Genomic DNA, 111,049 nt, shown 5'->3' with positions numbered 1-111,049 from the left:
GGCGCGCGGCCGGGCTGGCCGCCGGCCTGCTGCTGAAACCAATCCTCGGCCCGGCGCACCCAGTCGGGGTCGCGCAGGCGCAGGTTTTCGTGGCTGATGCGCTGGCTGCGGGTCAGCAGGGAATAGGTGAACTGGATCGGGTGCAGGTCGAAGTAACGCTCGACCTCCTCGAACCATTCCAGGCTGTTGCGGGCGGCCGATTGCAGGCGCAGCACCTCGACCCGGCGTTCGTCCTGATAGCGCTGGAAGGCGGCTTCCAGGGTCGCTTCGCTGTGCAGGTAATCGGCCAGCGCGATGGCGCTGTCCAGGGCCAGCCGCGTGCCCGACCCGATCGAGAAATGCCCCGTCGCCGCCGCATCGCCCATCAGCACCACGTTTTCATGATACCAGCGGTCGCAGATGACGCGCGGGAAATTCATCCAGACCGCCGAGCCGCGCAGATGTTCGGCATTCGACATCAGCTTGTGCCCGCCCAGATGGTCGGCAAAGACGGCGCGGCAGGTTTCGACAATGTCTTCCTTGGTCATGGATTCGAACCCGAAGCCGTCCCAGGTGTCCTGGCTGCATTCCACGATGAAGGTCGCCGTCTGGGCGTCGAAGGAATAGACATGCGCCCACATCCAGCCATGGGGCGTCTTTTCGAAGATGAAGGTGAAGGCGTCGTCGAATTTCTGATGCGTGCCCAGCCAGATGAACTTGCACAGGCGCATGTCGATATCGGGCCGGAAGGTGTCGGCATATTCGGCCCGCACCCGGCTGTTCAGCCCATCGGCGGCCACCACCAGATCGTAATCGCGGCGATAGCTTTCGGCAGGGCCGAATTCGGTCTGGAACTGCATGGTGACACCCAGATCGCGCGCCCGGTCCTGCAGCAGGGTCAGCAGCATCTTGCGCCCGATCCCGGCAAAGCCGTGGCCGCCCGACACGTCGCGCCGTCCGTCGCGGATGACGGCGATGTCGTCCCAATAGATGAAGTTGTCGCGGATCGCCTTGGCCGAGGGCGGGTCGTTGCGTTCCATCCGCGCCAGCGCATCATCCGACAAGACCACGCCCCACCCGAAGGTGTCGTTGGCGCGGTTGCGTTCCAGCACCGTCACGTCATGGGACGGATCGCGCAGCTTCATCGAGATCGCGAAGTACAGGCCCGCAGGCCCGCCACCCAGACACAGGATCTTCATCGGATGCCACCTCCTGCAAGGAAAGCTGGCATGGGTCCGATTTTATTTCAAGCTTGAAATTTCGTCACGGATCGACCGGGCGATCATCGCGGGCGTTTCGGGCGCCAGGCCGATCGGATCAAGGCGCGGGCCGGCAAAGCCCGCCTGATCCAGTGCCTCGGGCAGGTCCTGGGTCACATGCTCGGCCCGCAGCGCGAACAGCGGCAGGCTGACGGCGCGGTCCAGGCCGCGGGCGGCATCGGCCAAGAAGGGTTCCTGTTCGACGAAGCCCGTCACCACGCGGGCGAAATGCGGGGCCAGCATGTTGGCCAGCGCGGTGGTGATGTCAAAGCTGGCCTGCGAGCGTTGCGACCCATGTGCCGACAGCAGCAGCGTCGTCTCGGCCAGGTCCCAGCCCTGCGCCTTCGCGGCCTGCGCCACCTTTTCCACGATCAGCGCGGGCAGGCCGGGATCGGTGCCGAAGGGGCGCATGATATGGGCACCGGGCGCACCGGCGGCGGTCAGGCGGCGGGGCAGTTCGATCCCGGTGAACCAGCCCTCGGCCATGAACATCGGATAGATGACGCAATCGCTGGTGGCAGTCCTGGCCAGCGCCTCGGGCATGGCCAGGGTCGCGCCCATCACCTGCAGGCCGGGCAGATGGGCCGCGACCGCCGCTGCCAGATCCTCGATCGCCTGCTGCTGGGGGGCGGGGTCGCCGGGCTGGCCGTGGGACACGATGACGGCCCGCGACAGGGTCCGCGCCGCATCCGCCTGACGGAACAGTTCGGCGAAGGCGGGGGGCATCTGGAATTCCCGCAAGGCGCGGGCGCGCGCGTCGGCGGACATCTTGCGGGCGGTCTTCTCGATGATGCGGGGCATCTTTTCATCGGGCTGCTCGGCCATGAAATCGCCCAGATACCAGCGGATGAAGGTAAAGCAGATCACGTCCTCCAGCGCCTGCACCTGGGGGTCGCGCTTGATGCCCTGCTTGGTCAGCATCCTGCGCGCGCGGTCGATGTCCTCGGCGTCATAGCCCGCATCGGCCATGATCCCCGCGATGCGTTCGGCATGGCGACGGCCCTGTTCCTGGCGCCATTTCAGGTATCCGGGCCGCCCCATCGGATAGCTGCTGCGCGGCAGGGTCCAGCGTTCGATATGCTGGCCGCGGCACGCGATGCGCAGCACATCGTCGGCATCGGGGAACAGCCGCTGCTGTTCCGCCGTCATCCGCTGACCGTAAAGCAGGTTGGCGGGGGTGCCGTCTTCGGACGCGGGGTCATGGGCATTGGCGGCGTCGATGGCGGTGAAGGCGTGATCAAGGCGGGTGGTCATGCGCGGCTCCGGATGATTTGGGGCAGTGTGGCGTGGTCGGGATGGGGGCGCAAGGCTCAGGGCAGGGCGACCAGATCGGGCAGGTCGGTCCGCCCCTCCAGCACCACCTGGGCGGCCATGCGGGCGATGACGGGGGCCATGCCGAAGCCGATCTTGAAGCCGCCATTCACGATCAGATGGCCGGGGCGGTCGGGCCAGGGGGCAAGGACGGGCGCGCGGCTGCGGGCGCGGGGCCTGATGCCCGACCAGCGTTCCAGCACCGGCGCATCGGCCAGCACCGGGCACAGCGCGCGGGCGCGCAGCAGCAGGTCGTCGATCTGGTGATCGACACGGTCGTGGTCGAAGACGTTTTCCGAAGTCGACCCCACCGCCACCGTCCCGTCGAAATGCGGCGTCACATACATGCCGTTGTCAAAGACCTGCGGGCTGTCCGGGGCGGCATGGGCCAGGCTGGCCGACTGGCCCTTGACCCCCTGGCCGATCCTGCGGCCAAGCGCGTCGTTCAGATCCAGCAGGCCCTGCGTCCCGGTGGCCCAGATCATCTGCGGTGCATCCGCAGGGGCGGGGCGGCCCATTACGATCTCTCCGCCCCGCGCGGTGATGGCCGCGGCCAATGCGGCAAGGGCCGCGCGCGGATGGATGCGGGCCGTCATCCGGTCCATCAGCCAGATCCCCGACGGGCTGTGGGGGACGATGTCGGCATCGGGGTCGCGGGTCAGGACCATCCCCATGTCGGCGGGCCAGTTCCGTCGTGCGCCGTCGATGCGGTCGGCCAGCCGGTCGGCCGTCGCCTGGTCGGGCACCGGTTGCAGGCGTCCGGTGCGGCCATAGCCCGAGGGCAGGCCGGACAGATCCTCGATCTCGGCCCAGAAACCGGGGGCGGCCAGCAGGCTGTCCAGCTGCATCGCCTTTTTGGGGTTCCAGCCGTCGGGGGCATGGGGGGCCAGCGCGCCCACCTGGCCACCCGATGGCCCGGCGCCCACCCGGTCGCGTTCGTGAACCCGGACCCGCGCGCCGCGCCGGGTCAGTTCCCATGCGACGGCCAGCCCGAAGATGCCCGCCCCCGCCACGTGGATCACGCCGTCCCTTGCCAAATCCGCATCCTTTCCCGAAAGCTGCCCTGCATGATCGATCTAGACCACCAGACGCCCGAAGGCGACCCGCAGCTGGACTGGCGGGACGGGACCATCCCCGTCTCGACCCGGTTCGACGACCCCTATTTCAGCCTGGCCGGGGGGCTGGCGGAAACGCGGCATGTCTTTCTGGCGGGCAACGACCTGCCCGCGCGGCTGGTGGCGGGGTTTCACGTGGCCGAACTGGGCTTTGGCACAGGGCTGAACCTGCTGGCGCTGGCGCAGATCGCCGCCCAGCCCATCCGCATGACCAGCTTCGAGGCCTATCCCATGGGCGTGGCCCAGCTGGAACAGGCCCATGCCGCCTTTCCCGAACTGGCGGACCTGGCCGCGCAGCTGCGGTCCGGGTGGGGCAGCCCGCAGATCCGGGTGGGGCAGGTCACGCTGGATCTGGTCCTGGGGGATGTGGCCGACACGTTGCCCGCATGGCAGGGACGGGCCGATGCGTGGTTCCTGGACGGCTTTTCCCCCGCCAAGAACCCGCAGATGTGGGATAATGCGATCATGGCGCAGGTGGGGCTGCATACGGCACCGGGCGGCAGCTTTGCCACCTATACCGCCGCGGGCCATGTCCGTCGCGCGCTGGGCCGGGCGGGCTTCCAGGTGAACCGCCAGCCCGGTTTCGGCAGCAAGCGCCACATGAGCGTGGGCCGCATGCCGGACCGCGACATCAGCGGCGCGTGACGCGGGGGATGCGGGTGTAATGGGATTGCGGATGGGGTGGCCGGCCATGGGTACGCGCCCAGAACCGCGGGCCGCCGCGCCGCAGGAACAACGGCAGCGCCAGGACGCCGCCCGCCAGAAATCCGCCCGCATGGGCCCAATAGGCGACGCCCCCGCCGGACCCGTCCACGGTGAAACCGCCCAGCATCTGCAGCGCGAACCACAGGCCCAGCATCACCCAGGCCGGCAGCGTGAAGACCTTGAAGAAGATGATGAAGATCACCAGGATATCCACCCGCGCACGGGGGAACATCAACAGGTATCCCCCCAGCACCCCCGCGATCGCGCCCGACGCGCCGACCATCGGGATATCCGACAAGGGCGCCGCCGCGATCTGGGCCCCGGCCGCCACCAGCCCCGCCAGCAGATAGAAGCCCAGAAACCGCACGCGGCCCATCTGTTCTTCCAGATTGTCGCCGAAGATCCACAAGAACAGCATGTTTCCCGCCAGATGCATCAGGCCCGCATGCAGGAACATGTGGGTCAGCAGGCCATAGATCAGCTGGTCATGGGTGATGGCGACGGGATAAAGCGCCAGATAGGCCCAGATCGTCGATCCCGTTTCGCTGCCGGGCCATGTCAGGACGTACATCGCGATATTGATCGCGATCAGCGCCCAGGTCACGACCGGACGGACCGAGGAGGGATTGTGGTCCCGGATGGGAAACATCGGCGCGATCCTTGGTTGGGTTGGCCCGACAGTGGACGGCCCGCGCTGCCGCCGCAAGCCGGGTTCCGCAAGGCCTGCCCCGTGGCCAAACAGCCGCCATCCCGGCCCCGATCCCGCGGCGGTCTGGCAAAACGGCCCCCGAATGCCTATCTGCGGCCCGGGCCCATGCGACCCGTCTGCACAAAACTGGAGAATGGCGCATGAGCGCGATCATAGAAATCGACCATCTGTCGAAGCAATATGACAGTGGCACCAAGGCGCTGGACGACGTGTCCCTGTCCATCGAGGAAGGCGAGATCATCGCCCTTCTGGGCCCGAACGGCGCGGGCAAGACGACGCTGATCTCGATCATCTGCGGGCTTGTGGTGCCCACGGGCGGGTCGGTCAGAGTCGGCGGCCACGACATCCGCACCGACTGGCGCGCCGCGCGCAAGATGATCGGCCTGGTGCCGCAGGAAATCGCGCTGGAGCCTTTTGAAAAGGTCATCAACTGCGTCCGCTTCACCCGCCGCCTTTACGGCATGCCCCCCGACGACGCCTATCTGGAACGCATCCTGCGGGCCCTGTCGCTGTGGGACAAGCGCGATGCGGCCACGCGCGAATTGTCGGGCGGCATGAAGCGCCGCGTGCTGATCGCCAAGGCCCTGTCCCACAACCCCAAGGTGCTGTTCCTGGACGAACCGACCGCAGGCGTCGACGTCGCGCTGCGCCGCGAGATGTGGGAGGTGGTGGGCGATCTGCGCCGCGAGGGCGTGACCATCATCCTGACCACCCATTACCTGGAAGAGGCCGAGGAAATGGCCGACCGCATCGGCGTCATCGCCAAGGGCCAGCTGCTGCTGGTCAAGCCCACCGCCCAGCTGATGGGCGAGTTCGGCCGCAAGACCCTGACCATCGAACTGGACGCGCCCTTGACCGGCATTCCTGCCGACATGGCCGATCCCAACCTGACGCTTTCCGCGGATGGTCGCCAGCTGGCCTTCGACTATGACACCAAGGCCGAACGCACCGGGATCGCCCGGCTGCTGGGGCAACTGGCCGCGCGCGACATCACCGTGCGCGACGTGTCCACCCGCCAATCCAGCCTGGAAGAGGTCTTCATCTCGCTGGTCAACGAATCGGAGGATGCGGCATGAGCATGGTCAACTGGCACGGCGTCTGGTCCATCTTCCACCACGAGATGATGCGCTTTTTCCGCACCATCTGGCAGTCGCTGGCATCGCCGGTGGTGTCGACGGTTCTGTATTTCGTGGTCTTCGGCGCGGCCATCGGCGGGCGCATCCAATCGGTCGAGGGCGTGCCCTATGGCGCCTTCATCGTGCCCGGCCTGATGATGCTGACGGTGCTGCAGCAGGCGGTCAGCAATGCCAGCTTCGGCATCTATTTCCCGAAATTCAGCGGCACGATCTATGAATACCTGGTCTCGCCCGTGGGCTGGATCGAGGTGACGTTGGGTTTTGTCGGCGCGGCCGCGGCCAAGGCGATCCTGATCGCGCTGGTGATCCTGCTGACCAGCTTTGCCTTCGTGGGCGTCCATATCCTGCACCCGTTCTGGATGATCGCGTTCCTGCTGCTCAGCGCGGTGGGCTTCAGCCTGCTGGGCTTCATCATCGGGCTGTGGGCCAAGAGCTTTGAGCAGCTGCAGATAGTGCCGATGATGGTCATCATGCCGCTGGTCTTTCTGGGCGGTGCCTTCTACTCGGCCAGCATGCTGCCACCCTTCTGGGGGGCCGTGGCCAAGCTGAACCCGGTGCTCTACCTGATCTCGGGGTTCCGTTGGGCCTTCTTCGGGCTTGCCGACGTGCCGGTGGGCGCGTCGCTGGTCGCGGTGGGGCTGATGGTGATCGTCTGTCTGGCGGTGATCCGCTGGATCTTTGCCACCGGCTGGCGCCTGCGCGAATAAGGGATCAGCGTTTCCGCAGGCTGTCGCAGATGCGGGCCTGCGGATCCAGCCGGACATAGTCCTGGGCGCTGATCTTCTGCATCTCCATCGACCGGTTCCAGCCGCCGAACCAGCGGTCGCGGATGCCGCCGCGATAAAAATTCCCCATGATCTGATCGACATAGGGCGGGATGATCTGGGTGCCCTTGATGCGCGGCGCGTGAAAGCCGATCGTCGCGCCGGGGCCCAGGCAGGCGCGCGGCAGGGTCGTCAGCATGGTGCAGGCCGACCGGCAATAACCGCGGATGCGGATGGTCTTGCCGGTCGCGTCCAGCTGGTTGCGGGTCTGGACCATCTGCAGCACGTTGCCGCCCCGGTCGTTCACGACATCGATGAACTGGCCCCGATGGGTGATCTCGGCATGGCCCGCCACCGGCAGGGCGGGGGGCAGCAGGGTCGTCAGGGCAAGGATCGCGGCGCGGGTGATGTTCATGCGCCCATGTTGCGCGACGGGCGTGCCAAGGGAAATCACGTTCCGGCGAAGCCTTACCTGATGCGCAGGGTCGCGCTGTCGCCCGCGCCCTTGTCCGAGGTGAAGCGCAGCTGATCGCCGTCGCGCACGACCAGCTGGCAGTTGCGCGGCCAGCTGCGGCTGCCCCAGGCCAGCGTCCGGCAGAACCAGCCACTGTCCCATGTCCAGTCGCCGCGGACATCGGACCCAAAGGCGCTGCCGCCGATGCGGCCGTCCGGCGTCACCACCAGCGTCACGCCGATGGTGGTCAGCCGGCGCTGATCGACAAGCGACAGGAATGCGTCGCGGCTGGTGATCCGTTCGGCCAGGGCGGGACCCGACAGCAGCGCGGTCAGGATCGCGGCAAGGCGCAGGGTATGGCGGGGCAGGGTGGGTCGCATGGGTCGGCACCTTCAACAAGACATCCCGTGATGTCGGCAGACACGTGCAGGAACGGCGAAAGTTGCAGGTCAGTTTCCCGCATGCGCCGTCTTTTCCCGCGCCCCCGAATCGCCTATATGCTGCCGATGCAAACAAATCCGCCCGATCTTCGCCCCGACCTTGCCCGTGCCCGCATCCCCGATGACCGTCCCGGTGATCGGCGCGACGGACAGCCGACCATCGGCATGGTCAGCCTTGGCTGCCCCAAGGCGCTGGTCGACAGCGAACGCATCCTGACCCGCCTGCGGGCCGAAGGGTACGCCATCAGCGCCGATTACCAGGGCGCGGATGCGGTGATCGTCAACACCTGCGGCTTTCTGGACAGCGCCAAGGCCGAAAGCCTGGATGCCATCGGCGAGGCGCTGGCCGAAAACGGCCGCGTCATCGTCACCGGTTGCCTGGGGGCGGAACCCGAATACATCACCGGCGCCCATCCCAAGGTGCTGGCCGTCACGGGGCCGCATCAATACGAACTGGTGCTGGATGCCGTCCACAAGGCCGTACCGCCGCAGCCCGATCCCTTCATCGACCTGCTGCCGGCCAGCGGGGTCAGCCTGACGCCGCGCCATTACAGCTATCTGAAGATCTCGGAAGGCTGCAATCACAAGTGCAAGTTCTGCATCATTCCCGACATGCGCGGCCGCCTGGTCAGCCGTCCCGCCCATGCCGTGGTGCGCGAGGCCGAAAAGCTGGTCGAGGCGGGGGTCAAGGAACTGTTGGTCATCAGCCAGGACACCAGCGCCTATGGCCTGGACCGCCGGCATGACACCGAACGCGGGCATCGCGCCCACATCACCGATCTGGCGCGCGACCTGGGGTCGCTTGGGGCCTGGGTGCGGCTGCATTACGTCTATCCCTATCCGCATGTGCGCGACCTGATCCCGCTGATGGCGGACGGGCTGATCCTGCCTTACATGGACATCCCCTTTCAGCATGCCCACCCGGATGTTCTGCGCCGCATGGCCCGCCCCGCGGCGGGCGCCAGGACGCTGGATGAAATCGCCGCATGGCGTGCGATCTGTCCCGACATCACCCTGCGTTCGACCTTCATCGTGGGTTACCCGGGCGAAACCGAGGCCGAGTTCCAGACACTGCTGGACTGGCTGGACGAGGCGCAGCTGGACCGGGTCGGGGCGTTCCAATACGAAAACGTCAAGGGCGCGCGGGCCAACGACCTGCCCGACCATGTCGACCCGCAGGTCAAGCAGGAGCGTTTCGAACGCTTCATGGAAAAGGCCCAGGCCATCAGCGCCGCCAAGCTGGCCGCCAAGGTCGGCACGCGGATCGAGGTGATCGTGGACAGCATCGACCAGGACGGCGCCACCTGCCGGACCAAGGCCGATGCGCCCGAGATCGACGGCAATCTTTTCATCGACGAAGGGTTTGACCACCTGAAGCCCGGTGATATCGTTCCCGTGACGGTGGACGAGGCCAGCGATTACGATCTGTGGGGGCATGTGTGAACCTGGATGCGCAGCTTGACTGGGACCCTCAAGGGAAACCTCGCAAGCCGCGCGTGATCGGCATCGGTGCCCAGAAGGCGGGCACCAGCTGGCTGTCGGAAATGCTGGCCCAGCACCCCAAGATCTGGACCCCGCCCTTCAAGGAGGTCCAGTTCTTCAACCACCGCTTCGTGCCCGAACATCGTCAATGGCTGCCCTGGCATTACCGCCGCAGCAAGGAAAACCTGATCAACAGGCATCTGGCGCGCAACCAGCCCATCGATCCGGATATGGGCAAATACCTGAAACGCGTCACCACCGGCGAGATGTTCACCGAGAAATGGTATCGCGCCATCTTTGCGCCTGCGCCCAAGGGCACGCGCCCCATCGACATCACGCCCGAATATTCGACCCTGCCCGACGAGGGCGTCGATTTCATGGCCGAATTCCTGCCCAATGCCCAGTTCATCTATATCCTGCGCCACCCTGTCGACCGGGCGGTGTCGCAGCTGAAGATGAACCTGCGGCGCGCGGGCCGCGATCCCGCCAGCCTGTCCGACTGGATGCGCGAGATCGAGGACCCCGTTCTGATGGATCGGGGCGATTACGCGGCCTATCTGCCGCGCTGGCAGGCGCGCTTTGGTCCCGACCGGCTGCTGGTGCTGCCCTTTGGCCGGATCGCCCGCGATCCCGAAGGGCTGCTGCGCCGGGTCGAGGCGTTCCTGGGGCTGCCCCCCGCCCCCTACAAGGGGTTGCACAAGAAGGTCTTCGCCTCGCCCGACGGCTTTGCGGTCCCCCCCGAGGCGCGCGCCGCGCTGCGCGACAAGCTGCAGCCGCAGTTCGATTTCCTCGAGGCGTCCATGGATGCGGACTTTCTTGCCGACATGCGCTGACCTTTCACCGGTCGGCATTTTCGCCTAAACAGCCCCATAACCTTTTCCAGGAGAATTCCCCATGGCGGCCTATCAGTTCGTCTATCACATGGACGGTGTGTCCAAGACCTATCCCGGCGGCAAGAAGGTCTTCGAGAACATCCGTCTGAACTTCCTTCCCGGCGTCAAGATCGGCGTCGTCGGCGTCAACGGCGCGGGCAAGTCCACCCTGCTGCGCGTGATGGCGGGTTGGGACAAGGATTTCACCGGCGAGGCCTGGGCCGCCAAGGGCGCGACCGTGGGTTACCTGCCGCAGGAACCGCAGCTGGACGAATCGCTGGACGTGCGGGGCAACGTCATGCTGGGCGTGGCGGCGAAAAAGGCGATCCTGGACCGCTATAACGACCTGGCGATGAACTACTCGGACGAGACCGCCGAGGAGATGGCCGCGTTGCAGGACCAGATCGACGCGGAAAACCTGTGGGACCTGGACAGCCAGATCGACGTGGCGATGGAGGCCCTGCGCTGCCCGCCCGACGACGCGGATGTCACGACCCTGTCGGGCGGCGAAAAGCGCCGCGTCGCGCTGTGCAAGCTGTTGCTTGAGGCGCCCGACATGCTGCTCTTGGATGAACCGACCAACCACCTGGACGCGGAAACCATCGCTTGGCTGCAAAAGCACCTGATCGAATACAAGGGCACGATCCTGACCGTGACCCACGACCGCTATTTCCTGGACGACATCACCAGCTGGATCCTGGAACTGGATCGCGGCCGCGGCATCCCCTATGAGGGCAACTATTCCGCCTGGCTGGAACAGAAGGCCAAGCGTCTGGAGCAGGAGAGCCGCGAGGACAAGTCCAAGCAGAAGGTGCTGGAGCGCGAACTGGAATGGATCCGCGCCGGCGCCAAGGCGCGCCAAGCGAAATCCAAGGCCCGGATCAACGCCTATAACGAACTGGCCGGCCAGTCCGAACGCGACAAGCTGACCCGCGCCCAGATCATCATCCCGAACGGCGAACGCCTGGGCGGCAAGGTGATCGAGGTCGAGGGCCTGAAGAAGGCCATGGGCGACAAGCTGCTGATCGAGAACCTGGATTTCGGCCTGCCGCCCGGCGGCATCGTCGGCGTCATCGGCCCGAACGGCGCGGGCAAGTCGACGCTGTTCCGCATGCTGACCGGCAACGAACAGCCCGACGAAGGCACGATCACCTGGGGCGACACGGTGCATCTGTCCTATGTCGACCAGTCCCGCGACGCGCTGTCGGACACCAAGACCGTCTGGGAGGAGATCAGCGGCGGGGCCGAGCAGATCCAGCTGGGCGACGCGCAGATGAACAGCCGCGCCTATGCCAGCGCCTTCAACTTCAAGGGCGGCGATCAGCAGAAGAAGGTCGGCCAGCTGTCGGGCGGTGAACGCAACCGCGTCCACATGGCCAAGCTGCTGAAATCGGGCGGCAACGTGCTGCTGCTGGACGAACCGACCAACGACCTGGACGTGGAAACGCTGCAGGCGCTGGAAGCGGCGCTGGACGATTTCGCAGGCTGCGCGGTCATCATCAGCCACGACCGCTTCTTCCTGGACCGTCTGTGCACGCATATCCTGGCCTTCGAGGGCGATGCCCATGTCGAATGGTTCGAAGGCAATTTCCAGGCCTATGAAGAAGACAAGATCCGCCGCCTTGGCCCGGATTCGGTCGAACCCAAGCGCGTGAAATACAAGAAATTCACCCGCTGATCCGATCCCGGATCGGGGTGACATGGGGCTGCCGCTTGTCGGCAGCCCTTTTTCATGGGCACGGCAGGTTCGTGCAGACCATGGCCGCGGCCATGAAAAAAGCCGCCCCGAAGGGCGGCTTTCGCGTCAGGCCGGGACCGCCGAAGCGGCCCGTTCCCGATCAGAAGTGATAGGACGCGCGGACCTGCACCATGTCGGTGTCCAGGTCCAGGCCGTCGACGTTGTCGACATCGCTGAAGTCCTGCTTGGTGTACTCGGCGCCGACGGTGAACATCTCGGTGACCTTGTAGTCGGCACCGATGCCATAGGTGACGTCGGTTTCCGACAGATCGTCATCGCCCGAGATATGCGCGGCGCCCAGGGTGACGTAGGGCAGGAAGCGGCCCAGGTCATAGCCGGCACGTGCGCGCAGACGGGTCAGGTCGGCATCGCCGCCATCGTTGTCCAGATCGACCTTGTTGTAGTCGAGTTCGCCACCCAGGACGTACTTGCCGAAATCGTGGTTGTAACCACCGTGCACACCGTAGGCGTCGAAATCGGTATCGGCTTCTTCACCGTCGAACGAGACGGTGGCTTCGCCCTGGCCGTACTGCAGACCAGCATAGAAACCGGACCAGTCCGAAGCGTCCATCGTCACGACGGGGGCGACTTCGACGGGGGCTGCCTCGACGACGGGGGCGGTATAGCCGCCTGCGTTGGTTGCGCCAGCTGCGATCAGGGATGCAATAGCTGCGGTAACGAATTTCATGATAGTCTCCAAACTCTCGTTGTGAGGCTGATCTAGTCCCCTCATCTGGCGGATTGAAGATCGCCCCGCCGGGCGTTGGCCGGGGCCGTGTCGCAGGCGCAACCACGACGATGTGATGGACCCGTGATCGTCAAATGCCTTTACGTCAGCTTTTCGGCATGCCGCAGGGCGACAGCGCCCTTGGCGGTGCGGGGGTCGCTGCGATGCAGGGCGCGATGAATCATCAAAAAGCAGCCCATTTCCCAAAGAATCCGCCTGTTCCGATCCTTCGCTTGCCTGTCGCGGGCAGGATGCCGAAGGACGCTCCGCCATGCTCACGCCCTTGGGAAAGCGCTTGAGATGCATGGCGAAAACCGGGGATGCGGGCGGCGGATGGCGCATTTTCCTGCCGGAATGTGACAGGGCAAGACTTGCACTTGCTGCAAATCGAGAGACGCGATCGCGGGTCAGCGCACCTTGCCGGTAAAGCCCGGAGGGCGCCTGACGATCCACTCCAGAAAGCGCGCCATGTCGGGATGGGCGCGCAGGGCCGCGACAGTGTTCAGGTTCCGCGCCAGTTCGGTTTCCTTGAAGGTCTTGTGGATGGTCTTGTGGCAGATGTGGTGCAGCAGCACGGTTTCACCGCGCTTGCCGCCGCGCAGCTTGGGGATCAGGTGATGGCGGCTTTGCGGGACATCGGAGGGAATGGGGCGGTCGCAGAGGGGACAGATCGGGTCCGGGGTCCGCGTCTCTGACGCCAACGTGACATCGGCGGGATCAGGGCGTGGTTTACGCATGCGACGACCTTCGGTTAGCTGGTCCCCATATGATCCCGCCCTCCGCGAAAGGACAACCCATGCTGACCCGCCGCCTGATCCTGGCCAGCGCCGGTGCCACTGCCGCCCTTGGCGTGCTGCCGGCCGCCGCCGCCGCCGAACGCGACAATCCCATGCCCGAGGATCTGCGCAAATCGCTGGAACGCGATCCGACCGCACCCGTCCTGGGCAATGGCGACGGCAACATCACCCTGTCCGAGTTCTTCGACTATAACTGTCCCTATTGCCGCAAGATGGTGCCGCTGATGTCGCAGCTGGTGCGCGAGGATCCGCAGCTGCGGCTGGTGCATCGCGAATGGCCCGTCTTCGGCGCGGATTCGGAATTCGCCGCCAAGGCGTCGCTGGCGTCGTTGAAGCAGGGCAAATACTGGCAGCTTCACGCCGCGCTGATGACCATGGAGGGTCGCGCCGAGGAGGCCAGCGTCATGCGGATCGCCCGGCAGGTCGGTCTGGACGAGGCCCGCCTGCGCGAGGACATGCAGGGCCCGGACCCCGAACGCCATGTCACCATGAGCTTCCTTCTGGGCGATCACATGGGCCTGCGCGGCACGCCCAGCTTCATCTGCGGCGATGAGGTCGTCTTCGGCGAGATGGACCTCCAGGAATTGCGCGACCTGGTGGCCCGCGGGCGCCAGACCCTGGGCGTCGTCTAGCGCGCGCCCCAGGCCGCGTCCTGCATTTCACGAAGGCGGCTGGCGGTGCGTTCAAACTCGAAGCTGCCCTCGCCTTCGTTATACAGCTGTTCGGGTTCGTCGGCGGCGCTGGCGATCAGGCGGACCTTGGCCTCATAAAGGGCATCGACCAGCGTGACAAAGCGCTTGGCCTCGTTGTAGTTCGACCCCGACAGGCGCGGCACGCCGTCCATCAGCAGCACGTCGACCGCCCGCGCCACGGCCAGGTAATCGGCGGGTCCGAGCGGCTTGTCGCACAGATCCCAGAAGCTGGCCCGCGCCACGCGGCCCGCATGGGCGGGCAGTTCGACCTGGCGGCCCTTGACCTCGATCCGCAGGGGTTCGGGGGTGGCATCGCCCGTCAGATCCGCCCAGATGGCGTCCAGGCTGGTACGGGCCTGCGCATTGGCAGGCGTGAACCAGACCTGCCCCCCGGCGCTGCGGTTCTGGCGGTAATCGGTCTTGCTGTCCAGGCAGGTGACCTGCATGCGTTCGCGGATCAGGTCGATGAAAGGCAGGAACAGCTGGCGGTTCAGCCCGTGCTTGTACAGATCCTCGGGGATGCGGTTCGATGTGGTGACGACGACGACGCCCTGTTCGAACAGCACCTGGAACAGGCGCCCCACGATCATCGCATCGGCGATGTCAGTGATCTGCATTTCATCGAAGCACAGCAGCCGCACCTGCGCGGCGACCTGCATGGCGACGGGGCGGACGGTGTCCTGATCGCCGCGCTTGCGGGCCTCGTCCAGTCCGGCCTGGATTTCCTGCATGAATTCGTGGAAATGCACGCGCCGATGGGGGATGTCGCCTGCGGCCTCGGCCATCAGATCCATCAGCATCGACTTGCCGCGCCCGACGCCACCCCACAGATACAGCCCCTTGACCGCCGGGGCAGGGGCCGCGTTGCCCACGCCCAGAAAGGCCCGCCATGTCGAGCGTTTGGGGGCTGTCTGGGGGGCTTCGGCCATCTCGGCCAGCACGCGGTCCATCTGGGGCAGGACAGCTTCCTGCGCAGGATCGGGCCGCAGCACCCCTTCGGTCACGCGTTGGCGGTAAAGATCGCTGACCTGGCCCATGCTTGTTCCCTTCCTGACGGCCAAAGACCTGCCACAGGGGCGGCGGCGCCCGCAAGGGGCCATCGCGCTTGACCGGATGGCGGGGGGCGGGCAAACCCGAAGGGAAATCCCTTGCAGGTGCGACCGCCCATGATCCGACCCGATACGCTTGCCGATCTGCCCGTGCTGTTCGTGATGGCGGCGCGCCCCGAATACGGCCCCGCCCTGCAGGCCCGCATCACGCCCCTGATGACCGGCATCGGCCCGGTCGAGGCCGCGGTGCAATTGACCGCCGCATTGGCGGGAATGGCCGAAAAGCCGCGGCTGGTCGTGTCCCTGGGGTCGGCGGGATCGGCGCGGCTGGCGCAGACGCAGGTCTATCAGGTGGGGTCGGTGGCCTATCGCGACATGGATGCCTCGGCGCTTGGGTTCGAGCGTGGCTGCACGCCGCTGCTGGATCTGCCCGCCGTGGTCGATCTGCCGCACCGCATCCCGGGCATCCCCGTGGCCAGCCTGGCCACCGGCGCCAGCATCGTCAGCGGCGCGGGCTATGGCGGCATCGTCCAGGACATGGTCGACATGGAAACCTTTGCCATCCTGCGCGTCTGCCAGCATTTCGACCTGCCCCTGATCGGGCTGCGCGGCATTTCCGACGGGGCCGAGGATCTGCGCGGCCTGTCGGACTGGACGCAATACCTGGAGATCATCGACGGCAGGCTGGCAGAGGCCATCGACGCGCTGGAAGGCGCGCTGGCCCGTGGCGACATCCGGGTATGACGAAGCGTCCGCTTGTCCTTTGACGGCACCCGCCCTACACCGAAATCCCCGCAAGACAGGCAGGAACAGGCAATGAGACGCGGCGCAAGCACCACCGAAGACCGCCCCACCAGCAGGAAGGTGGGCGCGCTTGGCGCGTTGTGGCCCTTTGTGCGACCCTATCGGCTGCAGGTGGTGCTGGCGCTGCTGGCCTTGGCCTGCACATCCGGGATCAGCCTGATCCTGCCCCTGGCCGTGCGACGGGTCGTGGATAATTTCGACGATGGCGCGGGCCTGCTGGACACATATTTCGGGGCGGCGCTGATCATCGTGGCGCTGCTGGCCCTGGGGACGGCGGCGCGCTATTTCTTCGTCACGCGGCTTGGCGAACGGGTCGTGGCCGATATCCGCAAGGCCGTCTATGGCCGCGTGATCACCCTGTCGCCTGCCTTCTTCGAACGCGTCATGACCGGGGAAATCCTGTCGCGCATCACCACCGACACCACGCTGATCCAGTCGGTCGTCGGATCGTCGCTGTCGATCGCGCTGCGCAACATGCTGATCCTGGTGGGGGGAATGGCGCTCCTGGCCTGGACGTCGCTGAAGCTGACGGCGCTGGTCCTGCTGATCGTGCCGGCGATCCTGATCCCGATCATCGTGCTGGGCCGCCGGCTGCGCGCGCTGTCTCGGGCCAACCAGGACTGGATCGCCGTATCATCCGGCACCGCGTCCGAGACGCTGCTGGCCGCGCAGACGGTCCAGGCCTATACCCACGAGGCGCGCAGCATCGCCCGTTTCGACACCGTCACCGAACAAAGCTTCGACGTCGCGCTGACCCGCATACGCACCCGCGCGATCATGACAGCCATCGTCATCTTCCTGATCTTTGCTGGTGTCATCGGCGTCCTGTGGATCGGCGCACGCGACGTGCGCGAAGGGGTGATGACGGCGGGGCAGTTGGTGCAGTTCGTGATCTATGCGATCCTTGTGGCCAGCTCGACCGGGGCCCTGTCGGAAATCTGGGGCGAATTGCAGCGCGCCGCCGGGGCGACCGAACGCCTGGCCGAACTGCTGTCGGCCGATGACGCGCTGAAGGACCCGGCGCATCCGGTGGCCATCCCCCGGCCCCTGCGTGGAGAGATCGCGTTGCAGGGCGTCAGCTTCCGCTTTCCGACCCGCCCCGACGCGCCCGCGCTGGACGGCATCGACCTGACCATCCGCCCCGGCGAGACCGTGGCGCTGGTCGGCCCTTCGGGGGCGGGCAAGACGACGGTGATCCAGCTGATCCAGCGTTTCTGGGACCCGGTGCAGGGTCGCGTGACGCTGGACGGGGTGGATCTGCGCGACATGACCCGCACCGATTTCCGTGAACAGATGGCGCTGGTGCCGCAGGACCCGGTGATCTTTGCGGCCTCGGCAGCAGACAACATCCGTTTGGGCAAGCCCGACGCCTCGGACGCGCAGGTGATCGCGGCGGCGAAGGCGGCCCATGCCCATGACTTCATCGTGGGGCTGCCGCAGGGCTATGACACCCCGCTTGGGGAACGCGGCGTGATGCTGTCGGGCGGCCAGCGCCAGCGGGTGGCGATCGCCCGCGCCATCCTGCGCGACGCCCCCGTGCTGCTGCTGGACGAGGCGACCAGCGCGCTGGACGCGGAATCGGAATCGCTGGTCCAGACCGCCGTGAACCGCCTGGCCGAAGGGCGCACCACCATCGTCGTGGCCCACCGCCTGGCCACCGTCAAGAAGGCCGACCGCATCATCGTGCTGGACCAGGGCCGCATCGTGGCGCAGGGCACGCATGAGGACCTGGTGGCGCAGGGCGGGCTTTATGCGCGGCTGGCGCGGATGCAGTTCACCGATGGTCCGCAGGCCAGCGATGCGGCCTGAGGCGCGCTATTTCTCGGCCGCATAGACGGCGGCCCAGTATTGCGTCCGGCCATCGGCGCCGATCGCGCGCCCGATGCCGAAATCCTTCACCTGCGGGATCAGGATATTGGCCCGATGGCCGGGCGAGTTCTGCCACTCGGTCAGCACGCGCGTGGTGTCGAAGGGGCCGGCGGCGATGTTTTCGGCGGTGATGCGGGTGTCATAACCGCGGGCCTTGACCCTTGCGCCCGGCCCCGATGTCGAGGACCCCTGATGGGACATCTGACCGCGACGGGCCATGTCGCAGGCGTGTCCGGCCGCAACCTGCGCCAGCAGGCTGTTGGCCCGCACCGGGGACAGGCCGGCGGCAACGCGCGCGCGGTTCGTGGCGGCGGCGCCGGTGGCGTTCAGCGCGCTGTCGGTGCCCTTGCAGCTGACGGCGCCGGAGGCGGCATCATCGCCCGAAGGCGGCGTGCCCTGGGTGCAGGCGACAAGCGCCAGGGCGGAAATCGGGGCGATCAGACGGGTCAGTTTCAAGGGCATGGGCTTTTCTTTCACTGTGGCGGCAGGCTTCTGAACCAGATTGCAAGGCACAATCAACGGTTGCAACCGTGCAGGATCGGCGGTTTTTTTCCGAGGGTTTTGCATCCGGATCGATAAAATTGCGTTAAGTGTTTGGGCCGAAAGGCCCATCAACCATGCAAGAGGTGACAGAATGGCTTTGTGGGAATTCGTGAAAGACGCCGGCAAATCGGTGTTCGGCAAGGCCGAGGCCGCGACGCCTCCCGCGCCCAAGGAGGCCAAACCCGCAGATTCGGCCCCCAAGGCCGCCGTGCCGTCGGAGACCGACCGCAAGGTCGCGGCGCTCAAGGATGAGCTGCGCGCCCTGGGCATGGATGGCAGCGACGTCCATCTGCGCCTGCGCGGCGATACGGTCGTGCTGGAAACCAGGGAAGCCACCCGCGAGCAGATGGAAAAGCTGATCCTGGCGGTCGGCAACATCGAAGGCATCGCCAATGTCGAGGCCGACCTGCCCGAGGCCGAGAACCCGCCCGTCTTCCACACCGTCAAGAAGGGCGAGACGCTGTCGGGCATCGCCAAGCAGCATCTTGGTGACGCCAACCAGTACAACGCCATCTTCGACGCCAACCGCCCGATGCTGAGCGACCCCGACAAGATCTATCCCGGGCAGGTCCTGCGCATCCCCGCGAAGGGCTGAGGCCCGCCCCGTCGGGCCGCCATTCCCGCGAACGCCGCGTCGCCCCATCGGGTGACGCGGCGTTTTGACCCATTCCTGCGCCGCTTGATCTTGCCCGGAGAGGTCAATTCGGACCATCCTGCGCAGAAGGGAGGGGCCGTGTGATGCGGCCCGCGAAGGAGGAAATGATGGGCAAGTTCAGCAACTACGCGGATCGCGACCGGGTCGAGGCAGAGGGGGATTACGCGTCCCGCGACCTGCCCGTCACGCTTTACGATTTCGTGGCCAGAACGGCGTCGCGCTTTCCGGACCGTCCCGCGATCTCGTTCCAGTTGCTGTCGGGTCCCCGCGATCCGTCCACCACGCTCAGCTGGAAGAAACTGCTGGAGCGGGTCACCGAAACCGCCAACCTGTTCCGCAGCCTGGGTGTCGGACCGAAAGACACCGTCGCCTATCTGCTGCCCAACAGCATCGAGACGCCCGTGGTGTTGCTGGCCGGGGCGACGGCGGGGATCGTCAACCCGATCAACCCCTTGCTGGATTCCAGCCAGATCGCAGGCATCCTGCGCGAAACCGGCGCCAAGGTGCTGGTCACGCTGAAGCCCTTTCCCAAAACCGATGTGGCCCAGAAGGCGGCCGAAGCGGTGGCCCATGCCCCCGGCGTCACCCATATCGTCCAGATCGACCTGAACCGGCACCTGCGCGGGTTGAAGCGGTTCATCGTCCCGCTGATCCGTCCCAAGGTGAAGACCCGCCACCACGCCAAGGTTCTGGATTTCGAAGCCGCCGCCAGCGCCCAGAATCACCGCCGCCTGGATTTCGACCTGCCGCAGCAGGATCGCGTCGCCGCCTATTTCCACACCGGCGGCACCACCGGCACCCCCAAGGTCGCGCAGCACAAATATTCCGGCATGATCTATAACGGCTGGCTGGGCGGCGAATTGCTGTTCGATGAAACCGACGTGCTGATGTGTCCGCTGCCGATGTTCCACGTCTTTGCCGCCTATCCGGTGCTGATGGCCTGCATCGCGTCGGGCGCGCATCTGGTGATGCCGACGCCGGCGGGTTATCGCGGCGACGGGGTCTTCGACAATTTCTGGAAGCTGATCGAACGCTGGCAGGCGACCTTCCTGATCACCGTGCCGACGGCCATTGCGGCGCTGATGCAGCGCCCGGTCAATGCCGATGTCAGTTCGCTCAAGACGGCGATTTCCGGCTCGGCGCCCCTGCCGATCGAGCTTTACAACCGGTTCAAGGCCGCCACGGGGGTCGAGATCGCCGAAGGTTACGGCCTGACCGAGGCCACCTGCCTTGTCAGCTGCAACCCGGTGGACGGGTTGAAGAAGGTCGGATCGGTCGGGATTCCCTTGCCCTATACCGATGTCAGGATCCTGCATCACGACGAACAGGGCAACGCCACCGATTGCGGCATCGACATGGTGGGCGAGATCTGCGTGTCGAACCCCGGGGTCTTTCCCGGTTCGACCTATACCGAGGCCGACAAGAACCATAAGCTGTTTTCGCGCGACCGCTATCTGCGCACGGGCGATCTGGGGCGGATCGATGCCGACGGCTATCTGTGGATCACCGGGCGGGCCAAGGACCTGATCATCCGCGGCGGTCACAACATCGACCCCGCCGAGATCGAGGAAGGGCTGCTGTCGCACCCTGCCGTGGCCTTCGTGGGCGCCATCGGCCAACCCGACAGTTTCGCGGGTGAACTGCCATGCGCCTATGTCGAGCTGGTCGCGGGGGCCGAGGTCGGCATCGACGAACTGAACGAACATGCCAGGACCCATATCCACGAACGCGCGGCCATCCCCAAGCATATCGAGATCCTGCCCGAACTGCCCAAGACCGCCGTCGGCAAGATCTTCAAACCCGATCTGCGCCGCCTTGCCATCAAGCGCGTCTATGACGCCGCCCTGAAGGACACCGGCAGCCATGTCGTCGAGGTGCGCGAGGACAAGAAGCGCGGGCTGGTGGCCATGCTGTCGCGCGACGGAAAGGCCGATGAGGCCAAGGTCAAGGAGACCCTGGGCCAGTTCACCTGCGCATGGGATTGGGCATAGGGGCCGCGGCCCCTTACCCGTTTTCCCGCAGCACCCGCCCCGCCAGATACAGCGATCCGCAGATCAGGATGCGCGCCGAGGGAGCATCCGCCACGATCGCGCGGATGGCATCGGCTGCATCCGTCGCGGTCCGGGTGGTCATGCCGACCTGGCGCGCGGCATCGGCGGTGTCGCGGGCGGGCAGGGTGTTCGGTTCGCCGGGAATGTCGATGGCCGTCAGGCTGGCCGCATGACCCGCCAGCGGACGCAGATAGCCGGTGACGTCCTTGGTGTTCAGCATGCCGCAGACCAGATGAGTGGGGCGGGGCGGCATGGCCGCCAGGGTCGCCGCGACCGCCTCGCCTCCGGCGGGGTTGTGACCGCCATCCAGCCACAGCTGGGCATCGGGACCGGCCAGATCGACCAGCGGACCGCGATGCAGCTGCTGCATCCGGGCGGGCCATTCGGCCTGCGTCACGGCGGCCAGCGCCATTTCCTCGGTCGCGCCCAGCTGACGCAGGGCGGCCAGCGCGGTGCCGGCATTCTGGACCTGGTGATCGCCGATCAGGTTGGGCAGGGGCAGGTCCCACAGCCCGTGATCGTCCTGAAAGACCATCCCGTCGCGGTCGCGTTGGATCATCCAGTGCTGACCATGCGCGATCAGCGGCGCGGTCAGCCCCTGGGCCTTGGCCTCGATCACCTGCAGGGCCTCATCCTGCTGGGGGCCGACGATGCAGGGGACCTGACGCTTGATGATGCCGGCCTTTTCGCCCGCGATCAGGGGCAGGGTATCGCCCAGATATTGGGTGTGGTCGATGCTGACCGGCGTGATGACCGTCAGGGCCGGATGGTCGATCACATTCGTCGCGTCCAAGCGTCCGCCCAGGCCCACCTCCAGCAGGGTGTAATCGGCCGGGGTCCGTGAAAAGGCCAGAAAGGCGGCGGCGGTCGTGATCTCGAAGAAGGTGATCGGCTGGCCGTCATTGGCGGCCTCGCATTCCTCCAGCGCGGCGGCCAGCGCATCTTCGCTGATCAGGTCCCCCGCCAGTCGAATGCGTTCATGAAAATGCGCCAGGTGCGGCGAGGTATAGGCATGGACGCGCTGGCCCCCGGCCTGCAACCCTGCGCGGATCATCGCTTGGGTGCTGCCCTTGCCATTGGTGCCCGCGATGTGGATTACCGGCGGGATATGGCGTTCGGGATTGCCCAAGGCCGCCAGCAGCCGCTGCATGCGGTCCAGCGACAGGTCGATGACCTTGGGGTGCAACGCCATCAGGCGGGCAAGGATGGCGTCGGATTGGCTCATGGCTGATAACGCCGGGGGCAGCCCCCGGGCCCCCGGGATATGTGGTCACGAATGTCGGATCAGTCGGCCTTGATCAGGTCCTGCGGAATGGCGGGCGCCTCGACTGTGGGCGCGGGCAGGTCGGCGCGCGTGGGTGCGGGCAGGCCGCCCAGCATGCGCAGGATCGAGACCAGCTCGTCGCGCATCTTGCTGCGATGGGTCACGCGATCCAGCATGCCGTGTTCCAGCAGGTATTCGGCGCGCTGGAACCCTTCGGGCAGTTTCTCGCGGATGGTCTGTTCGATGACGCGGGGGCCTGCAAAGCAGATCAGCGCGTTGGGTTCGGCGATGTGGATGTCGCCCAGCATGGCATAGCTGGCGGTGACGCCGCCCGTGGTCGGGTGGGTCAGCACGACGATATAGGGGATGCCCGCTTCCTTCAGCATCTCGACGGCGACGGTCGTGCGGGGCATCTGCATCAGCGACAGGATGCCTTCCTGCATGCGCGCCCCGCCGGCGGCCGAAAACAGCACCAGCGGCTTGCGGGTCTGGACCGCGCGTTCGGCGGCGGCGATGATGGCGTTGCCGACATACATCCCCATCGATCCGCCCATGAAGCTGAAATCCTGGCCCACGGCGATGACGGGGGTGCGGCCCATTTCGCCTTCGGCCACCAGCATCGCCTCTTTCTCGCCGGTCTTGCGTTGGGCGGCCTTCATGCGGTCGGGATATTTCTTCTGGTCGCGGAAATGCAGCGGGTCGGCGACGGGCTCGGGGACCTTCACTTCCAGGAAGGCGCCGCCATCGAACATCGCGGTAAAGCGTTCGCGCGGCGTGATCGCCATGTGATGGTCGCAATTCGTGCAGACGTTCAGATTGTCCGCCAATTCGCGGTGAAACAGCATCGTTCCGCATTCGGGACATTTCGTCCACAGGTTCTCGGGCACTTCGCGGCGCGAGAAGAGCGAGTTGATATGCGGGCGGACGTAGTTGGTGATCCAGTTCATCGCGGACGGCCTTGGCTGTTTCAGCCCTTCAGATAGGCCGCGACGCGGGGAATTGCAATTACCCGGTGCCGCAAGGATGATGCGCGCCATGTGGGCGACGATCTTCTTTCTGATGCACAGCGCGTTGTCGCTGGCGATCATCGTGCGGGTGCTGTTGCGCCCGCGTATGGAACCGTCGGTCCGGCTGGTCTGGATCATGGTGGTCGAGGCCGTGCCGCTGGTGGGCGTCATCGCCTATCTGCTGTTCGGCGAGATCCGCATGAATCACGCCGAGGTTCAGCGCATGGCCGACGTGCGCGACCGGCTGACCGGCATGTGGACCAACAGCCCCGCCCAGCTGCGCGATCCGCCCGACCATGCCCAACCGGTGATCGCGGCCAATGAATCGGTGGGCGGGATGGCGGCGCTGACCGGCAACCGGATGTCGCTGATGTCCGAAGGGGATGACGCGATCGACCGCATCATCAGCGCCATCGACCGGGCCACCGATCACGTCCACCTGCTGTTCTATATCTGGCTGCCCGACATCAGCGGGACCAAGGTGGCCGAGGCGATCATCCGCGCCGAGGGGCGCGGCGTGCAATGCCGGATCATCGTCGATGCGCTTGGGTCGCGCGGCCTGGTACGGTCGCCCCTGTGGGGCCGGATGGAGCAGGCGGGCGCGGAATGCGTGACGGCCTTTCCCTGGGGGTTGCCCTTCATCAGCGTGCTGTTCCAGCGGCTGGACCTGCGCAACCACCGCAAGATCGTGGTGATCGACAACCGTCTGGCCTTCACCGGCAGCCGCAACTGCGCGGATGCGGCCTTTGCCGTCAAGGCGCGCTTTGGCCCCTGGGTCGATCTACTGGTGCAGGTCGAAGGACCGGTCGTGCGCCAGCTGCAATCGGTCTTTCTGGGCGACTGGATGAGCTATACCGGACGCGACCTGGGTCACATGCTGCAACTGGTGCCGGCCGTGCCGGATGGCCAGACGGTGGGCCAGGTGGTGGCGACCGGACCGGACCTGCGCGCCGGCAGCGTGTCGGACTGCATGGCGGGGATGCTGCATGCTGCGCGGCACAATGTCGTCGTGACCACGCCCTATTACGTGCCCGACGCGGCGCTGGATGCGGCGATCCGGGCGGCGGCGCGGCGCGGGGTCCAGGTGACCATGATCCTGCCCGCCCGCAACGACAGCCTGATCGTGGGGGCGACGGCGCAGGGTTTCTATTACGGTCTGCTGGCGGCGGGGGTGCGGCTGATGCTGTTCGAACCGGGGTTGCTGCATGCCAAGGTGATGACCGTCGACGGGCGCATGGCGATGCTGGGCAGCGCCAATCTGGACCGTCGCAGCTTCGAGCTGAACTATGAGGTCAACATGGCCATCTTCGACCCCGACCTGGTGGGCCAGCTGGATGCGCGCCAGGCCAGCTATGTCGCCCGCGCCCGTCCCATCACCCTGGACCAGGTCCGAGGCTGGAGCCTGCTGCGCCGCCTGCGCAACAATTTGATGGCACTGGCAGCGCCCCTTCTGTGACCGGTCAGACGGGCAGGGCGGTGCGGTATTTCGTCTGGCGCAGCACGAAATGCGTCACCGTGCTGCGGATGATGCCCAGGGGCAGCATCCGGCGCATCAGGAAATGTTCCAGCCCTTCGGGATTGGCGGCGACGATCTTGAGCTGGTAATCCGAGGTGCCGGTGATGGTGGCGCATTCCATGATCTGATCCTCGGACTGGACGAAGCGGTCGAAGCGGGCCAGCGTCGCCTCGGTATGATCCAACAGTGAGACCTGCACATGCGCCATCGCGTGCAGCCCTGCCTTGGCGGGCGCGACGATGGCCACCTGCCGTTCGATCACGCCCTCCTCGGTCAGGCGGCGCAGCCTGCGCCAGGCGGGCGAGGCCGACAGCCCCGCCGCGTCGGCCAAAGCTTGGGTCGAGAGGGTCGCGTCATCCTGCAGCAGGCGCAGGATGCGGCGGTCGATATCGTCAAGCGGGGGCATGCTGTGCCTTTTGTGGGTAAAAAGCAGGAATCATATGCCCCAGAATGCACTGCGGCACGCATATCCGGCAAGGTTTTTCCCATCCCTTCGGTAATCTGGACCAAAGGGAGGATATGTCATGCCGAAATCGACCGAATATGACGCCAAGCACCCCGACGCGGATGGCTTCATCGCCTATGACGCCGAGGAGGATGCCGTCTGGCGCGACCTTTACGCCCAGCAGCTGCCCGCCGTGCGCCGCCACATGGCCACCCCCTATCTGCGGGGGCTGGAGCTGTTGCAGATGTCCGCCGACCGGGTCCCGCAATGCCCCGACATCTCGGCCCGGCTGGGCGGGCTGACCGGCTGGCGGGTCGAACCGGTGCCGGCGCTGATCGGGTTCGGCAAGTTCTTCGGGATGCTGGCCGACAAGGCCTTTCCCGCCGCCAGTTTCATCCGCAAGCGCAAGCATTTCGACTATATCGAGGAACCCGACATCTTCCACGAGATCTTTGGCCACACGCCCTTGCTGACCGATCCGGCCTTCGCGGGGTTCAGCCAGGCGATCGGACAGGCGGGCACGCGTTGCGACAAGGCCGATTACGCCTGGCTGATCCGCCTTTACTGGTTCTCGATCGAATTCGGGCTGATGCGGCAGGATGGCGAATTGAAGGCCCTGGGCAGCGGGCTTGCCAGTTCGGTGACCGAACTGCCCTGGTCGCTGTCGGGCCAGCCGGAGCTGCGGCCCTTTGACGTGATCGACATCCTGCGCACGCCTTACCGGATCGACATCCACCAGCCGGTCTATTTCGTGATAGAAGACTTGGACGATCTGTTCGCCGCCGCCCGCCGCGACCTGCTGGCCGATGTGGCCCAGGCCCGCCGTCTGGGGCTGCACGCGCCGAAATATCCGCCCAAGACCGCAGCCTGAAAGGACGCCGCCATGACCACCTGCAATCTTGCCGACAAGACCTGCGAACCCTGCGCGGGGGGCATCGCCCCCTTCGATGCGGCCACCGCGCACGACCGCGTCGCCCAGCTGACCGACTGGACCCTGTCCGATGACGCGACGCAGATCACCCGCCGTTTTGCCTTTAAGGGCTTCGCCAAGGCGGTCGAGATGGCGAACCTGGCCGCCTGGCTGGGCAACAAGCAGGGCCACCACCCCGACATCGCCTTCGGCTGGGGCTATTGCGCCGTCACCTTCACCACCCACGAGGCCGGCGGCCTGACCGAAAACGACCTGATCTGCGCCGCCCGTCTGGACGCGCTGGTCGCCTGACAGGCGCGTTGGCCGCGAGAGACTTGTTCCGATCCCCATCTGCCGCTATTCCTTGGGGGATGGTGTAAGGGGCTGTAACGGATGACGGTTCGCCCGGTGACAGCCTTTCGGCCTGTCCTTGCGAAGGCGGCCATCGGCGGATGTCGCGGTTCCCGCGGCGCGGCCCCGAGACTGGCGATCGAACGGGGGCATCGTGCATGGCGCGTCTTGAAACTGGCTGGATTTCGCGACGCATCCGCGCCCGTGCCGCCCGGCAATGGCAGCGCCTGCTGGACAAGGCCCAACGCCGCCGCGGTGCCGTCCCCGACGAATTGCGCGACGAGGCCCGCGACCTTCAGCAGGTGCTGACCCGTTATCTGCACACCATCGAAATCCGGTCGCTTGGCAGCCGCGATTCCCTGTCGCGGATGGAATTGCCCGCCGGCACCGACTGGCGCTGGCGCCCCGAGATCTTGCGCGCCCGCAACGCGATGCCCGCGCTGGTCGCCCCGGTCAGCGGGCGCTGGCTGTCCGACGAGGTGGCGCTGTTTCACGACTGCCCGCAGCGGGCGGTCATCCTGCGCCAGATGCGCAACCGCCGTGCCACCGACCTGTCGGATTACGCCCTGGCGCTGGAGGTGATGGGTTTCGAGGGCAGTTTCCTGTCCTTTTCGCTGGGGCTGCCGCCCCAGGCGCTGGAAGGTCTGGGCGGGCATCACATCCTGCGGCTGGCGACGACGCTGCAATCGGAACGGGCGATCACCGTCTATGCCCGGCTGAACATCCAGCAGGGTCCCAATACCGAAAAGATCCTGCGCCAGATGGGCGACCCGATCGAGGGCGCCAATTGCAGTCGGCTGATCGAATTCGACCTGGGCTATGCCGACATGTCCCAACGATCGGTCGAAAAGGCCTGGGTGGACGTGATCTTCGAATCCCCCTTCATGAATGCCGTGGCGCTGCGCGATGTCGTGCTATCCCGCCACGCCCGCGCCCAGATCTGAGGAGACGACCATGATGCAGTTCGAGAGCCACGGTCTGAAGGGTGGTCTGTGGCGCGGCCGCCTGACCCATCCGCAAGGCGCCCCCGCCCGCATCACCCTGATCCTGAACGGCGCGGTCATGGCCGAGGGTCGCATGACCGCCGATGGCGAGGGCGCGTCCCTGGTCGAGGTCGACCTGCCGCGCGAGGTGCTGTCTGAGGGGATGCAGACGCTGCTGCTGCGCGCGGATGCGGGCGAAGCAGGGGCCGAGGCCCATCCCGATGCCGAATTGCTGGCCCGCCTGCCGCTGTTGGCGGGGCGTCCCCTGGACGATGACATGACCGCCGAGATCACCGCGCTGCGCGCCGAGCTGGAGTTGGTGAAGCGCGAATTGCGCCGTTTTGCGGCCAATTCGCGTGGCGGATGAACGCAGCTGCGCGACCTTCATCGCGACGTCATGCTTCCTTGCGAAAAGCGGGGGGCATGGCTATATCGCGGGCTTCGTGTCCGCAGCCCCTGCGCTTGAATGATAAGGTTCGCCCATGACTTTGCCTCAGACGCCCCATTACCTGATCGACATGGCGAAACTGCGCGCCAATATGGAAAAGGTCGCCTGGCTGCGCGAGGCATCGGGGGCCAAGGCGCTGTTGGCGCTGAAATGCTATGCCACCTGGTCCACCTTCGATCTGATGCGCGACTATATGGACGGCACCACGTCGTCATCGCTCTACGAGCTGCATCTGGGTCATGAGAAGTTCGGCAAGGAAACCCACGCCTATTCCGTGGCCTGGGCCGATCACGAGATCGACGAGGCCGTGTCCTATGCCGACAAGATCATCTTCAACAGCCTGTCCCAGCTGGACCGCTATGCCGACAAGGCCAAGGATATCGCCATCGGCCTGCGGCTGAACCCGCGGTTTTCGACCAGCGGTTTCGATCTGGCCGATCCCGCGCGCCCCTTCAGCCGCCTTGGCGAATGGGACCTGGAACGGCTTGAAACCGCGCTGGACCGCATCAGCGGCGTGATGATCCACTACAACTGCGAGAACGGCGATTTCGACCTGTTCGACCGCCAGCTGACCCGGATCGAGGATGAGTTCGGGCCGCTGCTGCACCGTCTGGACTGGGTCTCGCTGGGGGGTGGCATCCATTTCACCGGCGAAGGCTATCCGCTGCAGCGCCTGGCCGACCGGCTGAAGGCGTTCCAGGACCGTTTCGGCGTCCAGGCCTATCTGGAGCCGGGCGAGGCCAGCATCACCCAAACCACCACGCTTGAGGTCAGCGTGCTGGACATCATCAACAACGGCAAGGACGTCGCCATCGTCGACAGCAGCACCGAGGCCCACATGCTGGACCTGCTGATCTATCGCGAGGATGCCAAGCTGCCGCAATCGGGCGATCACGCCTATCAGATCGCGGGCAAGACCTGCCTGGCCGGCGACATCTTCGGCGAGGCGCGCTTTGATCGCCCCCTGCAGATCGGTGACCGGATCAGCATCCAGGATGCGGCCGGATACACGATGGTCAAGAAGAACTGGTTCAACGGCGTGGCCATGCCTGCCATTGCCCTGAAGGAAGAGGACGGAACGATCCGCACCGTTCGCAGCTTTTCCTATGACGATTACAAAGGCAGCCTGTCGTAAAGGCCACCCATACTCTGCCACCCTGTGAAAGGAGACAGAATTGGCGAAGAAGAACGTGCTCATCATCGGTGCCGGGGGCGTGGCGCAGGTCACTGCCCACAAGGTCGCGCAATGGGCGGAAGAATTCGGCGATCTGCACATCGCGAACCGGACGCAATCCAAGGCCGACGACATCATCGGGTCCTTGCGCGACAAGGGCCATGACATGCCCTTCACCAGCCACGCGCTGGACGCCATGGACAGCGACGCCGTCGAGGCGCTGATCCGCAAGACGGATGCCGGCATCGTCATCAACGTGGGCACGGCCTTCATCAACATGACCGTGCTGGAGGGCTGCATCCGCACCGGTGCCGCCTATATCGACACGGCCATCCACGAAGATCCCGCCAAGATCTGCGAAACGCCCCCCTGGTACGGCAATTACGAATGGAAGCGCCGCGAGGATGTTGCCAAGGCCGGCGTGACCGCCGTCTTGGGCGCGGGCTTCGATCCGGGCGTGGTGAACGCCTATGCGCGCCTGGCCGAGGATGAATATTTCGACAAGATCGACAGCATCGATATCGTCGACATCAATGCCGGTTCGCATGGCCGCTGGTTCGCCACCAATTTCGACCCCGAGATCAACTTCCGCGAATTCACCGGCACGGTCTATTCCTGGCAGGGCGGCGAATGGAAGACGAACAAGATGTTCGAGGTCGGCCGCGAATGGGACCTGCCCGTCGTCGGCAAGCGCAACGCCTATCTGTCGGGCCATGACGAGGTTCACAGCCTGTCTGCGCGTTACAAGGATGCCGATGTCCGCTTCTGGATGGGGTTCGGCGAACATTACATCAACGTCTTCACGGTGCTGCAGAACCTTGGCCTGCTGTCGGAACAACCCGTCAAGCTGGCCAATGGCGACGAGGTCGTGCCGCTGAAAGTGGTCAAGGCCGTGCTGCCCGACCCCGCCAGCCTGGCCCCCGATTACGAGGGCAAGACCTGCATCGGCGATCTGGTCAAGGGCACCCGCGACGGCAAGCCGGGCGAGGTGTTCATCTATAACGTCGCCGACCACAAGGACGCTTATACCGAGGTTGGCAGCCAGGGGATCAGCTATACCGCGGGCGTGCCGCCGGTCGCCGCCGCCATCCTGATCGCGCGCGGTCCGTGGGACGTGCGCAAGATGGCCAATGTCGAGGAACTGCCCGCGCGGCCCTTCCTTGAACTGCTGGGCCAGATGGGTCTGCCGACGCGCGTCATCGACGCCACCGGCGATCACGCGATCTAGATTTGCTTGCGCCCTGCGCGGCTTGGGTTGATCTTTGTTATGCCAGACGGCGGGCCGGAACATCCGGCCCGCCGCTTGCGTTCGCACCGAAAATGAAATGCGCCAGATGCGTTGGGGGACGCGGCGCCGAACGGGGGTTATGATGCCTGGTCCTGAAGGACATCTGTTTCCACGCATGCCACGAAAGGAAGACAGTTCGGTTCCGCGCATGGCCAATTGGGCCGTGATCGGGATCTTTCTGATTCTGGCCTTTTCCGCCCTTGCGGCGGGCCGCGATTTTCTGATGCCCGTGACGATGGCGCTGCTGTTGTTCTTCGTCTTCACACCGCTTCGCCGTTTTGCGCGCCGTCGCGGGGTGCCGGACGGAATGACCGCGCTGGGCGTCACGGTGTCGATCATGCTGGCCGTGGCGATCCTGGCCTATGCGGCCAGCGGTCCGATCAGCCGCGCGATGACCAACATGCCGATCATCAGCCAGCAGCTGGAGTCCAAGTTCGACAGCGTCCGTGATTCGCTGTCGGATCTGCGCGCCGCCGCCCAACGCATCGACGAGGCGCAGGATGTCACGCCCGAGGATGAAGGCGAAACTTCGATCAAGGTGGAACAGCAGGGCGCGACGACGCTGGGCACGGTGGTCCAATCCGCGCCGCTGCTGCTGGGCCAGACCTTCTTCACGCTGATCCTGCTGTTCTTCATGATCGCCTCGGGGGATCTGCTGTACCTGAAGATCGTGCAGAGCTTTGATCGGATGCGCGACAAGCGCGGCGCCTATCTGGCCCTGCGCGAGATCGAGGATTCGCTTGGCAACTATCTGGGCGCCATCACCATCATCAACGCTGGCCTTGGCGTCGCGGTCGGATTGTCGATGTGGGCCTGGGGCATGCCGGGGGCGTTGCTGTTCGGGGTGGGGGCCTTCATCCTGAACTTCATTCCCTATCTGGGCGCGATTGCCGGCGTGGCGATTTCGGGGCTGGTGGCGCTGGTCGTGATGCCGGGGCTGTTCTGGCCGGGGATGGTTGCGCTCAGCTATCTGGGGCTGACCTCGCTGGAGGGGCAGATCATCACGCCCTATTTCGTCTCTCGCCGCCTGCAGATGAACACCGTGGTCGTGTTCCTGGCCGTCGCGCTGTGGGCCTGGTTGTGGTCGGTTCTGGGGATGGTCATCGCCGTGCCGGTGCTGGTCGTGCTGCGCGTGCTGGCCGATCACATTCCGGGATGGGAAAAGTTCGGCAACTTCCTGGCGGGTGACGAACCCCCGGCGCTGGAGGATGACGATCAGGAAGACGCCCGCGACCTGGTCGAAGCCGGTGCCGAGGCCGAGGACGAGGCCGCTGCCCGCGCCGTCACGGCCGAGGTGGCCCGGACGCATGGCGATCCCGACGCGCCCGACGCCCCGCAGTCCTGACCCGCCCCCACTGAATGCGAGACGCGGGCCGCTTCGGCGACCCGCGTTTCGTTTTTACGGCAGTGGGTTCCGGATCAGCCTGCGGGGGTCGCCGGGGCTGCCTGGTTGACGGCGGCCTCGATCTGCTTGCAGGTCTCCTCGACATTGCTGCTCTGGCTTTCGGCGGCATCGCTCAGCGACATTTCGGCGTCACCAATGGCGACTGTGCCGGCCGCACCCTTGTCCTCAGCGGTCTTGCCGGTTTCCTGGTCACCTTCGGGCAGCATGGAGATCAGGTTTGCCTGGGCGTCGACGGCTTCCTGCCCCGAAAAGCCCTGTTCCTGGCAGTATTTCAGAATGCCCAGTTGGTTGCGTGCGGCTTCATAGGTCGCGGCGGCATCCATGGGCTGCGGTGCAGGCGCCTCGGCTGCAGGGGCCTCGGCGGGTGCTGCGGTATCCTGTGCCATCACGGCGACAGGGGCGGTCAGTCCAAGGCCAACGGCCAATGCGATATGGCGGATCATGCGATTTCTCCTTTTCCGTCATTTGAGCGTCTTCGGGCCTTACGGCTTTGCGGCGCTTGAGAGAGAGCTAGGGGTGATCGACGGGAATTGCCCGCCCGAAAACCGGCGGCGCAAAATTGCGGCGGAAGGCTGCCACGCAGGCGGATTTTCAGGGGGGGGCAATCGGCAGGTTCCGGCCATCCCCGTTTTTATGCCAGAAAAACCCCGGTTTTTCAGGCACATTGCGGTGATCGGCGCGTGATTGGGCGTGGGTTGGCCTTGGCGGCGCAACGGACCCTTGGGAACGAATCCGGGGGCCACAGGCGTTATCAAGGCAATCACATGACGGAGAACGACCATGTTGAATTCCTCGATCAAGACTCTGATGCTGGGCGGCAAGGCCGCTGCAATCGCTGCGCTGATGGCGGGTACCGCCATGGCCGAAACGACCATCATCTCGACCCCGACCGGCAATGACGTTCTGGCCACCGAAAGCGCGATGGATGCGGAAGCCTCCAAAGGGATCGTCTGGGCGGATGACTATCCGGTTCTGGAAGAGGTCGAAAACAATGACGCGATCATCGACATGATGATCGGCCAGGGTTTCACCGACCTCAAGATCACCCGCAAGGGCCCGATGCTGACCGTGACCGGTCAGCGCGACGGCGTCCCGACCGAGCTGGTCTACAGCACCGCGAACGGCCGGCTGGTGTCGGTGGACGGCGTCGAGACGCAGGATCGTTCGGGTGATGCCGAGCCTTCGATCGCCGACCGGATGATGGATAACGTGGCCGATGGCGACAGCGACGCCGAAATGGCGACCGATCCGTCCGGCACCGATACCTTGGGCGGCACCGTCGATTCCGGAACCGAGGCGGATGCCGATATGGGCAATGCCGGGGATAGCGATGCAGGCACGGATGCAGGCATGGGCGATACCGAAGGCACGGACGGCGGCGCGGATGCGGGCGCGGAAAGTGATGGCGACACCGGCAGCGATGGCGATGCAGGCGGCGACACCGGCGGTGATGCGGGTTCCGATGGCGGTTCGGAAGGTGGCGACAGCACCAACTGATAGCCCGAAGGCAATCGGGAACAAATGACGTTCAAGAAAAACCGGGCCTTACGGGGCCCGGTTTTTTCACAACCCCCTCTGTTTGGAAAACTAGAGAAACCCCATCGCTACCGCCAGTGACGTGCCTGCCGTCCAGATCAGGGCGACGCCGATGCTGTAGCTCCAGTTCCAACGCAACCCGACGGTGAAGGCCGAGCGCCCCACCAGCGATGCGGCATAGGCCACCGTGGTGATGAAGGGCGAAAAGCACATCACCGCCGACCAGATGCCGATCAACTGAACCGCGATGGCCGTGTCCGACAGCCCCGGGATCGCCAGCTGGCTGCCAAGGCTTCCCAGCACGGATGCGGTGATGATCGGGTTGATGCCGATGCAGCCCAGCCCGAACAGCAATCCCGCAAAGATCCACAGCACCGGCAGGGCGGACAGTTGCAGGTCGATGGCCAACTGGCGGATCGCCTCGGTCGGCATGACCTCGACCACCAGCACCGAGAGAAGCCCCGCCGAGGCAAAGACCGCCAGTTCCGACGCCGCCAGCGGAAAGCGTGATACCGCCTCGCCCATGACCTGCGTGGTGACCGTCGCGGCATCGCGGCCGCCGGTCCAGGCGGCCCAGCCCAGGCTGTAGCTGGGCACCACCAGCAGCAGGGATTGCTGGAAGGAGAGCGCCGTCAGCGCGTTCAGCGCAATGACAGCCACCCCCAGCAGCGCGACATGCAGCAGCAGCAGCCAGACCGCCCCTCCGTCGGCGGGGTCGGGCGGCGATGCAGGCTGCGCCACGATCCTGCCGCGCGGGGCCGTCACCCTGTCCAGCATCCAGCCATAGCCCGCACACAGGAACGACAATGCGAACCCCAGTGGCGCGAAATCCAGATAATCCAGCGACGGCATCGAGATCAGCAGAGAATTGACCGCGAACCCCATCGGCGACCACAGCGCCACCAGCGAGAACCCCCGCGTCACGGCCAATGTCATGCGGCGGAACTTGACCTCTTGCAGGTCAGGCGGCAGATGCCCCGATCCGGTCGCCATCGCTCGCATGGCCATGTCCAGCAGGATCGCCAGCCCGCCCAGGTTGATCAGCGTGCCAAAGATATGCCCCCCGAAATTCAGCGCCAGATAGCGCCGCCCCGGTGGCTGGGCCGTCAGATAGCGACCGGCACGCGCGATTTCCGGGGCAGCCGCCGCAGCGGTACGCAAAAGCCCCAGCAGCGCCAGCAGCGAGGACAGGAAAACCGCTCGTTCCAATGCATGGCCGAAGACATGCACCCCGACCTCTTGCGCCAGTGCAACACCGACCAGCGCTGCGGCCAGCACCATCGGCACGACGCTGACTGCCGTCAGTTGCCGCCATGTCATGGCAAAAAACACCACCAGGGCCGCGCCCGCCGCAAAGGCCATCCATTCGATCGGCCAGAAGATCTGGATCAGCCCCGTCGCGATCACCACGCAGATGCAGATGCGGGCGATCATTACGGGCAGGGCAGAGGACGGTGGCATCGGGCAGAATTCCTGATCGGGCGGCGCGGACCACCATGCAGCTTGGCCCGCAGCCTTTCAGAGCCGCCCGGAAAGGTGAAGGGCTGTCGAAGACGATCATGGCGCGCGACGTGGTATCGGCGGCGCAGCTGGGTTGAAAGCGATGGGCCGGTATCGAGCAAGGCTTTGCAGGCATTCTGCCAGACGGTCCTCACATTGAAGACACTGATGAACCGCGTTCATGCAAGGTCTTCGACCGCAGCTGGAATCGAAACTTCATGGCCCATTCGGCCGATCCCCAATCCCGGGACTGTATTGGGGTGTGGGTAAGCCATTTTCGGTGCCTGTTGTTTGGTTCTGTCGAAGCAGCCCATGGCGGGCGGCGGCCCATCGTGGGTAGTCTGTCGTTTGTTGTAATTGCAGGATGTGATCCAACATCTTGCCCCCGCGATCTAGTTTCCCTCCCGTGCAGATAAGCGCATGCGCAGTCCAGGAGCCTCGACGGGCGGCTGATGAAGACGTTGCCGATGCGCCACCCCTTGCCGTCCATCGCGATTCGCGTTGGCTGGTTTGTCCTGACGAACGATGTGATGCGCGGAGTGATGCGCGGACTTTGATCGATATTCGTGATTCCAAGCACATCGAAGCGGTAGGTGCAGGATAAGAATTGGCGCCGCATAAGCCAGATTGGTCAAGCAACAGGCGGCATGAATGCAACCCGCCACGTTGTCACCGATGCGAAAGGTCGCCCTATCAGCAGAAACAGCCCGCTTGCCACCTTATCGGCAAAAAGCTCAGTAGATGCCGTTGACCCCGGCAGGACCTGCACCTGTAACCTCGGCCTTAGGAGGGGATGGGTCCCCCCCTTCCCGCAGAGGCCGAAAATCTGCGCAGAATTTCAACCCCCATGCGTGCGATCTCTGGGTTTGGACAGGAAACAAAGGTTTGCGCTGGTTCGCTGAACAAAAGAGCAAACCCACGGTGTCGTGAAACCTGAAGGTGGAAATCGCGCTCATCACGATGGGCCGGCGCGCTTTCTCGGCCGCGTTCCCAGACGCCTCATGGGTTCTCAGCCAGTCACCAGAAAGCGATGGTTACGCCATGGCTGAGATTTGGTGAGTATTGGGGACGACGATCACATAGGCATTGAAGTGGCAACGGGGGCAGCGGCACAACATGGTCAGACGCCAGCGGCGCCAAGCAATCTATCCCCCGTTCCATTTGGCTTCCAGAGCGCCCTGTTACGGCTTGACCACGCCAAGCAAGTCGAATTCCGTGTCCGCATCCAAGGCAGTTTCGAAGAACTCCGCATTTCGTGCGATCCTTTCGTCAGACCAGCCCCACCATTGGATTTTCAGCATTTGAGCTCTGACATTCTCCGTGAAACGATAGCGAATGACCTTGGCCGGAACTCCGCCGACGATCGCGAACGGGGGTACGTCAGAGGCCACTACAGCGCCAGCGGCGACAACTGCCCCATGGCCTACCGTGACCCCAGCCAGGATGCTCACTTTGTCGCCAAGCCAAACGTTGTGGCCCACTTCGACGCGTTGCAGTTTGAACGCTGGCTTGAAGCCGAACCGCTTGCTGAACGCAACCTGTTGGTTCGGCATATCGGTGCGGTGATTGCCCGAGTGGATCGACACGAACCGACCGACAGAGCAGTAGTTTCCAAGCCTAACCCTGCCCCGTGCGTTGAAATATCCGTTTATGGTGGAATGCTTGCCGCACAATACAGAACCGACGATCATCCATGTTTTGCGGTCACCGCGGATGCCAGCTGCTTTTGACAGCTTTGCATCGTCCAGCTTTATCAAGTCGGCGGCTTCTTCTTCTGTGAATATGCTCAAGTTGATTCCCTCTGAGATGGTGCATCCGTTCTGTCGCCCAGCCAGAAGATCACCAGGGGCAGCAGACGTCTAGGGGCTGCCCAAGCACGCTTTTCGGCCTGCTGGCAACAAGGATCGACATGAAGAGCCTGCAACTGCCGTTCAAATCCGCGCCCCGCCGTGCTTTCGGTGTCGTCAGGGCTCAGCCATGGTCCTTGGACCAGCGGCGTCCCATGGCCTAGATCCAAAAAGGTCCTTCAACACGGCATTATCGAGCATGGCATCTGCCGGGAGCCGCTTCAGATTGCCATTCTCGTCCTCAAGCGCCCTCAGCCCCTGGGCATCGGAAACGTGCATGCCGCCATACTTGGCCCTGAGCTTGTAGAACGTCGCCGGGCTCGGTCCATGCCGGCGACAGACCTCGGCCGTCGTCCTGCCGGCTTCCCGTTCCTTGAGCATCCCGATGATCTGCGCCTCTGTGAAGCGGCTTTTCCTCATGTCGTCTGCTCCTTCGTGATGAAACAAACTCTACATTGAACCGAGGGACATTCCGACGCGGTGCGGCTGATCGGCGTGACGCAGTTTACCCACTACCGGTGGCGCAAGGAGGCTGGTGGGCTGAAGTTCGACCAGGTTGAGCGGCTGAAAGAGCTGGAGAAGGATCGAGCCATCGGTTCGCCATCGGTCCGGGAACCGCTGGCGAGGGAGCGCCTGCGGAAGGCCATCTCGGACCTGACGCTCGAGAAGTTTATTTTGAAGGGTAAGGCTTGGCCGAACGCCTCGGGAAACTTCTGAGCCCCGCCCGCCGCCGTGCCGGAGGCCATCCACTGGCCGTCAAAGCCAGATCGATCATCTCTCCAGTCGACACCTGCCTTGGCATCGAGGACGGTCATGCACCAAGACTGAAGCCGACCATTCAATAGGGGCGGGTCAATTGGTGACCCCGACAGGACTTGAACCTGTAACCTGCCCCTTAGGAGGGGGCTGCTCTATCCAGTTGAGCCACGGGGCCGCCTTGCTGACCTTTAATGGGCGTCGCAGGGCTTTGGCAAGCGGCAGCTTGGTTATGGTTGTCGCTGCCCGATGGTTTCGCTAACATCGTCTGACCCATTTGAAGAACCGGTCCCATGATCCCCACACGCCCGCGCCGACCTCTGACCCTTCGTGATGTGTCCGAGGCATCGGGTGTCTCGGAAATGACCGTCAGCCGTGTGCTGCGCAACCGGGGTGACGTCTCGGCTGCCACGCGCGAAAAGGTGCTGACCGCGGCCAAGATGCTGGGATATGTGCCCAACAAGATCGCGGGCGGGCTGGCCAGCCAGCGGGTGAACCTGATCGCGGTCGTCATCCCGTCGCTGTCGAACCTGGTCTTTCCCGACGTGCTGGGCGGCATTTCGGCGGAACTGGACGATACCGGGCTGCAGCCGGTGATCGGCGTCACCAACTATTCCCCCGCGCGCGAGGAGATGGTGCTCTACGACATGCTGTCCTGGCGGCCGTCGGGCGTCATCCTGGCCGGGCTGGAACACAGCAAGGCATCGCGCGCCATGCTGCAGAACAGCGGCATCCCGGTGATCGAGATCATGGATGTGGACGGCGAAGGCATCGATACCCTGGTCGGCATCAGCCATATTCGCGCGGGCCGGGAAATGGCCGACCGCATCTTGGCCGCCGGCTATCGCCGGATCGGGTTCGTCGGGACGCATATGCCCGAAGATCATCGTGCGCGCAAACGGCTCCTGGGCTTCGAGGAAGGGCTGGCGCGCGCTGGCGTGCAGCTGGAAGCGCGGGAATATTACCAGGGCGGATCGTCCCTGCTGAAGGGGCGCGAATTGACCGATCGGATCCTAACACGCGCGCCGGATCTGGATTTCCTCTATTTCTCGAATGACATGATCGGGGCGGGCGGGCTGCTTCATTGCATCGACAAGGGCTATGACGTGCCGGGGCGGATCGGGCTGGCGGGCTTCAACGGGGTCGATCTGCTGGACGGGTTGCCGATGCGCCTGGCCACGACGGATGCGCGGCGCGTCGATATCGGGCGGCGCGCGGCGCGGCTGGTCGCGGGCAAGGATGCCGGCCCCGAGGATCGCATCATCGCCCTGAATCCCACCTTCATCCCCGGTGATACCATCCGCGATCCGGGGTCGCGCACGCCCTTGGACCGCGACATTCCGGCCTGATCGCGGCGGCTTGTGATGGGGACCGCTTGTGCCTATCTGTCAGCCATGGATATTCCGTTTATCAGCCGTTTGATGTCCCGCCGGCCGCGTATTGCGGTCATTCGCCTGTCCGGCACCATTGGTGGATCGGGAAGGGGGGGCGGTCTGAACGATGCGGCCCTGGCGCCCATGATCGAACGCGCCTTCCGCAAGGGCAAGCCCGTCGCGGTGGCGCTGATCGTGAATTCGCCCGGCGGATCGCCCGTCCAGTCATCCCTGATCGCCGCCCGCATCCGCCGCCTGGCTGACGAACGCGACATCCCCGTCCATGCCTTCGTCGAGGATGTGGCCGCGTCGGGCGGGTATTGGCTGGCCTGCGCCGCCGACCAGATCTGGGCGGATGACAGCTCGATCCTGGGATCGATCGGGGTGATCTCGGCCGGGTTCGGCTTCAACCAGCTGATCGAACGATGGGGGATCGAACGGCGCGTCCACACGGCGGGGACGTCGAAATCGACGCTGGACCCGTTCCGCCCCCAGAACCCCGAGGATGTGGCGCGTCTGCACGCCATTCTTGAACCCATCCACGAAGCCTTCAAGGCCCATGTCCGCGACCGCCGCGGCATGCGACTGGCTGCCGATCGCGACTTGTTCACCGGCGAATTCTGGGCGGGCCGCCAAGCGGTCGAACTGGGGTTGGCCGATGGCATCGCGCATCTGGTGCCCAAGATGAAGGCCCTTTACAGCGACAAGGTGGCCTTCCAGGTCCATGGCATCCGCAAGCCCTTGTTCCGCCGTCTTGGCCTGTCGGCCGAAGCGCTGATCGACGCCGCCGAGGAACGCGCGGCCTTCCAAAGCTTCGGCACCCGCGGATGAGCATCCGCATCGTTCTTGTCTTTTTGCTGGTCATGGTGGCCATGGCACTTGTTCGCGGCCCGGCCTTTCGCCGGGCGCTGAGAAAATATCTGGGGATCGGACGTCGTGATCGTTGACATCTTGCTTGTGCTGGGCGGACTTGCCCTGCTTGTTCTGGGCGGCGACCTGCTGGTGAAGGGTGCTGTCAACCTGGCGCTTCGGCTGGGGATCACGCCATTGGTCGTGGGCCTGACCGTGGTGGCCTTCGGCACCTCGGCGCCCGAACTTCTGGTGTCGCTTTCGGCGGCGCTTGGCGGGTCCAGCGGCATTGCCCTGGGCAACGTGGTCGGATCGAACATCGCCAACGTGCTGGTGATCCTTGGCTTCACCGCGCTGGTGTCGGTCGTGACGACCAAGGGTCATGACCTGCGCGAAAGCTGGGCGATGATGATGGGGGCCTCGGTCCTGCTGATCGGGCTGGCGGCGACGGGCCGCATCGGCATGTGGGGCGGCATCGTGCTGCTGCTGGCGCTGGTGGCGGTGCTGTGGCGTCAGCTGTCCACGGGCCGGGTCGATGACAGCGACGAGATCGAGGGCGCCGAACCGGGCGCCCGCGGCCTGCGCATCGCGCTGTGGCTGGGGGGCGGGCTTGTCGCGCTGCCGCTTGGGGCGAACCTGCTGGTGAACGGCGCCACCCAGATCGCGCAGGATTTCGGCATCAGCGACACGGTGATCGGCCTGACGCTTGTGGCGGTCGGCACCTCCTTGCCCGAACTTGCGGCCTCGGTCGCGGCGGCGCTGAAGGGGCGGGCCGACATGGCGCTTGGCAACGTGGTGGGGTCGAACATCTTCAACATCCTGGCGATCCTGGGCATCACCTCGATCGTGACGCCCTTGCCGATCCCGCCGGAAATGCTGCGCCTTGATCTGTGGGTGATGCTGGCCACCTCGGCCCTGCTGGCGCCGTTCCTGTTCAAGGGCATCGCGCTGACCCGCCCCGTGGGGGGCGCGCTTCTGGCGGGTTACGCCGCCTATGTCTGGGTCCTTCTATGACCGTGGCGCTGGTCACCGGCGCGGCGAAACGGCTGGGTCGGCATATGGCGCTGTACTTGGCTGAACGCGGCCATGACGTCGCCATCCACTATGCCGGATCGCAGGACGATGCCGAACGCACCGCCGCCGATGCCCGCGCCCTTGGCGTGCGGGCGCAGCTGTTCCAGGCCGATCTGCTGGACCCCGATGCCACGGCGGCACTGGTCCCGCAGGTGGCGCAGGCGATGGGACAGCTGGCCGTGCTGGTCAACAATGCCTCGGTCTTTGATTACGACAACATCCACAGTGCCACGATGCAGGATTGGGACCGCAACATCGGGTCGAACCTGCGCGCGCCCTTCCAGCTGATCCAGGCCTTCGCGGCGCAGGCCCCCAAGGCCCTGCCCGACGAAAACGGCGAACCCCAGGCGCAGGCGCTGGTCGTCAACATGGTCGATCAGCGGGTGCTGAAGCCTACACCGGAATTCATGACCTATTCGCTGGCCAAGGCGGGGCTGTGGGCCCTGACCCGCACCGCCGCGCAGGCGCTGGCCCCCGATATCCGCGTGAACGCCATCGGCCCCGGCCCGACCCTGATCGGCGCCCGCCAAAGCCAGGCCCATTTCGATGCACAGCGCGCGGGCACGGTGCTGAAGCGCGGGTCGGACCCCGCCGGCATCACCCAGGCGCTTGGCTATTTCCTGGATGCGCGGGCGGTCACGGGCCAGCTGATCTGTGTGGACGGAGGGCAACATCTGGCATGGCAGACCCCCGACATCATCGGTCGCGAATAGGGCCGGAACGGGCCGGTCGCTGCATCTTGTCCACGCGACCCGGTCAAGCGCCTATATCTTGCGAATTGGGCATGTCATTTCTATCCACAACCGGCCTGAATAATAATTATCCAGCAAAATCAATGCCCTTCCTATCTGCCTAATTTGTGGGCAAGTTCACGGAACTGTAACGTTTGCTGGCCGACTCGGGCATCCCTCACAGGCGGCCCACAGAATTATCCACAGATTCCGTGGAAAGCTTTCACCTTGCGCCCGCAGCGCGGAACTTGCAGCAGCCCCCCAGAATCACTTTCTTAGCGACATGACCCAAAAAACCGGCCACGCCCTGATCCAGGATTACCTTCGCACGCTTGACGGCAGCCCCGGCGTCTATCGAATGCTGGATGCCAGCCAGGCGGTGCTTTACGTCGGCAAGGCCCGCGACCTGAAGGCGCGGGTGTCGAACTATGCCCGTGCATCGGGGCATTCGGGGCGCATCGCGCGGATGATCCGCGAGACCGCCAGCATGATGTTCCTGACCACGAACACCGAGACCGAGGCGCTGCTGCTTGAACAGAACCTGATCAAGCAGCTGAAGCCGCGCTACAACGTGCTGCTGCGCGACGACAAGTCCTTCCCCAACATCCTGGTGGCCAAGTCGCACGACTATCCCCAGATCAAGAAGCATCGCGGCGCGCGGTCCGAAAAGGGCGATTATTACGGCCCCTTCGCCAGCTCGGGCGCGGTGAACCGCACGCTGACCCAGCTGCAGCGGGTGTTCCTGCTGCGCAACTGCACCGACAGCACGTTCGAATCGCGCACCCGCCCCTGCCTGCTGTTCCAGATCAAGCGCTGCAGCGGGCCTTGCGTGGGTCGGATCAGCGCGCCCGATTACAATGCGCTGGTCAATGATGCGGAACGTTTTCTGCAGGGCAAGTCGACGACCATCCAGGCCGACCTCAAGACCGAGATGGCCGAGGCCGCCGAGAACATGGAATATGAACGCGCCGCCGCGCTGCGTGACCGCATCAAGGCGCTGACCGCCGTGCAATCGGTGCAGGCCATCAACCCCAAGGGCGTAGCCGAGGCCGACATCATCGCGCTGCATATGGAAGGGGGGCAGGCCTGCGTGCAGGTCTTCTTCATCCGCGGCAACCAAAGCTGGGGCAACCGCGATTTCTATCCGCGCCTTGGCGGGGCCGAAAGCCCGGACGAGGTGATGCAGGCCTTCATCATGCAGTTCTATGACGACAAGCCGCCGCCGCGCCTGATCCTGCTGTCCCACCCGCCCGAGGACCCCGACCTGACCGCCGACGTGCTGTCCGACCGCGCCGGCCGCAAGGTCGAGGTGATGGTCCCGCAGCGCGGCGAGAAATCCGAGCTGGTCACCAACGCCACCCGCAACGCCCGCGAAAGCCTGGCGCGGCGCATGTCCGAAAGCGCCACCCAGATGCGCCTGCTGGAGGGCGTGGCCGAGGCCTTCGACCTGCCCACCACTCCGCGCCGGATCGAGGTCTATGACAACAGCCACATCATGGGCACCAATGCCGTCGGCGGGATGATCGTCGCCGGACCCGAGGGCTTTGTCAAAAGCCAGTACCGCAAGTTCAACATCAAGGGGACCGAGATCACGCCCGGCGACGATTTCGGCATGATGAAGGAGGTCCTGACCCGCCGCTTTGCCCGCCTGCTGAAGGAGGACCCCGACCGACAGTCCGAAGCTTGGCCCGACCTGCTGCTGATCGACGGCGGCGCCGGTCAGGTCAGCGCCGTCCATGAGATCATGGCCGAGATGGGCGTCGAGGACATCGCCATGATCGGCGTCGCCAAGGGCCAGGACCGCGACCACGGCAAGGAGGAGTTCCACCGCATCGGCCAGCGCCCCTTCGCCCTGCGCATGAACGACCCGGTGCTGTATTTCCTGCAACGCCTGCGCGACGAGGCCCACCGTTGGGCCATCGGCACGCATCGCGCCAAGCGCGCCAAATCGGCCATGTCGAACCCCCTGGACGAAATCGCGGGCGTGGGGGCGGCGCGGAAACGCGCGCTGCTGACCCATTTCGGCAGCGCCAAGGCCGTCGGACGGGCAGGGCTGGCCGATCTGCAGGCGGTCGAGGGCATTTCGGCGGCGATGGCGCAGAAGGTCTATGACCATTTCCACGTCAAGGGTTGACCGCACCATCGCGTTATCGGGCGACAAGTTGATGACGGGGCATGCCTTGCCCCTTTCAAACTGGCGCGGCACGGACTAGCTTGCGGTCATGCGCTGGACCCTTCCCAATATCCTGACCCTTCTGCGTCTTTGCGCGGCCCCGGCCGTCCCATTGATGTTCCTGTATTTCCAACGCCCCTGGGCGGATTGGGCGGCGCTGACGCTGTTCCTGCTGGCGGCAATCACCGACTGGTTCGACGGCTATCTGGCCCGCGCCTGGAAACAGGAAAGCCGGTTCGGCGCCGCGATGGACCCCATCGCCGACAAGGCCATGGTCGTCATCGCGCTGGTCGTCATCACCGGCTATTCGGGCATGAACCCCTGGCTGATCCTGCCCGTCACCATCATCCTCTTCCGCGAGGTCTTCGTGTCGGGCCTGCGCGAATTTCTGGGCGACAAGTCCCGCAAGCTGGCCGTGACCAACCTGGCCAAGTGGAAGACCACCCTGCAGATGGTCGCCATCGCGGTCCTGTTCCTGGGCACGGGCCTGTCCTATGTCGCACAGGGCCAGTCGCCGCGCGTCGGTGAAACGGGCATCATCTGGTCGGCCAGCCTTGACGCGGTGGCCACCCATGTGGGCCTGATCCTGATCTGGATCGCGGCAGGGCTGACGGCCTGGACCGGCTGGGACTATTTCATCAAGGCGCTGCCCTATCTTCGGGAACCCGCCAATGACGCTTGAGGTCCTCTATTTCGCTTGGCTGCGCGAACGCGTGGGCCAGCCGCGCGAAACCGTCACCACCGATGCGGCGACGGTGCGCGAGCTGATCGCCGAACTGACGGCGCGGTCCGACGGCCATGCGGCAGCCTTTGCCGACATGGCCTCGCTGCGCTGCGCGGTGGACCAGCAACTGGCCGATCTGGACAGCCCCATCGGTTCCGCGCGTGAAATCGCCTTCTTCCCCCCGATGACCGGCGGCTGACCCCATGACCGCCCGCGTCCAGACCGCCCCCTTCGACCTCGCCGCCGAAATGGCAGGCTTCGGGCAGGGGGCAGGCGCCATCGTCACCTTCACCGGCGTGGTGCGCGACGATACCGGCCTGATGGCGGCGCTCGAGATCGAACATTATCCCGGCATGACTGAACGCGCCCTGCAGGATTACGGCAGGCAGGCGGCCGCGCGATTCGATTTGACCGACTGGCGCATCATCCACCGCCATGGGCGCATCCCCGTCGGGGACCCGATCATGATGGTCGCCACCGCGGCCCGTCACCGCCACGCGGCCTTTCAGGGCGCGGATTACCTGATGGACTGGCTGAAATCCCGCGCCCCCTTCTGGAAGCGCGAAATCGCCGCCGATGGTACCGCCACATGGGTCACCGCGAAATCCAGCGACGAGGATGCGCTGAACCGCTGGTAGATTTCTTCTTTGCCCAAATACCCAAGATCCCGCCCTCTGTCACAAGGAATCCAGCCATCCGTCCCGAACTGCGCCAATGGGTCCGTGACCGGGCCGAGATGCTGGTCTTTGCCGCCGTCTTCCTTCTGGGCCTCTATGTCGCGCTGCTGGGCGGTTGGTTCCTGGCGCTGGTCGGCGGCTGCGTCATGGTGATCGGGGGGGTGCTGGCCGTCGGTGCATTCCGCCGCAGCCCGTTCCGCCGCCCCATCGGCGCCCCCGGCGTGGTCGAGGTCGTCGAAGGCGCCATCCGCTATTACGGCGCCACCGAACGCGGAGGAGAGATCGCCCTGCGCGACCTGTCGGAGATCCGCCTGCTGCGGGTCGAGGGCCGTGCCCATTGGCGGCTGCGCAGCATCAGCGCCGAGGCATTGCTGGTGCCTGCGGATGCCGCGGGTGCTTCGGCGCTGGCGGATGCCTTCACCGCGCTGCCGGGACTGGACATGGGAATGGTCTCGCATGCCTTGGCGCAGGTGGCCGACAAGGATGACGCAATCCGCACCGTTTGGCGGAGGCCGGTCTGAGGCGGCTTGACTCGGCCCTTGACGATTGCCACCTGTGACCCACACGTAAACGCCAGAGAGGCCTCAGACCCATGTCCATTCCACAACAGGGCGGAGGCCCCATCGAACATCGCGACCAGCTGGCGGCCTATATCGCCAGCGGCGAAAAGCCCAAGGACCAGTGGCGGATCGGCACCGAGCACGAAAAGTTCGGCTATGACGATGCCAACAAGCTGCCGCTGCCTTACGAAGGCCGGGCCTCGATCATGGCGATGCTGGAAGGGCTGCGCGACCGGTTCAACTGGAGCCCGGTGCTGGAAGCCGGAAACCTGATCGGGCTGGAACGTGACGGCGCCAATGTCAGCCTGGAACCGGGCGGCCAGCTGGAGCTGTCGGGCGCACCCCTGGAAACCATCCACCAGACCTGCGACGAGGTGAACCGCCACCTGGCCGAGGTCGAGGCCGTGGCCGCCGATATCGGCGCGGGCTTCATCGGCCTTGGCGCGGCCCCGATCTGGGGGCAGGACCAGATGCCGATGATGCCCAAGGGCCGCTATCGCCTGATGACCGACTATATGGGTCGCGTGGGCACGTTGGGCACGCAGATGATGTACCGGACCTGCACCGTGCAGGTGAACCTGGATTTCGCATCCGAAGCCGACATGGTCCAGAAGATGCGGGTCGCGCTGGCGCTGCAGCCGGTGGCAACCGCGCTTTTTGCCAATTCGCCCTTCCTGGACGGCAAGCCCAACGGCATGAAATCCTGGCGCGCCCATATCTGGCAGAACCTGGATGCGGCGCGGACCGGCATGCTGCCCTTCGTCTTCGAGGACGGTTTCGGATACGAGGCTTGGGTGGATTACGTCTTGGATGTGCCGATGTATTTCGTCTATCGCGATGGGAAATATATCGACGCGCTTGGCCAGAGCTTCCGCGATTTCCTGAAGGGCCAGCTGCCTGCCCTGCCGGGCGAGGTGCCGACCCTGTCGGATTGGGCCGACCACATGACCACCGTCTTCCCCGAAGCCCGTGTCAAGAAATACATCGAGATGCGCGGTGCCGATGGCGGCCCGTGGCGCCGCCTTTGCGCGCTGCCCGCGCTGTGGGTCGGCCTGACCTATGACCAGCAGGCCCTGGATGCGGCGACCGACCTGATCAAGGGCTGGGACGCGGAGACCCGCGAAGGGCTGCGCATCGCCGCCGGTCGTGACGGATTGCAGGGGCAGGTGGGCAAGATCAACCTGCACGACCTGTCGCGCGAGGTGCTGGCCATCGCCGAGCAGGGCCTGAAGAACCGCGCCCGCCCCGGCAATGACGGCTTGGTCCCCGATGAGACGCATTTCCTGAACGCGCTGAAGGAAAGCGTCGACAGCGGCAAGGTGCCTTCGGACGAGCTGCTGGAGAAGTACCGTGGCGAATGGGCCGGCGATCTGAGCCGGATCTATGACGAGTATTCCTACTGACGCCATCCTGCGTCCCGCGACGGCCGGGGGCGCTGCGCCCCCCGGACCCCCCGCGCGGCCGGTCCGGGGCAGCCGGATGCACGGGAAGGTGAGCGGGGCGCGGCTTGAAACAGCCGCGGCTTGGTGGCACCCGTGGCGTTGATGATCTGAACAGGATATGGGGCAAGGCGATGCGCGCAGATGGGATGCAATGGATTGGGCGGTTGGTCGCCGCGGTCTTCGCGCTTGGTGTCCTGGCGCTGGTGGGCGGGATCGCGGTCCAGCTGAACCAGGCCGAGGGCGTTCCCCCCCTGCCGGTCTTTCTGGGCGTCGTCGGGTTGGCGGTTCTGATCCTGATGGCGGGGGCCTGCCTCGCGCTGATCTCGATGGCCTCCTCGGCCCGTCAAGGCGCCGAGGCGCTGCGCCGCATGTCCCTGCGCGGCGGTGAACTGCGCGCCGTCGGTCCCGCCACCGAAGCGCCCGCCCCCTTTACCCCGACGAATTTCGCCGAGCCGCAGCCGCAACAGGCGCCGGCGAAGCCCGCCCCCATCCGGCCTGCGCGCCCCGCGGGGCGGTCGCTGGTCGCCGAACGCTGATCCCTATTTGCGGCCGATGCGGGGTTCGGTCCCGGCAATCAGGCGGCGGATATTGGCGTGGTGACGGATGAAGATCAGCGCCGTCATGAAGCAGGTGACGGCGACCAGATCACCCCGTCCCGTCAGCAGCGCCACGACCGGAACGGCCAGCGCTGCGACCAGCGCGCTGAGGCTGCTGATGCGGGTGACCGCTGCCGTGGCGGCCCATGTCGCGCAGGCGATCAGGCCCAGGGGCCAATGCAGTGCCAGCACCGTCCCCAGGAAGGTCGCCACGCCCTTGCCGCCCTTGAAGCCCAGCCAGACGGGGAAGCAATGCCCCAGGAAGGCCGCGCCCCCCGCCAGTATCGCCGCGCTGTCGCCCGCGAAATGACGCGCCAGCAGCACCGCGATCGCCCCCTTGCCGCTGTCCAGCAGCAGGGTGGCCAGGGCGGCGGGCTTGTTTCCGGTCCGCAGCACGTTGGTCGCGCCGATATTGCCCGACCCGATCTGGCGCAGATCGCCCAGGCCCAGGGCGCGCGTGATGACAAGGCCGAAGGGCACCGAGCCCAGCAGATAGCCGAACAGGGTCCACAGGATCAGGGTCATGTGTTTTCTCCGAAGACGCGGCGGCCCGCGACCCATGTGCCGATCACGCGGCCCTGCATGCGGGCACCATCGAAGGGCGTGTTCTTGGACTTCGACAACAGCGCGAAGCGGTCCATCAGGAAGGGCGCGTCGGGGTCGAACAGGATCAGGTCGGCGGGCGCGCCATCCGACAGGCGGCCTGCGGGCAGGCCCAGCCTGCGTGCGGGGTTCAGCGACATGGCGCGGAACAGCTGCGGCAGGGACAGCCCGCCCTGGTGGTGCAGGCGCAGCGCGGCGGGCAGCAGGGTCTGCAGCCCGACGGCGCCGGGGGCGGCGGCCTCGAAGGGAAGACGCTTGGATTCCTCGTCCTGCGGGGTGTGGAAGCTGGCGATCACGTCGATCACGCCATCCGCCACGGCCTGCACCATCGCCTGACGGTCGTCCTCGGACCGCAGGGGCGGGGTGAAACGGAAGAAGGTGCGGTAATCGCCCACGTCGAATTCGTTCAGCGTCAGGTGATGGATCGAGATGCCCGCCGTCACGTCCAGCCCCGCCTTGCGCGCCCGTTCCAGCGCCGGCAGCGATGCCGCCGTGGTGATCTGGTCGGCATGCCAGCGACAGCCGGTCATCGCCACCAGCGCCAGGTCGCGGTCAAGACCCATCACCTCGGCCATCGGCGACACGGCGGGGATGCCAAAGAGCGAGGCGAATTTGCCGCTGGTCGCCGCCGCCCCGGCCGACAGGCCGGCCTCTTGCGGGTGGCCGACGATCAGGGCGTTCAACCCGCGCGCATAGGTCATGCAACGGGTCAGCAGCTTGGTGTCGCGTACGACGCGCACGCCATCGGTGAAAGCCACGGCGCCCAGATCGGTCAGAAAGCCGATCTCGACCATCTCGCTTCCTTCGCGCGACTTGGTCAGGGCGGCCATGTGGTGGATGTTGACGGGCGCGTCCGCAGCACGGCGGGCGACGAATTCCAGCGCCTCGGGGGTGTCGATGGGGGGCAGGGTGTCGGGGCGGGCGATGATGGTCGTGACGCCGCCAGCCGCCGCGGCCAGACCGGCGCTGCGGAAGCTTTCCTTGTGGCGTTCGCCGGGCTCGCCGATTTTCACGCCCCAGTCGACGATGCCGGGGGCCAGCGCCCGCCCATGGCAGTCGATGACGGTCGCGCCTTCGGGGGCGGCATCGCCGGCACCGCCGCGCCCGATGATGACGCCGTCGCGGACCAGCAGGCTGCCCATGTCGTCGGTCTGGGTTTGGGGGTCGATCAGGCGGGCATTGGTGAAGAACTGGTCCATGATCACGCCTCGCCCTCGGCAATGCGGCCGCGTTCGGCGCGCAGGTTTCGTGCCAGCAGGTCCAGCGCCGCCATGCGGACGGCGACGCCCATCTCGACCTGGTCCTGGATGACGCTGCGGTTGATGTCGTCGGCGATGGTGCCGTCGATTTCCACGCCGCGATTCATCGGCCCCGGATGCATCACGATGGCATCGGGGGCGGCCAGCGCCAGCTTTTCGGCGTCCAGACCCCAACGGTGGTAATATTCGCGTTCCGACGGTATGAAGCCGCCGTCCATGCGTTCACGCTGCAGGCGCAGCATCATGACGACATCGGCGCCCTTCAGCCCCTCGCGCATGTCCTCGAAAAGTTCGACCCCCATATCGGCCACGCCCGCGGGCATCAGCGTCGAAGGCCCGATCAGGCGGATGCGGTTTTCCATCTTGCCCAGCAGGATCAGGTTCGACCGCGCCACGCGGGAATGTGCGATGTCGCCGCAGATGGCGATGGTCAGGCGGTGCAGCCGGCCCTTGGCGCGGCGGATGGTCAGCGCGTCCAGCAGGGCCTGGGTCGGGTGTTCGTGCCGCCCGTCGCCCGCGTTGATGACGGCGCAATTCACCTTTTCGGCCAGCAGGTTCACCGCCCCCGAATGGGGGTGGCGCACGACCAGCAGGTCGGGCTGCATGGCGTTCAGCGTCAGGGCCGTGTCGATCAGGGTTTCCCCCTTCTTCACCGATGACTGGCTGACGGCCATGTTCATCACATCCGCCCCAAGCCGCTTGCCTGCCAGTTCGAAGCTGGCCTGGGTGCGGGTCGAGTTCTCGAAGAACATGTTGATCTGGGTCATGCCCGCCAGCGCATCGGAATGTTTGACGGTCCTGCGGTTCAGCGCGGCATAGTCCTGGGCAAGGTCCAGCAGCGACACGATCTCGGCGGGTTTGAGATGGTCGATGCCCAGCAGGTGGCGGGCGCGAAAGCTCATGTTCAGCCTTTCAGTCGGGGTCGGCGATCTATCGCAGATGGCGGGCCGTGCGGCAAGCGGGCAGGGCATTTGCAGGTGGTGCAAAGATCGCTTGCCCGGTTGGCCGCGCGCGGATATTGGCAGAGCCATGCAGATGTCACGTTATCGCCCCCATATCCTTGCGACGCTGTCGCTTGGCCTGCCGCTGATCGGCAGCCATCTTGCCCGCATGGCCATCGGCGTGGGCGATACCGTCATGGTGGGCTGGTACGGGGTCGAGCCCTTGGCCGCCCTTATCATCGCGGGGTCTTTCTTCCATATCCTGTTCTTTCTGGGGATGGGTTTCGGAACCGGCGTGATGGGGCTGATCGCCAGCCACATCGCCAGCGGCAACGAGACCGAGGTCCGCCGCGGCGCCCGCATGGCCCTGTGGCTGTCGGCGGGGTTTGCGCTGCTGACCATGCCGCTGATGTGGTTTTCCGAACCGATCCTGCTGTCGCTGGGCCAGACGCCCATGGTGTCCGCCCTGGCCCAGGATTACCTGCGCATCGCGGGCTGGGGCCTGGGGGTCGTGCTGGGCCAGCTGACGTTGAACAGCTATCTGGCGGCGCTGGAACGCACGCAGGTGGTGATGTGGGTGACGCTGGCGGGCCTGCCCCTGAACGTGGCGCTGAACTGGGTGCTGATCTTCGGCAATCTGGGCGCGCCCGAACTGGGCGTGCAGGGCGCGGCCATCGCCAGCCTGAGCGTGCAGATCGTCCAGCTGGTGCTGCTGGTTCTCTATGCCCGCTGGCTGCCCATCGCGCGGCATTACCACCTGTTCCAGCGCTTCTGGCGTCCCGATTGGCAGGCCATGGCCCAGATCGCCCGCATCGGCTGGCCGATCGGCATCACCATGGTGGCCGAAGGGGGTCTGTTCGTCGCCTCGAACATCATGATGGGCTGGATCGGCATTCCGCAGCTGGCGGCCCACGGGATCGCGCTGCAGATCACCTCGATCACCTTCATGGCGCATCTGGGGCTGTCCAATGCCGCCACCGTGCGGGTGGGGCAGGCCAAGGGGCGGGGCGACCGCGCCTGGATGCGCGATGCCGCGATCACCGTCATCTGGATGTCGCTGGTCTTCGCGGCGATCGCCATCTCGATCTATCTGCTGTTCCGGCATCAACTGGTGCGGATGTATCTGGACCCCAACGACCCGCAGGCGGCGCTGATCGTCACCATCGGCGCCAGCCTGCTGCTCTATGCCGCGCTGTTCCAGCTGACCGACGCGTTCCAGGTCATCGCGCTTGGCTTCCTGCGCGGCGTCCATGACACGAATGTGCCGATGTGGATGGCGGGGTTCAGCTATTGGGGGGTCGGCATGCCGGTCGCCTATCTGCTGGCCTTCCCGCTGGGCTTTGGGCCTGCGGGGTTGTGGCTGGGCTTGTGCGTGGGGCTGACGCTGGCCTCGATCCTGTTGATGTGGCGGTTCTGGCGCGGCCATGCGCGGGGGGACTGGACCCTGCCGCGCGCCGCGGTCTAACCTGCCGCGACACGACCCACCGGAGGATATCATGCGCCCCGTCTTCGTCCAGTTCCGCTGCGAGCCCGGCCGGACCTATCAGGTCGCCGAAGCCATCTATGACCGAGAGATCGTGTCCGAGCTCTATTCCACATCGGGCGATTACGACCTGATGGCCAAGGTCTACATCCCCGAGGATCAGGATGTGGGCCGCTTCCTGTCGGACAAGCTGTTCGACATTCCCCATATCAGCCGCACCCTGACCACGATGACCTTCCGGGCCTTCTGAACCCCCTTGCGGGTCGGGGCGGGTTGCGGGCATCAATCACCCATGACTCGATTTGCCCCCATCCCCGCCTCGCTGCCCGCGACCGTTCCCTTCGTCGGCCCCGAAACGCTTGAACGCCAGCGCGGCAAGCCCTTCGGCGCGCGACTGGGCGCGAATGAAAACGGCTTCGGCCCCAGCCCCCGCGCCATCCGGGCCATGCAGGATGCCGTGTCGCAGGTCTGGAAATACGGCGACGCGCCCAGCCACGACCTGCGCCACGCCCTGGCGGCCAGGTTGGGTGCCGCGCCCGAAAACATCGTCATCGGCGAAGGCATCGACGGGCTGCTGGGCGTGCTGGTCCGGCTGATGATCGCGCCGGGCGACGCGGTCGTGACATCCGAAGGGGCTTATCCGACCTTCAACTATCACGTGGCGGGCTATGCGGGCGTGCTGCACAAGGCGCCCTATCGCGACGACCGCGAAGACCCGCAGGCGCTGATCGACCTGGCCCACCGGACGGGCGCGCGGATGGTCTATCTGGCCAATCCCGACAACCCGATGGGCAGCTGGCATTCGGGTTCCACGATCACCGCGATGCTGGATGGGCTGCCCCGCGACTGCCTGCTGGTACTGGACGAGGCTTACGCCGAATTCGCCCCTCGCGACGCCATCCCCGACATCGCCCCCGACGATCCGCGCGTCATCCGCATGCGGACCTTCAGCAAGGCCTACGGCCTGGCGGGCGCACGGATCGGCTATGCCATCGGCGCGCCGGACCTGATCGCGGGCTTCGACCGGATCCGCAACCATTTCGGCGTGAACAGCATCGCACAGGTAGGCGCCCTGGCAGCCCTTGCCGATACCGATTGGCTGGCCCATGTGCAGGATCAGGTGGCGACCGCGCGCGACCGCATCGGCCAGATCGCCCGCCAGAACGGGCTGACGGCATTGCCCTCGGCGACCAATTTCGTGGCGGTGGATACCGACCGCGACGGCATCTACGCTGCAAATCTGGTCAAGGCATTGCAGGACCGCGGCGTCTTCATCCGCATGCCGGGGGTCGCGCCCCTGAACCGCTGCATCCGCATCAGCTGCGGCCCCGCCCAGGAACTGGACCTGCTGTCGGTCGTCCTGCCCAAGGCACTGGACGACCTGAACGCCGGTTAAGGCTTCTCCTTTGTCCCAATACCCCCGCCGGAGGCACCTGTCATCAAGACAGGCGCCCCCGCCAAAGGGGTCGTGATCACATCGCCGCCAGCTGGTCCAGCGCCGCGGCCAGCCGCGCGATGTCGTCTTCCAGCGCCGCCAGCTTGGCGCGGGTTTCCTCGATCACCCCGGCTTCGGCATTCTCGGCGAATTTGGGGTTCGAAAGACGCTTGCGCAGCCCTTCGGCATCCTTCACCGATTTCGCCTGCGACTTCTGCAGGCGTGCGGTCTCGGCCGCCACGTCGATCACGTCGCCGATCGGCAGCGCGAAACTGGCCCCCTGCGCCGACACGGCGATCATGCCCTTGCCGGCTTGGCCATCGACCGGCGTGTTGACCCGCGCCAGACGCTCGATCAGCGGGGCGTTGGCCTGAAGCGCGGCGCGGGCGGCGGCGTCGGCCTCGGTCACGATCAGGTCCAGCTTTGCCCCAGCGGGAACGCCCATCTGCGAACGCGCGGATCGCACGGCCTCGATCAGGGCGATGACCCAGTTCATCTGGCGGTCCGCATCCGCGTCGATCAGATCGGCGCCCAGTTCGGGCCAGTCGCCATGGACCAGCATGCCTTTGCGGTCGCCGGTCAGCGCCCACAGCTCTTCGGTGACAAAGGGCATGATCGGGTGCAGCATCAGATAGCACTGGTCCAGCACCCAGCCCATGGTCTGGCGGGTTTCCTCGGCATGATCGCCGTCGAACAGGGGCTTGGCGAATTCCACGTACCAGTCGCAGACCTTGCCCCAGACAAAGGCATAAAGCCCCGTCGCCGCATCGTTGAAGCGATAGGATGCCAGCGCCTCGTCGGTCGCCATCAGGATGCGGGCGGTCTCGCCGATGATCCAGCGGTTCACGGTGTGGCTGGGCGCAGGGCGGGCCGCGCCGCCGCGCACGCCATTCATTTCCGCGAAACGCGTGGCGTTCCAGATCTTGGTGACGAAATTGCGGTTCACCTCGACATGCTTCGGCCCCAGCTTGGGGTCGCGGCCCATCGCCGCCATGCTGGTCAGGGTAAAGCGCAGCGCGTCGGCGCCGAAATCATCGACCAGGGTCAGCGGGTCGATCACGTTGCCCTTGGACTTGGACATCTTGGCGCCCTTTTCGTCGCGCACCAGCCCGTGGACATAGACGGTGTGGAAAGGGATGTCCTTCACCACCTCCAGCTGCATCATCATCATCCGGGCGACCCAGAAGAAGATGATGTCGAAACCGGTGACCAGCACGTCGGTCGGGAAATACTTCTTCAACGCCTCGGTCGGCTCGGGCCAGCCAAGTGTGCCGATGGGCCACAACCCGCTGCTGAACCAGGTGTCCAGCACGTCGGGGTCGCGGGTCAGCACCTTGCCGGGGGCCTTGGCCTGTGCCTCGGCTTCGGTGGGCGCGCAATACTGGTTGCCCTCTTCGTCATACCAGACGGGGATCTGGTGGCCCCACCACAGCTGGCGGGAAATGGTCCATGGCTCGATGTTTTCCAGCCAGTTGAAATAGACCTTCTTGTGCTGCTCGGGCAGGATCTGGGTGCGGCCGTCGCGGACCGCGTCCAGTGCTGGGCCGACGATGCGTTGGGTGTCCACGAACCACTGGTCGGTCAGCATCGGCTCGATCACCACGCCGGACCGGTCGCCAAAGGGCTGCATGATCGGCTTGTTGTCGATGACGGGGCGGCGCTCCAGATGCTCGGCGCCGGTTTCCTTTTCGATTTCCTTGTGCAGATAGGTCACGGCCAGACCGTCGGCGGTGATCTGGTCGATCACACGCTTGCGGGCCTCGAACCGGTCCAGACCGCGCAGGTCGTCGGGCACAAGGTTCACGTTGCTGACATCGCCAACGTCTTCGCCATTCGACGCACGGGACGCGATTTCCGCGCTTTCGGCATAGGACAGGCCGTCGGTGCGCAGCGCGCCCTTGGTATCCAGCAATGCGTAAAGCGGGATGTTGTTGCGCTTGGCGACTTCGTAGTCGTTAAAGTCATGCGCGCCCGTGATCTTGACCGCACCCGATCCGAAATCGGGGTCGGGATATTCATCGGTGATGATCGGGATCAGGCGGCGGGTGGCCTTGGGGCCGACCGGAATTTCCACCAGCTTGCCGACGATGGGGGCATAGCGGGCGTCGTCCGGATGGACGGCCACGGCGCCATCGCCCAGCATGGTTTCGGGGCGGGTCGTGGCGATGCTGATGTAATCGCGGGTCTCGCGCAGGGTGACGGTGCCGTCCTCGTCGCGTTCGACGTATTCATAGGTCTCGCCGCCGGCCAGCGGATATTTGAAATGCCACATGTGGCCGGGGGTTTCGCGGTTCTCGACCTCCAGATCGCTGATCGCGGTCTCGAAATGCGGGTCCCAGTTCACCAGCCGCTTGCCGCGATAGATGATGCCCTTGTCGTACAGGTCGACAAAGACGCGGATCACCGCATCGTGGAAATTGCCCTCCTGACCGGCAGGGGCACCGGGGGCACCCGACATGGTGAAGGCGTTGCGCGACCAGTCGCAGGACGCGCCAAGCCGCTTGAGCTGGTTGATGATCGTGTCGCCCGATTCCTGCTTCCAGGCCCAGATCTTTTCGACGAAGGCGTCGCGGCCGATCTCCCTGCGGCCGGGTTCCTGGCGTTCCGCCATCCGGCGTTCGACGACCATCTGGGTCGCGATGCCCGCGTGGTCCTGGCCGGGCTGCCACAGCGTGTCGAAACCGCGCATCCGGTGCCAGCGAACCAGGATGTCCTGCAGCGTGTTGTTGAAGGCGTGGCCGATATGCAGGCTGCCCGTGACGTTGGGGGGCGGGATCATCACCGTGAAGGTTTCCTTGCGCCGGGCATTGGCCCCTGCCGCAAAGGCATTGCTGCGTTCCCATTCGGCGCTGATCCGGGCCTCGGCGGCCTTGGCGTCAAAGCTTTTGTCCATCGTCATCGTCGCGATCCCCTTTGTTGAGGACGGATTAGCGAATGCGCGGCCAAAGGCCAAGTGCGTCGCAGCGCGAAGGCGCGGGTGCCACGCGCGAAAACCGGCCACCGGGCACCCGCAACTGTTGATTTCGGGCAACCACCGTGCTTGTCCTCGTAACATCTGCGCCAAGGCGCGTTTCGGGCTTTGCAAGAGCGGGTCCGGAACCTTAAGGCGCGGCCTAGGGTTTTGAATCACTGATCTGCAACAGCCTGCCTGTGCGAAAGGAACCGCAATGGGACAACAGAAGACCGTCTGGGATAATCCGGCGGATGTCATTCGCCATCTTGCCCCGGAACATCCGGTCATGGTCTTCGCGCCGACGGTTCTGCAGGACCGCGCGCGGCAATTCATCGACGGCTTTCCGGGCCTGGTGACCTATGCGGTCAAGTCCAACCCCGACGAGGTCGTCATCCAGAACCTGGTCGCGGCCGGCATCAAGGGCTTCGACGTGGCTTCCCCGTTCGAGATCGACCTGATCGGCCGCATGGCCCCCGATGCCGCCCGCCACTACCACAACCCCGTGCGCGGCCGTTCTGAGATCGCCCATGCGGTGCAGCAGGGCATCACGTCCTGGTCGGTGGACAGCCGGTCCGAGCTGGACAAGCTGTTCGACCAGCTGCCCACCCATGTCGAGGGGCAGGGGGTCGAGATCTCGCCCCGTTTCAAGCTGCCGGTGCTGGGGGCGGCTTATGATTTCGGGTCCAAGTTCGGTGCCAGCCCGGAACTGGCTGCCGAACTGCTGTCCGAGGTGGCGCGCCGCGGCTATGTCCCGTCGCTGACCTTCCATCCGGGCACGCAATGCACCGACCCGATCGCCTGGGAAAGCTATATCCGCGTCGCCAAAGACATCTGCGACCAGGCCGGCGTGCGGGCCGTGCGCCTGAACGTGGGCGGCGGTTTCCCCTCGCACCGGGTGGTGGGGGTGGAACCCGATCTGGCGTCGATCTTCCAGGAAATCGGCGACACCACGACCGAGATGTTCGGCGCCGACGCCCCCGCGCTGGTCTGCGAACCGGGACGCGGGCTGTGCGCCGATGCGTTTTCGCTGATCACCCGCGTCAAGGGCATCCGCGATGGCGGCGACGTCTTTCTGAACGACGGCGTCTATGGCGGTCTGGCCGAATTGCCGATCATCGGCAATATCGACCGGATCGAGGTGCTGGATCCGCAGGGCAATCCGCGCGGGGCCGATGCCTCGGGGCGGGTCATCTTCGGGCCGACCTGCGACAGCGTCGACCGCCTGCCGGGCGAACTGGGCCTGCCCGCCGATACGCAGGAAGGCGATTACGTCATCTTCCACGGCGCCGGTGCCTATTCGACCGTCACCAACACGCGCTTCAACGGCTTTGGGGCCATGACGCGCGCGACCGTGATGCGACTGTCCTGACATTTGCTTAATGCCCCCATGTTAGGCTTGGGGGCATGAGCACGATTCGCCCCGCCACCACCCATATCCTGCTGATGGACGGCACCTTCGCCTCGCTGGCCGAGGGACGGCGCAGTTCCATCGGCCGCATCCACCGCCTGCTGACCGGCCAGCTGGGCCTGCCCCCCGTCGGGGGGCGCAGCCGCATCCATTACGTGATGGGCCAGCAATGGAATCACTGGCGCACCCTGCATGAGCTGGCGATGGGGACCACGCTGGAATCGCGCATCACCCGTGCCTATGGCTGGCTGGCCACCGCCTATCAGCCCGGCGACCGGATCTTCCTGATCGGGTATTCGCGGGGTGCCTTTTCGGTGCGCAGCCTTGCCGGCATGATCGGGCGGCTTGGCCTGCTGACGCCCCATCACGCGACCGAACGCAACATCCGTCTGGCCTGGCGATTCTATCAGCGTGGCGCGTCCGACAAGGCGCTGGCGGCCTTTGGGCGGCGATGCCATCCGGCCGCGCCGATCCGCATGGTCGGCTGTTTCGACACGGTCATGGCGCTTGGCATCCGCTTGCCGCTGCTGTGGATGCTGACCGAGCCGCGCTTTCGCTTTCACAACGCCCATCTGGGCGAGGGGATCGAACATGCCTTCCAGGCGCTGGCCCTGGATGAAACCCGCGCCGCCTTCGCGCCGATGCTGTGGGATGACGACCATGCCGCCGGGCGGATCGAACAGATGTGGTTCCGCGGCGCCCATCCCGATATCGGCGGCCAGCTGTCGGGTTTCGAATTCGCCCGACCGCTGGCGAACATTCCCCTGACCTGGATGCTGGAGCGGGCCGAAAGCGTGGGCCTGGATCTGCCGGTCGGCTGGCGGGGGCTGTTCGCCTGCGATGCGGACGCGCCCGCCATCGGATCGTGGCGGCACTGGGGCAAGGCGTTCCTGGCCCGCACGCCGCGCCTGGTCGGCCGCTATCGGACCGAGGCGCTGCATCAGACCGTTCCGTTGCCCTATCGCGGGCCCGCGCAGCTGGTCGACCATCTGGCCCCCGTGACAGGCGCGGCGCCCGTGGCGCAAGCCGCGCCGGACCCTGCCCGGCACGACCACCTGCCCCATGACATCAGGCCCGCCCGCTGAGGACGGGCCGGGATATCCTTCAGGCGACGGCTTCCAGCCCGCCCTTGGGGCGGATGCCAAGCGCGGCGCAGACATCGCGGGTCAGTTCGGGGCGGTTCAGCGTATAGAAATGCAACCGGTCCACGCCGCCCGCGATCAGCGTTTCGCACAGATCGACGCAGATGCCCGTGGCCAGCTGGCGTTCGGCCTCCGGTCCGTCCAGCGCGGCCAGATCAAAGGCCTCGTGCGCCCAATCGGGGACGGTGGTGTTGCACATCGCGGCAAAGCGCTTGGTGCCCGCCCAGCTTTGGACCGGCAGGATGCCCGGCACGATGGGGGCGTCGATGCCGGTCGCCGCGCATTTGTCGCGGAAGCGGAAGAAGGTGTCCGCGTCGAAGAAGAATTGGGTGATGGCGCTGCTGGCCCCTGCCTGGATCTTGCGCTTCAGCCAGGCCACGTCGGCATCGGTATCGGCGCTGTCGGGATGGGGTTCGGGATAGGCGCCGCAGCGGATGGTCATGTCGCCGCGCGCCGCGATCGCTTCGATCAGCTCGACCGAATTGGCAAAGCCGTCTGCATGGGCGCTGAAGCCGTCGCTGCCTTTCGGGGCATCGCCGCGCAGGGCCACGATCTCGCGGATGCCGGCATCGGCGTAATCCTGGACGATCTTCATGGTTTCTTCGCGGGTGGCCTCGACGCAGGTCAGGTGCGCCGCGACGTTCAGGCCGAACTGGCGGTTGATGGTGGTGACGGCCTCGTGGGTCAGCTTGCGGGTGGTGCCGCCCGCGCCATAGGTGACGGACACGTATTCCGGCCCCAGGGGCGCCAGCGCCTGCGCGGTCTCCCACAGCCGGAACGAGGCATCCAGCGTCTTGGGCGGGAAGAACTCGAAGCTGATCTTGGGGGTCTGGCGGCTCATGTCGGTATCCTTTCGGTTCGCAGGACTTGTGCCACGATGCAGCGCGTGAGACAAATTCATAATCCTCAAGATAAACCTGAGCGGAATTCATCATGCATCTGGAGCTGCGCCATCTGCGCACCGTTCACGCCATCCATGCCCAGGGCGGTCTGGCCCGCGCGGCCGAGGTTCTGAACATCACCCAAAGCGCGTTGTCGCATCAGGTCAAGGCGCTGGAGGAGCAGGCCGGGGTCGAGCTGTTCGTCCGCCGCGCCAAGCCGATGCGCCTGTCGGCCGCCGGCATGCGCCTGCTGCGGCTGGCCGAACAGGTTCTGCCGCTGGTTGCCGCCACCGAAGCCGAGTTCAAGGGCGTCGAGGCCGGGCGCATCGGACGCCTGCACATCGCGATGGAATGCCACGCCTGTTTCGACTGGCTGCTGCCGGTGCTGGACATCTTCCGCCGCGCCTGGCCCGATGTGGACGTGGACATCCGCCAGCGCCTGGCCTTCGGGGCGCTCCCCGCGCTGGTCCGCGAGGAGGTGGATCTGGTGATATCGTCGGACCCCGAGGATCTGCCGGGCATCACCTTCCAGCCGCTGTTCGATTACGCGCCGACGCTGATGGTGCCCGCCGGGCATCCGCTGGTTGCCAAGGGCTTTGCCGAACCTGCCGATCTGGCCGGTGAAACGCTGATCCACTATCCGATGGACCGCGCGCGGCTGGATGTTTTCAGCCAGTTCCTGACGCCCGCGGGCATCGAACCCGCCCGCACCCGCACGGTGGAACTGACCGCCGTGGCCGTGATGCTGGTCGCATCGGGGCGCGGGGTCGCGGTGATGCCGGACTGGGTTCTGCGCCGCGAAAGCGCCAATCCCGAACTGGCCATGCTGCCGCTGGGGCCGGACGGCATTCGCCGGCGGCTCTATGCGGCGGTGCGCCAGGACGACCTGTCGCAGCCCTACATGGCGCATGTGTTGCGGCTTTCGCGCACCGAACCCCTGCGGATGCTGCGCGGTCCGGCGGCGTGACGACCCTTTCGCTTCACATTCCGCGCGCCAGCCTCTATGACGCGCCAACCCCTTTTTCCGGAGCATGTGATGGCAAGCGCCAATCTGAACGTCATGGTCAAGGCCGCCCGCAAGGCCGGGCGCGGCCTCGTCAAGGACTTTCGTGAAGTCGAGAACCTGCAGGTCAGCGTCAAGGGCGCCGGTGATTTCGTCACCCGCGCCGACCGCGAGGCCGAACGCCAGATCAAGGAAGAGCTGCAGAACGCTCGCCCCAGCTATGGCTGGCTTGGTCAGGAAACCGGGCGCGAGGACGGCGAAGACCCCACCCGCCGCTGGATCGTCGATCCGCTGGACGGGACCTCGAACTTCCTGCACGGCCTGCCGCATTGGGGCGTCAGCATCGCGCTGGAGCACAAGGGAGAGATCGTCGCCGCCGTCATCTTCGACGCGGCCAAGGACGAATTGTTCATCGCCGAAAAGGGCGGCGGAGCCTTCATGAACGACCAGCGCCTGCGCGTTTCGGGCCGCACGCGGATGGCCGAATCGGTGTTTGCCACCGGCATCCCCCATGCCAGCAGCGGTCCCTTGCCCGCATCCCTGCAGGATCTGGCCCGCCTGATGCCCGTCGCGGGCGGGGTGCGCAGCTTTGGCGCGCCGTCGCTGAACCTCTGCTATGTCGCGGCCGGACGTTTCGACGGTTATTGGGATCGCGGCACCAAGCCTTGGGAGGTCGCAGCCGGCATCCTGATGGTCCGCGAGGCCGGCGGTTTCGTCGAAGGCATCCGCGACGGTGACAGCCCGTTGGAATCGGGCCGCATCATCGCCGCCAACCCGACCCTGCTGGAGCCTTTCGCCAAGGTCGTGCGCAGCCGCGACTGATCATCCGCCTGCGATGCAGAACCGACACGCGGGTGGGATTGCACGATGTGCAGACCTGCCCGCCGCTTGACCTTGGGTCGCTTGGGGCGCAACAGGGGCCGTGTCCCTGAAAGCGATTACATGCCCGACGATCATTCCCAGCCCCCGTATGCCGCATCCGCCGCCACCGCATCGGCGCCGCCGCCCTTGCCACCCATGACGGCGCGGCCCGCGCAGGACCGCACCGGGTTGGCGATCTTCCTGATGTGCGCGGTCAGCTTCATCTTTGCCCTGCAGGACGGGTTTTCGCGCGTTCTGGGGACGGAATATCCGCCGGTTCTGATCGTGATGATCCGGTACTGGGTCTTTGCATTGTTCGTTATTGCGCTGGTGTCGCGCCAGCCGGGCGGGCTGAAGCGTGCGATCCGCACCAAGCGCCCGCTGACCCAGATCGCGCGCGGCGTCATCCTGGCGCTTGAGGTGCTGCTGATGGTCGAGGCTTTCGTCCGCCTTGGCCTGATCGAGACCCACGCCGTCTTTGCCGTTTATCCGCTGCTGGTCGCGGCCCTGTCGGGACCGGTCCTGGGCGAAAAGGTCGGATGGCGGCGCTGGACCGCCATCGCCTTGGGCTTTGCGGGCATCATCGTCATCCTGAACCCCGGTGGGGGCGTCATGTCGCTGGCGGCGCTGCTGCCCTTTGCGGCGGCGGCGATGTTCGCGCTTTACGGGCTGTTGACGCGCCATGTGTCGCGCGACGATCCGGCGATGGTCAGCTTCTTCTGGACGGGCATCAGCGGCGCGGTCGCCATCACGCTGGTCGGCATCTGGGACTGGCAATGGCTGGCGCCCACCGACTGGATCTGGATGGGGTGCCTCTGCGTCTGCGGGATGACCTCGCATTACCTGATGATCCGCAGCTATGAGCTGGCCGAGGCATCGGCGCTACAGCCCTTCGCCTATACGCAGCTGGTCTGGGTCAGCTTCATCGGCGTCTGGCTGTTCGACGAAACCCTGCGCCACAACGTCGTGATCGGCGCCGCCATCGTCGTGGCGGCGGGCATCTTCACCTTGTGGCGCCAGCGGCGGAAGGCAGGTTAGGTCCAAACACGGGCTGGCGCGGTCCGATGACGGGCCGCAGGGGCGGACGCCCCGACAGGGCCAGCGTCAGGCGCAGCGGCGGCGGCGGGATCAGCCCGCCCCCCGACAGGTCCCATCGGGTCACCACCGGCGCGGGCTTGCCATGGATCCGGGCGCGATAGACGGGCAAAGCCTCGGCCACGCGCATGACATAGTTGCGGGTTTCGTCAAAGGGGATCAGCTCGACCCATTCCACCGGATCGGCATCGCGACGCAGGTCGCCGAAATCGTCCAGCCAACGCGCCGGACGGCCGGGCCCGGCATTGTAACCCGACGCGATCAGCGCCACCGACGTCCCGAACCGTTCCGCCAACCCGACCAGATATTCCGACCCCAGGCTGGCGTTATAGGCGGCATCCGACGACAGCCGCGCCAGGTCATAGGGCTGGCCCGTCTTGCGCGCCATCTGTTCGGCGGTGCCCGGCATCAGCTGCATCAGGCCCTGCGCGCCGACATGGCTGCTGGCGGCAAAGTTGAATTCGGATTCCTGCCGGGCGATCGCCATGACCAGTTCCGGCGGCGGCCCCAGGTCCAGCTGTTCCAGCCCCGTCAGCGGGAATTGCGCCACGGGCCAGATGACGCCCTGGTTGGCCGATTGCTTGGCCAGGCGCAGGGCGTGCCAGGGGGTGCCGGCCTCGAACATCAGGCGGGACATGCGGGCGATGTCCTCGGGGGTGGCGCTTTGGGCCAGGTGCAGGAAAAATCGCTGCGCCTCGTCGCGCCTGCCTGATGCGATCAGCCACAGCCCGGCGCGAAAGAGGCCGTTTTCGCGCAGATCGCTGCCGCGCCAGTCGGGCAGGGTGTCGATGGCCGGGCCGCGGACGGCATAGTCGGGCGGCAGGGTGGCGCCCACCTGCTCCATCGCCAGCTGTCCGTAATAGACGCCGGGAAAAGCGGCAGCATCCTCAAAGGCGCGTTGCGCGGCGCGCGTGTCGCCAAGCGCCTGATGCGCGCGGCCCTGCCAGTAAAAGGCGCGGGCCTTGCTGATCGCCGATCCGACGACGGTTTCTAGATGCAAGAAATGGTCCAGCGCCAACTGGGGCTGATCGGTCTTCAGCGCGGCAAAGCCCGCCAGCCATTCCAGGTCAGAATAATGGCGGTTCTCCGGGCCCAGGTGGTGGGGCGCGGCCAGGTCCAGCGCCCGCTGCCAGTCGCCGCGGCGCATGGCCAGGCGGGCGTAATCGACGCGCATCTGCGCCCAACGGTCGGGGTTGCGCAGATCATCCGCCGAGGATGCCTGCAACATCAGGTCCTGGGCCGCATCATGCATCTTGGCCCGGACCCGCCACAGGAAGCGGTCCATCGTCAGGCCCGGATCGACGCGCTGGCTGTCCGGCAGGGCCAGGATCAGGTCGTCCACGCCCTCGCGGCCCGATTGCAGGGTGACACGGGCGCGGACCAGCGGCTGCAGGGCGGGCGACAGGCGCGGGATCAGGCGTTCGGCCTGCTGCCATTCGCCCGCATCCAGCATGGCGGTGGCGCGCGCGGGGATCAGCGGCGTCAGTTCGGTCTGCGGGTCGTCCAGAAGGGCGGTTTCCTCGGCGGCGGTCATGGGCGCCAGGGTGAAGAACAGCGCCCGTTCCTCGCGCGCCTTTCGGATGGACAGAACGGCGGTCAGGGCGTTCAACCCGGTCAGCGTCGCGGGATGGCGGTTTTCGAAGAAGTCGCGGATGTCGTCGGGGTCGTCGCCCGCGCGCAGCTTGGCCTCACCCTGGCGGTGAAGCACCTCCAGCCCCGGCCAGCCGGGATTTTCGCGCAGGAAGGCGGCGTAATCGGCAAAGCTGCCCCGGCCTTCGCGCAGCGCCTGCCAGCCGACCATGGCCTGCGCCAAGGGGCCTGCGCGCGCGGCGGCGTCGCGCGCGGTCACCCAATCGCGGCTGTCGGCGGCGGCCAGGGCCAATGCCATGGCGCCCGCATCCTCGGCCTGCGCGGGGGCGCAGGCAAGGGGAAGGGCCGCGAACAGCCCCGCATACAACATGTCACGCATAAGTCGCATCGGCATCCTGTCTGGTTCGCATTCCGTCGCGGTGCAATTCACAACCTTGGCAATTTCCCCGACCGGGGATAGTGAGGACCGCGAAAACCCACTTCCGGCCTTGCAGCCAACCACCAAGGAGCGTGTCATGTTCAAAGGGTCACTGCCAGCCCTCGTCACGCCGTTCGACCAGGACGGCGAACTGGATCTGGTCGCGCTGAAGAAGCTGGTCGAATGGCACATCGACCAGGGCAGCCACGGCCTGGTGCCCGTCGGCACCACCGGCGAAAGCCCCACGCTGACCCATGCCGAACACCGACTTGTCATCGAGGAGGTCGTCCAGGCCGTGGCCGGTCGCATCCCGGTCATCGCGGGGGCGGGGTCGAATTCGACGCGCGAAGGCATCGGCCTGATCCAGCATGCCGCCGAAGTGGGCGCCGATGCGGCGCTGGTCGTCACCCCCTATTACAACAAGCCGACCCAGTCGGGGCTGATCGCGCATTACACCGCCCTGACCGAGGCCTGCGACCTGCCGATCATCATCTACAACATTCCCGGCCGTTCGGTCATCGACATGATGCCTGAAACGATGGGCGTGCTGGCGCAGATCCCCTCGATCATCGGGGTCAAGGACGCGACCGGCAAGCTGGAACGTGTCAGCAGCCAGCGCCTGACCTGCGGCAAGGATTTCGTCCAGCTGTCGGGCGAGGATGCGACGGCGCTGGGCTTCAACGCGCATGGCGGCGTGGGCTGCATCAGCGTGACTGCCAACGTCGCCCCCAAGCTGTGCGCGGAGTTCCAGGAGGCGACGCTGCGTGGCGATTACGCCGCCGCACTGGAATACCAGGACAGGCTGATGCCGCTGCACATCGCCATCTTCATCGAGCCGGGGCTGGTCGGCGCGAAATACGCCATGTCGCGCCTGGGCCTGTGCGATGAACGCGTGCGCCTGCCGCTGACCCCCCTGACGGAACCGACGCGCCGCCTGATCGACGCGGCGCTGGTTCATGCCGGCCTGATCTGACGCCTGATCGGACGGGCCGAAGGATGGGGCGTTGCCCCCATGTTGCGCCGACACGCTAGTGCTGTTCTTTGGAAACCTGCGTGTCATGGTGTAACGCATGGGTATCGGCATGCGTAAGGACAATCGATGACGGTGAAGGATGGCGGGCAGGGCGACGAATGGTCCGTACTGATGCGGGCGGCCATTGCGGGTGACCAGCTGGCCTATCACCGGGTTCTGACGGCCATGACGCCGGTCTTGCGCGGGATCGTCCGGGCAAGGGCCGGTGCCATGGATTCAAGCTGGTGCGAGGATGTGGTGCAGGAAACCTTGTTGGCGATTCACGTGAAGCGGGCGACTTGGGATGCGGCGATGCCGTTGCGTCCCTGGGTCTATGCGATCGCGCGGCACAAGCTGATCGACGCCTATCGCAGGCGCGGTCGGGCCGTGCATCTGCCCGTCGATGATTTCACCGAGGTCCTGCCCGCCGATCAGGCCCCCGACGGGTTCGAGATGCGCGACGCGACATCGCTGATCGACCGCCTGCAGGAACGCGATGCGGCCCTGCTGCGCTGTCTGGCCATCGAGGCGCGGGGCCAGGACGAATGCGGCCATCGGCTGGGCATGACGCCCGGCACCTTGCGGGTGGCGCTGCATCGCGCCCTGCAGCGCTTGGCGAAACTGAGACAGGAGAGCGGATTATGAGAACCGATGAACTGGTCGAACTGATCGCGCTGGATTCGGTTTCCGAAGGGCGCCTGGCACCGCGGGTCCTTGCGACGGGGCTGGGGCTGCTGGCGTTGTCGGGGGCCGTGGTCATCGGGATCCTGGGCATTCGCGTCGATCTGATGCAGGCGATGGTCGATCCGGTGACGGTGATGAAATGGCTGATCCCGCTGGCGCTGATGGCGGTGGCGGGCTTTGGCGCCATCCGCCTGACGCATCCCGAAAGATCGATGCCCGTCACGGCGCGGGTCGTCATCGGGGGGATCGTCCTTGCGATGATCGGCTGGTGGGCGATCCGGGCCTTTGCGGTGCCGCCCGCGCAGGTGATGCCGCGCGCCGTCGGGGATACGGCCCTGGCCTGTCTTGTTTCGATCACCGTGATTTCCGCCCCTGCGCTGGCGGGGGCGCTGTCCTTGCTGCGACGGGGGGCCAGCACGTCGCCCGTGGCCAGCGGCGCCTTGGCGGGACTGGCCGTGTCGGGGGCGGCGACCGCCATCTATGCCCTTCATTGCGACGAGGATGCGCCGCTGTTCTTCATCCTGTGGTACGGGCTGGGAATGGGTCTGGTGACGGCGGCGGGTGCCGTGGCGGGGCGTCGCCTGCTGCGCTGGTGAATGACGCCGCGACGAAGTGCCCGCAATCTTACGCACGGGCTTTTCAAGCCGGTCGATAGGTCCCATATTGATCGCAAGGAGAGGAGTGTCCCATGCCGTTGACCCATTTCCTGATGCTGATCGCCGCGGTGATCACCGGGGCCGCGCTGACCTTGTGGGTCAGCATCGCATCGGGCTGGTCGCCCATGGCGGTGCCGCTTCTGGCGCTGAGCGCGGCGCTGCTGGTGCATCTGAATCACCGCAGCGGGCATGACCACGACGGTTGATGACGGCGGCTGATCAGCTGTCCAGCTCGGCGTCCCAGTACAGGAAATCCATCCAGCTGTCATGCAGGTGATTCGGCGGGAAACGCCGTCCGATCGCGTGCATTTCCTCGGCAGTGGGCTGCTTGGCGGGTTTGCGCAGATGCATGCCGGAATGGCGCAGGCTGCGATTGGCCTTGCGCAGGTTGCAGGGTGAACAGGCCGCCACCACGTTTTCCCAGCTGGTCACCCCGCCGCGCGACCGCGGCACGACGTGATCGAAGGTCAGGTCGCCCTTGCCGCCGCAATACTGACAGCAGAATTCGTCCCTCAGAAAAAGATTGAAGCGCGTGAATGCCACGCGCTTCTGGGGTCGGACGTAATCTTTCAGAACGACGACGGAAGGGATCCGGAAGGCTTGTCGCTGACTTCGGACCTCCTGGTCGTATTCGGCGATGATCTGGACCCGGTCCAGGAAGACCGCCTTGATCGCCTCCTGCCAGGGCCAGAGCGACAGGGGGTAATAGCTGAGCGGCCGGTAATCCGCGTTCAGCACCAGCGCCGGAAAGTGACGCAGATTGGCCGGTTCGCGCACGAATTGCGTCCGGAATTCGGTGTGGTGATGATCGTCCAGCATGTCGCCCTTCCACCTGCGCGGTGGCGAAGTGACCAGCGCGCCCGTCAAATCCATGGCTCGACTATATAACGCGACAGGCATCTGACAAGCCTGCGCGTCGGATCAAGCCCCAAGGCGCAGGTTAGACGCCCGGGGTGACGGCAACGTGACGGTGAAAGGGCGGGGATTGCCTAGCGCGGCAGCCGTTCATGCAGGAAGGACAGCGCCGCCGACAGCCCGTCCTGAGAGATGCCGTGCCCGGCGCCCCTCATGACATGGCCATAGACGGTGAAGCCCGCCTGCTGCAGGGCGGTGCCGGCCAGGTCCATGTCGGCGAAGGGCACGACCGGGTCCTGGTCCCCATGGATCAGCAGCACCGGCGGCTTGACGCGGGTTTCGGCCTGCAGCGTTTCGGGCGTCAGCAACCGGCCCGAAAAGCCGACGATGCCCGCGATTTCCGCGTCGCGGCGCGGAGCCACGTGCAGCGACATCATCGTGCCTTGCGAAAAGCCCACCAGCGCCAGCCGGTCGGGGGTCAGGCCTTCATCGGCCAGAACCGTGTCGATGAAGGCGTTCAGGGCCTTGGCGGCTTCGGCCATGCCGGCCTGGGCCTGGGCTTCGGACGACCCGTCCAGCCAAGGGATCGGGAACCACTGAAAGCCCATCGGATTGCCGGTGCAGGGCTGCGGCGCGTTCGGGGCATAGAAGGCGGTGTCGGGCAGATGCGGGGCCAGCGGATCGGCCAGCCCCAGCAGGTCGGCCCCGTCGGCGCCATAGCCATGCACGAAGATCACGACCGAGCGGGCCTTGGCGGGCCCCTTGCGGGCGGATGTCAGCGGTGCGGTCATGATGTTCCCTCGCGTCCTTTTGCCAGCCGGTAATAGGCCCAGAGACCCCGCGCCGCAACCGCGCGCCACGGCCGCCACGGTTCGGCCAGCTGCCGCAGGACGGCGGGCGTGGGGCGGGCGGGCAGGTCGTACATGATGCGCGCGGCCTCTTGCAGGGCCAGATCGCCGGCGGCGAAGACATCGGCGCGGCCAAGCGCGAATTTCAGATAGATCTCGGCGGTCCAGATGCCGATGCCGGGCAGGGCGACCAGATGGGCGATGGCCGCATCGTCGGGCATGTCGCGCAGGGCGTTCCAGTCGATCCCGGCATTGGCGATGCCGCGCAGATAGCGCTGCTTGGCCCGCGACAGGCCCGCCGCGCGCAGGTCGTCCTCGCTGGCCTTGCGGAGGGCGGCTTCGGTCAGCAGGCCCGCGTCCTGCATCCGCCCCCAGATCGCCCCCGCCGCCGCGATCGAGATCTGCTGGCCGACGATGGTGCTGGCAATGGCCTCGAACCCGTCATCGCGGCGGCGCAGAGGCAGGGGGCCCAGCAGGGGCAGCGTTTTGGACCAGATGGGGCAGGCACGGGCCAGATGCGCGCAGCCTTCGTCAAGATCGGCCTGGGTCGCGATGATCCGTGCCTCAGGCACCCTCCTGCGCCTCGAGCTTCAGCCGCGTTTCCCATGCCATCGAGATATGCTGCCGCAGCGCCTTGTCGGCGGCATCGGCGTCGCCCGCCGCGATGGCATCGACGATGCGGGCATGTTCGGCCAGCGCCGTTTCGCTGCGCCCTTCGGCGGCCAGCGAGGTGCGCGCCATCAGTGCCATGGTGCGATGGACCAGATCCAGCTGTTGCACCAGATAGCGGTTATGGGAGGCCAGGTGGATCTGCCGGTGAAACCGCTTGTTGGCGCGGGCCAAGGCCTCGGGGTCGCCTGCGGATTTGTGGTCCTCCTCGACCATATGGGCCAGGACGCGGGTTTCCTCGGGCGTGGCGTGGCGGGCGGCCAGGCGGGCGGCCAGGGCCTCCAGCTCGGCGCGGACGGTGTAAAGTTCGGCCAGCTGATTGTGGTCCAGCGAGGCCACGATCAGGCTGCGCCCGTCCCTGACCAGCATGGCCTGGGTTTCCAGCCGCTGCAGCGCCTCGCGCACCGGGGTGCGCGACACGCCGAAACGCTCGGCCAGCTCGGATTCGACCAAGCGGTCGCCCGGGCGATAGGTGCCGCTTTCGATCGCGGTCAGGATCAGGGAATAGGCGTCTTTCATGGCGCCCACGATTGGCCCTGCGGCCGCGAATTGCAAGCGCGTGCGCGCCAAGCTATGGGACGGACATGGATTTTTCGCATGTTCGCGTCTGGATCTTCGATCTGGACAATACGCTCTACCCGCCCGAGGCGCAGCTGTTCTCGCAGATCGAGCTGCGGATGACGGCCTACATGATGCGCGTGCTGGGCGTCCCGCAGGGTGATGCCGATCGGCTGCGGGCCGAATATTGGCGGCTGCATGGCACCACGCTGGCGGGGCTGATGGCCGAACATGACGTGGATGCCACCCATTACCTGGCAGATGTGCATGACATCGATTTCGGGGTGCTGGACCCCGACCCCGATCTGGCGGACGTGATCGCCGCGCTGCCGGGGCGGCGGATCATCCACACCAATGGCGATGCGGGCTATGCGCGACGCGTCCTGGCCGCGCGCGGTCTGGACGACCCGGCCCTGTTCGACGCCGTCTTCGGGATCGAGGAGACCGGCTTTCACCCCAAGCCCGCCGCCACGGCCTTTGACCGTGTGCTGGAGGCGGCCCGCATCGACCCGCGCCAGGCCGCTTTCTTCGAGGATGATCCCCGCAACCTGGTCGTCCCTCATGCGTTGGGAATGCGGACGGTCCTGGTGGGGCAGGGGCGGCATGGTCCTGATGCGTTGCAGGGCGTCACGGATCACGGGCCGCATGTGGATCACCGGACCGATGATCTGACCGCCTTTCTGCGCAACCTGTCGCGTGGCTGAGGCCCTGCGACAGCCCGGCATCTGGTCCGGGCGCGGGAATGAGGACAGGATGGCGACCAGCAAGGGGGCAAGGCCATGACGGGCAGCATCGACGATATCGACATCCTGATTTCGGGCGGCGGCATCGCCGGCCTGATCACCGCCGCCGCCTTCGGGGCCGAGGGGTTTTCGGTCCTCTGCATCGATCCCGCACCGCCGGTGACGGATGAAGGGGCGGCGGGGGCCGACCTGCGTTCGACGGCGTTCCTGACGCCCTCGGTCAGGCTGTTGGAACAGATCGGGCTGTGGGAACGGCTGGCGCCCCATGCCACGGCCCTGCAGGTGATGCGGATCGTGGATGCGGGCGGGGCGGAGCCGACCCCGCGTCTGACCCGCGATTTCGACGCGTCGGAAATCGGCGATCAGCCCTTTGGATGGAACCTGCCCAACTGGCTGCTGCGGCGCGAGATCGCGGCCCGGCTGGAACAATTGCAGACGGTGCGCTTCCAGCCCGGGACCGGCACGGCAGGCGTCGTGGCCCGCGACGAAGGCGCCATCGTCACCCTGACGGATGGCCGCAGGGTCCGGGCGCGGCTGCTGATCGGGGCGGATGGACGCGATTCGCCCGTGCGGCAGGCGCTTGGCATCGGGGTGCGTACGCTGCGCTATGGCCAAAAGGCACTGGCCTTTGCGGTGACGCATGACCAGCCACATCACAACGTCTCGACCGAGGTGCATCGGTCCGGCGGGCCCTTCACGCTGGTGCCGCTGCCCGACCGTGACGGCAAACCGTCATCCGCGATCGTCTGGATGGAGAATGGCCGCGAGACCGCCCGCCTGGCCGCCCTGCCGCCCGAGGAATTCGAGGCCGAGGTGAATGCCCGTTCCGCGGGCGTGCTGGGCTCCTTGCGCGTGGCCACCCGCCTGACCGAATGGCCGATCATCAGCCAGATCGCCGACCGTTTCACCGGTCCCCGCACCGCGCTGATCGCCGAGGCCGCCCATGTCCTGCCGCCCATCGGCGCCCAGGGGTTGAACATGAGCCTGGCCGAGCTGGGTGTCCTGCTGGACCTGTCGAAGGCCGATCCCGGCAGCGCCGCGTCCCTGGCAAGGTTCGAGCGCAGCCGCCGCCCCGAGGCCTATGCCCGGCTCTTGGGCATCGATGCGCTGAACCGCGCCAGCCAAGCCCAGCTGCGCCCCCTGCGCGACCTGCGCGCGGCGGCATTGGGCGGTTTGTATGGCATCACACCCGTGCGACGGCTGATGATGAAGGCAGGTCTGGGTCTGCGCTGATCTTGATCACGTGACCCCCATCCCTTAGGTCAAGGGTCCGGGGACGACCCCGGCGTGATGTGGAACCTCCGGGACGGCCCGGTCCGAACCGGAGCGAGACATGCCCTGGATCCAACTTTTCGTTGCGGGCCTTCTTGAGGTCGTCTGGTCCACCGCCATGAAGCAGTCGCATGGCTTCAGCCGCCTGACACCGACGGTGATCATGGTGGCGGGCATGGTGGCATCCTTTTGGCTGCTGGCCTTGGCGATGCGCAGCCTGCCCCTGGGGACGGCCTATGCGGTCTGGACAGGCATCGGCGCCATCGGCAGCCTGGCCGTCGGCATGGCGCTGATGGGCGAGCCGATCACCCCCTTGCGTCTTCTGGCCGCCACGCTGATTCTGGCGGGGATCGTGCTGATGAAGGTCGCGTCCTGACCCCGTCCTTGCGTCCCGCGACGGCCGGGGGATTTTGCATCCCCCGGACCCCCTGCAGGGCGGTTCGTGATCGCAAGGGGATAGAAAACCATGCAAACGACGTGCTTTGGGTAATTTCATTCCGCCCGGCACAGTGCTAAACGCAACGGCAGCCAAAGGAGATCAGCCATGCCCGCCTATCGTTCCCGCACAACCACCCATGGCCGCAACATGGCAGGCGCGCGTGGCCTGTGGCGTGCGACCGGCGTCAAGGACAGCGATTTCGGCAAGCCGATCATCGCCATCGTCAACAGCTTCACCCAGTTCGTTCCGGGCCATGTCCACCTGAAGGATCTGGGCCAGATGGTCGCCCGCGAGGTCGAGGCGGCAGGCGGCATCGCCAAGGAATTCAATACCATCGCCGTCGATGACGGCATCGCGATGGGCCATGACGGCATGCTCTATTCGCTGCCCTCGCGCGAGGTGATCGCCGACAGCGTCGAATACATGGTCAACGCGCATTGCGCCGACGCGATGGTCTGCATCAGCAATTGCGACAAGATCACGCCGGGCATGCTGATGGCGTCGCTGCGGCTGAACATCCCCACCGTCTTCGTGTCGGGCGGCCCGATGGAGGCCGGCAAGCTGGTTCTGGAAGACGGCAAGCTGAAGGCGCTGGATCTGGTCGATGCCATGGTCGCGGCCGCCGATGATTCCTATTCCGACGAACAGGTCGAGGCGATCGAACGGTCGGCCTGCCCGACCTGCGGGTCCTGTTCGGGCATGTTCACCGCCAATTCCATGAACTGCCTGACCGAGGCCCTGGGCCTGTCGCTGCCGGGCAACGGGTCCACGCTGGCCACGCATGCCGACCGCCAGCGCCTGTTCGTCGAAGCGGGCCACCTGATCGTCGACTTGGCGCGCCGCCATTACGAAGGCGAGGATTTCAGCGTCCTGCCCCGCAACGTCGCGAACTTCGCAGCCTTCGAAAACGCCATGACGCTGGATATCGCCATGGGCGGGTCCACGAACACCGTCCTGCACCTGCTGGCCGCCGCGCACGAGGCCGGGATCGATTTCACCATGTCCGACATCGACCGCCTGTCGCGCAAGGTGCCGGTCCTGTGCAAGGTCGCCCCGGCCAAGGACGATGTCCACATGGAAGACGTCCACCGTGCCGGCGGGATCATGGCGATCCTGGGCCAGCTGGACCGGGCGGGGCTGCTGGACACATCCGTGGGCAGCGTTCATTCCGGCACGCTGGCTCAGGCCCTGGACCATTGGGACGTGTCGCGCACGCAATCCGAGGCCGTCCACGACTTCTATCGGGCAGCACCGGGCGGCGTGCCGACGCAGGTCGCGTTTTCGCAAAGCCAGCGTTTCGACAGCGTCGATCTGGACCGCGAAAAGGGCGTCATCCGCAGCGCCGAACACGCGTTCTCAAAGGATGGCGGCCTGGCGGTCCTCTATGGCAACCTGGCCGAGGATGGCTGCATCGTGAAAACGGCGGGTGTGGACGAATCGATCCTGAAATTCGAAGGGCCGGCCCATATCTTCGAAAGCCAGGATGACAGCGTCAGCGCCATCCTGACCGGCAAGGTCAAACCCGGAGAGGTCGTGCTGATCCGTTACGAAGGACCGCGTGGCGGACCTGGGATGCAGGAAATGCTGTACCCGACCAGCTATCTGAAATCCAAGGGGCTGGGCAAGGAATGTGCGCTGGTGACCGATGGCCGCTTTTCGGGCGGCTCCTCGGGGCTGTCAATTGGCCACGTCTCGCCCGAGGCGGCGGAAGGCGGCACCATCGGCCTGGCCGAGCAGGGCGACCTGATCCGCATCGACATCCCGAACCGCCTGATCGAACTGGTTGTCGACGATGCTACCCTGGCCGCCCGTCGCGAAAAACGCGAAGCCGCTGGCTGGAAGCCTGAAAAGCCGCGCAAGCGCCAGGTTTCGACCGCCCTGCGCGCCTATGCGGCCATGACCACCAGCGCGGCCAAGGGCGCGGTGCGGATGATCCCGGACTGATCTTCTTCTTTGTCCAAATACCCAAATGGCGCAGGCCCCCCGTGTCACGGCATCGGGGCCTGCGCTAACCCAACGGCCCCGGACGCCTTTCCTCGGACAGCATGACATTCGCCTCGACCTGACCCACGCCGGGCAGGGTCATGATACGACGGCGCAGGATGCGCTCGAAATCGGTGATGTCGCGGGCGGTGATCCGCAGGCGATAGTCGAATTGCCCCAACACATGCTGGACCAGCTGCACCTCGGGGATGGCGGTGACGGCGCGCTCGAAATCCTCAAGGCTGGTGCGGCCCTTGGCGGCAAGCCGGATGCCCAGAAAGACCGTCACGCCAAAACCCAGGGCGGCATTGTCCAGCATCACCCGCCGACCCGCGATGATGCCTTGATCGGTCAGCCGCTTGATGCGCCGCCACGCCGCGGGCTGGCCGATGCCCACGGCACGGCCGACCTGCGCGGCGCTTTGCGTGGCATCCTGCGCCAGAATGCGCAGGATGGCGCGGTCGGTGTCGTCCAGATCGGTCACAGGGCCAGATCCTCGCTGTCCTTGATGGTCGAAACCAGCATCAGCGCATCAATATCGGCGATATGGGGCAGGGTGAGGATGCGGTCGCGATAGACCTGCTGCCAATGCGCCATGTCGCGGGCGATCACCGACAGTCGCCAATCGACGCTGCCCAGAAAGCTCTGGATTTCGGTCACTTCGGGAACCTGTCGCGCGGCGGCCAGAAATTCGTCGAAGGCGCGGGGATTGGTCTTGTCCAGGGTGAAGCGCAGGCTGACCTGAACCTCCCACCCCAAGGCGCGCCAGTCGATGCGGGCCTGCACGCCCTTCAGCACCCCGGCCTCGCGCAGGCGTTCGATGCGCCGCCACAGGCTGGCCGTGGTAACGCCCGCGCGTTCGGCCAGCTGGGTGTTCGATGCCGAAGGATCCGCCATCAGATGACGAAGTATGCGGCGATCGGTATCATCAGGCATGAATTTCATGTCATACTGCATACAGAGGCATGATCTGTTCGGAAAGACGCTAAATTGAATGACGATTGAACGATGTCATCCGGTGCTGCGGGCTATAACCATGTCAGCAGATAAGAAGGATTTCATCATGCGCGTTTACTATGATCGCGATTGCGACGTGAACCTGATCAAGGACCTGAAGGTCGCGATCCTGGGCTATGGCAGCCAAGGTCATGCCCATGCGCTGAACCTGCGCGATTCCGGTGCCAAGAACGTCGTCGTCGCCCTGCGTGAAGGCAGCCCCTCGGCTGCCAAGGCCGAAGGCGAGGGCCTGAAGGTCATGGGCATCGCCGAAGCGGCCGCATGGTGCGACGTCATCATGTTCACCATGCCCGACGAACTGCAGGCCGAGACCTATAAGAAATACGTCCATGACAACCTGCGCGACGGCGCGGCGATCGCCTTCGCCCATGGCCTGAACGTGCATTTCGGCCTGATCGAGCCGAAGCCCGGCGTCGACGTCATCATGATGGCCCCCAAGGGCCCCGGTCACACGGTCCGCGGCGAATACGTCAAGGGCGGCGGCGTGCCCTGCCTGGTCGCGATCCATCAGGACGCATCCGGCAAGGCGATGGATATCGGCCTGTCCTATTGCTCGGCCATTGGTGGCGGTCGTTCGGGCATCATCGAGACCAATTTCCGCGAAGAATGCGAAACCGACCTGTTCGGCGAACAGGCGGTCCTGTGCGGCGGTCTGGTCGAACTGATCCGCTGCGGCTTCGAAACGCTGGTCGAGGCGGGCTATGCCCCCGAGATGGCCTATTTCGAATGCCTGCACGAGGTGAAGCTGATCGTCGACCTGATCTATGAGGGCGGCATCGCCAACATGGACTACTCGATCTCGAACACCGCCGAATACGGCCAGTACGTCACCGGCCCGCGCATCCTGCCCTACGAGGAAACCAAGGCGCGCATGAAGGCCGTCCTGACCGACATCCAGCAGGGCAAGTTCGTCCGCGACTTCATGCTGGAAAACCAGGTCGGTCAGCCGACGCTGAAAGCCTCGCGCCGTGCGAACGACGAACACCAGATCGAACAGGTCGGTGCCAAGCTGCGCGAGATGATGCCTTGGATCTCCAAGGGCAAGATGGTCGACAAGGCCCGCAACTGATCCGCGGACCTGCCGAACTGAAAAGCCCGGGCAATCGCCCGGGCTTTTTTCATGCGTCCAGCTTGTCCTGCGTGCGCGTCTGGAAGTCGGACGCGTCATGGCGTTCGCGCAGCTGCTGGGACGGATCGCCCGATGTCGCATTGACCATCTGGCCGCGCCGGACGGCGGGGCGGGCGGCGATCTCCTGCTGCCAGCGGTGCAGGTTCTTGTAGCTGGCGGCATCCAGGAAGGTCGCGGCATCGCCATAGGCGCCACCGGTGATGACCCGGCCATACCAGGGGAAGATCGCCATGTCGGCGATGGTGTATTCGTCCCCCGCGACAAAGCGGTTGTCGGCCAGACGCTGGTCCAGCAGGTCCAGCTGACGCTTGACCTCCATGGTGAAGCGGTCGATGGCATATTCGATCTTGACCGGCGCATAGGCATAGAAATGCCCAAAGCCGCCGCCCAGATAGGGGCCTGCGCCCATCTGCCAGAACAGCCAGTTCAGCGTCTCGGTCCGCGCGGCATGGTCCTTGGGCAGGAAGGCTCCGAATTTCTCGGCCAGATACAGCAGGATCGAGCCGCTTTCGAAGACACGCTGCGCGGGCGTCACCGAATGGTCCATCAGCGCCGGGATCTTGGAATTGGGGTTCACGTCCACGAAGCCGCTGCCGAACTGGTCGCCTTCGCCGATGTCGATCAGCCAGGCATCGTATTCCGCGCCGGCATGCCCTGCCTCCAGCAGTTCCTCCAGCATAATGGTGACCTTCTGGCCGTTCGGCGTGGCCAGCGAATAGAGCTGCAGCGGGTGCTTGCCGACCGACAGTTCCTTGTCATGGGTCTTGCCGGCGATGGGGCGGTTGATGCTGGCGAATTTGCCGCCGTTTTCCTTGCCCGGCGTCCAGACCTTGGGGGGGGTATAGTCTTCGGTCATGTGATGTCCTGTCGTTGACTGACCCTCAAGATGTGGTGGGGTTTGCCAAACATCAACCCGGCACGGGGACTTGGCAAATGTTCCGCATATGTTCTATATTGCCGGCATGCTTCCCCCGCGCGATCCCCATGAACGCCTGAAGGCCCGCGGCGCCGATACGCGCCCCGCAGGGCGGTTCGAGGCCGAGGCGCGCGACCATCACCACGACGGCTGGGACATCCCCGAGGAGGAGCGCCTGCTGCGCACCCAGGTCACCACCGAACGCCCGCGCAGCATCATCACGCGCAATACCTCACCGGACGTGCCGTTCGACCGATCGATCAACCCTTATCGCGGCTGCGAACATGGCTGCATTTATTGCTATGCGCGGCCCAGCCACGCCTATCTGGGCCTGTCGCCGGGGCTGGATTTCGAAACCTGCATCACCGCCAAGGAGGGCGCCGCCGAATTGCTGGCGCGCGAACTGGCGCGGCCAAGCTATCGCCCCGCGCCCATCGCGTTGGGGACCAACACCGACCCCTATCAGCCGGTCGAGGCGAAGCTGGCGATCATGCCGGGCATCCTGCGGGTGCTGCGCGACTGGAACCATCCCGCCACGCTGGTGACGCGGGGACAGACGGTGCTGCGCGACCTGCATCTGTGGGCGGAACTGGCGGCGCGCGACATGGCGACGGTGGGAATCAGCATCACGACGCTGGACGCATCGCTGGCCCGCGCGATGGAGCCGCGCGCGCCGACCCCCGCGACGCGCCTGCGGATGATCCGGGACCTGTCCCGTGCAGGCGTGCCCGTCCGCGTCATGGTCGCCCCCGTCATCCCCGTCCTGACCGAGCCCGAGATCGAGGCCATCCTGACCGCCGCGCGCGAGGCCGGGGCCACCACCGCCAGCATGATCCCCGTCCGCCTGCCGCACGAGGTCGCGCCGCTGTTTCGCGACTGGCTGGAACGCCACCGGCCCGGCATGGCCGCGCATGTGATGAACCGCATCCAGGCGATGCGCGGCGGGCGCGACAACGATCCGCGCTTTGGCCATCGCTTTAGGGGCGAAGGGGTCGAGGCACAGCTGGCGATGCAGCGGTTCCGGCTGGCCCGCAAGCGGCTTGGCTATCGCGAAGGGCAGCCTGCGCTGGATTGCAGCCGCTTTGGTCGCCCGCCCAGGGCAGGCGACCAGATGTCGTTGTTCTGAAAGGTCAGTGGCGGCGGCCGATGATCTGGCCTTCGGTGCCGTCATTGGCCGAGCTGAACGGCCCCAGCAGCATGGTGATCTGTTCCAGCGTCGGGCGGGGACCGGCGGGCCGCGTTTCCAGCGCCTCGCGCATGGCGCGCAGATGTTCGGGCATGGTGCCGCAGCAGCCGCCGATGACGCGCACGCCCATGTCGCGGGCCAGAACGGCGTAATCGGCCATCAATTCGGGGGTGCCGTCGTAATGGATGTTGCCGTCATGCATATGCGGGACGCCCGCATTGCCCTTGGCGATGATCGGGCGTTCATTGCCCGATGCGACAAAGCCCGTCACCGTGCGCAGCAGGTCCGATGCCCCGATGCCGCAATTCGCGCCATAGGCGACGGGCGGGTTCGGCATGCGTTCGACCGCCGCCGACAATTCGGCCGAGGTGGTGCCCATGATCGTGCGCCCGGCCGTGTCGAAGCTGAGCGATCCGCACCAAGCCATGCCGACCAAGCGCGCGGCCTCGGCGGCGGCCTTCATCTCGTCGATGGAGCTGAGCGTTTCGACCCACAGGATGTCGGCGCCGCCATCCTTCAGGGCCTGGGCCTGTTCGTGGAACATCTCGGTCGCGCGGGCGCGGGTCAGGCTGCCCATCGGGGCCATGAATTCGCCGATGGGGCCGATGCTGCCGGCCACGATGACCTTGCGGCCCGCGCGATCGGCCTCGTTGCGGGCGATGGCGGCGGCAAGGCGGTTCAGTTCGGTCACGCGATGCGATGCGCCCTGCAGGCGCAACCGGCTGGCATTGGCGCCAAAGCTGTTGGTCAGGAACAGGTCCGACCCGGCCTCGATCGCGCTGCGATGCAGGGCTGCGATGCGGTCGGGGTGATCGGCGTTCCAGAATTCGGGCGGCGTGGCACCGTCCAGGCCCATGTTGAACAGCGCGGTTCCCGTCGCGCCATCGGCCAGCACGAAGGGTGCGGTATCAAGCATCCGGCTGAGGGCATCGGTCATCGTCTTGTCCTTGGCAGGCGGGGTCATCGACCCCGTGTCGGGATCCGCAAGCATCAGGTCCATGTCAGGTAACGCCGTGTCGTAGAAGAATTTTCACACGAACGTATGAAAAACCGCGCCGGTTTCCCGGCGCGGTCGATTTAGACCAAAGATGCGGCGCGATCAGTTGCGATCGTCGTCGCCCTCTTCGTCGTCCGAAGCGCCACCGATGTCGTCGAACAGTTCGGCGATCTCGAATTCGGCTTCGGCATCGGCCTCGGCGGCCATGTCCTGAATCGACTTGCCCTGCGCCTGCAGTTCAGCCTCTTCGTTGGAACGGGCGACGTTCATGGTGATCGTCGCTTCGACTTCCGGGTGCAGGACGACGGTGACGTCGTGCATGCCCAGGTACTTGATCGGCTCGCGCAGGACGACCTGCTTGCGATCGACCGAGAAGCCGGCTTCGGTGGCCGCATCGGCCGCGTCACGGGTCGTGACCGAACCGTAAAGCGCGCCCGAATCGGATGCCGAACGGATGACGACGAAGACTTCGCCGTCCAGCTTGGCCGCGATCTTTTCGGCCTCGGCCTTCGATTCCGCGTTGCGGGTTTCCAGCTGTGCCTTCTGACCTTCGAATGCCTTGATGTTGGCGTCCGAGGCGCGCAGAGCTTTCTTCTGCGGCAGCAGGAAGTTGCGGGCATAGCCCTGTTTCACGTTGACGACTTCGCCCATCTGGCCAAGTTTCGCCACGCGTTCCAGCAGGATGACTTGCATGTTCAGGTCTCCTTACTTCACGACGTAGGGCAGCAGGGCAAGGAAGCGTGCGCGCTTGATGGCGCGAGCCAGCTCACGTTGCTTCTTGGCCGAGACAGCGGTGATGCGCGAAGGCACGATTTTGCCACGTTCGCTGATATAGCGCTGCAGCAGACGGGTGTCTTTGTAGTCGATCGCAGGTGCGTTATCGCCCGAGAAGGGGCAGACTTTGCGACGACGGAAGAACGGTTTGTTCGCCATGTCTCAGATCCTCTCAGTTCCGCTCGCGGCGGTCGCCGCGGTCACCACGGTCACGGTCGCCGCCACGGGGACGGTCGCCGCGCTCTTCGCGCTTCTGCATCTGGACCGAGGGGCCTTCCTGATGCTCGTCCACGCGGATGGTCATCACGCGCATCACGTCATCATGCAGGCGGGCCAGGCGTTCCATTTCCAGCACGGCCGACGACGGGGCGTCGGTGCGCAGGAAGGCGTAATGGCCCTTGCGGTTCTTGTTGATCTTGTAGGCCAGGGTGCGGACACCCCAGTATTCGTGGTCGACGACCTTGCCACCATTGTCGGCAAGAATGGTCGAGAAGTGTTCGATCAGCCCTTCGGCCTGCGTGTTCGACAGGTCCTGGCGGGCGATCAGCACATGCTCATACAGAGACATGGCGATCCTTTCGGTTTTCGGCGCATTTCATCGACGGGTCGTCCCTTCCGCACCCGTCACGAGAGGCTGCGCAGTTTCTGGATACAGGCGGAAGGATGGCGCTTCATAGCAGCGAATGCTGATCTTGCAAGGTGATTCGGCCCTGTCCTCCCGGAATCGGGGCGGTTGCAGGCTTTGGGGGGCCAGGGACCCGCAGGGCGGCGATCCGAGTTGTCCCGTCACAGCTGCCAACACGAAGGAGCGCCAGAGATGAAGACGGAAGATACCGGATCGGGCCGACTGGAAACCTGGACCATCGCCGAGGTCGCCGCCGCCCTGAAGGCCGACGAGATCGCCATGATCGATGTGCGGACCCCGGCCGAATACATGTTCGAACAGATCCAGGGCGCGCTGCTGGCACCCATGGCCTTCATCGTCCCCGAACGCCTTCCCCTGGGCGGTGACAAGCCGGTCGTCCTTTACTGCGGATCGTCCAAACGGTCCGAAAAGGTCGCGCGCCAGATCCTGGCGGCCGGCGTCATCGACCGGATCGCGCATATGGATGGCGGTTTCGCCGCCTGGAAAGAGGCCGGCCAGCCCTATCGCGGTACCGACATGGCATCGGGTGCGCCGGTGGTGACGCCGGCCGCCAAGTCCGGCTGATGGCCTCTTGCGGGGGCGGGGGCGTCGGGGCAGTCTGAGCGCCGCAACCAAAGGGGGATGACGATGGCGCTGGAAGACGCGAAGACGCAGGTGGATCAGGCCTTCACGCGGAGCGATCCGCGCGGCCTGTCGTTCGAAAACGCCTTTGGTGGCGCCACCAGCTTTCTGCGCCGCCGCTATACCAAGGACCTGACCGGCGTGGACGTGGCGGTCACGGGCATCCCCTTCGACCAGGCCGTCACCCACCGCCCCGGCACGCGTTTCGGCCCCCGCGCCATCCGCGAGGCATCCAGCCTGCAGGCCTTCGATGCGCCCTATGGCTGGGGCTATGATCCGCTGAGCCTGCTGAACGTGGCCGATTACGGCGACATGCCCTTCGATTACGCCAATATCCGCGACGTGCCCGCGCGCATCACCGCGCATATCGGCGCCATCCTGGATGCGGGCGCCGCGCCCATCACGTTGGGCGGCGATCATTTCATAACCCTGCCGATCCTGCGCGCCATGGCCGAACGCCACGGCCCGGTCGCGCTGATCCAGTTCGACGCCCATTCCGACACCTGGGTCGATGACGACCCGGACCGGATCGACCACGGCACCTTCCTTTACAAGGCGATCAAACAGGGGCTGGTCGATCCCACAGCCTGCGTCAGCGTCGGCATCCGCACCGACAATCCCGACACGCTGGGGGTGACCATCCTGGACGCGCCATCGGTGCATCAGGACGGCGTGGCCGCCACGCTGGAACGTATCCGCGCCGTGGTGGGCGACCGCCCGACCTATGTCACCTTCGACATCGACGCGCTGGACCCGGCATTTGCGCCGGGCACCGGCACGCCGGTCTGGGGCGGGCTGGCCAGCTGGGAGGCGGCGGCGCTGCTGCGCGGTCTGGCGGGCATCGACATGATCGGCGGCGACGTGGTCGAGGTCTCGCCCCCCTATGACACGACCGGCGCCACGGCCATCGCGGGCGCCCATGTCGCCTTCGAGCTGATCGCGCTTTACGGTTGGAACAGGCGCGGGTAACCCCAAACCATGTTGCCCCAAGACCGCCTTGCCCAGATCACCCAACGGTTCGAGTATCTCGAAGCGCAGTTTAACGCTGGTGCCGCGCCCGACCAGATCGCGAAGATCAGCCGCGAATATGCCGACCTGAAGCCCGTGGTCGAAGGCATCGCCCGTTGGCGCGACGCCACCGAGGCCCTGGCCGAGGCCCGCGCCATGCTGGCCGACCCCGAGATGCGCGAACTGGCCGAGGATGAGCTGCGCCGCCTGAACGCCGAACTGCCCGATCTGGAACAGCGGCTGCGCGTGGCTCTGCTGCCCAGGGACGCCGCCGATGCCCGCCCTGCCATCCTGGAAATCCGGCCCGGCACTGGCGGCGACGAGGCCGCGCTGTTCGCGGGCAACCTGCTGTCCATGTATCGGCGCCATGCCGAACAGCAAGGCTGGGACTTCCAGATGCTGGAACTGACCCAGACCGAATTGGGCGGCGTCAAGGAGGCCATGGCCCGCATCGCCGGCGACGGCGTCTTTGCGCGGCTGAAATACGAATCCGGCGTGCACCGCGTCCAGCGCGTGCCCGAAACCGAATCGGGCGGGCGCATCCACACCAGCGCCGCCACCGTCGCCGTCCTGCCCGAAGCCGCCGAGGATGTCGAAATCGACATCCCCGCGGGCGACATCCGCATCGACACGATGCGCGCCAGCGGCGCGGGCGGCCAGCACGTCAATACCACCGACAGCGCCGTGCGCATCACCCACCTGCCCACCGGCATCGTGGTGACCAGCAGCGAAAAGTCCCAGCACCAGAACCGCGCCAATGCCATGGCCGTGCTGCGTGCGCGACTGTACGACATGCAGCGTCAGAAGGCCGATGACGAACGCGCCGCCGACCGGAAATCCCAGGTCGGCAGCGGCGATCGCAGCGAACGCATCCGCACCTACAACTTTCCGCAGGGCCGCATGACCGATCACCGCATCAACCTGACGCTTTACGCCTTGGACAAGATCATGGCGGGCGACCTGTCCGAAATTATCGATGCCCTGACCGCCCATGATCAGGCGGCCCGTCTGGCGGATGCGGAATGAAGCTGTCGCAGGCACAGGCGGATGGCGCTTCCCTGCTGCGCGCGGCCGGCATCGAGGGCGCATCGCGCGACGCCGACCGCATCCTGGCCGCCGTTCTGGACATGGAACCCGGCCGCCTGCGCATCACCGAGGATCGCGACCTGAGCGGCGACGAGGCCGCCCGCTTCAACAAGGGCATCGCCGCGCGCGCCCTGCACCAGCCTGTCGCGCAGATCGTGGGCTTCCGCGATTTCTGGGCGCATCGCTTCAAGGTCACCCGCGACACGCTGGATCCGCGCCCCGAAACCGAGGCCTTGGTCGAGGCCGCGCTGGCGCGTCCCTGGAAGACCGTCCTGGACCTGGGAACCGGGACGGGGGCGATTCTGATCTCGCTGTTGGCGGCACGGGCGGGGACGACGGGGCTGGGAACCGACATTTCCGAAAAGGCGCTGGATGTCGCGCGCCACAATGCCCGGCGGATCGGAGTGAACGCCCGGTTCCGGCAGGCCGACTGGTATCAGGGCGTCACCGGCAGCTTCGATCTGATCGTGTCGAACCCGCCCTATATCGCGGCGGATGAAATGGCGGGGCTGTCATCGGATGTGCGGGACTGGGAACCGCGCGGGGCGCTGACGGATGGCGCCGACGGGCTGACCGCCTATCGGGCCATCGCGGCGGGGGCGCGCGACCTGCTGACCCCTCAGGGCATCGTCCTGACCGAAATCGGACCCACCCAGGGGCAGACCGTCGCGGAACTGTTCAGGGCAGGGGGCGCCACCACGACGGTGCTGCCCGATCTGGACGGACGCGACAGGGTCGTGCTTGCGGAATTCGGCCGGTGATCAGCCCTTTCCCGCGCAAATGCGGCATTTCGGGCAGTTTTTGCTTGTCTTGGCCAAGACGGCATGGTTAGTCGGCATCGTGCAGCAGGCCACGGCCACTGCATGGTCAGCCTGACACTGCCGATTCCGACAAGGCGCGCGATGCGCCTTTGCTGGGGCGAGGCAGGGCTGAACGGAGAGGTCACTCACGCCCCCGTAGCCATCCGACACCGCCGTCCAGTTCACTCTGGCACCCCTGCGATCAGAAACATTACAGACAGACTGATGAGATCATCAAAATCCCGTTCGCGTAGCAAATCCAATCGCCAACGCTCGCTTGGCAACGTGGTCAACCGTGTCTTCGACAGCTCGGGGCCCGAGGGCAAGGTGCGTGGCACCCCTCAGCAGATCATCGAGAAATACCTGACCCTGGCGCGTGATGCGCAACTGTCCCACGACCGCGTCGCGGAGCAGAGTTTCCTGCAGCATGCCGAACATTACACCCGCATGCTGGGCGAAGCGCAGCGCGAGATGGCCGAACGCCAAGGCCAGCAGGGCGGCCAGCAAAACGGCCAGAACAACCGCCAGGACGATGATGGCGGCTATTCGAACCACGGCTATGGCACCGGTCACAATGCCAGCAACCATGGCAATGGCGGCAACAACAATGGTGGCGGGTCGCGCAACGACCAGGGCGATGGCAATAACGGCCAGAACCAGCGCCGCGACGGCAATCGTGACGGCAACCGCGATCACCAGAGCCGCCAGTCGCGCAACGACCAGGCCGATCAGCCTGCGGTCGACACCGCGCCCGAGCCCGCACCCGCCCAGGATACGACGCCGCAGCCGTCCAGCCTGCCCGATGCCGTCGCCTCGGGCGACGAAGATCAGTCCGCGCCGGTGACCACGCCCGAATCCGAGCCGACCCCCAAGCCTGCGCGCACCCGCACCCCGCGTCCGCGCACGCCGCGCAGCCCGACGGGCACGACCACCCGCAGCCGCCGCAAGCCCGCGGCCGAGGATGGCGGCGCCCCGGCATCGGACACACCCGCATCATCGGGGCAAAACGACGCCGAGTGATCTGCGTCAGGACATGAATGCCGAAGGGGCCGCAGCATTGCTGACGGCCCCTTTTTCATATCGGGATCGTGGGGGTGTCGCGGGACCTCAGCCCGTGGCCCGCGCGGTCGCCACGGCCCGCGCCAGGGCGCAGAACCGTTCCAGGTCGATCTCCTCGGCCCGGGCGGTGGGGGGGATGCCGCAGGCGGTCAGCAGATCCTCGATGCCCGGATGCAGCCCCTTCAGGCTGGCCCGCAGCATCTTGCGGCGCTGGTTGAAGGCCGTGGCCGTGACCAGCGACAGCACCGCCGGGTCCGCCGGAAAGCGGGGTTCGGGCAGCGCCGTCAGGTGGACGACGGCGGAATGCACCTTGGGGGCGGGGACGAAGGCCTCGGGGGGCAGGTGCATGACGATCTGGGCGTCGGCGCGCCACTGGGCCAGCAGCGCCAGGCGGCCATAGGCCTTGGAGCCGGGCTTGGCGGTGATCCGCTCGGCCACCTCTTTCTGGAACATCAGCGTCAGCGACTGCCAGAAAGGCGGCCATGCGCGCGGCGTCAGCCAGCGGATCAGCAGTTCCGTCCCGACATTATAAGGCAGGTTGGCCGCAATGCGGATCGGCGGTGTCAGATGCGCCAGGGGATCGATCTCCAGCGCGTCGCCGTTGATGACGGTCAGGCGGCCCGGATAGGCCTGGGCGATCTGTTCCAGCGCGGGCAGGGCGCGGGGGTCCTTCTCGATCGCCAGGACATGGCGGGCACCTTGGGCCAGCAGGCCGCGCGTCAGGCCGCCGGGGCCGGGGCCGATCTCCAGCACGTCGCAATCGCGCAGATCGCCCGCCTGCCGCGCGATCTTCGAGGTCAGGTTCAGATCCAGCAGGAAGTTCTGGCCCAGCTGCTTTTTCGCCCGCAGGTCATGCGTGGTGATGACGTCGCGCAGCGGCGGCAGGTTGTCGATCATGGGCGAGTCCTTGCCATGTCGCGCGCCATCTTCAGCGCGGCGATGGTGGATGAGGGATCGGCCAGGCCCTTGCCCGCGATGTCGAAGGCGGTCCCGTGATCGGGCGAGGTCCGGATGAAGGGCAGCCCAAGCGTCACGTTGACGCCCCCCGCGAAATCCAGCGTCTTGATGGGGACCAGCCCCTGGTCGTGATAGGCGCAGACCGCCGCGTCGTAACGCGCCCGCGCGGGGGCGTGGAACATGGTATCGGCGGGCATGGGGCCGGTCAGGTTCAGCCCCTGGTCGCGCAGATCCGCCAGCAGCGGGGCGATCATGTCGCGTTCCTGCGTCCCCATCGTGCCGCCTTCGCCCGCATGGGGGTTCAGTCCCGCGACAGCGATGCGCGGGGCGGGAATGCCGAAATCGCGGATCAGCGCGGCATGGGTGATGCGGATGGCCTGTTCCAGCACGTCGCGGGTCAGGGCGGCGGGAACCTCCTCCAGCGGGATGTGGATCGTGGCGGGCACCACGCGGCAGGGCGGCGTCACCGTGGTCGAGGCCAGCATCATCACCACCGGCACATCACCGCCCAGATGGGCCAGGTATTCGGTATGGCCGGGAAAGGAAAAGCCCGCGCCTTCCTTCAAGGCCTGCTTGCTGATCGGCGCGGTGGTGATGCCCGCGACGCGGCCCTGCATGGCCAGATCGACCGCACGGGCGATGACGTCGATCACCCCTTGGGCATTGGCCGGGTCCGGTCGCCCCGGCACGGCGGGGGCCGCGAAATCATGGCGCAGGACCGGCAGGTGACCCGGCGGCACGCCATCATCGGGGTCATCGACCGCCGTCCAGGCGGTGCCGGGGGGCAGGTGGCGCGGGTCGCCCATCCAGACCAGATCCACCCCCGAGGCCAGCGCCAGGGGGGCCAGTTCGGGGCCGACGCCCGCGGGTTCGCCGCAGGTCAGCAGGATGCGTCGTGCCATCGGATCAGGGCCGGCGGATGATGGCGTCGGCGCGCAGATCGGCCAGCAGGCCTTCGGCGGCGGTGTTGATCTTTTCGTTGAACAGCTGGTCCTTGACGGCCTCGCGGCCGGGAATGCCGCCGGTCTGGGGGATCGCGTTCTCGACGCCGTCTTCGGGCAGGGCGGTTGTGGGGACCTCGGCCTGGGCGGCAAGGGCGGGCTGGCGCGAACACAGCATGACCAGTTCGGCCCCCGCGCCCATCGGCACGACGCCGGCCTCATCCGCATCAAGCGAGGCGAGGCGGGTGGCGATCAGCGTCGGGATGGCGGCCTGGGATTGCGTCTGGCGCTGGACCTGGGCCGCGGCCTGGGGCCCCGCATCGGCATAGAATTCGTCGCAGCTGCGGGTGCGGGCAGCAAGGGCGGCCGCATCGGCCACCGATGTCATGCGCAGCGTCAGGTAATCCAGCACCTGTTCGCGCGCGCCGGGCCGCAGCGACCCTTGCGCGTCGCGCAGCAGGAACAGGACGACCGCGCCGTCGACGGGCAGGGGCTGGGTGACCTGGCCCGGTTGCAGCGCCGTCACGATGGGCCGCAGCGAGGGCGGCAGGTTGTCCAGCGCCACGGTCGCCAGCTGGCCCCCCGCCTGCGCCGAGGGCGATGCGGAATATTGCCGCGCGGCCTGGGCGAATTGTTCCGGCGTCGGGTTCGATCCCACGATCCGCTGCGCCAGTTGCAGCGCCTGCTGTTCCTGACCCGGAGGCGCGGGGATGATCAGTTCGGACAGCGACACGCGGTCGATGATCGGGGTTTCGATGACGCGCTTCAGCTGCTGGTCGATCTCGGCCTCCGAGACCTCGATCTGGCCGACCAGGCGCGCCCGCACGACATCGCGCCAGACGGTGCCCGCCTCGACGAAATCGCGAAACACGCCGGCCTCGATGCCAGCGCCTTCCAGGCGGGCGATGAAGGTGGCGGAATCCAGGCCGGCCCGTCCGGCGAATTCATCCATGCCGCGCTGCAGGCCTTCGGGGGTGATGGTCACGCCGATCTGCTTGGCGGCCTGCACGCGCAGGCGGTCGTCGATCAGCGCCTGTTCGGCCACCTGGGCCGAGGTGTCGGGCGCGCCGATCACCTTCATGAAGCGCTGGCGCTGGTCGACCTCATAGCGGGTGACGACGCTGTCGTTGACGTAGACGACCGGCTGGAACAGGTTCTGTGCCATGACGGGCGTGATCGCGCCGGTGGCCACCACCGCCGCCAAGGCGATACCGGAAAGGAAATGCCGCATCTGCTGCCCTCAATCTTGGTTCTTGGCCGGCAGATTAGCGCATGCAGCTGCGCCGCGCCACCGTGCCCGCTCCGTCTTGTTGCTGACCAAAGCCCCCCAGGCGGACCGACAGGTCGAAACTGGTTTCCGCCCTGACCGTATCCGAACTGGTGAAGCGCCGCGACAGGCCCGTTTCAACGGTGATGCATTCGTTGCGATAGGCCACCTGCAGGCTGGCCTGCTGTGCCCGGTCGACCACGAAATCATAGCGGGTTTCGGCCGTGCCCCACCAGCCTTCCTTGATCTGCCAGCCGATATTGGCGGCCAGTTCGCTGGCATCCGCGGCGCGGCCTTCATCCTCGCTGCTGTCGATCCACAGGTAACCGGCGGAAACCTGCAGGTCGCTGCGCAGCCAGCCCATCCGCAATTCGTTGCGCGAAGCACGGAAGCTGTCGTCGAAGAGCGCCCGGTTCGACACCGCCAGCCCCGTTCCGCTGTCGTAATTCGCCGCCAGCAGCCAGTCCGAGCGGCCCCCCCCAAGCGGAGAATCGGGATCGAAATCATCGGCGTCGCCAGCCCGCAGCACGCGCCCCCCCGTCACCCCAAGCGACCAGCCGGTCGGGTCGATTCGCGTCCAGGTGGCGCCGATATTGGCCCGCAATCCGGTTTCGCGCATGTCGTAGCCCGGAAAGCGGTTGTCGGAAAACAGGTTCCCCTCATCGAATTCGATCAGGCGGCTGTCCTCGTTCGGGATGTCGTCATCGCGGCCGCGTGGCGAATAAAGCACCTGCACGACGGGTTCGACGATATGGGTGGCATCGCCCCGCATGGTGGCCAGCGGCCAGCGCAGCTCGACCCCGATCTGCGGATCGACGCGCGTGACCATCTTGTCAAAGCGGCTGTCCTGCCCGATGCGATAGATGTCGGCATCGATCCCGGCCAGCCCCGCGGCCACCACGCCGCCGGGCAGGATGGTGCTGCGCCGCCAGTCCAGTCCCACCGATCCCCGTGCCACGTCGCGTCCCGCGACATCCTCGTCCGAGGGGCGGCGATGGGCGTGGGCCGACCATTCCAGCACGGCCTCTCCGCCCAGATAGGCGGGGGTCAGGCGGCGGCGCCAGATCACGTCGGCCACCTGTGCGGGCGATGTCGCGTCATCCTCGTCGTCGCGCAGGCTGTCGTAATTGCCGACCCGGCCCCAGACCAGCTTGTCGCGGCGGACCCGTTCCAGGGACACCCCGCTCCACAACCGGTCGGCATCGGTGATGTCGTAATCCAGCAGATAGGCCCGGTCCGACGCCGTCTGGACCTGCACCCCCAGGCGATAGCCGCGCGGAATGTCGAACCGCGCCGCGCCGAAGAAATAGCCCCGCGTGTCGCCGGGCCGGATGTCGTCGCGGCTGATCGCGCCGTTCCATTCCAGCCCGCCATTGGCGAAGGCCTGGCGATAGCGCAGTTCCAGCGTGGTGGTGCGGTTCACCGACAGATAGGGCGTCAGCGTCACGTCGGCATGGTCGCCCAGGGTCTGGAAATAGGGCAGCTTGACCCCGAAACCCAGGCCCGAGGTGGTGCGGATCATCGGCCGCAGAAAGCCCGATTGCCGCTCGACCGTGGGGTCGGGGGCCGAGACGGTGAAGGGGGCCGCCGCGACCGGGATGCCGAAGGCGCGCAGCTGGGGCCGGTCGAAGGTGATGCGCTGGGTTTCGGCGTCATGGGTGATCCGGCGGGCCCGGATTTCCCACAGCGGCGTCGGGTTCGACGCGCAGACCTGGCAGGACGACGCCACCACGTCGGTCAGTTCGGTGATGCGGCCCTGGTCGCGGCGTTCCAGCCGCCGCGATGCCATCTGCAATTCGCGGTTCAGGACCAGCCTTGCGCCGTTGACGATGCCGTCCTGCAATTCGCGGTCCAGCTGGGCGCTGTCGGCGATCAGGATGGGGTTGTCATCGGGGTCGGCGCCGGGGCGGGACAGGTGGATCGGACCTTCGATGGTCAGGTCGCCCGACCCGCCGTCCACGATGATGCGCGACGCGATCAGCCGGCTGCCCTGGTACCAGACCACCACGCCCCCCGCGGCGATCAGCGTGCGGTCGCCCTTCAGCAGGACATTGTCGGCCAGGACCGTCGCGGCCGCCTGGTCGCCCCCGCCCTGCGTGCCCCGGATGGTGACATCCGTGTCGGGTGCCGCCGTCGCCGGCGCGTTCGAGGTGGGCGTCCGGTCGCCCACCGGATTGCTGCCCAGCTGCTGCGATGCCGGTGCCAGCGCCGAGACGCCGCGCGTCGCCGTCAGTGCCGTTCCCGGCATGGCGGGCATGCCCGATCCTGCGGCATCGTCGAACATGGATTGCGCGACGGCGGGGGGCGCAACCATGGCCGTCGCGCCCAGCAATGCCATCGCCAGCGCGCGGCCCAGTCCTGATGCATGAATGCGCAAGGTCATCCGTCCTCTCGTTTCAGTATCAGGGCCAGCGCGAACATCGCCCCCACCAGGGGCGGCGTCCAGGCCGCCATGGCGGGGGTGATCTGGCCGTTATCCCCCAGAATTTGCGCCAGGTTGCGCAGGAAGAACAGTGCAATCCCCGCGGCGAAGGCCATCAGCACGGCGACCCCGGTATTTCGGCCACGCACATGCTGCATGGTGAAGGCTGCGGCGATGATGACCATGGCGGCCATCAGGAAGGGGCGGGCCAGCTCCATCTGGAACCAGGTGCTGTGGCGGGCGGCGGAGAAGCCCGCGCGTTCCAGCCCGGCGATGAAGGCGGGCAGCTGCCAGACCGGCACCGATTGCGGACGGCCGAACCCGTCGCGGATGCGCTGCGCGGTCAGGTCGGAATCCAGCCGCATGGTGGCGCTGCGCGTGACGGCGGCCTGCGGGTTCGGCCGGTCCAGGGGAAAGTCGCTGACCTCGCTCAGCTCCCACGCGCCGGGGGTCAGGCGGGCCTCGCGCGCCTCGATGCGGCGGATGGGGCCCGCATCGGGGCCGAAGACCAGGAAGCTGGCATCATAAAGCGTGACGGCATCGGGGCTGGTGCGGCGGGCGCGGATGACGATCTGTCCGCTTTCCTCGCCATCGGTCAGCATGCCCTGGCGCAGCCAGACGGCGCTGTCGCCCACGCTGACGGTCTGGCGGCCCTGACGGTCGATCTGGGCCACGGCCTCGTCGTAATACTGGCCGGTCGCGGCGACCAGCGGGTTGATCAGCCCCACCGACAGACAGCCCAGCAGGATGGCCGTGGTGACTGGCGCCCGCAACAGCTTGATCCCCGACCGCCCCGATGCCCGGATCGCCACCATTTCGGAACTGCGGGCCAGGTTCAGGAACATCGCGATGGCCGCCAGCACGGTGATCAGCGGCAGGATGGAATAGAAGCTGTCGGCGATGTTCAGCGCCGACAGGCGCGCGGCGCCCGACAGGCCGATGTCGCGGTCGGCAAAGCGGCGGATCATCTCGATCATGTCGACCAGGAACAGGATCAGCAGGAACACCCCTGCCACCATCAGGAAGCTGCGCAGGAAGCGTCGCGCGACATAGCAGGCCAGGATCATGCCGGTGCCCCCTTGGGTCCGCGCGGCCGCGCCGCCAGCCACAACAGGGCCATGCACAGCAGCGTCCCCACCACGGCGGGCAGGTACAGCAGCGGCCACAGCGCCAGATTGCGCCCCACCTGATTGACCGCGGCATTCGACAGGAACTGGATCAGGATCAGCCCCAGGATCGCCCATCCGACCTGCCGCCAGACCCCAAAGCGCGAAAAGCCGCCGATCAGCAGCGTTGCGAAACCCAGCATGGCGGCAATGGGCGACAGCAAGGGCTGGGCGATGCGTTCATGCGCCTCGCGCCGGGCGGCGGCGGGGGACTCTCCGGTGGCCGCCAGCAGGTCCGCGTCGGGGTTCAGCAGGCGCAGCGTGCCGTAATCGCGCAGGTCGCGGCCCTTGCTGCTGCTGCCTGCGAACATGCCGCCGATGTCATAGCTGAATTCCTGGAACCGCGTGACCGCCAGGTCGGGGCCCGTGGGGCGAATGGTCATGGTCTGGGCCATCCCCTCCAGCAGCACCAGGACGGCGCCGGTTTCGGTGCGCACCACCAGGGCCTCTTGTGCGGTATAGATGACCTGGCGGGCGGGATCGCGCGCATCCTCGATGAACAGGTCCAGAAGCCGCCCGTCAGAGGCGATGTCGCGGATGAACAGCGTCACGTCATCGGCGGGATACTGGAACGAACCGGGGCGCAGGAACTGGGCGGTCACGTTTTCGGCAATCTCGGACGACCGGTCGGCCAGGCGGGCGCGTGCCATGGGCACCAGCCCGTGGACCAGCACCGCGACCATCAGCCCCACCGTCAATCCAAAGACCAGCACCGGCCGCGCCAGCCGCCAGGGCGACAGCCCCGCCGCCTGCATGGCCACCAGTTCGGATTCGCCCGCAAGCCGGTTCGTGCCATAGGCCGTGGCCGCAAAAGCCGCCACGGGCAGCACCACCGAAATCACCAGGGGCAGCGTCAGCGCGGTGAATTCCAGCACCACCAGGGCCGTCTGGCCGTCGTTCAGCAGGTCGTCGAACAGGCTGACCGCGCGGTTGATCCAATAGACGGATACCAGCACCAGCGCGAAGAAGCCGAACAATGTCAGCATCAGACCAAGGACGTATTTGTCGATCCGGGGCATGGACGGCCTTTTCCTGCGTGACGTTCATTCCTGCTTAGCGGCAAGGGCGGCTCTGGAAAAGAGGCGGGCGCGGGTCTAGGTTCGACTTCAACACGACACGAGGATCCTTTTTCGATGACCCAACCTGTTGAGATCAACTTCACCGACAATGCCCCCGACAAGATCGCCGAGCATCAGGGCCGCGTCGCCCTGGTGCTGACGGCGACCGACCGGCTGCCCGGCAAGCTGCCGCGCCCCGCGCGCGAGGCCGCGTCCCGTGCGCTGGCCTCGAAGGCAGGGCAGGCGCTGAAGCCCGGACAGGTGATGGAGCTGGCCTTTCCCGCCGGCATGGAGGCCGAGAGCCTGCTGCTGGTCATGCTGCCCCATGACGCCACCCAATCCGAGGCGCGTCGCGCCGGTGCGGCCATCGGCGCCAAGCTGGGTCGGGGTCACATGCTGGTGATGGCCGGGGCGCACAAGCTGTCCAATGACGTGGCGCTGGGGCTGGCGCTGCGCAGCTATGACTTTTCGGCCTATCACACCGACCGCGACGATGCCGATGACGCCGCGCGCCCCCATGTCACCTTCCTGGTCAAGAAGCCCGAGGAACTGGCCCGCGTCGCCGCCGATGCCGCAGCCCTGGCCGAGGGCGTCTTCTTCACCCGCGACCTGGTGAACGAACCGGCCAACGTCCTGACCACCACCGATTTCGCCGACCGCCTGCACGCGATGGAGGAGATCGGCCTGGAGGTCGAGGTCCTGGAGGAGGACGAGCTGGAGGCCCTGGGCATGCGCGCCCTGCTGGCCGTGGGACAGGGCAGCGAATCGCCCTCGAAGGTCGTCGTCATGCGCTGGAACGGCGGCGGTGACGAAGCGCCCCTGGCGCTGGTCGGCAAGGGCGTCGTCTTCGACACCGGGGGCATTTCCATCAAGCCCGCCGCCGGCATGGAGGACATGACCATGGACATGGGCGGCGCGGGCGTCGTGGCGGGCGTCATGCGCACGCTGGCGCTGCGTCGGGCCAAGGCCAATGTCGTGGGCCTGGTCGGCCTGGTCGAGAACATGCCCGACGGCAAGGCGCAGCGTCCCGGCGACATCGTGAAATCCATGAAGGGCGACACGATCGAGGTGATCAACACCGATGCCGAGGGTCGGTTGGTTCTGGCCGACGTGCTGTGGTATGCGCAGGAACGCTTTGAGCCCAAGGCCATCGTCGATCTGGCCACCCTGACGGGCGCGGTCATCATCGCGCTGGGCCATGACAATGCGGGCGTCTTCTGCAACGATGACGCCTTTGCCGACCAAATCCTGTCGGCCGCGAAATCCGAAGGCGAGGGTGCATGGCGCCTGCCGCTGGGGCCGTCCTATGACGGGCTGATCAAGTCGCGCCTGGCCGACATGAAGAACACCGGCGGACGCCCGGCGGGGTCGATCACGGCGGCGCAGTTCCTGCAGCGCTTCATCAAGCCGGGCCAGCCCTGGGCGCATCTGGACATCGCGGGCGTGGCGCTGCCGCCTTCGGCCACCGACCTGGCCCCCAAGGGCGCGACGGGCTGGGGCGTGATGACGCTGGACCGTCTGGTCCGCGACCAGTTCGAATCCAAGTGATCCTGAACCGCATCATGACCGCGTCCGGCACCCGCCGGTCGCGGCGGGCTGCGTGACCCGATGGGGAACGCGCTGTTCTATCACCTGACGCGGTCGCCCGCCGAACAGCTGGTCCCGGTCCTGCTGGGCAAGGCGTTGTCGGCGGGCTGGCGGGTCGAATTGCGGGCCGGCGACGCGCAGCGTCTGGAACGTCTGGACCTGCATCTGTGGCAGGCCGAGGGGTTTTTGCCGCATGGGATGGCGGGTGGGCCGCATGATGCCCGCCAACCGGTGCTGCTGACCTTGACCGGTCAGCAGGCGGCCAATGATCCGGCCTGCCTGATGGCGCTGGACGGCGTGGCGGTGACGCCCGACGAAATGGCCCGCCTGGACCGCGTCTGCATCATCTTCGACGGGGGCGACGACACGGCCACCGCCCGCGCCCGGGACCAGTGGCGCGAACTGACCGGCGCCGGCATCGAGGCGCAATACTGGTCCGAGGAATCGGGCCGTTGGGAACGCAAGCGCTAGGCTGCGGCGTGCCCTGCCAGCCGCGCATGCAGATCTTGGCGCCGCAGATCGGCCTTGGGGCCTTGCATCACGGCGCGGCCCCGCTCCATCACCAGAAAATCGTCGCCCAGATCCCAGGCGAAATCGAAGAACTGTTCGACCAGCACGATGGCCATGTCGCCCCGGTCGCGCAGGGCGGCGATGACCCGGCCGATCTGGGCGATGATATTGGGCTGGATGCCCTCGGTCGGTTCATCCAGCAGCAGCACGCGCGGCCGGGTGATCAGGGCGCGGGCGATGGCCAGCTGTTGCTGCTGGCCCCCCGACAGGTCGCCGCCGCGCCGATGGGCCATGTCGTCAAGGACCGGAAAGCTCTCGAAGATGTCGTCGGGGATGCGGCGTTCGGCGCGGGGCAGGCAGGCAAAGCCCGTCTCCAGGTTTTCGCGCACGCTTAGCATCGGAAAGATGGCGCGGCCCTGCGGGACATAGCCGACGCCAAGCCGCGCCATCTGCTGGGCGGTGACGCGGCCCAGGGGCTTGCCGTCCATGGTGATCTCTCCGCCCGATCGAGGATGCCGTCCGGCCAGCAGGTTCATCAGCGACGTCTTGCCCACGCCGTTATTGCCCATGACGCAGGTGACGGTGCCGGGTCGGGCCGTGATGTCGATCCCGTGCAGGATCTGGCTACCGCCGTAATGCAGGGTCAGGTTGGTCGCGTTCAGCATCTTCATCGCCCCAGATAGACTTCGATCACGTCGGGATTGCGGGTGACATGGTCCAGCGATCCTTCGGCCAGGACCGCGCCCTGATGCAGGACCGTCACCTTGCAGTTCAGGCGGCGCACGAAATCCATGTCATGTTCGACGACCACCACCGCCCGCGTCTGCGCCAGCCGCACCAGCAGCGCGGTGGTCAACTCGCGTTCGGCCAGCGTCATGCCTGCGGCGGGTTCATCGACCAGCAGCAGGCGCGGTTCCTGCGCCAGCAGCATGCCGATTTCCAGCCATTGTTTCTGCCCGTGGCTCAGCTGGCCGGCCTGGCGGTGGATATGGTCCGACAGGCCCACCTCGGCGGCCAGTTCGGTGACGCGGGCGCCGGTGGCGGGGGCGGGGCGCCAGGCCAGCACGGCAAAGGGGTTGCGGTTGGCCTTCAGCGCCATGACCAAGTTGTCCTGGACCGTCTGATCCTCGAAGACGGTGGGGCGCTGGAACTTGCGGCCCACGCCCGCGCGGGCGATCTGCGATTCGGTCATCTTCAGCAGCGATTTCGACCCTTCGCCCCACAGAACCTGTCCCTTGTCGGGGCGGGTCTTGCCGGTGACGATGTCCATGAAGGTGGTCTTGCCCGCGCCGTTCGGGCCGATCACCGCGCGCAATTCGTGTTCGCCGATGTTGAAGGACAGGTTGTTGATGGCGCGGAACCCGTCGAAACTGACCGAAACGCCGCTGACTTCCAGAAGGGCGCTCATGCCTTGTCCTTTCGTGCGGGCATCAGGTCGAAGATGCCGGCGATGCCCTTGGGGGCGAACAGGGTGACCAGCACGAAGGACAGGCCAAGCGCCACCTGCCACCAGTCGACCCAGTTGACGACATAGCCCGGCAGGGTGATGTCGGGCGCCCGCCCGCCGGTGAACCAGCTGGATAGCAGCGACACGACCACCGCCCCGATGATGGCCCCGTAAAGCCGCCCTCGCCCGCCGATCGCCACCCAGACCGCCAGATAGATCGAGGCGATGGGCATCATCTCCGCCGGGTTGATGATGCCTGCCTGGGGGTAGTAGAGCGCCCCCGCAATGGCGGTGATCATGGCGGCCAGGGTGAAGACCAGCAGCTTGAAGCCCTCGACCGGATAGCCCAGGAAACGCACGCGGGTTTCGTCGTCGCGGATGGCGCGGATCACGCTGCCGAACTTGCCGCTGACGATCCAGGCGGCCAGCAGATAGCACAGCCCCAGGGCCACGGCCGAGGCCCAGAGGAACCAGACCGAGATCCGCGCCTGTCCGACCGCGTCCAGCCCCGGCAGGTTCTGCAACCCCGACAGGCCATTGTTGCCGCGAAAGCCGCTGTCGTTCTGGAACAGCCACAGCGCCAGCGCCAGGGTCATCGCCTGGGTCAGGATCGACAGATAGACGCCGTTGACGCGGCTGCGGAAGGCCAGCCAGCCAAAGACCAGCGCCAGCAATCCGGGCACCGCCACGACCAGCATCAGCTGCAAGGGCAGGGAATGCGCAAAGGCCCATGTGACGGGCAGTTCGGCCGATCCGACGACGCCGAAGATCTGGTTGGCGGTGGCCTGCTGCAGCTCCAGCGGCGTCGGCGGGATGGGGTTGCGGGCCAGGGATTCGGCGACGATGTCCTCGGTCCGGGCATACATCAGCCATTGCCCGATCATGTAGCCGCCAAGCGCGAAGAACGCCATCTGGCCCAGGGACAGGATGCCCAGATAGCCCCAGACCAGGTCCATCGCGATGGCGGCCAGCGCCAGGCACAGGGTCTTGCCCAGCACCTTGACCATCGAGGTCGGGATGACGCCGCTGCCATAGGCGTGGCTGAGCAGGGTGACGGCCAGCGTGAAGGCCGTCAGCACGGCCAGCACCGGAAGGACCGAACGGTTGCGCAGGATGAAGGGGGTTCGCGTCATGGATCAGACCTCTGCCGCGCGGCCCTTTTGCGGGATGATCCCGCGGGGCCGGAACTGGATGAAGATGATGATGAAGAGGATCATGAAGGTCTGCGCCGCCAGCGTGTTGCCGGGGTTCAGAGATTCGATGACCTTGGACAGCCCGCCGATCAGCGCGGCCCCCGCCAGCGTGCCCCAGATGTTGCCGACGCCCCCCACGACCACGGTCATGAAGCTTTGGACGATGTATTGCTGGCCGATTTCGGAGGTGACCTGCGCGAAGAGCCCGATGGCCACGCCCGCGATGCCCGCGATGCCCGAGCCCAGGCCGAAGGTCATCATGGCGATGCGGTCGGGGTTGATGCCCATGGATGCCGCCATGCCAGGGTTCTGGGTGACGGCGCGGACCTCGAGGCCCAGGCGGGTGCGCTTCATGATGAACAGGAACAGTCCCAGGAACAGCAGCGCCAGCACGAAGATTGCCACCCGGATCGAACTGATGCCGATCACGTCGTTGACGGTGATGGCCCCTTCCAGCCAGCCGGGCGCGGTCAGCGGACGAGCCTGGGTGCCGAAGATGTTCTTGGCCAGCTGTTGCAGCGCGATGGAGACGCCGAAGGTCGCCAGCAGGGTCTCCAGCGGGCGATGCGCCAGGTGCCGGATCACCAGCCGATAGAGGATCACCCCCGCCGCGAAGGTCACCGCGAAGGCCAGGGGCAGCGCCACCACCAGCGACAGCGTGCGGTCCGCAATCAGCGTCTGGACGGTATAGGCGGTATAGGCGCCCATCATGATGAATTCGCCATGCGCCATGTTGATGACCCGCATGACGCCGAAGGTGACGGCCAGCCCGATCGCCGCCAGGAAATAGATCGAGGCCAGCGACAGCGCGTCCAGTCCCAGGTCGACGCCCTTCATCGCGGCCAGGCGCAGCTCGGCGCTGGTCTGGGCGGCGCGGGCGGCATCGGTGACGCCGCTGTCGGGCTCGGCATAAAGCTGGAAGAAACGGTGGGCCTCCAGCGCCTCGCGGGCCTCGGATTCGGTGGCGGCGGGGGGAACGGCGCCCGATGCCTCCAGCGCGTCATAGGTGGCATCGCGGATCTCGGGGTCGCCCAGATCGGCGACGGGCGTGCCCGCGACCCTGCCATCCACGATGTTGGCGGCAAGGGCGGCGCGCTGTTCGTCCGGCGACAGGAAGGGTTGCAGCGCGCCCTTGTCCACCAGGGCCGCCAGCGCATCGGCGCGGGGCAGGTCGTCGCCGACGGTCATTTCGCGCGCGACATTGCCCTGCGGCGTGTCGGTCTCGGCCACCAGTCGCGTGGCCAGCAGCGGGTTCAGCACGGCGCGGACATCCAGCGCGACGTCGCCTGCCACCGCCTCGATCGCGGCGATGCGGGCGGCGGGGTCGGTGCCGTGCTGGATCGTCATCAGCTTTTCCAGCCGCGCCTTGCGGGCGGCCAGCACCGGGTCGGGGTCGTCCAGCGCGGCGCGCAGGGGGGCCAGCTGATCGGCATTGCCGGACCGTGCAAGCGTGTCCAGCGCCATGGCGCGGCGGGCGGGGTCGGGGTCCTTCAGCTGGCTGGCGACCAGCGCGCTTTCGATGACGCCGCGCACGCCGGAATTGGGGCGCAGGGGGCGGGCGTCGGGCGCCGGGACGGCGTCGCCCGTCAGCGCGTCTGTTGCCGCGTCGCCGTCCAGGATCAGCAGGTCGCCCCCGTCTGTCAGAACCAGGTTCCTGTCCGCCCATGCCTGCAGCAGCGCCAGCCCCTGCGGCCCGGTGGCCGCGATCCGGTCGACCAGCGGTCCCACCGTCCGGCGCGAGGGCTTTTCCAGCTGTTCAAGATTGTCGGCCACCACCGCGTCCAGCGATTGCGCGACGGCGGCAAGGGGCATCAGCAGCGCCGTCAGCAGGACGGCGATCAGGCGGAACCGGGGCACTGGGGGGTATCCTTCCGAAACGGGGGATCGGGCGGCGCAGGACCGCCCGATGTCAGGTCAATAGTTCGACTGCTGCTGCACGCAGGCACCGGTATCGGTGTTGAACATGCCGCAATCCTTTTCCGCCCAATCGGCGTCCAGCACGGCGGATTCGGGCAGGAAATCGGTCCAGGCATCGCCCGGCACGGGTTCGGTCTGGCTGACGATGTCGAACTGGCCATCCTCGCGGATCTCTCCGATCAGGACGGGCTTGGTGATGTGGTGGTTGGGCAGGACCTGCGCCGTGCCGCCGGTCAGGTTCGGGACCTCGACGCCGACGATGGCGTCAAGGACCGGGTCCACGTCGGTGGTGCCCGCAGCCTCGACCGCCGCGACCCAGGCGTTGAAGCCGATGACGGTGGCCTCCATCGGGTCGTTGGTCACGCGGTTCTCGTCGCCGGTGAAGGCCTTCCATTCCTCGATGAACGTATCGTTCACGTCCGATTCCGCTGTCTGGAAGTAGTTCCAGGCCGCCATGTGGCCGACCAGGTTCGCGGTATCCAGACCCGACAGTTCCTCCTCGCCCACGGAAAAGGCCATGACGGGGATGTCGTCGGCGGAAACGCCCGCCGCGGCCAGTTCCTTGTAGAAGCCCACATTCGCATCGCCGTTGATGGTCGACACGACGCCAACCTTCTTGCCATCCGCGCCAAGCGCCACGACATCGGCCACGATCTTGGACCAGTCGGAATGCCCGAACGGGGTATAGTTGACGAAGATGTCCTCCTCGGCGGTGCCGTTATCCTTCAGATAGGCATCGAGGATGTTGTTCGTGGTGCGCGGATAGACATAGTCGGTGCCCAAGAGCGCCCATTTTTCCACGCCCAGTTCGTCGCGCATGTAATCGACCGCGGGGATCGCCTGCTGGTTCGGGGCCGCGCCGGTATAGATGACGTTCTTGGAGGATTCCTCGCCCTCGTACTGGACGGGATAGAACAGCAGACCGTTCAGCTCTTCGATCACCGGCAGGACGGATTTGCGGCTGACCGATGTCCAGCAGCCAAAGATCGCATCCACGTCGCTGACGGTCAGCAGTTCGCGCGCCTTTTCGGCAAACAGCGGCCAGTCCGAGGCCGGATCGACGACCACCGCCTCGAGCGGGCGACCCAGCACGCCGCCCTTGGCGTTCTGCTGTTCGACCAGCATCAGGACCGTGTCCTTCAGCGTGGTTTCGGAAATCGCCATCGTGCCCGACAGCGAATGCAACACGCCGATCTTGATCGGCTCGCCCTCTTGGGCCCATGCGCCGCCCGCTGCCGTCAAGGCGCTGGTCAGCAACAACATCCTGGTCAATGCGGTCATTCTTACCCTTTCCCGCCGGCTCTGCGTCCGGTCTCCCTGTCGAACTGTTGAGGGCGTCTGCCCTCGCGGTTTCAAAAGAAGGTGAAAACCGTGCAGTTGGATAGGAAAGGGGCAGGTTTCGGGGCGCGGATGCGCGATCTGGCGCGCGGGCAGGCAGGCTGCGGGGCGCCTGCCTGCCCTACGGGCAGTTCAGGTGGCGCGGGGCGTCAATCCGCCCTGGTCCACCAGGAAATCGACGATCTGCTGGACGCCGCCGCCATGACGCAGCTGGGCCATCACCACGGGCCGCGTGCCCCGTGCCGCCCGCGCATCGCTTTCCAGCAAGGTGGCATCGACGCCGACATGGGGTGCAAGGTCGGTCTTGTTCACGACCAGCAGGTCCGATCGCGCCAGACCGGGGCCGCGCTTGCGCGGAATGTCCTGACCGGCGGCGGTATCGATGACATAGATGGTCAGATCGGCCAGCTCCGGGCTGAAGGTCGCGGCCAGGTTGTCGCCGCCCGATTCGATCAGCACCAGGTCCAGATCGGGAAAGGCCGCGTTCAGATCGGCGATGGCGGCCAAGTTGATGCTGGCATCCTCGCGGATGGCGGTGTGGGGACAGCCGCCGGTCTCGACGCCGCGGATGCGTTCCACGGGCAGGACCTGGGCGCGCATCAGCGCCTCGGCATCCTCACGCGTATAGATGTCGTTGGTGATCACCGCCATCGACAGGCGGGGGGCCAGCGCGCGGGCCAGCTGTTCGGTCAGGGTGGTCTTGCCCGCACCGACGGGGCCGCCGATGCCGACGCGAAGGGGTCCGTTCAGGCTCATGATCGAAAGATCCTTGTGGTCATGGTTTCGTGGCGCATCTGTGCGATGTCGGCTCCCCAGGTGGCGCTGGCCAGATCGTGCGGGGACGCCGTGGCGGCCCGATGAGCGCAGGTCAGGATGACGGGGTGCAGGCCCGCCAGCATCGCCTGACCCTGCACCGGCCCCAAGGGCATGAAGCGGACGGCGGCGCTGATCTGCGCCTGCGCCTGTGCCAAGAGGAAGGCGGCGATGATCTCGGGCGCGGGCAGGGGCATGGCGGCGCAGGCGCGGCCGAAGGCGACGGGCAGGGCGGCGGGCATCTGGTCGCGCCCCGTCAGCGTAGAGACATTGGCGGCAAAGGCGGTGCCCTGTTCAACCGTTTCCGACAGGCGTTCCGATGTCAGGCAGGCGGCGCGGGCCAGATCGTCCAACGCGTCATGGTCGGCATCCGGGGCCAGCGCCAGCGCCACCAGCACCGCATCCGTCCAGCCCGCGCCATGGTCCAGCCAGTCGGACAGCCAGCGCGGCAGGGTGGTCCGGGTGACCGCGCCCTGATCCATCGCGTGTTCCAGCCCCTGCGACCAGGCAAAGCCGCCCACCGGAAAGGCGGGCGACAGCCATTGCGCCAGCTGCAGGCGGGCTGTTTCAGGCGTGGTCATGATGGTGGTGGTCATGCCCGTGATCGTGCCCATCGTCATGCCGGTGATCATGGCTGTGCGTGTCCGGACCGTGATCATGGCCGAAGGTGCGGCCATGGCCATAGGCGCCGCCTTCGGGGGTGAAGGGGGCGGTCGTCAGGGTCAGGTCCGCGCCCAGCTGTTCCAGCATGGCCTGCAAGACGTGATCCTGGCGGATGACCAGATGATCGTCCCTGATCTGGCAGGGCGTGTGGCGGTTGCCGATATGCCATGCCAGCCGCGGCAGGGGGCCGCGCACCTGGATGACGGGTTCGGGGGCGGCGCGCACCGCGATGCGGCGGCCATCCGACAGCGCAAAGGCGTCGCCGTCATCGACGCTGGTCACCTCGGGCAGGTCCAGCAGGAAATCGCCGCCATCGAAGGTCAGGCGTTTGCGGCGCAGCAGGCGCGCGTCGTAATCCAGGCTGACCTCTCCGTCGAAGGGGCCGTGGGCCGCGCGGATCACGGAATGGGAATGGATCGTCATGTCTTGTCCTCAGAACAGGAAATAGCGCTGCGCCATCGGCAGTTCGGTGGCGGGTTCGCAGGTCAGCAGCTGGCCGTCGGCGCGCACCTCGTAGGTTTCGGGGTCGACCTCGATCTGCGGCATGGCGTCGTTCAGCACCATGTCGGACTTGCCGATGTCGCGGGTGTGTTCGACCGCGATCAGGGTCTTCGACAGATCGCCCGCGGCCCCGGCCTCCAGCCCCGCGCGGCTGATGAACATCGCCGATGCGCGACCCGTATGCCCCCACATGGGTCGGCTGAAGACCGGCTGGACGGGGATGGACCCGTTCGGATCACCCATCTGCGCGACGCTGATCTGGCCGCCGACCAGCACCATCTCGGGCTTGACGCCGAAGAAGGCGGGCGACCACAGGACCAGATCGGCGCGCTTGCCCGGTGTGATCGACCCGATATGGGCGCTGACGCCATGGGCAATGGCGGGGTTGATGGTGTATTTCGCGATATAGCGACGGGCGCGCAGGTTGTCGTTGTCGCCCGTCTCGCCTTCCAGCCGGCCGCGCTGGCGGCGCATCTTGTCGGCGGTCTGCCAGGTGCGGATGATCACTTCACCGATCCGGCCCATCGCCTGGCTGTCCGAGGAGATGACGCTGAACGCGCCCAGGTCGTGCAGAATATCCTCGGCGGCGATGGTCTCGCGGCGGATGCGGGATTCGGCGAATGCCACGTCTTCGGGAACACGCCGGTCCAGGTGATGGCAGACCATCAGCATGTCCAGATGTTCCTCGATCGTGTTTCCGGTATAGGGCCGCGTCGGGTTGGTGGACGATGGCAGCACGTTCCCCATGCCGACCATGCGGATGATGTCGGGCGCATGCCCGCCGCCCGCACCTTCGGTGTGATAGGCGTGGATGGTGCGGCCCGCGATGGCGGCCATCGTGTCCTCGACGAAACCGGATTCGTTCAGCGTGTCGGTGTGGATCATCACCTGCACGTCCATCTGGTCGGCAACGGTCAGGCAGGTGTCGATGGCGGCGGGGGTGGTGCCCCAGTCTTCGTGCAGCTTCAGCGCGCAGGCCCCGGCGCGGACCTGTTCCTCCAGCGGCGCGGGCTGGCTGGCATTGCCCTTGCCCGCGATGCCGATATTGACGGGCAGTTCGGCGCAGGCCTCCAGCATGCGGGCGATGTGCCACGGGCCGGGGGTGCAGGTGGTGGCCAGCGTGCCATGCGCGGGCCCCGTGCCGCCGCCCAGCAGGGTGGTGACGCCCGAATGCAGCGCATGTTCGACCTGCTGCGGGCAGATATAGTGGATGTGACAGTCGAACCCGCCCGGCGTCAGGATGCGTCCCTCGCCGGCGATGATTTCCGTGCCCGGCCCGATGATCAGGGTGACGCCGGGTTGCGTGTCGGGGTTGCCGGCCTTGCCGATGCCGGCGATGCGGCCGTCGCGCAGGCCGACATCGGCCTTGGTGATGCCCTGATGGTCAAAGACCACGACACCGGTGATGACCGTGTCCATCGCGCCGTTCGCGCGGGTCACCTGCGACTGGCCCATGCCGTCGCGGACGACCTTGCCGCCGCCGAACTTGACCTCCTCTCCGGGGGTGGTCAGGTCGCGTTCGACCTGGATCAGCAGTTCCGTGTCGGCCAGGCGGATGCGGTCGCCGGTGGTGGGACCGTAAAGCGCCGCGTAATCGGCGCGCGAAAGCGTGGTCATGTCAGCGCCCCCATGATGTCCTTGCGAAAGCCCTGCACGATGCGGTCGCCCGCATAGGCCACCAGCGTGACCTGCCGCGTCTGGCCGGGTTCGAACCGCACAGCCGTTCCGGCGGGGATGGCCAGGCGCATGCCGCGGGCCGCTTGCCGGTCGAAGTCCAGACCGGGATTGGTTTCGGCAAAGTGGTAATGGCTGCCGACCTGGATGGGCCGGTCACCGGTATTGGCGACCATCAGGTCGATGGTCGGGCGGCCCTGGTTCAAGGTGATGTCGCCGGGGGCCGTCAGGATTTCGCCGGGGATCATAGCTCAGCCCGCCACGACAAGGGCCAGACCCGCGACCGAGGTCGCGCCGCCCAGCCACCGCAGCGCCATGGCGCCCCGCGCCGCACGCCCCAGCACGATGCCCAGCAGATGCAGCGCCATGGTCGCCGCCGCAAAGCCCGCCGCATAGAGACCTGCGCCCTGCGCGGGACCTTCGGCGCCATGCGCCCAGCCATGCGCCGCGCCAAAGACCGCCACCATCGGCAGCAGCGCCGCCATCGGCAGCCGCATCGTCATGGCCACCAGCACGCCCAGGATCACGACCGAGGCCAGGATCATCGGCTCGACCCCGGCAAGGGGGGCGCCGTCGGCCAGCAACCCGCCCGCGATCATCGCCCCGACAAAGGTCACCGGCAGCGCCCAGATCGCCCGCCCGCCCATCTGCGCGGCCAGAAGGCCAAGCGCCAGCATGGCCAGCAGGTGATCGCCCCCCGATACGGGGTGGGTCAGGCCGTCGATCAGCGGGTTGGCGTGGTCGACATGGCCGGGATGGGCGAAGGCCGCAACGGGCAGAAGGGTCGCGGCAATGGTTGCGGAAAATCTTTTCATTCACGCCTCCTGGCGGATCGGGTGGTGGACGGTGACCAGCTTGGTGCCATCGGGAAAGGTGGCTTCGACCTGGACGGATTCGATCATCTGCGGGATGCCGGGCATGCATTGGCCGGCGGTGATCACATGTGCGCCCGCCTGCATCAGGTCGGCGACGGTCCGGCCGTCGCGGGCACCCTCGACCACGAAATCGGTGATCAGGGCGATGGCCTCGGGGTGGTTCAGCTTGACGCCGCGTTCAAGCCGGCCACGCGCGACCATGGCCGCGACGGATATCAGCAGTTTCTCGCGTTCGCGGGGGGAAAGGTTCATGTCAGACCTGCCAGATACGGGGAAGGGGGTCGGGACGCAGCGCGCCCAGCAATCGGTTCACCTGCCGCCGCAGCGGCCAGTTGTCACGGGACAGGATGCGCAGGCACAGCCGCCCCGGCAGGGCGCTGGCGGCGGCGGTCACGCCCGGTTCGTCCAGCACCGCGCGGGCGCGCGGCAGCAGATCGGCCGCATGGGGCGCGATGATGGCCATGCTGGCCATGACCCGCGCGCCGTCCAGCAGGGCGGGATCGCCAAGGCGGGGCAGGGCGGCGTCATCCAGCGCCAGCGCGTCGTGATGGATCACGCGCCCGTCGCGGCGTACCACGCGGCGGTCGCGCAGGTGCAGGTGGCTGATCGTTTCGCCCATGGCAAGACGGCCTAGGACCAGCACCTCCAGCAGCATGCAGCCCGCATCGCCCGCCAGATCGACCTGTGTGTCGCGTTCCAGCCGGGCATTGTCATAGAGGATGGTTTCCTGCGGCAGCCAGTCCAGCCAGCCCCCGGCCCCCACGGTCAGCGCGACCTGCGCGCGGGCGGCATCACGCGGCGCGCGATAGGCGCGTTCGGCGGTCTGGGTGGTGGCCAGCGCGCGCGTGCCGTCGCGCAAATCGACGGCAAAGCGCAACCTGTCGCCTGATGCCAACCCCCCCGAGGTGTTCAGGAAGACGATCTCGGGCAGGCCCGCAGTCATGCGCGGCAGCATCGCCTTGGCCGATCCCGCCTGCGACAGGTCGATCAGCCCGCGCGGGCCCATGACCACATGCGCCGCCCCATGGCTGCGCTGCATCTTGGTTCCGTGGGGCGTCGTGTCGAACATGGATGCAAGGGGCGCGCAGGGCCGGGCAAGGTCAACTGCCCGCGGCGCCGGCATTGCTTGCCATGCGGGCAGCCGGACGGGTTATGCGCGAAATATGGGCAGCGTGCCTGCGGGTTGGGCGGACCTAGACCGGCTGATCCAGCATCGCGTGCAGAAGGCGCTTGCGGGCGGGGGGGATGGCGCGGATCTCGACCCCGGTAAAGACATGCATGGTGCGCAGCGCCGGATCGACGACGGCATGGTCGCTGACCCAGCCCCCCATCGCCAGATAGCTGCGCAGCAACGGCGGCATCGCGGCCATGGCCTGGCGGGGGTCCGGCTTGCGCAGCCGCAGCGCGCGGGCAAAGCGAAAGACCTTGGGCGACTTGACGCGCGGCCACCAGCGCCGCGGGGCCAGGTGGCGTTCCTTGAGCATGGCGAAGGCCTCGGCATGGGGTTCGGGTTCGCAGCCCACGAAGCTGGAACAGCCGAACAGCATCTCGACCCCGGTCAGATCGACGAAACGGGTCAGTGCCGCCCAGGCCAGCCGCACGATATGGGGGTCGTGAATGTCTGGATGAATGCAGAACCGCCCCATTTCGACCATGGGGCCGTCAAAGCGGCCAAGGGCTGCAAGGTCATAGAACTGCGCCGAATAGCTGCGGGCGATCTGCGACCCGTCGGTCAGGGGCAGAAAGCGAAAGCAGCAGACCAGCCGCCCCGACGCGACCTGTTCGATCAGCATGTGGCTGCAATCGTCGTCCAAGGCATCCCGGTCCAGGCTGACCCCGTCATCGGCCTGGCCTTCGCGTGCCATGAAACAGGTCCAGCGCAGACGCTGCGCCGCTTGGATATCGGCGGGCGTTTCGGCCAGCCGTGCCCGGTAGAGACCCTTGGTGATCGGCTGCATGGCGTGACCCCTGGCTGAACCTTGGGGCCAGCATAGCCCCTTCATGTGTCGAAATCACGAAATGCCGCGCGGCAGGGGTCAGAATCCCCGATTGCTGCCGCGCCGTCGGGCATCAGTCGCGATGATGATCGCCGTGGGCGACGTCCTCGGTGTCGCCCAGGACGCCCTCGATATAGATGCGCCGCACCAGCAGCATGGTCACGATCAGCAACGGCGCCGCCAGAATCACCCCGGCAAACCCAAACAGCGCCCCGAAGGCCATGATGGCGATGATGGTCAGCGCCGGGGGCAGCTGCACGGCGAACCGCTGGATCAGGGGCATCAGGATGTTGCCCTCGAACATCTGGATGGCGGCGAACAGCAGCGCGACATAGAGCGCGGTGTCAAAGCCCTGCGACAGGGCGAACAGCGCCGCGATGCCGCCCGAAAAGACCGGGCCGATGATCGGCACGATATTGGTCAGCCCCGCGATCAGCGCCAGCAGCAGCGCCAGCGGCACGCCCAGCAGCCACAGCCCGATCCCCGCCAGCACTGCGACGATGGCCATATCCAAGGCCTGCCCGGCCATCCAGCGGCCCAACTGGTCGCCCAGTTCGGCCATGATGTGACGGGCGCGGGTACGATGGCGCAGCGGCACCAGGCGGATCGTGCCGCGGCGATAGGTCGGCGCCTCGAGCGCGACGAAGATCGCCACCATCAGCATCAGCAGCACCGAGGACAGACCCCCCAGCACCATGTCCACCATGCCGGTCAGTGTGCTCATGATGTCGGGAATGTTGCCGGCCAGCTTCGATGCGCCTTCCTCGACCCGGTCCGAGGATTGCACCTGTTCGGTGATCGCCGAGACGATGGTGTTGCCCGAGGCCCAGTCGCTGACCCGGTCCCATGATTTCGGCAGCCCCTGCACCAGTTGGGTGAACTGGTCCGAGACCGGCTGTCCGGCCAGCATGACGACGCCCGCGACGGCGGCGATGACGGCCAGCACCACGATCAGGACGCCCAGCTTGATGTTCAGTCCAAGATGGCGGTGCAGCCCCTGCGCCCCCGCGCGCAAGGCGATGGCGATCAGGATGGCACCGAAACCCAGCATGATGATGCCGGACCAGGCCCAGGCGGCGGCGATCAGGATCGCCAGTGCGGCGACGGCGATCAGCGTGCCGACGGTCAGGCGGCGCGGTTCGACATGGCTGTCGTCTTGAGGGGGCGGGGCGATGGGCTGGGGCATGGTTCGTCCTGAAGAAAATGACTGGGGGCGGTGACGCATGGTCCAACCGCTGCTTGGCGGACGGGTTCCCCCGGCGGGCGAATCCCGTGCCGGTGATGCACGGGTTCATGTCGGCCAGCGCTCCGTCCCGGCGGGTCGCCGTCTTGCCCAGCGCGGGCGATCCTGTTAATCGAACGCGGATTTCAGTTCACGGCGGGCAGGTCCCGCCCGTCAGACAAGGTATGACCCCATGGCCACCGAACGCACCCTTTCGATCATCAAGCCCGACGCCACCCGCCGCAACCTGACCGGCAAGATCAACGCCAAGTTCGAGGATGCCGGCCTGCGCATCGTCGCCCAAAAGCGCATCAAGCTGTCCGCCGAGCAGGCCGGCAAGTTCTACGAAGTCCACAAGGACCGCCCCTTCTATGGCGAACTGGTCGAGTTCATGGCTTCCGAGCCGGTCGTCGTGCAGGTTCTGGAAGGTGAAAACGCCATCGCCAAGAACCGCGAAGTGATGGGTGCCACCAACCCCGAAAACGCCGATGCCGGCACCATCCGCAAGGAATTCGCGCTGTCGATGGGCGAAAACTCGGTCCACGGTTCGGACGCTGCCGAAACCGCCAAGGAAGAGATCGCCTTCTTCTTCTCGGGTCTTGAACTGGTCGGCTGATCGCCACCTGCGACGGACCGGAAAGGGGCCCCTTCGGGGGCCCTTTTTCATGCGCCGATCATGGGCTTGGTTGCGGCAGGGTGGCGGGCAGGCTATTGCCTTGGGCAACGATCAAACAAATTGGGGATCAAGATGCGGGCATTCGTGTTTCCGGGACAAGGGGCGCAGACCGTCGGCATGGGGCGTGAACTGGCCGAGGCCTATCCCGCCGCACGCGATGTTTTCGACGAGGTCGACGAGGCGCTGGGCGAAAAGCTGTCGCAGCTGATCTGGGAGGGGGACGCGGAAACGCTGACCCTGACGCAGAACGCGCAACCGGCGCTGATGGCGACCTCGATCGCGGCCTTCCGCGCCATGGAGGCCGAGGGCATCAACATCACCGACGCCGATTTCGTGGCCGGCCATTCGCTTGGCGAATATTCCGCGCTCTGCGCCGCGGGCTCGCTGACGCTTTCCGACACCGCCCGCCTGCTGCGCCTGCGCGGCCAGGCCATGCAGGAGGCCGTGCCCGTGGGCGTTGGCGCCATGGCCGCCATCCTGGGCCTGGATTTTGAAACCGTCGACCGCATCGCCCGCGATATCGGCGGCGACGAGGTCGTGCAGGCCGCCAATGACAACGACCCGGCCCAGGTGGTGATTTCGGGCCACAAGGGTGCGGTCGAACAGGCCATGGCGGCCATGAAGGAAGCCGGCGCCAAGCGCGCGCTGCTGCTGCCGGTCTCGGCGCCGTTCCATTCGGTGCTGATGCAGCCCGCCGCGGCGGTGATGGCAGATGCGCTGGCGGGCGTCGACATCCAGGCGCCTGCCGTGCCGCTGATCGCCAATGTGCGCGCCGAACCGGTGATCGAGCCGGGCGCCATCCGCCGCCTGCTGGTCGAACAGGTGACCGGCACCGTGCGCTGGCGCGAGTCGATGGCCAACCTGGCCGAAGGCGGCGTGACCGAGTTCTGGGAAATCGGCGCAGGCAAGGCGCTGTCGGGCATGATCAAGCGCATCGTCAAGGATGCGACCGTCCGCAACATCGGCGTTCCCGCCGATATCGCGGCGCTGAAAGACTGAGGCGGGGCGGGGGGGG

113 protein-coding genes, 1 tRNA gene and 2 pseudogenes (1 of these 116 cut by a window edge) are annotated in these 111,049 nt (G+C 66.4%); 60 read left to right on the top strand and 56 right to left on the bottom strand.

All coding sequences use genetic code 11. The features are described 5' to 3' along the window. The 3 genes in view from IE00_RS07955 to IE00_RS07940 are tightly spaced (at most 56 nt apart) and all read right to left on the bottom strand, a layout consistent with a single transcriptional unit that may run on beyond the window. On the bottom strand, window positions 1–1,178 hold the 5' portion of the coding sequence (locus IE00_RS07955; RefSeq protein WP_072296535.1) for a bifunctional salicylyl-CoA 5-hydroxylase/oxidoreductase. 1,105 nt of this gene lie to the left of the window's left edge; the window shows 1,178 of its 2,283 coding nt (coding positions 1–1,178); the start codon lies at window positions 1,176–1,178; its stop codon lies off the left edge, out of view. A 42-nt stretch (window positions 1,179–1,220) separates the two neighbouring features. Further along, window positions 1,221–2,492, bottom strand: coding sequence for a DUF4202 family protein (locus tag IE00_RS20850; protein WP_371328432.1), 1,272 nt, complete (start codon window positions 2,490–2,492; stop codon window positions 1,221–1,223). A 56-nt stretch (window positions 2,493–2,548) separates the two neighbouring features. After that, window positions 2,549–3,586, bottom strand: a complete 1,038-nt coding sequence (locus tag IE00_RS07940) for an FAD-binding oxidoreductase (protein ID WP_240493821.1) — start codon at window positions 3,584–3,586, stop codon at window positions 2,549–2,551. A 30-nt stretch (window positions 3,587–3,616) separates the two neighbouring features. On the opposite strand from IE00_RS07940, the gene mnmD reads away from it, so the two are divergent. After that, window positions 3,617–4,309: a tRNA (5-methylaminomethyl-2-thiouridine)(34)-methyltransferase MnmD gene (gene mnmD / locus IE00_RS07935; protein WP_072296534.1), complete on the top strand. Its 693-nt coding sequence runs from the start codon at window positions 3,617–3,619 to the stop codon at window positions 4,307–4,309. On the opposite strand, the gene IE00_RS07930 is transcribed toward mnmD, so the two are convergent. Further along, window positions 4,296–5,018 (bottom strand): rhomboid family intramembrane serine protease, encoded by a 723-nt coding sequence (locus IE00_RS07930; protein ID WP_072296533.1) that lies wholly within the window; start codon window positions 5,016–5,018, stop codon window positions 4,296–4,298. The genes mnmD and IE00_RS07930 overlap by 14 nt on opposite strands. Window positions 5,019–5,218: 200 nt before the next feature. On the opposite strand from IE00_RS07930, the gene IE00_RS07925 reads away from it, so the two are divergent. Both IE00_RS07925 and IE00_RS07920 read left to right on the top strand, forming a co-directional pair. Further along, window positions 5,219–6,154, top strand: a complete 936-nt coding sequence (locus IE00_RS07925; protein WP_072296532.1) for an ABC transporter ATP-binding protein — start codon at window positions 5,219–5,221, stop codon at window positions 6,152–6,154. Continuing rightward, window positions 6,151–6,921, top strand: coding sequence for an ABC transporter permease (locus tag IE00_RS07920; protein WP_170864105.1), 771 nt, complete (start codon window positions 6,151–6,153; stop codon window positions 6,919–6,921). Before IE00_RS07925 ends, IE00_RS07920 begins: the two co-directional genes overlap by 4 nt. A gap of 4 nt (window positions 6,922–6,925) precedes the next feature. On the opposite strand, the gene IE00_RS07915 is transcribed toward IE00_RS07920, so the two are convergent. Both IE00_RS07915 and IE00_RS07910 read right to left on the bottom strand, forming a co-directional pair. Next, window positions 6,926–7,393 carry a hypothetical protein gene (locus IE00_RS07915; protein ID WP_072296531.1) on the bottom strand — a complete coding sequence of 156 codons (468 nt, stop codon included), beginning with the start codon at window positions 7,391–7,393 and terminating at the stop codon, window positions 6,926–6,928. Window positions 7,394–7,446: 53 nt separating this feature from the next. Beyond that, window positions 7,447–7,812, bottom strand: coding sequence for a hypothetical protein (locus IE00_RS07910; RefSeq protein ID WP_072296530.1), 366 nt, complete (start codon window positions 7,810–7,812; stop codon window positions 7,447–7,449). A 126-nt stretch (window positions 7,813–7,938) separates the two neighbouring features. Between IE00_RS07910 and rimO the strand changes: the two genes are divergently transcribed. The 3 genes from rimO to ettA all read left to right on the top strand — a co-directional run bounded on the left by rimO (window position 7,939) and on the right by ettA (window position 11,904). Continuing rightward, on the top strand, window positions 7,939–9,315 hold the full coding sequence (gene rimO / locus IE00_RS07905; RefSeq protein WP_139291382.1) for a 30S ribosomal protein S12 methylthiotransferase RimO: 1,377 nt from the start codon (window positions 7,939–7,941) through the stop codon (window positions 9,313–9,315). A gap of 53 nt (window positions 9,316–9,368) precedes the next feature. Then, window positions 9,369–10,187, top strand: coding sequence for a sulfotransferase (locus tag IE00_RS07900; protein WP_240493820.1), 819 nt, complete (start codon window positions 9,369–9,371; stop codon window positions 10,185–10,187). 61 nt (window positions 10,188–10,248) lie between these two features. After that, entirely contained in the window at window positions 10,249–11,904 is a 1,656-nt protein-coding gene (ettA, locus tag IE00_RS07895) for an energy-dependent translational throttle protein EttA (RefSeq protein WP_072296529.1), read from the top strand. Window positions 11,905–12,064: 160 nt separating this feature from the next. On the opposite strand, the gene IE00_RS07890 is transcribed toward ettA, so the two are convergent. Beyond that, window positions 12,065–12,652 carry an outer membrane protein gene (locus IE00_RS07890; protein ID WP_072296528.1) on the bottom strand — a complete coding sequence of 196 codons (588 nt, stop codon included), beginning with the start codon at window positions 12,650–12,652 and terminating at the stop codon, window positions 12,065–12,067. A gap of 446 nt (window positions 12,653–13,098) precedes the next feature. Beyond that, complete coding sequence (locus IE00_RS07885; protein ID WP_072296527.1) at window positions 13,099–13,428, bottom strand: HNH endonuclease; 330 nt, start codon at window positions 13,426–13,428, stop codon at window positions 13,099–13,101. A gap of 59 nt (window positions 13,429–13,487) precedes the next feature. Here IE00_RS07885 and IE00_RS07880 point away from each other — a divergent pair, with 59 nt between their 5' ends. Further along, on the top strand, window positions 13,488–14,120 hold the full coding sequence (locus tag IE00_RS07880) for a DsbA family protein (protein ID WP_072296526.1): 633 nt from the start codon (window positions 13,488–13,490) through the stop codon (window positions 14,118–14,120). Here IE00_RS07880 and zapE read toward each other — a convergent pair. Beyond that, a complete protein-coding gene (zapE, locus tag IE00_RS07875) occupies window positions 14,117–15,217 on the bottom strand; it encodes a cell division protein ZapE (RefSeq protein ID WP_072296525.1) in 1,101 nt (366 codons plus the stop codon). The genes IE00_RS07880 and zapE overlap by 4 nt on opposite strands. A 129-nt stretch (window positions 15,218–15,346) precedes the next feature. Here zapE and IE00_RS07870 point away from each other — a divergent pair, with 129 nt between their 5' ends. Together IE00_RS07870 and IE00_RS07865 are read left to right on the top strand one after the other, a co-directional pair. Next, window positions 15,347–15,973, top strand: coding sequence for a 5'-methylthioadenosine/S-adenosylhomocysteine nucleosidase (locus tag IE00_RS07870; protein ID WP_072296524.1), 627 nt, complete (start codon window positions 15,347–15,349; stop codon window positions 15,971–15,973). A gap of 72 nt (window positions 15,974–16,045) precedes the next feature. Beyond that, window positions 16,046–17,842, top strand: coding sequence for an ABC transporter transmembrane domain-containing protein (locus IE00_RS07865; protein ID WP_072296523.1), 1,797 nt, complete (start codon window positions 16,046–16,048; stop codon window positions 17,840–17,842). A 6-nt stretch (window positions 17,843–17,848) separates the two neighbouring features. On the opposite strand, the gene IE00_RS07860 is transcribed toward IE00_RS07865, so the two are convergent. After that, window positions 17,849–18,364: a CAP domain-containing protein gene (locus IE00_RS07860; RefSeq protein WP_083554171.1), complete on the bottom strand. Its 516-nt coding sequence runs from the start codon at window positions 18,362–18,364 to the stop codon at window positions 17,849–17,851. A 172-nt stretch (window positions 18,365–18,536) separates the two neighbouring features. Between IE00_RS07860 and lysM the strand changes: the two genes are divergently transcribed. Both lysM and IE00_RS07850 read left to right on the top strand, forming a co-directional pair. After that, window positions 18,537–19,040, top strand: coding sequence for a peptidoglycan-binding protein LysM (lysM, locus tag IE00_RS07855; protein WP_072296522.1), 504 nt, complete (start codon window positions 18,537–18,539; stop codon window positions 19,038–19,040). Window positions 19,041–19,207: 167 nt separating this feature from the next. After that, window positions 19,208–21,091: an acyl-CoA synthetase gene (locus tag IE00_RS07850; RefSeq protein WP_072296860.1), complete on the top strand. Its 1,884-nt coding sequence runs from the start codon at window positions 19,208–19,210 to the stop codon at window positions 21,089–21,091. A gap of 13 nt (window positions 21,092–21,104) precedes the next feature. Here the strand turns inward: IE00_RS07850 and IE00_RS07845 are convergent, their stop codons facing one another. Then, window positions 21,105–22,376: a folylpolyglutamate synthase/dihydrofolate synthase family protein gene (locus tag IE00_RS07845; protein WP_072296521.1), complete on the bottom strand. Its 1,272-nt coding sequence runs from the start codon at window positions 22,374–22,376 to the stop codon at window positions 21,105–21,107. Between the two features lie 59 nt (window positions 22,377–22,435). After that, window positions 22,436–23,362: an acetyl-CoA carboxylase, carboxyltransferase subunit beta gene (gene accD, locus IE00_RS07840; RefSeq protein WP_072296520.1), complete on the bottom strand. Its 927-nt coding sequence runs from the start codon at window positions 23,360–23,362 to the stop codon at window positions 22,436–22,438. Window positions 23,363–23,441: 79 nt separating this feature from the next. Between accD and cls the strand changes: the two genes are divergently transcribed. After that, window positions 23,442–24,878, top strand: a complete 1,437-nt coding sequence (cls, locus tag IE00_RS07835; protein ID WP_240493819.1) for a cardiolipin synthase — start codon at window positions 23,442–23,444, stop codon at window positions 24,876–24,878. A 4-nt stretch (window positions 24,879–24,882) separates the two neighbouring features. Here cls and IE00_RS07830 read toward each other — a convergent pair whose 3' ends face one another. Then, complete coding sequence (locus IE00_RS07830) at window positions 24,883–25,344, bottom strand: Lrp/AsnC family transcriptional regulator (protein ID WP_072296519.1); 462 nt, start codon at window positions 25,342–25,344, stop codon at window positions 24,883–24,885. 118 nt (window positions 25,345–25,462) lie between these two features. Between IE00_RS07830 and IE00_RS07825 the strand changes: the two genes are divergently transcribed. From IE00_RS07825 to IE00_RS07795, 7 genes are all read left to right on the top strand, one after another. Beyond that, window positions 25,463–26,254 carry a phenylalanine 4-monooxygenase gene (locus tag IE00_RS07825; protein WP_072296518.1) on the top strand — a complete coding sequence of 264 codons (792 nt, stop codon included), beginning with the start codon at window positions 25,463–25,465 and terminating at the stop codon, window positions 26,252–26,254. 12 nt (window positions 26,255–26,266) lie between these two features. Then, on the top strand, window positions 26,267–26,605 hold the full coding sequence (locus IE00_RS07820) for a 4a-hydroxytetrahydrobiopterin dehydratase (protein WP_072296517.1): 339 nt from the start codon (window positions 26,267–26,269) through the stop codon (window positions 26,603–26,605). Between the two features lie 197 nt (window positions 26,606–26,802). Then, a complete protein-coding gene (locus IE00_RS07815) occupies window positions 26,803–27,588 on the top strand; it encodes a DUF6478 family protein (protein ID WP_072296516.1) in 786 nt (261 codons plus the stop codon). A gap of 10 nt (window positions 27,589–27,598) precedes the next feature. Then, window positions 27,599–27,994: a hypothetical protein gene (locus IE00_RS07810; protein ID WP_072296515.1), complete on the top strand. Its 396-nt coding sequence runs from the start codon at window positions 27,599–27,601 to the stop codon at window positions 27,992–27,994. Window positions 27,995–28,115: 121 nt separating this feature from the next. Next, window positions 28,116–29,210, top strand: coding sequence for a carboxynorspermidine decarboxylase (gene nspC / locus IE00_RS07805; protein WP_170864115.1), 1,095 nt, complete (start codon window positions 28,116–28,118; stop codon window positions 29,208–29,210). A 40-nt stretch (window positions 29,211–29,250) separates the two neighbouring features. Next, a complete protein-coding gene (locus tag IE00_RS07800; RefSeq protein WP_072296513.1) occupies window positions 29,251–30,477 on the top strand; it encodes a saccharopine dehydrogenase family protein in 1,227 nt (408 codons plus the stop codon). Between the two features lie 175 nt (window positions 30,478–30,652). Continuing rightward, window positions 30,653–31,882: an AI-2E family transporter gene (locus IE00_RS07795; RefSeq protein WP_240493818.1), complete on the top strand. Its 1,230-nt coding sequence runs from the start codon at window positions 30,653–30,655 to the stop codon at window positions 31,880–31,882. A gap of 74 nt (window positions 31,883–31,956) precedes the next feature. On the opposite strand, the gene IE00_RS07790 is transcribed toward IE00_RS07795, so the two are convergent. Continuing rightward, window positions 31,957–32,385 carry a pore-forming ESAT-6 family protein gene (locus tag IE00_RS07790; RefSeq protein WP_072296511.1) on the bottom strand — a complete coding sequence of 143 codons (429 nt, stop codon included), beginning with the start codon at window positions 32,383–32,385 and terminating at the stop codon, window positions 31,957–31,959. Here IE00_RS07790 and IE00_RS19720 point away from each other — a divergent pair. Together IE00_RS19720 and IE00_RS07785 are read left to right on the top strand one after the other, a co-directional pair. Further along, complete coding sequence (locus IE00_RS19720) at window positions 32,384–32,626, top strand: hypothetical protein (RefSeq protein WP_139291367.1); 243 nt, start codon at window positions 32,384–32,386, stop codon at window positions 32,624–32,626. The two genes, IE00_RS07790 and IE00_RS19720, sit on opposite strands and share 2 nt — an antisense overlap. 96 nt (window positions 32,627–32,722) lie before the next feature. After that, complete coding sequence (locus tag IE00_RS07785; protein ID WP_072296510.1) at window positions 32,723–33,439, top strand: hypothetical protein; 717 nt, start codon at window positions 32,723–32,725, stop codon at window positions 33,437–33,439. A 90-nt stretch (window positions 33,440–33,529) separates the two neighbouring features. Here IE00_RS07785 and IE00_RS07780 read toward each other — a convergent pair whose 3' ends face one another. The 3 genes and pseudogenes from IE00_RS07780 to IE00_RS07770 form a co-directional block, all read right to left on the bottom strand. Beyond that, the gene (locus tag IE00_RS07780) at window positions 33,530–34,939 is read right to left on the bottom strand and encodes a hypothetical protein (protein ID WP_139291366.1); all 1,410 of its coding nucleotides are present in this window, start codon (window positions 34,937–34,939) and stop codon (window positions 33,530–33,532) included. Window positions 34,940–36,159: 1,220 nt separating this feature from the next. Continuing rightward, complete coding sequence (locus tag IE00_RS07775; protein ID WP_072296508.1) at window positions 36,160–36,768, bottom strand: hypothetical protein; 609 nt, start codon at window positions 36,766–36,768, stop codon at window positions 36,160–36,162. A gap of 222 nt (window positions 36,769–36,990) precedes the next feature. Continuing rightward, window positions 36,991–37,245 (bottom strand): annotated as a pseudogene (locus IE00_RS07770) (transposase); the annotation flags it as partial. 51 nt (window positions 37,246–37,296) lie between these two features. On the opposite strand from IE00_RS07770, the pseudogene IE00_RS07765 reads away from it, so the two are divergent. Further along, window positions 37,297–37,562 (top strand): annotated as a pseudogene (locus IE00_RS07765) (hypothetical protein); the annotation flags it as partial. Between the two features lie 120 nt (window positions 37,563–37,682). Here IE00_RS07765 and IE00_RS07760 read toward each other — a convergent pair. Continuing rightward, window positions 37,683–37,759, bottom strand: a tRNA-Arg gene (locus IE00_RS07760). A 115-nt stretch (window positions 37,760–37,874) separates the two neighbouring features. Between IE00_RS07760 and IE00_RS07755 the strand changes: the two genes are divergently transcribed. The 11 genes from IE00_RS07755 (at window position 37,875) to IE00_RS07705 (ending at window position 47,720) form a co-directional block, all read left to right on the top strand. Next, window positions 37,875–38,930: a LacI family DNA-binding transcriptional regulator gene (locus tag IE00_RS07755; RefSeq protein ID WP_072296505.1), complete on the top strand. Its 1,056-nt coding sequence runs from the start codon at window positions 37,875–37,877 to the stop codon at window positions 38,928–38,930. Between the two features lie 72 nt (window positions 38,931–39,002). Next, window positions 39,003–39,785: a S49 family peptidase gene (locus IE00_RS07750; RefSeq protein ID WP_240493817.1), complete on the top strand. Its 783-nt coding sequence runs from the start codon at window positions 39,003–39,005 to the stop codon at window positions 39,783–39,785. Window positions 39,786–39,890: 105 nt separating this feature from the next. Continuing rightward, window positions 39,891–40,817 carry a calcium/sodium antiporter gene (locus tag IE00_RS07745; RefSeq protein ID WP_170864104.1) on the top strand — a complete coding sequence of 309 codons (927 nt, stop codon included), beginning with the start codon at window positions 39,891–39,893 and terminating at the stop codon, window positions 40,815–40,817. Continuing rightward, window positions 40,814–41,590, top strand: coding sequence for an SDR family oxidoreductase (locus IE00_RS07740; protein ID WP_072296504.1), 777 nt, complete (start codon window positions 40,814–40,816; stop codon window positions 41,588–41,590). The genes IE00_RS07745 and IE00_RS07740 overlap by 4 nt, the downstream gene beginning before the upstream one ends. 301 nt (window positions 41,591–41,891) lie before the next feature. Beyond that, a complete protein-coding gene (gene uvrC / locus IE00_RS07735) occupies window positions 41,892–43,742 on the top strand; it encodes an excinuclease ABC subunit UvrC (protein WP_072296503.1) in 1,851 nt (616 codons plus the stop codon). 88 nt (window positions 43,743–43,830) lie between these two features. Continuing rightward, window positions 43,831–44,463: a CDP-diacylglycerol--glycerol-3-phosphate 3-phosphatidyltransferase gene (gene pgsA / locus IE00_RS07730; protein ID WP_072296502.1), complete on the top strand. Its 633-nt coding sequence runs from the start codon at window positions 43,831–43,833 to the stop codon at window positions 44,461–44,463. Further along, complete coding sequence (moaD, locus tag IE00_RS07725; protein WP_072296501.1) at window positions 44,453–44,704, top strand: molybdopterin converting factor subunit 1; 252 nt, start codon at window positions 44,453–44,455, stop codon at window positions 44,702–44,704. Before pgsA ends, moaD begins: the two co-directional genes overlap by 11 nt. Window positions 44,705–44,708: 4 nt before the next feature. Next, complete coding sequence (locus IE00_RS07720) at window positions 44,709–45,143, top strand: molybdenum cofactor biosynthesis protein MoaE (RefSeq protein WP_072296500.1); 435 nt, start codon at window positions 44,709–44,711, stop codon at window positions 45,141–45,143. Window positions 45,144–45,241: 98 nt separating this feature from the next. After that, window positions 45,242–45,703: a hypothetical protein gene (locus IE00_RS07715; RefSeq protein WP_072296499.1), complete on the top strand. Its 462-nt coding sequence runs from the start codon at window positions 45,242–45,244 to the stop codon at window positions 45,701–45,703. 71 nt (window positions 45,704–45,774) lie between these two features. Further along, window positions 45,775–47,145, top strand: coding sequence for a glutamate--cysteine ligase (locus IE00_RS07710; protein WP_072296498.1), 1,371 nt, complete (start codon window positions 45,775–45,777; stop codon window positions 47,143–47,145). A 170-nt stretch (window positions 47,146–47,315) separates the two neighbouring features. Then, window positions 47,316–47,720 (top strand): hypothetical protein, encoded by a 405-nt coding sequence (locus IE00_RS07705; RefSeq protein WP_072296497.1) that lies wholly within the window; start codon window positions 47,316–47,318, stop codon window positions 47,718–47,720. Between the two features lie 3 nt (window positions 47,721–47,723). On the opposite strand, the gene plsY is transcribed toward IE00_RS07705, so the two are convergent. Genes plsY through IE00_RS07690 form a run of 3 tightly spaced genes read right to left on the bottom strand, consistent with a single transcriptional unit; the run spans window position 47,724 to window position 50,544 of the window. Beyond that, a complete protein-coding gene (plsY, locus tag IE00_RS07700; protein WP_072296496.1) occupies window positions 47,724–48,305 on the bottom strand; it encodes a glycerol-3-phosphate 1-O-acyltransferase PlsY in 582 nt (193 codons plus the stop codon). Next, window positions 48,302–49,582, bottom strand: coding sequence for a dihydroorotase (pyrC, locus tag IE00_RS07695; protein ID WP_072296495.1), 1,281 nt, complete (start codon window positions 49,580–49,582; stop codon window positions 48,302–48,304). The genes plsY and pyrC overlap by 4 nt, the downstream gene beginning before the upstream one ends. 2 nt (window positions 49,583–49,584) lie before the next feature. Beyond that, the gene (locus IE00_RS07690; protein ID WP_072296494.1) at window positions 49,585–50,544 is read right to left on the bottom strand and encodes an aspartate carbamoyltransferase catalytic subunit; all 960 of its coding nucleotides are present in this window, start codon (window positions 50,542–50,544) and stop codon (window positions 49,585–49,587) included. Between the two features lie 127 nt (window positions 50,545–50,671). On the opposite strand from IE00_RS07690, the gene IE00_RS07685 reads away from it, so the two are divergent. Genes IE00_RS07685 through IE00_RS07675 form a run of 3 tightly spaced genes read left to right on the top strand, consistent with a single transcriptional unit; the run spans window position 50,672 to window position 53,462 of the window. Then, on the top strand, window positions 50,672–52,048 hold the full coding sequence (locus IE00_RS07685) for an MATE family efflux transporter (protein WP_072296493.1): 1,377 nt from the start codon (window positions 50,672–50,674) through the stop codon (window positions 52,046–52,048). Between the two features lie 31 nt (window positions 52,049–52,079). Next, window positions 52,080–52,316, top strand: coding sequence for an Lrp/AsnC ligand binding domain-containing protein (locus IE00_RS07680; RefSeq protein WP_072296492.1), 237 nt, complete (start codon window positions 52,080–52,082; stop codon window positions 52,314–52,316). 42 nt (window positions 52,317–52,358) lie between these two features. Further along, complete coding sequence (locus IE00_RS07675) at window positions 52,359–53,462, top strand: pyridoxal phosphate-dependent aminotransferase (RefSeq protein ID WP_072296491.1); 1,104 nt, start codon at window positions 52,359–52,361, stop codon at window positions 53,460–53,462. A 76-nt stretch (window positions 53,463–53,538) separates the two neighbouring features. Here the strand turns inward: IE00_RS07675 and IE00_RS07670 are convergent, their stop codons facing one another. After that, window positions 53,539–56,400, bottom strand: a complete 2,862-nt coding sequence (locus tag IE00_RS07670) for a valine--tRNA ligase (protein ID WP_072296490.1) — start codon at window positions 56,398–56,400, stop codon at window positions 53,539–53,541. A gap of 268 nt (window positions 56,401–56,668) precedes the next feature. On the opposite strand from IE00_RS07670, the gene IE00_RS07665 reads away from it, so the two are divergent. Continuing rightward, on the top strand, window positions 56,669–57,823 hold the full coding sequence (locus tag IE00_RS07665) for a type III PLP-dependent enzyme (protein ID WP_072296489.1): 1,155 nt from the start codon (window positions 56,669–56,671) through the stop codon (window positions 57,821–57,823). Window positions 57,824–57,858: 35 nt separating this feature from the next. Next, a complete protein-coding gene (locus IE00_RS07660; protein WP_072296488.1) occupies window positions 57,859–58,947 on the top strand; it encodes a DUF2235 domain-containing protein in 1,089 nt (362 codons plus the stop codon). A gap of 19 nt (window positions 58,948–58,966) precedes the next feature. Here the strand turns inward: IE00_RS07660 and metF are convergent, their stop codons facing one another. Continuing rightward, on the bottom strand, window positions 58,967–59,845 hold the full coding sequence (gene metF, locus IE00_RS07655) for a methylenetetrahydrofolate reductase [NAD(P)H] (RefSeq protein ID WP_072296487.1): 879 nt from the start codon (window positions 59,843–59,845) through the stop codon (window positions 58,967–58,969). 92 nt (window positions 59,846–59,937) lie between these two features. Between metF and IE00_RS07650 the strand changes: the two genes are divergently transcribed. From IE00_RS07650 to IE00_RS07640, 3 genes are all read left to right on the top strand, one after another. Then, entirely contained in the window at window positions 59,938–60,852 is a 915-nt protein-coding gene (locus IE00_RS07650) for a LysR family transcriptional regulator (RefSeq protein WP_072296486.1), read from the top strand. Between the two features lie 66 nt (window positions 60,853–60,918). After that, window positions 60,919–61,710 carry an inositol monophosphatase family protein gene (locus IE00_RS07645; protein ID WP_072296856.1) on the top strand — a complete coding sequence of 264 codons (792 nt, stop codon included), beginning with the start codon at window positions 60,919–60,921 and terminating at the stop codon, window positions 61,708–61,710. Window positions 61,711–61,830: 120 nt separating this feature from the next. After that, window positions 61,831–62,787 carry a DMT family transporter gene (locus IE00_RS07640; RefSeq protein WP_083554166.1) on the top strand — a complete coding sequence of 319 codons (957 nt, stop codon included), beginning with the start codon at window positions 61,831–61,833 and terminating at the stop codon, window positions 62,785–62,787. Here the strand turns inward: IE00_RS07640 and IE00_RS07635 are convergent. Then, window positions 62,753–64,813 (bottom strand): lytic transglycosylase domain-containing protein, encoded by a 2,061-nt coding sequence (locus tag IE00_RS07635; RefSeq protein ID WP_072296485.1) that lies wholly within the window; start codon window positions 64,811–64,813, stop codon window positions 62,753–62,755. The two genes, IE00_RS07640 and IE00_RS07635, sit on opposite strands and share 35 nt — an antisense overlap. A 136-nt stretch (window positions 64,814–64,949) precedes the next feature. Between IE00_RS07635 and dapA the strand changes: the two genes are divergently transcribed. The 4 genes from dapA to IE00_RS20090 all read left to right on the top strand — a co-directional run bounded on the left by dapA (window position 64,950) and on the right by IE00_RS20090 (window position 67,410). Next, window positions 64,950–65,825: a 4-hydroxy-tetrahydrodipicolinate synthase gene (dapA, locus tag IE00_RS07630; protein ID WP_072296484.1), complete on the top strand. Its 876-nt coding sequence runs from the start codon at window positions 64,950–64,952 to the stop codon at window positions 65,823–65,825. Between the two features lie 126 nt (window positions 65,826–65,951). Beyond that, window positions 65,952–66,509, top strand: coding sequence for a sigma-70 family RNA polymerase sigma factor (locus IE00_RS07625; RefSeq protein WP_072296483.1), 558 nt, complete (start codon window positions 65,952–65,954; stop codon window positions 66,507–66,509). Next, window positions 66,506–67,144, top strand: a complete 639-nt coding sequence (locus tag IE00_RS07620) for an NrsF family protein (protein WP_072296482.1) — start codon at window positions 66,506–66,508, stop codon at window positions 67,142–67,144. The genes IE00_RS07625 and IE00_RS07620 overlap by 4 nt, the downstream gene beginning before the upstream one ends. 92 nt (window positions 67,145–67,236) lie before the next feature. Next, on the top strand, window positions 67,237–67,410 hold the full coding sequence (locus IE00_RS20090) for a hypothetical protein (RefSeq protein WP_170864103.1): 174 nt from the start codon (window positions 67,237–67,239) through the stop codon (window positions 67,408–67,410). A 13-nt stretch (window positions 67,411–67,423) separates the two neighbouring features. Here the strand turns inward: IE00_RS20090 and IE00_RS07615 are convergent, their stop codons facing one another. The 4 genes from IE00_RS07615 to IE00_RS07600 all read right to left on the bottom strand — a co-directional run bounded on the left by IE00_RS07615 (window position 67,424) and on the right by IE00_RS07600 (window position 70,095). Further along, on the bottom strand, window positions 67,424–68,023 hold the full coding sequence (locus IE00_RS07615; RefSeq protein WP_072296854.1) for an HNH endonuclease: 600 nt from the start codon (window positions 68,021–68,023) through the stop codon (window positions 67,424–67,426). A 170-nt stretch (window positions 68,024–68,193) separates the two neighbouring features. Beyond that, a complete protein-coding gene (locus IE00_RS07610; RefSeq protein WP_072296481.1) occupies window positions 68,194–68,850 on the bottom strand; it encodes an alpha/beta hydrolase in 657 nt (218 codons plus the stop codon). Beyond that, window positions 68,847–69,479, bottom strand: coding sequence for a DNA-3-methyladenine glycosylase (locus tag IE00_RS07605; protein ID WP_072296480.1), 633 nt, complete (start codon window positions 69,477–69,479; stop codon window positions 68,847–68,849). Before IE00_RS07605 ends, IE00_RS07610 begins: the two co-directional genes overlap by 4 nt. Next, window positions 69,472–70,095, bottom strand: a complete 624-nt coding sequence (locus IE00_RS07600) for a GntR family transcriptional regulator (protein ID WP_072296479.1) — start codon at window positions 70,093–70,095, stop codon at window positions 69,472–69,474. Before IE00_RS07600 ends, IE00_RS07605 begins: the two co-directional genes overlap by 8 nt. 65 nt (window positions 70,096–70,160) lie before the next feature. On the opposite strand from IE00_RS07600, the gene IE00_RS07595 reads away from it, so the two are divergent. From IE00_RS07595 to ilvD, 4 genes are all read left to right on the top strand, one after another. Then, the gene (locus tag IE00_RS07595; RefSeq protein WP_072296478.1) at window positions 70,161–70,838 is read left to right on the top strand and encodes a pyrimidine 5'-nucleotidase; all 678 of its coding nucleotides are present in this window, start codon (window positions 70,161–70,163) and stop codon (window positions 70,836–70,838) included. Window positions 70,839–70,913: 75 nt separating this feature from the next. Next, entirely contained in the window at window positions 70,914–72,110 is a 1,197-nt protein-coding gene (locus tag IE00_RS07590; RefSeq protein ID WP_072296477.1) for a UbiH/UbiF family hydroxylase, read from the top strand. A 100-nt stretch (window positions 72,111–72,210) separates the two neighbouring features. Next, window positions 72,211–72,525: a multidrug efflux SMR transporter gene (locus IE00_RS07585; RefSeq protein WP_072296476.1), complete on the top strand. Its 315-nt coding sequence runs from the start codon at window positions 72,211–72,213 to the stop codon at window positions 72,523–72,525. A gap of 168 nt (window positions 72,526–72,693) precedes the next feature. Next, window positions 72,694–74,532: a dihydroxy-acid dehydratase gene (ilvD, locus tag IE00_RS07580; protein ID WP_072296475.1), complete on the top strand. Its 1,839-nt coding sequence runs from the start codon at window positions 72,694–72,696 to the stop codon at window positions 74,530–74,532. Window positions 74,533–74,596: 64 nt separating this feature from the next. Here the strand turns inward: ilvD and IE00_RS07575 are convergent, their stop codons facing one another. Beyond that, window positions 74,597–75,055, bottom strand: coding sequence for an Lrp/AsnC family transcriptional regulator (locus IE00_RS07575; protein WP_072296474.1), 459 nt, complete (start codon window positions 75,053–75,055; stop codon window positions 74,597–74,599). After that, the gene (locus tag IE00_RS07570; protein WP_072296853.1) at window positions 75,052–75,507 is read right to left on the bottom strand and encodes an Lrp/AsnC family transcriptional regulator; all 456 of its coding nucleotides are present in this window, start codon (window positions 75,505–75,507) and stop codon (window positions 75,052–75,054) included. Before IE00_RS07570 ends, IE00_RS07575 begins: the two co-directional genes overlap by 4 nt. A gap of 127 nt (window positions 75,508–75,634) precedes the next feature. On the opposite strand from IE00_RS07570, the gene ilvC reads away from it, so the two are divergent. Then, window positions 75,635–76,657, top strand: a complete 1,023-nt coding sequence (gene ilvC / locus IE00_RS07565) for a ketol-acid reductoisomerase (RefSeq protein WP_072296473.1) — start codon at window positions 75,635–75,637, stop codon at window positions 76,655–76,657. Between the two features lie 49 nt (window positions 76,658–76,706). Here ilvC and yghU read toward each other — a convergent pair whose 3' ends face one another. Continuing rightward, complete coding sequence (yghU, locus tag IE00_RS07560; protein WP_072296472.1) at window positions 76,707–77,573, bottom strand: glutathione-dependent disulfide-bond oxidoreductase; 867 nt, start codon at window positions 77,571–77,573, stop codon at window positions 76,707–76,709. 88 nt (window positions 77,574–77,661) lie between these two features. Here yghU and IE00_RS07555 point away from each other — a divergent pair, with 88 nt between their 5' ends. After that, window positions 77,662–78,759 (top strand): PA0069 family radical SAM protein, encoded by a 1,098-nt coding sequence (locus IE00_RS07555; RefSeq protein ID WP_083554161.1) that lies wholly within the window; start codon window positions 77,662–77,664, stop codon window positions 78,757–78,759. A gap of 4 nt (window positions 78,760–78,763) precedes the next feature. Here IE00_RS07555 and bmt read toward each other — a convergent pair whose 3' ends face one another. The 4 genes from bmt to rpsF all read right to left on the bottom strand — a co-directional run bounded on the left by bmt (window position 78,764) and on the right by rpsF (window position 81,158). Further along, the gene (gene bmt, locus IE00_RS07550; protein ID WP_072296851.1) at window positions 78,764–79,756 is read right to left on the bottom strand and encodes a betaine--homocysteine S-methyltransferase; all 993 of its coding nucleotides are present in this window, start codon (window positions 79,754–79,756) and stop codon (window positions 78,764–78,766) included. A gap of 162 nt (window positions 79,757–79,918) precedes the next feature. Beyond that, window positions 79,919–80,509, bottom strand: coding sequence for a 50S ribosomal protein L9 (gene rplI, locus IE00_RS07545; RefSeq protein WP_072296471.1), 591 nt, complete (start codon window positions 80,507–80,509; stop codon window positions 79,919–79,921). 12 nt (window positions 80,510–80,521) lie between these two features. Further along, window positions 80,522–80,749 carry a 30S ribosomal protein S18 gene (rpsR, locus tag IE00_RS07540; RefSeq protein ID WP_042247758.1) on the bottom strand — a complete coding sequence of 76 codons (228 nt, stop codon included), beginning with the start codon at window positions 80,747–80,749 and terminating at the stop codon, window positions 80,522–80,524. Between the two features lie 13 nt (window positions 80,750–80,762). Beyond that, on the bottom strand, window positions 80,763–81,158 hold the full coding sequence (gene rpsF / locus IE00_RS07535; RefSeq protein ID WP_072296470.1) for a 30S ribosomal protein S6: 396 nt from the start codon (window positions 81,156–81,158) through the stop codon (window positions 80,763–80,765). Between the two features lie 249 nt (window positions 81,159–81,407). Here rpsF and IE00_RS07530 point away from each other — a divergent pair, with 249 nt between their 5' ends. The 5 genes from IE00_RS07530 (at window position 81,408) to IE00_RS07510 (ending at window position 85,771) form a co-directional block, all read left to right on the top strand. Beyond that, window positions 81,408–81,800, top strand: a complete 393-nt coding sequence (locus IE00_RS07530; protein ID WP_072296469.1) for a rhodanese-like domain-containing protein — start codon at window positions 81,408–81,410, stop codon at window positions 81,798–81,800. Between the two features lie 63 nt (window positions 81,801–81,863). After that, complete coding sequence (gene speB / locus IE00_RS07525; RefSeq protein WP_072296468.1) at window positions 81,864–82,826, top strand: agmatinase; 963 nt, start codon at window positions 81,864–81,866, stop codon at window positions 82,824–82,826. 9 nt (window positions 82,827–82,835) lie between these two features. After that, window positions 82,836–83,891 carry a peptide chain release factor 1 gene (prfA, locus tag IE00_RS07520; protein WP_072296467.1) on the top strand — a complete coding sequence of 352 codons (1,056 nt, stop codon included), beginning with the start codon at window positions 82,836–82,838 and terminating at the stop codon, window positions 83,889–83,891. Next, entirely contained in the window at window positions 83,888–84,712 is an 825-nt protein-coding gene (gene prmC, locus IE00_RS07515) for a peptide chain release factor N(5)-glutamine methyltransferase (protein WP_072296466.1), read from the top strand. Before prfA ends, prmC begins: the two co-directional genes overlap by 4 nt. A 324-nt stretch (window positions 84,713–85,036) precedes the next feature. Then, on the top strand, window positions 85,037–85,771 hold the full coding sequence (locus IE00_RS07510) for a DUF4167 domain-containing protein (RefSeq protein WP_240493816.1): 735 nt from the start codon (window positions 85,037–85,039) through the stop codon (window positions 85,769–85,771). Between the two features lie 87 nt (window positions 85,772–85,858). On the opposite strand, the gene rsmA is transcribed toward IE00_RS07510, so the two are convergent. Genes rsmA through lptF form a run of 6 tightly spaced genes read right to left on the bottom strand, consistent with a single transcriptional unit; the run spans window position 85,859 to window position 93,582 of the window. Further along, window positions 85,859–86,707: a 16S rRNA (adenine(1518)-N(6)/adenine(1519)-N(6))-dimethyltransferase RsmA gene (rsmA, locus tag IE00_RS07505; RefSeq protein ID WP_072296464.1), complete on the bottom strand. Its 849-nt coding sequence runs from the start codon at window positions 86,705–86,707 to the stop codon at window positions 85,859–85,861. Beyond that, a complete protein-coding gene (gene pdxA, locus IE00_RS07500) occupies window positions 86,704–87,669 on the bottom strand; it encodes a 4-hydroxythreonine-4-phosphate dehydrogenase PdxA (RefSeq protein ID WP_072296463.1) in 966 nt (321 codons plus the stop codon). Before pdxA ends, rsmA begins: the two co-directional genes overlap by 4 nt. 4 nt (window positions 87,670–87,673) lie before the next feature. Then, window positions 87,674–88,939, bottom strand: coding sequence for a peptidylprolyl isomerase (locus tag IE00_RS07495; RefSeq protein ID WP_072296462.1), 1,266 nt, complete (start codon window positions 88,937–88,939; stop codon window positions 87,674–87,676). Between the two features lie 34 nt (window positions 88,940–88,973). Further along, the gene (locus IE00_RS07490; RefSeq protein WP_072296461.1) at window positions 88,974–91,358 is read right to left on the bottom strand and encodes an LPS-assembly protein LptD; all 2,385 of its coding nucleotides are present in this window, start codon (window positions 91,356–91,358) and stop codon (window positions 88,974–88,976) included. Then, window positions 91,355–92,464, bottom strand: a complete 1,110-nt coding sequence (gene lptG, locus IE00_RS07485; RefSeq protein WP_072296850.1) for an LPS export ABC transporter permease LptG — start codon at window positions 92,462–92,464, stop codon at window positions 91,355–91,357. The genes IE00_RS07490 and lptG overlap by 4 nt, the downstream gene beginning before the upstream one ends. Beyond that, window positions 92,461–93,582 carry an LPS export ABC transporter permease LptF gene (gene lptF, locus IE00_RS07480; RefSeq protein WP_072296460.1) on the bottom strand — a complete coding sequence of 374 codons (1,122 nt, stop codon included), beginning with the start codon at window positions 93,580–93,582 and terminating at the stop codon, window positions 92,461–92,463. Before lptF ends, lptG begins: the two co-directional genes overlap by 4 nt. A 114-nt stretch (window positions 93,583–93,696) precedes the next feature. On the opposite strand from lptF, the gene IE00_RS07475 reads away from it, so the two are divergent. Both IE00_RS07475 and IE00_RS07470 read left to right on the top strand, forming a co-directional pair. Then, complete coding sequence (locus IE00_RS07475) at window positions 93,697–95,169, top strand: leucyl aminopeptidase (RefSeq protein WP_072296459.1); 1,473 nt, start codon at window positions 93,697–93,699, stop codon at window positions 95,167–95,169. A gap of 60 nt (window positions 95,170–95,229) precedes the next feature. Further along, a complete protein-coding gene (locus IE00_RS07470) occupies window positions 95,230–95,679 on the top strand; it encodes a DNA polymerase III subunit chi (protein ID WP_072296458.1) in 450 nt (149 codons plus the stop codon). Here IE00_RS07470 and urtE read toward each other — a convergent pair. From urtE to IE00_RS07395, 15 genes are all read right to left on the bottom strand, one after another. Then, complete coding sequence (gene urtE, locus IE00_RS07465) at window positions 95,676–96,383, bottom strand: urea ABC transporter ATP-binding subunit UrtE (protein ID WP_072296457.1); 708 nt, start codon at window positions 96,381–96,383, stop codon at window positions 95,676–95,678. The genes IE00_RS07470 and urtE overlap by 4 nt on opposite strands. Window positions 96,384–96,385: 2 nt before the next feature. Next, window positions 96,386–97,126 carry an urea ABC transporter ATP-binding protein UrtD gene (gene urtD, locus IE00_RS07460; protein ID WP_072296456.1) on the bottom strand — a complete coding sequence of 247 codons (741 nt, stop codon included), beginning with the start codon at window positions 97,124–97,126 and terminating at the stop codon, window positions 96,386–96,388. Continuing rightward, a complete protein-coding gene (gene urtC, locus IE00_RS07455; protein ID WP_072296455.1) occupies window positions 97,123–98,298 on the bottom strand; it encodes an urea ABC transporter permease subunit UrtC in 1,176 nt (391 codons plus the stop codon). Before urtC ends, urtD begins: the two co-directional genes overlap by 4 nt. A 3-nt stretch (window positions 98,299–98,301) precedes the next feature. Further along, window positions 98,302–100,170 carry an urea ABC transporter permease subunit UrtB gene (gene urtB, locus IE00_RS07450; RefSeq protein WP_072296849.1) on the bottom strand — a complete coding sequence of 623 codons (1,869 nt, stop codon included), beginning with the start codon at window positions 100,168–100,170 and terminating at the stop codon, window positions 98,302–98,304. 102 nt (window positions 100,171–100,272) lie between these two features. Continuing rightward, on the bottom strand, window positions 100,273–101,556 hold the full coding sequence (gene urtA, locus IE00_RS07445; protein WP_072296454.1) for an urea ABC transporter substrate-binding protein: 1,284 nt from the start codon (window positions 101,554–101,556) through the stop codon (window positions 100,273–100,275). A 189-nt stretch (window positions 101,557–101,745) separates the two neighbouring features. Next, complete coding sequence (gene ureG, locus IE00_RS07440; protein ID WP_072296453.1) at window positions 101,746–102,369, bottom strand: urease accessory protein UreG; 624 nt, start codon at window positions 102,367–102,369, stop codon at window positions 101,746–101,748. Beyond that, window positions 102,366–103,058 (bottom strand): urease accessory protein UreF, encoded by a 693-nt coding sequence (locus tag IE00_RS07435; protein WP_240493815.1) that lies wholly within the window; start codon window positions 103,056–103,058, stop codon window positions 102,366–102,368. Before IE00_RS07435 ends, ureG begins: the two co-directional genes overlap by 4 nt. Next, window positions 102,994–103,512: an urease accessory protein UreE gene (locus IE00_RS07430; protein ID WP_072296452.1), complete on the bottom strand. Its 519-nt coding sequence runs from the start codon at window positions 103,510–103,512 to the stop codon at window positions 102,994–102,996. Before IE00_RS07430 ends, IE00_RS07435 begins: the two co-directional genes overlap by 65 nt. A 9-nt stretch (window positions 103,513–103,521) precedes the next feature. Next, window positions 103,522–105,207 carry an urease subunit alpha gene (ureC, locus tag IE00_RS07425; RefSeq protein WP_072296451.1) on the bottom strand — a complete coding sequence of 562 codons (1,686 nt, stop codon included), beginning with the start codon at window positions 105,205–105,207 and terminating at the stop codon, window positions 103,522–103,524. Next, window positions 105,204–105,512, bottom strand: a complete 309-nt coding sequence (locus IE00_RS07420) for an urease subunit beta (RefSeq protein ID WP_072296450.1) — start codon at window positions 105,510–105,512, stop codon at window positions 105,204–105,206. The genes ureC and IE00_RS07420 overlap by 4 nt, the downstream gene beginning before the upstream one ends. A gap of 3 nt (window positions 105,513–105,515) precedes the next feature. Then, entirely contained in the window at window positions 105,516–106,079 is a 564-nt protein-coding gene (locus tag IE00_RS07415; protein ID WP_072296449.1) for a HupE/UreJ family protein, read from the bottom strand. After that, window positions 106,080–106,391, bottom strand: a complete 312-nt coding sequence (locus IE00_RS07410) for an urease subunit gamma (RefSeq protein ID WP_072296448.1) — start codon at window positions 106,389–106,391, stop codon at window positions 106,080–106,082. Window position 106,392: 1 nt separating this feature from the next. Further along, entirely contained in the window at window positions 106,393–107,208 is an 816-nt protein-coding gene (locus tag IE00_RS07405) for an urease accessory protein UreD (RefSeq protein ID WP_072296847.1), read from the bottom strand. Window positions 107,209–107,332: 124 nt separating this feature from the next. Next, window positions 107,333–108,097 (bottom strand): GNAT family N-acetyltransferase, encoded by a 765-nt coding sequence (locus IE00_RS07400; RefSeq protein WP_072296447.1) that lies wholly within the window; start codon window positions 108,095–108,097, stop codon window positions 107,333–107,335. Window positions 108,098–108,209: 112 nt separating this feature from the next. Then, entirely contained in the window at window positions 108,210–109,322 is a 1,113-nt protein-coding gene (locus tag IE00_RS07395; RefSeq protein WP_072296446.1) for an AI-2E family transporter, read from the bottom strand. A gap of 229 nt (window positions 109,323–109,551) precedes the next feature. On the opposite strand from IE00_RS07395, the gene ndk reads away from it, so the two are divergent. Further along, the gene (gene ndk, locus IE00_RS07390) at window positions 109,552–109,974 is read left to right on the top strand and encodes a nucleoside-diphosphate kinase (RefSeq protein WP_072296445.1); all 423 of its coding nucleotides are present in this window, start codon (window positions 109,552–109,554) and stop codon (window positions 109,972–109,974) included. 132 nt (window positions 109,975–110,106) lie between these two features. Further along, window positions 110,107–111,033, top strand: coding sequence for an ACP S-malonyltransferase (fabD, locus tag IE00_RS07385; RefSeq protein WP_072296846.1), 927 nt, complete (start codon window positions 110,107–110,109; stop codon window positions 111,031–111,033). Window positions 111,034–111,049: the final 16 nt, after the last annotated feature.

This window comes from Paracoccus sp. SM22M-07 (assembly GCF_001887735.1).
In the GTDB taxonomy this organism is placed as follows: domain Bacteria; phylum Pseudomonadota; class Alphaproteobacteria; order Rhodobacterales; family Rhodobacteraceae; genus Paracoccus.
The sequence above is the reverse complement of the archived record's forward strand: the minus strand, read 5'-3'. Positions and strand labels throughout refer to the sequence as shown.

Coding starts and splice junctions, on each gene's coding strand:
- IE00_RS07810 (WP_072296515.1), top strand. CDS start 27,599: ATGATGCAGTTCGAGAGCCACGGTCTGAAGGGTGGTCTGTGGCGCGGC.
- pdxA (WP_072296463.1), bottom strand. CDS start 87,669: ATGGCACGACGCATCCTGCTGACCTGCGGCGAACCCGCGGGCGTCGGC.
- IE00_RS07925 (WP_072296532.1), top strand. CDS start 5,219: ATGAGCGCGATCATAGAAATCGACCATCTGTCGAAGCAATATGACAGT.
- IE00_RS07590 (WP_072296477.1), top strand. CDS start 70,914: ATGACGGGCAGCATCGACGATATCGACATCCTGATTTCGGGCGGCGGC.
- IE00_RS07620 (WP_072296482.1), top strand. CDS start 66,506: ATGAGAACCGATGAACTGGTCGAACTGATCGCGCTGGATTCGGTTTCC.
- rplI (WP_072296471.1), bottom strand. CDS start 80,509: ATGCAAGTCATCCTGCTGGAACGCGTGGCGAAACTTGGCCAGATGGGC.
- IE00_RS07600 (WP_072296479.1), bottom strand. CDS start 70,095: ATGAAAGACGCCTATTCCCTGATCCTGACCGCGATCGAAAGCGGCACC.
- IE00_RS07830 (WP_072296519.1), bottom strand. CDS start 25,344: ATGCCCCCGCTTGACGATATCGACCGCCGCATCCTGCGCCTGCTGCAG.
- ilvC (WP_072296473.1), top strand. CDS start 75,635: ATGCGCGTTTACTATGATCGCGATTGCGACGTGAACCTGATCAAGGAC.
- IE00_RS07435 (WP_240493815.1), bottom strand. CDS start 103,058: ATGATCACCGGCATGACGATGGGCACGATCACGGGCATGACCACCACC.
- IE00_RS07825 (WP_072296518.1), top strand. CDS start 25,463: ATGCCGAAATCGACCGAATATGACGCCAAGCACCCCGACGCGGATGGC.
- IE00_RS07710 (WP_072296498.1), top strand. CDS start 45,775: ATGTCCATTCCACAACAGGGCGGAGGCCCCATCGAACATCGCGACCAG.
- zapE (WP_072296525.1), bottom strand. CDS start 15,217: ATGGGCCAGGTCAGCGATCTTTACCGCCAACGCGTGACCGAAGGGGTG.
- IE00_RS07705 (WP_072296497.1), top strand. CDS start 47,316: ATGCGCGCAGATGGGATGCAATGGATTGGGCGGTTGGTCGCCGCGGTC.
- IE00_RS07845 (WP_072296521.1), bottom strand. CDS start 22,376: ATGAGCCAATCCGACGCCATCCTTGCCCGCCTGATGGCGTTGCACCCC.
- IE00_RS07625 (WP_072296483.1), top strand. CDS start 65,952: ATGACGGTGAAGGATGGCGGGCAGGGCGACGAATGGTCCGTACTGATG.
- IE00_RS19720 (WP_139291367.1), top strand. CDS start 32,384: ATGCGATTTCTCCTTTTCCGTCATTTGAGCGTCTTCGGGCCTTACGGC.
- IE00_RS07790 (WP_072296511.1), bottom strand. CDS start 32,385: ATGATCCGCCATATCGCATTGGCCGTTGGCCTTGGACTGACCGCCCCT.
- IE00_RS07795 (WP_240493818.1), top strand. CDS start 30,653: ATGCCACGAAAGGAAGACAGTTCGGTTCCGCGCATGGCCAATTGGGCC.
- lptF (WP_072296460.1), bottom strand. CDS start 93,582: ATGCCCCGGATCGACAAATACGTCCTTGGTCTGATGCTGACATTGTTC.
- plsY (WP_072296496.1), bottom strand. CDS start 48,305: ATGACCCTGATCCTGTGGACCCTGTTCGGCTATCTGCTGGGCTCGGTG.
- IE00_RS07615 (WP_072296854.1), bottom strand. CDS start 68,023: ATGCTGGACGATCATCACCACACCGAATTCCGGACGCAATTCGTGCGC.
- pgsA (WP_072296502.1), top strand. CDS start 43,831: ATGCGCTGGACCCTTCCCAATATCCTGACCCTTCTGCGTCTTTGCGCG.
- ndk (WP_072296445.1), top strand. CDS start 109,552: ATGGCCACCGAACGCACCCTTTCGATCATCAAGCCCGACGCCACCCGC.
- metF (WP_072296487.1), bottom strand. CDS start 59,845: ATGAGCCGCCAGACCCCCAAGATCAGCTTCGAGTTCTTCCCGCCCAAG.
- yghU (WP_072296472.1), bottom strand. CDS start 77,573: ATGACCGAAGACTATACCCCCCCCAAGGTCTGGACGCCGGGCAAGGAA.
- IE00_RS07430 (WP_072296452.1), bottom strand. CDS start 103,512: ATGACGATCCATTCCCATTCCGTGATCCGCGCGGCCCACGGCCCCTTC.
- IE00_RS07740 (WP_072296504.1), top strand. CDS start 40,814: ATGACCGTGGCGCTGGTCACCGGCGCGGCGAAACGGCTGGGTCGGCAT.
- IE00_RS07870 (WP_072296524.1), top strand. CDS start 15,347: ATGATCCGACCCGATACGCTTGCCGATCTGCCCGTGCTGTTCGTGATG.
- IE00_RS07675 (WP_072296491.1), top strand. CDS start 52,359: ATGACTCGATTTGCCCCCATCCCCGCCTCGCTGCCCGCGACCGTTCCC.
- IE00_RS07650 (WP_072296486.1), top strand. CDS start 59,938: ATGCATCTGGAGCTGCGCCATCTGCGCACCGTTCACGCCATCCATGCC.
- IE00_RS07585 (WP_072296476.1), top strand. CDS start 72,211: ATGCCCTGGATCCAACTTTTCGTTGCGGGCCTTCTTGAGGTCGTCTGG.
- IE00_RS07780 (WP_139291366.1), bottom strand. CDS start 34,939: ATGCCACCGTCCTCTGCCCTGCCCGTAATGATCGCCCGCATCTGCATC.
- IE00_RS07865 (WP_072296523.1), top strand. CDS start 16,046: ATGAGACGCGGCGCAAGCACCACCGAAGACCGCCCCACCAGCAGGAAG.
- IE00_RS07885 (WP_072296527.1), bottom strand. CDS start 13,428: ATGCGTAAACCACGCCCTGATCCCGCCGATGTCACGTTGGCGTCAGAG.
- cls (WP_240493819.1), top strand. CDS start 23,442: ATGCGCGCCATGTGGGCGACGATCTTCTTTCTGATGCACAGCGCGTTG.
- moaD (WP_072296501.1), top strand. CDS start 44,453: ATGACGCTTGAGGTCCTCTATTTCGCTTGGCTGCGCGAACGCGTGGGC.
- IE00_RS07880 (WP_072296526.1), top strand. CDS start 13,488: ATGCTGACCCGCCGCCTGATCCTGGCCAGCGCCGGTGCCACTGCCGCC.
- rimO (WP_139291382.1), top strand. CDS start 7,939: ATGCAAACAAATCCGCCCGATCTTCGCCCCGACCTTGCCCGTGCCCGC.
- uvrC (WP_072296503.1), top strand. CDS start 41,892: ATGACCCAAAAAACCGGCCACGCCCTGATCCAGGATTACCTTCGCACG.
- IE00_RS07910 (WP_072296530.1), bottom strand. CDS start 7,812: ATGCGACCCACCCTGCCCCGCCATACCCTGCGCCTTGCCGCGATCCTG.
- IE00_RS07820 (WP_072296517.1), top strand. CDS start 26,267: ATGACCACCTGCAATCTTGCCGACAAGACCTGCGAACCCTGCGCGGGG.
- bmt (WP_072296851.1), bottom strand. CDS start 79,756: ATGACCGATGCCCTCAGCCGGATGCTTGATACCGCACCCTTCGTGCTG.
- IE00_RS07715 (WP_072296499.1), top strand. CDS start 45,242: ATGCTGGTCTTTGCCGCCGTCTTCCTTCTGGGCCTCTATGTCGCGCTG.
- IE00_RS07640 (WP_083554166.1), top strand. CDS start 61,831: ATGCCCGACGATCATTCCCAGCCCCCGTATGCCGCATCCGCCGCCACC.
- IE00_RS07670 (WP_072296490.1), bottom strand. CDS start 56,400: ATGACGATGGACAAAAGCTTTGACGCCAAGGCCGCCGAGGCCCGGATC.
- IE00_RS07570 (WP_072296853.1), bottom strand. CDS start 75,507: ATGCCTGATGATACCGATCGCCGCATACTTCGTCATCTGATGGCGGAT.
- rpsR (WP_042247758.1), bottom strand. CDS start 80,749: ATGGCGAACAAACCGTTCTTCCGTCGTCGCAAAGTCTGCCCCTTCTCG.
- IE00_RS07915 (WP_072296531.1), bottom strand. CDS start 7,393: ATGAACATCACCCGCGCCGCGATCCTTGCCCTGACGACCCTGCTGCCC.
- IE00_RS07400 (WP_072296447.1), bottom strand. CDS start 108,097: ATGCAGCCGATCACCAAGGGTCTCTACCGGGCACGGCTGGCCGAAACG.
- IE00_RS07410 (WP_072296448.1), bottom strand. CDS start 106,391: ATGAACCTTTCCCCCCGCGAACGCGAGAAACTGCTGATATCCGTCGCG.
- IE00_RS07475 (WP_072296459.1), top strand. CDS start 93,697: ATGACCCAACCTGTTGAGATCAACTTCACCGACAATGCCCCCGACAAG.
- IE00_RS07595 (WP_072296478.1), top strand. CDS start 70,161: ATGGATTTTTCGCATGTTCGCGTCTGGATCTTCGATCTGGACAATACG.
- IE00_RS20850 (WP_371328432.1), bottom strand. CDS start 2,492: ATGACCACCCGCCTTGATCACGCCTTCACCGCCATCGACGCCGCCAAT.
- IE00_RS07395 (WP_072296446.1), bottom strand. CDS start 109,322: ATGCCCCAGCCCATCGCCCCGCCCCCTCAAGACGACAGCCATGTCGAA.
- ilvD (WP_072296475.1), top strand. CDS start 72,694: ATGCCCGCCTATCGTTCCCGCACAACCACCCATGGCCGCAACATGGCA.
- urtC (WP_072296455.1), bottom strand. CDS start 98,298: ATGACGCGAACCCCCTTCATCCTGCGCAACCGTTCGGTCCTTCCGGTG.
- IE00_RS07755 (WP_072296505.1), top strand. CDS start 37,875: ATGATCCCCACACGCCCGCGCCGACCTCTGACCCTTCGTGATGTGTCC.
- IE00_RS07495 (WP_072296462.1), bottom strand. CDS start 88,939: ATGCGGCATTTCCTTTCCGGTATCGCCTTGGCGGCGGTGGTGGCCACC.
- IE00_RS07635 (WP_072296485.1), bottom strand. CDS start 64,813: ATGCGTGACATGTTGTATGCGGGGCTGTTCGCGGCCCTTCCCCTTGCC.
- urtA (WP_072296454.1), bottom strand. CDS start 101,556: ATGACCGCATTGACCAGGATGTTGTTGCTGACCAGCGCCTTGACGGCA.
- IE00_RS07920 (WP_170864105.1), top strand. CDS start 6,151: ATGAGCATGGTCAACTGGCACGGCGTCTGGTCCATCTTCCACCACGAG.
- IE00_RS07470 (WP_072296458.1), top strand. CDS start 95,230: ATGGGGAACGCGCTGTTCTATCACCTGACGCGGTCGCCCGCCGAACAG.
- urtD (WP_072296456.1), bottom strand. CDS start 97,126: ATGAGCGCCCTTCTGGAAGTCAGCGGCGTTTCGGTCAGTTTCGACGGG.
- IE00_RS07490 (WP_072296461.1), bottom strand. CDS start 91,358: ATGACCTTGCGCATTCATGCATCAGGACTGGGCCGCGCGCTGGCGATG.
- IE00_RS07690 (WP_072296494.1), bottom strand. CDS start 50,544: ATGAGCTTTCGCGCCCGCCACCTGCTGGGCATCGACCATCTCAAACCC.
- IE00_RS07530 (WP_072296469.1), top strand. CDS start 81,408: ATGAAGACGGAAGATACCGGATCGGGCCGACTGGAAACCTGGACCATC.
- dapA (WP_072296484.1), top strand. CDS start 64,950: ATGTTCAAAGGGTCACTGCCAGCCCTCGTCACGCCGTTCGACCAGGAC.
- ettA (WP_072296529.1), top strand. CDS start 10,249: ATGGCGGCCTATCAGTTCGTCTATCACATGGACGGTGTGTCCAAGACC.
- rpsF (WP_072296470.1), bottom strand. CDS start 81,158: ATGTCTCTGTATGAGCATGTGCTGATCGCCCGCCAGGACCTGTCGAAC.
- ureC (WP_072296451.1), bottom strand. CDS start 105,207: ATGACCACGCTTTCGCGCGCCGATTACGCGGCGCTTTACGGTCCCACC.
- urtB (WP_072296849.1), bottom strand. CDS start 100,170: ATGCCCCTTGCCGCCGTCGCGCAATCGCTGGACGCGGTGGTGGCCGAC.
- speB (WP_072296468.1), top strand. CDS start 81,864: ATGGCGCTGGAAGACGCGAAGACGCAGGTGGATCAGGCCTTCACGCGG.
- IE00_RS07720 (WP_072296500.1), top strand. CDS start 44,709: ATGACCGCCCGCGTCCAGACCGCCCCCTTCGACCTCGCCGCCGAAATG.
- IE00_RS07685 (WP_072296493.1), top strand. CDS start 50,672: ATGCAGATGTCACGTTATCGCCCCCATATCCTTGCGACGCTGTCGCTT.
- IE00_RS07415 (WP_072296449.1), bottom strand. CDS start 106,079: ATGAAAAGATTTTCCGCAACCATTGCCGCGACCCTTCTGCCCGTTGCG.
- IE00_RS07665 (WP_072296489.1), top strand. CDS start 56,669: ATGGGACAACAGAAGACCGTCTGGGATAATCCGGCGGATGTCATTCGC.
- urtE (WP_072296457.1), bottom strand. CDS start 96,383: ATGCTGAACGCGACCAACCTGACCCTGCATTACGGCGGTAGCCAGATC.
- IE00_RS07750 (WP_240493817.1), top strand. CDS start 39,003: ATGTCCCGCCGGCCGCGTATTGCGGTCATTCGCCTGTCCGGCACCATT.
- IE00_RS07420 (WP_072296450.1), bottom strand. CDS start 105,512: ATGATCCCCGGCGAAATCCTGACGGCCCCCGGCGACATCACCTTGAAC.
- IE00_RS07850 (WP_072296860.1), top strand. CDS start 19,208: ATGGGCAAGTTCAGCAACTACGCGGATCGCGACCGGGTCGAGGCAGAG.
- IE00_RS07815 (WP_072296516.1), top strand. CDS start 26,803: ATGGCGCGTCTTGAAACTGGCTGGATTTCGCGACGCATCCGCGCCCGT.
- IE00_RS07860 (WP_083554171.1), bottom strand. CDS start 18,364: ATGCCCTTGAAACTGACCCGTCTGATCGCCCCGATTTCCGCCCTGGCG.
- lysM (WP_072296522.1), top strand. CDS start 18,537: ATGGCTTTGTGGGAATTCGTGAAAGACGCCGGCAAATCGGTGTTCGGC.
- accD (WP_072296520.1), bottom strand. CDS start 23,362: ATGAACTGGATCACCAACTACGTCCGCCCGCATATCAACTCGCTCTTC.
- IE00_RS07660 (WP_072296488.1), top strand. CDS start 57,859: ATGAGCACGATTCGCCCCGCCACCACCCATATCCTGCTGATGGACGGC.
- IE00_RS07610 (WP_072296481.1), bottom strand. CDS start 68,850: ATGACCGCACCGCTGACATCCGCCCGCAAGGGGCCCGCCAAGGCCCGC.
- IE00_RS20090 (WP_170864103.1), top strand. CDS start 67,237: ATGCCGTTGACCCATTTCCTGATGCTGATCGCCGCGGTGATCACCGGG.
- IE00_RS07890 (WP_072296528.1), bottom strand. CDS start 12,652: ATGAAATTCGTTACCGCAGCTATTGCATCCCTGATCGCAGCTGGCGCA.
- lptG (WP_072296850.1), bottom strand. CDS start 92,464: ATGATCCTGGCCTGCTATGTCGCGCGACGCTTCCTGCGCAGCTTCCTG.
- mnmD (WP_072296534.1), top strand. CDS start 3,617: ATGATCGATCTAGACCACCAGACGCCCGAAGGCGACCCGCAGCTGGAC.
- IE00_RS07680 (WP_072296492.1), top strand. CDS start 52,080: ATGCGCCCCGTCTTCGTCCAGTTCCGCTGCGAGCCCGGCCGGACCTAT.
- prfA (WP_072296467.1), top strand. CDS start 82,836: ATGTTGCCCCAAGACCGCCTTGCCCAGATCACCCAACGGTTCGAGTAT.
- IE00_RS07405 (WP_072296847.1), bottom strand. CDS start 107,208: ATGTTCGACACGACGCCCCACGGAACCAAGATGCAGCGCAGCCATGGG.
- fabD (WP_072296846.1), top strand. CDS start 110,107: ATGCGGGCATTCGTGTTTCCGGGACAAGGGGCGCAGACCGTCGGCATG.
- pyrC (WP_072296495.1), bottom strand. CDS start 49,582: ATGGACCAGTTCTTCACCAATGCCCGCCTGATCGACCCCCAAACCCAG.
- IE00_RS07930 (WP_072296533.1), bottom strand. CDS start 5,018: ATGTTTCCCATCCGGGACCACAATCCCTCCTCGGTCCGTCCGGTCGTG.
- prmC (WP_072296466.1), top strand. CDS start 83,888: ATGAAGCTGTCGCAGGCACAGGCGGATGGCGCTTCCCTGCTGCGCGCG.
- ureG (WP_072296453.1), bottom strand. CDS start 102,369: ATGAGCCTGAACGGACCCCTTCGCGTCGGCATCGGCGGCCCCGTCGGT.
- rsmA (WP_072296464.1), bottom strand. CDS start 86,707: ATGATCGACAACCTGCCGCCGCTGCGCGACGTCATCACCACGCATGAC.
- IE00_RS07555 (WP_083554161.1), top strand. CDS start 77,662: ATGTTCTATATTGCCGGCATGCTTCCCCCGCGCGATCCCCATGAACGC.
- IE00_RS07785 (WP_072296510.1), top strand. CDS start 32,723: ATGTTGAATTCCTCGATCAAGACTCTGATGCTGGGCGGCAAGGCCGCT.